Origin of the sequence: Deinococcus sonorensis KR-87 (assembly GCF_040256395.1) — a bacterium.
Lineage (GTDB): Bacteria > Deinococcota > Deinococci > Deinococcales > Deinococcaceae > Deinococcus > Deinococcus sonorensis.
In genome coordinates this window covers 345,529-460,871 of sequence record NZ_CP158297.1, presented here as the reverse complement: position 1 = coordinate 460,871, position 115,343 = coordinate 345,529, and the positions used below count along the sequence as shown (strand labels likewise).

Below are 115,343 nucleotides of genomic sequence, written 5' to 3'. Positions count from 1 at the left end.
CCCGCTGGGCCTCTCGGCGGGCCTGCCGGCCCGGGATGCCGGGCCCGCCACGGCGCTGGCCGTCACCGACCGTTACTTCCAGACCCTCTCGGACGAAACGGCCGGCATCCCCGCCAGCCTCGCCCAGGCGGGGGAGGTGACGACCCTCGGCGACCTGCCGCTCACTGTGCTCTCCCGGGGCCGGAATGCGGTTCCCGCATGGACGGCCGGGCAGGCCCGCCTGCTGACCCTCTCCAGCCGCACCACGCAGGTCACCGCCCATCACAGTGGCCACAACGTCGAGCTGGACGAACCGCAGGCCGCCGCGGACGCCATCGTGGCCCTGGTCCGGCAGCTGCGCTGACCGCGCGACCCCGGCCGTCTCCCCGGGCGGCCTGCCCCGAATCCCCCGGCCCTGAGAGGAGCTTCCTGTGAACCTCACGCTGCCCGCTGTTCTCCGGCGTCTCAAGTACCCCGTGGCCTTCCTGACGCTGCCGCTGCTGGTCGGGGTCACCACCGCCCTGGCGTTCCTGTCCACGCCGGCGCTGCCCCCTCCCTCCGCGCCGCTCGCGCTGCCCCGGCCGCCGGCCCTCGATCCGGATCGACCGACCGTCGCCGTGGTGCTCGGCCGTGACCTGAGCGAGGTGGCGGACGTGCTCGCGCCCTTCTCGACGTTCCAGGCCGCGCACGCATTCAATGTGGTCACGGTGGCCGAGACGCGCGCGCCGGTGGCCCTGACCGGCGACCTGGATGTGCTGCCGCACTTCACCTTCGCTCAGCTCGACGCGCAGCTGGGACGGGCGCCCGACGTGATCGTGGTGCCGAACATCCCCAACGTCCGGAGCAACGAGGCGCTGCGGCGGTGGGTGCAGCGGCAGGGCCAGCGGCACCGCCTGGTGATGAGCGTCTGCGCCGGCGCCGAGATGCTCGCCGCGACCGGCCTGCTGGACGGCCGGCCCGCCACCACCCACTGGGGTGACATCGCCCGCATCGAACGGCAGTACCCGGCGGTGCGCTGGGTGCGCGGCCAGCGGTACGTGGACGACGGGCAGGTGATCAGCACCGCGGGCATTCTGTCAGGCATCGATGGGGCGCTGCACGTCATCGCCCGCCTGCGTGGCCCGGCCAAGGCGGTGCAGGCGGCACGCACACTGCCGTACGAAGCCCGCTACCTCAGCGACCCCGCCATGCCCCAGTTCCGGCCGGCGGCCCGGGACGCCGCGCTGACCGTGCTGAACCTGATGTACCGCTGGGATCGCCCCACCCTGGGTGTGGCGCTGCAAGACGGCGCCGACGATCTCGCGCTCGCGGCGCTGTACGACACCGTGCCGGCGGCGCTGGCGGGCCGCCTGGTGAGCGTCGCCCCGGCGGGTGCCGTCATCACGACCCGCTCGGGCCTGCAGCTGCTGGCGCGCCGCACGCCCGAGCAGTGGGGCAGGTCCGGACCGCTGCTGTTCCCGGGTGCCGGGCCAGCGGACGTGCGCTTTCCCTTCGACGCGGCGCTCGCCGACCTGGCCCGCCGCACCGACCGCCCCACCGCGCACCTGGCGGCCAAACGCCTGGAAGTCCGCACCCTGGTCGGCTCGCTGCCGGGCCGAGGCCCATGGCGTTCACCCGTCGTCTGGCGTCCCGTCACGCTCGGGGCCGTGTCCCTGACCGTCGTCATCCTCCTGGAGCACTGGCTTCGAAGGCGGCGCGCCGGGAAAGTCCGGATCGCCGCACCGGCACCCGAGGCGGGTGGACCGGCGCCGCTCGCGTCTCGCTGAAGCGGCCCGCCCCTGGCCGCCTCCGGCCGGTGCCCTACACTCCACTGAAGCATGCCCCCGCGCTTCCGGGGGCAGGAGGCCCACCCATGTCCATACGCGTTGCAGTCCGCGTCCTTCGGGGGCACTGGTCCCTTCCCCACGTCCTGCGGCACCGCGACTACCGGCTGTTCTGGACCGGGCAGGCCGTGTCGGGCGTCGGCAGCCTGATGCAGGTGGTGGGTCAGAGTCTGCTGGTCCTGAAGCTCAGCCACCAGTCCGCGCTGGCCCTCGGCGCGGTGTCGCTCGCACAGGCGCTGGCCTTCTTCCTCTTCGCCCTGATCGGGGGCGGCGTCGTGGACCGCGTGAACCGGCGCGCCGTGCTGTTCGTCACCCAGACGCTCCTGATGGGCCTGGCCCTCACGCTGGCCGTCCTGAGTGCCACGGGCACCGCCAGCCTGCCCGTCGTGGTCGCGCTGGCGTTCTGCTCCGGCATGGTGATGAGTTTCGACCAGCCCGCGCGCGCCGCCCTGTTCCCGGGCCTGGTGCCGCACAGCGAGGTGCCGCGCGCCACGGCCTTGAACGCCCTGGCCATGACGGCGGCCGGCACGCTCGGGCCGGCGCTGGCCGGGGTCACGGCGGCCAGCCTGGGCCTGAGCGTGAACTTCGCCCTGAATGCCCTGAGCTTCGTGGTCGCGCTCGTCTGCCTGGCCCGGATGCGCACCGTGAACCAGCCAGCGCCAGCCTCCTCACGGCCGCCGCTGCTGACCTCGGTCCGCGAGGGCCTGCAGGTGGTGGCGCGTGACCCGGCGCTGCCGTGGGTCGTGTCCGGGTACGGGGCGCTGCTGCTGCTCGGGCCGTCCCCGTCGATGCTGCTGCCGCTGTACGCCGCCCAGGTGTTGCACGTGGACGGAGCGCCACTCGCGCTGCTGTTCCTGGCGGTCGGCGCCGGGACGCTGCTCGCCTCGGTGGCGCAGGCGGCGAGCAGTGGGGAACGGCAGCGTGACGTGTTTGTCGTCGGGTTGATCGTGTGGGCGGCGGCCCTGGCGGTCTTCGCGCTCAGTTCATCGCTGGCGCTCTGTGCTGCGGCCCTCCTGGTGCACGGCGCGGCGCGCAACGTGGTCGGCACCACCGCCGTCACGCTGATGCAGTTGCTCGCTCCCGAGCAGGCCCGGGGACGGGTCATGAGCGTCAACACGCTGCTGGCCGGTGGCGTCCGGCCGATCGGTGACTTCGCGGTGAGTGCCGCCATCGCAGCCACGTCCCTGGCCGGCACCACCCTGGCGTGTGCGGGCCTGGTCGGTCTCCTGGCCGTGGCCCTCCGCGGTCCACTCACTCGGGCCGGCACGGTCCTGCGTCCCCGCAGTGTTCGCTGACGCCACAGGACGTGGTGGTCGGTGCGCGGGCCGCCCCGAGGAACGGCAATGCCGCGCCAGAGGCAGGCTGAACCAGAAGCAGATCTGGTGACCGGTTCCCCCACCGTGCAACCCGTGCATCGCCACGGCAAGGCACCAGCCGCCGATAGAGAGTCATCGTGCCGGCTGAGCGCAGGCTTGCAATCCCGGCACCGCTGACGGGGTGCCTTCGCGCTGAAGGTGAGTCCGTCGCCCAGACGAACGAAGATGCCCGTTACCGACGAACCCACCGGCAGGCGGAGGCGACGGGCCAGCGGCACGGCCCACCCGTAGGCACGAGGGCCACCTGCACGGTGCCGGGGGTGGACTCGTGGGTCTCCAGCAGATCAGGGCCATCCAGTTGCACCTGTTCCCGGTTCAAGCCGTTTCCTTTCGAGGCGGTGCTTGGATGACAGCCGCTATCAGCGGGTCTCTGTCATGGCGGACTGCCCTTCCAACTCGTCCAACAGGGCGTGCGCGCTCTGGATCGCTGCGTTGAGGTCCGGGTCGGCCTGCGTCCGTGATCTCCCCACGGCGCTGGCGTGCAGGGTCAGGCCGAGGGCGGCGTTCTCGGTCAATCGCTGCAGGTACGTCTGGGCCTGCGCGCCGCTGAGGGCCGCCGGGGTTGCTCGGCGCCGGCGCCGGGGTTCGAGCCGGCTCGCCTGCACGGTGCGTTCCGCCTGAAGGCGACGCTCGCGGGCGTGAGCGCGGGCATCACTCGCCGCAGCAATCGCGCCCGCGGTGGTGTGGCGTCGCAGGTCGCGGAGCGTCTTCAGGTACTTGATCTGCGCGCTCACCGCGTCCCGCAACGCCTCGCGCGTGCCGTTGCTCGGCCCGGTGGGGGACAGCAGCGCGGCACCCAGGGCCAGCGCGCCGCCCAGCAGCGTGAGGGCCAGCCTCAGCCCGATCACGGTGCTTTCCGCCACCCCCGAGGCCGCGACGGCACAGACCACGTACAGCGTCAGCGCCGCCGAGAAGGCCGCGTACCCAGTGGGAAACAAAGCGAATGCCAGGAACGCTCCCAGCAGGCTCCACCAGGCGAGGTGCGGGGCGGCCGGGTGAACGAGCAGCGTGATCAGTTCCGCGGCCAGGACGCCCGTGGCGGTCCCGCCCAGCCGCGCGACCCCACGGGTGAGGGTGGTCGTGTACTCCTGACGCAGGACCACCGCTGCGGTCAGCACCAGCCAGTACCCGTGCGGCACCTGCAGCAGGCGCGTGGCGAGCGTCAACAGGCCCAGCAGCAGGCCGTAGGTCACGGCGTGCCGCGTCACCGGCGAGTCCCACTTGAGGGGCGGGACCTTCACCAGGGCGGACCACACGGATGGAGCCGCGGCGAGGGCACGCGGCGCGTCCGCCTGCATCTGGGGGCGGTTCAGCTCCCGCAGCAGGTTCAGGATGAGCCCCGTCCACCGGGTCAGCCCGCCGGCCGGGGAGTGACGGAGGTCGTCGTACTGCTGGTTCAGGCGGGCGAGTGTCGGTGCACTCAAGCTCGGCTGGCCGAGCCGGACGCTTCCCTCGACCTGGCGCAGGGCCTGAGCCAGCACCTCACCGGTCTGCTGCGCCAGCAGCGGGTGTCCCTGCTCCCGGCATTCGGCGTCCGCGCTCACGTAGCCGACCAGGGCCGCCCTGGTTCCTTCCGCAATCCGCAGGGCGTGACGCAGGGCCGCGTGCTCGTCCGTCCAGCCCTGCGCGCGGATCTCCCCCAGGACCGCCCAGGCGTCCTGCAGGCTCTGCGCCTCGGGCAGCGCACTCAACGTGTCCGGCAGCTCCGCCAGCAGCGCCGCCTGAGCGTGGTACACCTGTGCTACCGCGCTGCGTTCCAGCCGGCGGGGACGGATGGGCCACACGACCACCAGCAGCACCGTCTGAAGGAGGCCCCCGGCCAGAATCAGCAGGCCACTCAGGGGCGCGGCCGAGGGGGGGAGGTGCAGGCCGGTCAACACGATGAAGGTCGTGGTGCTGGAGACGCCGACGCTGAAGTTGGCGGGGCCCGCCGCGCCGTACACGGTCAGCAGCATGCCCAGCACGGTCATGACCAGCGTGCAGGCCAGGATGTTCTGGCCGACGAGCACGCCGAGCATGCCCAGCAGGGCCGTGCTGGCGCTGACGCCCAGCATCACCTGAATGCGCCGCCGCGGGACGCTGTTCATGCTCGGCAGCGCGGCGTTCATGGCGCCGTTCGCGGCCAGCACCCCCCAGGCGGTGTGCCCGGTGAGTCCCGCCCAGACGACCGGCAACGCCAGCCCCACAGAACTGCGCAGGGCGGAGTACGGACGCCATTTCCGCATGTCGAAGGCAAAAGCCGTTTGGAGGACCAGGGCACGCCGCCGCGTCATGCTTCACTCTGGCACACCATCCACGCCGAATCCGGCGCCATCACGGACAGTGACGACCGGCGGACAAACGGCTCGGGGGCTTCGACCCCCGCGGCGGTGGTGCGCCGACGCCATCGGTGCAGCGGGAACCGGCTGTGTCGAAGAACGGCTTGTGATCGACTTCGCGCGTCGCTCGTGCTCCAGCCCAGGCACCGTGCTGCACAGGAGGGAGGATCCGGACGCGTCCGACCTGCACCGGCCGGTCAATGCCACGCTCAAAAACGGCACGAACGATCGCCCCGACGAGCGCCGTCAGCGGTCCTGCGCGAGCGCGTCTGCTTCCGCCCCCAACGCGAGCAGGGCGCTCATGCCCTGCCCCCAGGCCCGCAGGGCCTCGTGCTCGGACCATCCCCGCTTGTGGCCCCACGCCGCCCACAACCGCAGGTCCACCGCCGGCGGCACCAGGCGGGAGAGCAGCAACTGGACGACAATGGCCGCACGCATCGCGGACACGGCGGTGTAGGCGAACCGCACCTCGGACCGGCCGACCCCCAGGCCGCGGCCCCTCACCGCCGCCCAGTACGCCTCGAACCCCTGTGCGTCGATCGCCTCGACCGCACGCGGGTCGGCGTAGAAGCGGCACACGTTCAGGAAGTGGGTCATCGCCAGATCCGCGCCCAGCGGGCCCGTCCCCAACGCCTGCCAGTCCAGCAGAACCGTGGACGGCTGCCCGCCCTCCGAGAAGACCCTCACGTTGAACCGTCCGGCGTCCAGGTGCACCAGGGTCTGGGGCAGCGCCATCAGGTGCGCGCTCCATCGCTCGAACGCCGCGCTCACCCGCTGGAGTGCGGCGGTGCACGGCACCGGGAAGGCCAGGCGCACCAGCGGCTCGTTCCACACTTCGGCCTGCGCCGCGAGGGCCCCCACCCCGGGCGCGTGGACCCTCAAGGAGAGCAACCAGTCCTGCCACAGCCACGCGGGTCTCGACCCGCCCACAGGATGAGCGGCGTTGAAGGCGCCCAGCTGCCCAGCAAACCGCACGTGCTGCTGAAGGGCCCAGACCTCCGGCGAGGTGTCGGGCACGTCCTCCAGCCACAGCAGAATGCGGTCGGGCGACGGCCGGGTCACCTGGAGCAGCCGGGCAGGCCGGACCGACCCTGCCGGCTGGAGCAGGCCGGACGTGTAGGCCCTCCATTCCCGTTGCCAGCCGTGGTGATCCTGCGCGTCACCATCCTCCACAGGGCGTGAGGTTTTGACGATGAGCGACCAGGGCAGGTCCTGCCCGTCGCGCCGGACCCAACCGCGCAGCCGGCGCACCCCGTCCGTCACCTCGCTCACGACCTGCCACCCCACCTCCTCCTCGTGCCACTCGAGCACGTGAACAGCGGCATCACGCACCAGCACCCGGACGGCAGCGCCCACGTCATCGTCGGTCAACACGGGGGGCGGGGAGGACATGATCAGACTGTACGCGCCTGGCCGGCGGCTGGCCCGCTCCCGAACACGAGGGGCGGGCTGAAGCGCTCGTCACCTCCGTCCCCAGCGCCTCCACGAACGGAATCTGGCCGGGCATTCTCTCCCGCCGAGGAGCGTCCAGCGGACCGGCCGGCAAGCGAACCCCTGGACGCGAAAAGCCGCATGGAGGGGTCTGGCCCCGTCTGGACGGGCGTGGCACAGCCCCTGAACGTCGCAACAGGCGTTCAGCCGCTGTCCGTGACGGGATGTCGCTCCCTTCCAGGGAGCCGATCACCCGGCGAACGTCGAGAAAAGAGGCCAGTCCGGGGAGCAGCGACCCGGGGGGCCCGGCATGACGCACGCGGCCGAGCAACCCAACCGCGGCCGCGTCAAGAATGCGGAGGACCCGGAGCGACGCGCTGCCGGGTTATCTGGTCGCGGGGTACGTGAGGAGGACCTCTTCGTTGCGCACCGCTTTGCCGTCCTTGATGACGGTGACCTGGTAGTCCAGCAGCACCTCGTCCGTGCGATTCAGGTGCGTCAGCGTGAACTTCGCGCGCGTGACATTGCGGCTGGGATCGCTGCCCTGCAGGAACGCCCACTGCACGCCCGAGCGCGGCCCCAGGGTGTCGTCGTCCGGCACGTCGAAGGGCTTGCCTTCGGTGGTGGTGCCGAGCGGGGTGCGGACGACGTTCTTGACGAGGTCCACGGTGACACCTGCAAGCAGTTCAGCGCCCGCCGACTTGCCGAAGGTGACGGTCCGAGCGTCGGCGGTGACCTTCAGGGTGGTGCTGCCGGTCTGGCTCAGCACCGGCTGGGCATGGAGCACCTGGTCGTATTCCGCTTCGGTGATGCCGAAGCGGGGGGAGTAGGGGAGCGGCTCGCCTTCGGGCGTTGCGCTGATCAGCGCGGTGAACCACGCCTGATCCTGCTGGACGGCAGCGGTGAGCCTGGCTTCGATGGCGGCGATGGCGCGGGTGGCGCCGAAGGCGACGATGCTGGCGGGCATGTTCTGGCGCGGCAGGAGCTGATCTGGGACGGCGGGCGCTGCAGCAACCGCGGGAACTGTCGTGAGGACGACCATCAGGAGGGGCAAGAAGCGCACGCGCGACAGGCTAGGGCGCGTGCGCCGCCGCCGGATGAACGACCCCCGGCCCATGAAGAAACGTCCCCCCATCCCCAAGCGGGTGAACCCCGCCTCAGCTGTGGCCCTGGCGCAGCTGGGCCGCTTCTTTTCGGCCCTTGTGCGCGTGCTGCTCGGCCCAGGCAGCGGCGGCCTCCACGTCGTACGCCACCCGGCGGAACGCCACACTCCAGCGGTCCCCCTCGCCCTCCAGCAGCACCCAGCGCGCCAGCGGCGAGCCGTCCTTCTGGCGGCTGACCGCGCCGGCGTTCACCACCGTCAGCGGCCCGAGCTGCCGGACATGCTCCAGGTGCGTGTGCCCCACGATCACCACCCGGGCGGGTCCCGGGTCATCCAGCCGGCTCAGGACCAGCTCGTCACCCGCCCAGCCGCTCTTGTCGCGGAGCAGCGCGGTCCAGGCGCTATCGGGGGTGCCATGCGCGGCGAGCACCGCTCCGTCCGCCACGGTCACGCGGGTGGGCAAACCGGCGACCGTGGCCCCGGCCCCTTCGGGCAGGACCGAATGCAGCCACGCCAGCATCTCGCGCTTCTGGGTGGTCTCCGTCAGGGGGTGGCCCAGTCGCTCGTCGGTGTTGCCGCGCACCTCCAGCACGCCGTGCCGGGCCTTCAGCTGCTGCTGCAGCTGCCACGCGCCGGCCGGGTCCGCCCCGCCGAACAGCTGATCCCCCAGATTCACCCAGGCGTCCGGCGCATGCCGCTCGATGTCCGCGGCCACCGCCTCCAGCGCAAAGCGGTTGCCGTGGACGTCTCCAAAGACAGCGATCTTCATCGGTGTGCTCCTTGCGGCGCGACCTGCTGCGCCGGGTGCGGGCGAGGCCGGGTTACCCGGCGCGGTGCGGCTCAGGATGCGGTTGATCAGCCGGAACCGCGGGGCTGACCTCGTAGCCCTCCGGCACCGGCCGCCCCTCCTTGAGGGCCTGCACGAACGCCTGGAACTGCACCTGCAATTGATCCCGGACGGTACGCCAGCGCTCAAGGCTGCCGCCGCTGGGATCCACGAACGGGTAGTGCCGGATGGTGGTCTTCGCCGGGTACGCCGGGCACGCCTCCGCGGCGCGGTCGCACACCGTCACCACGTACTCGAAGTTCCAGGGGTCCGGCAGGTCGAACAGCGTCTTGCTGGTGTGCTGGCTCAGGTCGATGCCCAGCTCCCCCAGCACCGTCATGGCCTGCTCCTTGACGCGGGTGGCCTCTGTGCCCGCGCTGTGAACCTCCAGGTCAACGTCGAGCGCCTGGGCTGCGCGCCGGGCGAGGCCCTCGGCCATCTGGCTGCGGGCGCTGTTGTGGGTGCACAGGATCAGCAGGCGCGTCATGCCGGCAGCCTAACACAGCGATTTGGATTGTTGCGTCAGCACCGGGTCAGGGCGGAGCAGCGCGGCGAGCACATCGCCGCCCAGGCGGTACAACAGCGCGCGCTCCAGCCGGTAATAGCTGTTCTTGCCGCGTTGCTCGCTGCTCACCAGCCCCACGTCACGCAGGGTGGCCAGGTGGTACGACACCTTTGACTGCGGCAGGTCCAGGATCGCCTCCAGATCGCAGACGCACTGCTCCCCGTGCGCCAGGATGCGAACGAGCTCAAAGCGCACCTCGTTGGCCAGGGCCTTGAGGACGTCCAGCACTTCCACTTCAGTCGCCGCGGTCATCACATCAAGTGTAACTGGTTGGTCCGGCGCCCGCCCACGGCTGAACCTGGCCCGGACCGAGGATGAGGTGCGGACGCGTCGGCCGGCCCTCCTTGTGGAGCGCGGTGCGGGAAGCGAGCGCCGATCCCGGGGAAGGATCAGGGCCGTTGTGTCCGGCCACCATCACCCACGACGTCTGGAGCCGCCCGGACCGCCCGGCGATCGCGAGGGTTCTAGATGAAATCAGCGTCTCCCGCTCGCGGGTCTGACCGGTCGCTGCAGACGCTGCATATGCTGGTCGAAGAGTTCAAGGAGCGGCTGATCCTGGAGATGAGCGCGGCTGAACTGCACGCTGCCGCAGCGGCGCGCACAGAGGCCCAGGATGTCCAGGAGGGAGGGCAGACGTGGCCGCTGCAGCCCAGCGGCCACCGGGACCTGGGTCGTGGGTTCAGAGTAATGACGCGTTATAGCGGTGAATGAAGAGCCAGACCACAAGCTCGCGGTTGGCCTGCTTACGGCAGAAGGACAAGCTTTTCCGCACCAGGAACGACACTTTGGCTCGAAGTGTGGCGTTGAATCGCTCAATATGCTGGGTTCCTCCGATGCGATGAAGCGCTCCGAAGACCACCTGCTTGTACACGGCCAAGCGGTCTGTGTGACAGATCGCGTCCAGGTACGGTGTGGAGAGGCTCTGCCACAGGCCAAGCGCGCCTGGCGCGTCGCGTTGCCCGAACCAGCAGCCGACGATTCGTCGGCTGCGTCGGTCCATCGCCAGCCAGATCCAGAGCCGACGATCCTGACGACCCACGAACGTGCATCATTCGTCGCACTCCAGCACCAGCGCGGCTGGTGCTGGAGTGCTCAAGCTTTTTTTGGGTGTGGTTGTTCTTCGGGAATGCTGTGCTGCACGGTCTTGTTGAGCTGTTTGAGGTGGAGTCGGAACCAGGACCGACTGACCCCGACCACACGACAGATGCCGCGGTGGGAGAGGCGTTCGGTCAGCAGCAGGTCCACTTGAGCCACTTGTTCAGGAGCAATACGGTGCCAGGTGCCGTCTGGGGTGAACTGATACCGGCACGCACGACAGAGATAGCGCTGCCTGCCGGTATGGGCATGCCCGTTTTTGACGATGTGGACGCCGTTGCACTTGGGGCACACCGGGTCGTTCATGCTTCATTGAACACCCGTCCTCCACAGAAAGCCACTACTGGGACCTGCATGCGGTTGACCGCGGCTGCATACCCGGCTAGAATAGAGAAATCAAAGCGGCCTGCGGGCCGGTTTTTTTTGCCTGCAGCGTGCATCACGGCGGCCTGCGGACCGGTACAGTCAGGTATGACTGATCTGAGCTCCTCACCGCTTCCCCAGGAGGCCATGGAGATGTACGCGGCCGGCACCGAAGCGGACCGCCTGATCAAGGGATCCAACCAGCTGGAGCGGGTCCGGGTGCAGGAGCTGATGGCCCGCTTCCTCCCCGCGCCACCGGCGGTGGTGTGTGATATCGGCGGTGGGACCGGGCCGCACGCGTTCTGGCTGGCTGCCCGTGGCCACACGGTGCACCTGCTGGACGCCATGCTGCTGCACATCGAGCAGGCCCTGAGCCGGGAAGCGGTCCGGCCGGTGGCCTCCGCTGTGGTGGGGGACGCGCGGCACCTGCCGTATCCCAATGGACACGCCGACGCCGTGCTGCTGTTCGGTCCGCTGTATCACCTCACGGAAGCGGCCGACCGCGCACAGGCGCTGCAGGAAGCGGGCCGGGTGCTGCGGCCCGGCGGGGTGCTGCTGGCGATGAACGTCAACCGCTTCGCCTCCACTTTCGATGGGCTGTTCAGTGACGGGTACGCGGATCCGGAGTTCATGGCCATGGCCGACCGGGACCTGGAGGACGGTCAGCACCGCGCACCGCCGGGCAAGCCGTATTTCACCACCACCTTCTTTCACCACCCGGAGGAGCTGCGGCAGGAGATTCAGGCGGCCGGCTTCCAGGTCGAGGCGCTGCTTGGCGTTGAGGGGATCGGCTGGACCCTGCGGGATTTCGACGCGGTGTGGGCGGATCCGGTGCGGCGGGAGTGGATCCTCCGGGTGGCCCGCCGGCTCGAGACCGAGCCCACACTGCTCGGCGCGAGTGCCCATGTGATGGCCGTGGCCCACCGGCCCAGTTGACGGCCCGGGCGGTGAGTGGTCCGGTGAAGCCGCTGGGCCAGCCGAGCCCAGGACCGCGCTCCGGGTGCCCGGACGAGGGCCTGCTGGTCAAGGCGAACCCGCCCGCTCCGGTGCGCGCCGCGGAATGATCACCCAGCCGCGGCAGGGCCTCCACCTGCGTCGCGGCGAAGTTCTGCATGACTACCGCCTGGACATTCAGCAGGGGAAGCGGCGAACCGTCACCGTTCGCACGCCCTGAGCGTTGCGTGCGAGATCCGTGCCCAGCCCGTCCCGGTTCCCCTGCCAGAGGATGGAGCGCCCGCTGCAGCCGCGCCCCGTCCAGTCAGGTTTCCGGCAGGCGGTTCGGTGCGGCGTTGCCCGCCTGGGTGGTCGGGTGCTCAGGATGCCGCTCAGGGTGTTCCTGAAGTTCGCTCGAACGTCAGCGCGGCACCGGGTGCCACTGGACCACGGGCGTGGGGACCTGAGGTGAGTCCGGTGACCTGCCCGCCGGCCGCCCGTTTCGCGGCGGAAGCGGACGAGGCACAGAGGATCAGTCCAGCAGGGTCATCCGACGGTGAGGAACAGGTCGCCAGGGGCCAGCGGGTCCTCCCTCGGGTCCGGGGGCTTGCTAACCCAGTGCCAGGCGCCCCGGTCCTCCGGCAATGCCCGTGGACGCTGCCATTGCGCGGCTGTTGCGGTGGCTGCCTACCCTGGATTCAGACGCGGACGGAGACCCGCCCAGCGACACAGGAGGCCGCAGATGATCACGTTCCAGCAGCATCACGACCACGCCCAGGCCACCCTCCGCACCCTGCACCAGCACGCCGAACAGCACCGTGCCCTGCCCGCCGCCCAGCCGGACGCCCGGCGGGCGTGGGCCCACTCCATCGTCGTCTGGATGCGCAGTCTGCACCGACCGTTCTCCTCACACGCCTGAATCCGACAGCCCCCATCGCGTGCTCAGCGCGGGCCTTCTCGGCCCGCAGGAGGTTTCCTATGACTGTTCCCGCCCTGAAGCTTGATTCGGTCCAGGTGACCCGCCGTGCGGGCCGGCTGCTGGTGGCCCTGACGCTGCTGGCCATCCACGGGATGTCCTTGGTTCACGCCCGCGCAGCCCTGCAGCCCGTCTGCCCGCTGGGTTCAGCGTGCACGCAGCCGGTCTCGTCCGGTCGCTGAGCCGGTCCCCACGAGGAAGACTGGCACCGCCCAAGGCTTGCCGGTCACGTCGCTGACCCTGTCCACATAGACGTCCGCGCAGCCCCCCTCGCTGGTGGTGCTGCCCACCAGGGCCGCGCAGGAGGACGCCAACGTTCAGCAGGCGCTCCGGGTGATCGCGGCGGTGAACACCCGGTACTGTGAGCAGCTCGACACGCTGATGACCCTGTCGTTCGCGGACACCGACCCGGCCCGGTGTCCACCTCGGGCCTCGTGCTGTTCCTGCAGGGCTTTATCGTGGGCTTTCCGGACCTGCACTCCACCGTGGAGCGGATGGTGCCGCGGGGCGACACGGTGGTGCTGTTTGTGACAGGGGAGGGCACCTTCGGCCGACCCTTCATGGTCGCGCCGTGAAGGGGAGCCACCCCGAACAACCGCACCATTAGCCTGCACCCGGTGAACGTGTCCGACTTCAAGGGCGGATCGTGCGCGGGCAATTGGACTGGGACATGGCGGGCGTCCTGGGGCAGGCGCCCTGAGGGGTCAGTCCGCCCACTCACCGCCGCGCGCCGAACGTGGGGCCTTCCGGGTGAGCGCGCTGTTCGGGGTGGCGGGCGTCACCTGATGAACCGGCCGGGCCGGGAGGGGTGTACCGTAGGGGCAGATGGCGCCTGTGGAGCTGCTGCTGCTGGGCCGGCCGACACTTCGGGCGGGCGGGACCGAGGTGCATGTCCGGTCGAGCAAGGCGCTGGGGCTGCTGGCGTACCTGGTGCTGGAGGGCGGGTGGCACCCCCGGGAGCGGCTGGCGGGGCTGTTGTGGCCGGATTCCGAGCCGGCCGTGGCGCGCTCGGCGCTGAGAAACGCGCTGGCGGCGCTGCGCGCGGTATTTGGTGAGGCCAGGGTCCGCGCGGAGCGGGACGGCCTGCGGTGGGTGGAGGAGCCGGGCGACACGGTGGACGCCCTGTGGTGGCGCGCGGCGCCGGGCGATCCACTCGCCGGAGAGGACCAAGCGGCCCACGTGCCCGGGCTGCTGCTGAGCGGGCTGGACCTGCAGGACGATGGGGACTTTCAGGACTGGCTGGAGCTGCAGCGCAGCCACGCGCAGCGGGCCGTCACCGAGACGTACCGGCAGTGGAGCGGGGCGCTGTCGGAGCGCGGGGAGGCCCGGGGGGCGCTGCGGTGCGCGCTGGCGTGGCTGGAGCTGGAACCGCAGCAGGAAGACGCGGTGCTGAGCGTGATGCAGCTGCACGTGCAGCTGGGACACCCGCATCAGGCCCGGCGGGCGTACGACGCGCACCGTGACCTGCTGGCCCGGCAGTACGGCTCAGTGCCGGGGAAGCGCCTGAAGGCCTTCCTGGAGGCGCTGCCTGCTGCGGAGCCGGCTGCCCTGGTCGCGGAGCTGCACGCGCCGCTGGCCGGCCGCGCATCTCCGTTCTCATCGCTGATCGCCGCCTTTTCGCTGGCGCGGCAGTCGGGCGCGCAGGCGGTGCTGGTGTCTGGCGAGCCGGGGGTCGGGAAGACGCGGCTGTGCAGCGACGTCCTGGCCTGGGCGGACGCGCAGGGCGCGTGTTCGCTGGTCGCGGCGAGCTTTGTTTGAGTCGACGTCCACCGTGGCGTTCCGCACCCTGGGGACGCTGATCACGGCCGTCGTGAACAGCGTCCCGGCGGCCCTGGAGGCGCTGCCTGAAGCGCTGCAATCGGAGCTCGCGCGGCTCGTTCCGCAGCTGCAGGCGCGTGGCGGCCCGCTGCCGCCGGCCAGCGCCGACCCGCAGCTGGCCCGCGCGCGCCTGCAGGACGCCACCGTGCAGCTGCTGACCGCTGCCGCGCAGCAGCAGCCGCTGGTGATCCTGATCGACGACCTGCAGTGGTGCGACGAAGCGACGCGGGCAGCGCTGCATGACGTGGCCGCGCAGCTGTCCGCCCTGCGGGCGGCGGTGCTGCTGCTGTTCACGGTCCGCAGCGAGGCGCTCCCGGACGAGGCGCTGCGGGCGTGGATCGCCCGCCTGCACCGCGCGCTTCCGACCCGACCCTGCCGGCTGGGGAACCTGGACGCGGGCGGCGTGCGGCAGTGGCTGACGGGCCTGGTGCCGGAGGCGGCGGTGGAGCCGCTGCGGCGCTGGCTGGAGGCGCGCACCGACGGGCAGCCGCTGTTCATTGTTGAGGCCCTCCGGAGTTTGCGCGACGAGCGGGTGCTGGTCAGCGCCGGGGCCGCGGGCTTCACGCTGGACCTGAACGCGCTCCACAGCACCCGGGCGCTGCCAGCTGGCATTCAGGCGGCGGTTCAGGGCCGCCTGGACCGGCTCACCGCGTCCGCACGGTCGGTGGTGCTGGCGGCGGCCGTGCTGGGGCGGGACGAGCCGCTCCCGGTGCTGGCGGGCGTGGCGCAGCTCAGCGAGGACCTGGCGCTCGACGCCCTGGATGAGACGCTCGCTGCAGGCGTGCTGGTGGAACGCGCGGGCGGCTGCGGCTTTACGCACGACCGCTTCCGGGAGGTGGCCCTGGCCGGGCTGTCCGGCGCCCGCACGCAGGCGTGGCACCGCCGGGCGGTGCAGGTGCTGGAGGGAGCGGGCGCGGAGCGCGCGGTGCTGGCCCACCACGCGCACGTGGCGGCGCTGTGGCCAGCCGCGGTGCGGTACGACCTGGCGGCCGCACGTTCCGCGGCAGCCCTGTCAGCCAACCATGACGTGATCCGTCACCTGGAACGTGCGCTGGACGCGCTGCAGCGGCATCCACTCACGGTGGCCGACCTCAGCGCCGAGGCGCTGTTCGAGCTGCACGACCGGCTGAACGTGGCGTACGACAACACCGACGACCAGCATCCCCGGCGCCGGGCGGTGCTGCAGGCCATGCAGGCACTCGGTCAGGACCGCCGGGACGCGCGGCTGGAGGTGCGCGCCCTGACCGAGCTGGCGGTGATGCACGCCTGGACGCCCGGCGAGCTCCCGCTGGCCCGGCAGGCGCTCGACCGGGCGGGAGCGCTGGCCCAGGCGGACCCGGGTCCCCGGCTGCGCACCTGGGTCGCCACCGCCCACTTCCACGTGGCGGCCCGCACCGGCCCGGTTGAGGCGCAGCTGCGCCACGCCGAGGACGCGCATCACGCCGCCCTGCCCACCCAGGACGACGCCCTGATCGGCACCTGCCTGGTGAACCTCGCGTTCGCGAAGGGCGGCGTGCGGGACTGGCCGGGAGCCATCGCCGCGGGCCTGGACGCGGCCGGGCGGCTGCTGCAATCGCAGGACCGCGTCGCGGCGCAGCGCAGCCTGGTCACGGTGGCGTACGGCCACGCGGCCACCGGTGACCTGGCGGCAAGCGTGGCCGTCGCGCGGCAGGCCGCGCACGTCTGCCGGGAGCTGGGCGCGGCCCAGCTGGAACTGGCGGCCCTGCGGCCGCTGCTGTCGGGCCTGAGCGCCACCGGGTCGTTGGGCGACCTGCCGGCACCGCTGCAACGCGCGGAGCACCTGCTGCAGGAGCGGGACGACCCGACCTTCCAGACCTTGTGCCGGCTGGACGTCGCCGTCGCGCGGCACGCGCTCGGTCAACGGCCGGCCGCTGAGGCGCTGTACCGGGAGGTGGAGGCGTTCCACGCCGCGCATGGCCTGCCGCACTTCACGGATCTGGCCCCGGCTGGCCTGTGCGCGCTGGCGGTCGAGGCGGGCCGCTGGGACGCCGCGGCGTCCCAGGCGCAGCGGCTGCTGGAGCGCCTCGAAGTCGCCGCCCTGCCCGGCGCGGTCTGCACCATCGACGCGGTGGTGCTGGCGCTGATGCACCGGGGTGCGCGGCACGAAGCGCAGCGGCTGGTCGAGCGGCTGCAGGCGGGAACCGCCCCCCCCGCCCAAGTGCTTGCGGCGCTGGCGGAGGCCACCTTCCTGGCGGCGACGGGTGCACCCCCAGCGGCGCTTGACCGGTTCAGCTCGGTCGCCCAGGTGGCGCAGCAGCTGGGCCGGCCGTTCGAGGTTCTCCGGGCGGAACGGTCCCTCGCCGCGCTGCACCAGCACCTCCACCAGCCGGACGAGGCGAGTCGGGCCCTCCAGCGCGCCGGGCGGGTGCACGCCGACCTGCTGGTCCGCTGGGACGGTCTGGTCCCGCCCGGCAGCCACCCGTTCCGCCCGTCCCCCATGGAGCAGTGGCTGCGCGTCAACCTGCCGCTGGAGCCGCTGACGCCCACTGGACAGCAGCGCCCTTCCAGCGGTGGAACAGCGCGCTGAGCCAGCGGCGTGCCCCCATGCTGATGCGGCCGCCCTGTGATTCCTGTTGATGGACCCGCCGTTCCTTCAAGGCGTGATCCAGGGTCTCAGGCCGCTTCAACCTGCGCGATGACCTCCTGCACCTCGCTTCACTCGACCGCTGGCTGCGTGATCGTGCTGCTGCTTCACGAATCGGTGAGCTCGGAGAGGGGGACGTGGGCAGTTCCACCATGCCGCAGAAGCGCAACCCGAAGCAGAGTGCGGCGGTCGTCACCCTGGCCGCGCAGGTGCGGGCCCTGGTCCCGCTGGCGCTCGACGCGATGATCCAGCCGCATGAGGTCGAAGGAGCCAGGACCGCCATGATGGACGCGGCCGTGGCGCAGGGCTGCCTCCTGAGTGACGAGCTGCTGGGCCTGCCGACCGCCGTGATCCGGGGGCTGGAGTGGCATCCGGAGCGGATGGCCGCGAACCTGCAGCTGACTGGCGGACTGATCAACGCCGAGGCGGTGATGATGCAGCTCGGCCAGCGGATCGGGCGGCAGGACGCGCACGGGCTGGTGCACCACGCGGCGCAGCTGGTGAGCACCGACAGGTCCGGGGAGGACTTTCTGACGGTCCTGGCGAACGACCCGCAGGTCCGGGCGGCCCTGAGCGGTGAGGAGCTCGCCCGCCTGCTCGACCCGGCTGCGCACACGGGCCTGAGTGCGGCGCTGGCCCGCGAGACTAAAGCGCGTATGTTAACGATCTAAAGTCGAATCAAACGTCATTTTAGTCCCAAGGCGACTTCACTGATCATCCAGGGCGCTAAGTACTGGACTTCACGGTATGCCAGAGTGGATGTCATGAGCGAAGTCGAGGTGTTTGATTTTGAGGCGACGGTGAGTTGAGATTAACTCTGAATCCCCTCGCGTTACAGCATCTGATTGACAGCTTGATCTTTATCCGCGAAAGCGAAAGCACCACGAGTCATGTTCATTATGACCACGTCACAGGGCTGGAAGGGAATGTCCGCGCGATCGTCACTATGAAGCGTCAAAGCAGCGACGAACATCCGCACATGTAGATCGGGCTGCGACTTATTGATCTCGGCACAAGCGTGCATTGACCACCTGTTGAACGACCAGGGCGGTCATTCGCCGCAGCTCATCAGAGAGGGGGTATATGTGAAGCGGGATTTGAGAGGAGGTGCCTGCGCCGAGACCATATGCTAAGCGCATCAACGTTAGATTCTACTATTTTCTCTGGTCGTTTGTAATATTTTTAAGGATATAATCTGTAGATCCCAAAGAGTTAGCGATGCTAAACATGCAATTTTCTGTCTTAAAGTCGAATGTCAATTTCCCTGACGAGAAACTCACTAATGACGGATACACGAAGTCGCTATACTGGGATATACAGTTATCAAGTTTCTTTTTAATGCTTATTCTATAAAATGACTTCGTTTTCCCATTCAAATCATAAGCTGTAATGACGGTATCAGCAAATTTCGGGAAATATAATCTGTCATCGCTGATGTTTTTATTTTGTGCGCTGTATGTATAGATAGATCCTTTGTAATTCCCTATTGTTTTGCCTGCCAAGTACACGATGGATCCATTTGTAGAGTCAATCAACACGACCACGTCCGTAAGGCCGCCAGCACCATCTGCGTGGCAATTGATGGCGTAAAGATGCGAGGCCATTTTAACAAAACCACCGGATTTTTCACTTATAAAACTGCTGCACGCGGCTGTATCCTGTGTCTGCCATATAACTTTACCTGCTTTAAGTCCACGAAACACTCCTGCGGCATACTCCAGGCGGAGATCCAGATCATTGACTGAATAATGGTCCCTCAGGTCACTGGCCGGGCTTGATGATCCATCCGCCTTGGAAGTAGAAATGAAAGACAACAAAACCAAAAAGAAAATCCAGTAGGACGAAGTATACATGAGTCTCTGCCAGCCTTTCGCTATTCATGGATATGCTTATTTCAACGTTTCGTTATTGGTCTCGTTGCAGGTTGAAGTTAGTGTGTGAGCGCACCGCTGCACCTCTACACCTTCTCTCCGAGGACGGCGGCAAACGGTCCTCATTGTCCAACAGGAGGTCGGTGCAAACCTAGGCCGAGATCAATAGGTGTCGCACTGCCCTGCCTTACCATCCTACCGAGCCGTCAACCTTTTGCCGGAGGTACACGGACCAACCGACGCAGCATGAGTCGAATCATGGCCAGGTACACGAGCATCTCCGTCGTTTCCGACAGCGCTTCGTAATCCTTGGAGAGGCGGCGGTTCCTGCCGAGCCAGGCGAAGGTCCGTTCCACCACCCAACGTCTCGGGAGCACGTTGAACGTCTTGTAGACTCCGAGATGCTCCACCAGTTCCGGTGTGTAGCGCTGGACTTGCCGCCACCACGGATACACCACCTCCCCCAGCAGCCCAGGTTGCTCCTTGGCCCACTTGAGGAATCCGCCCGTGTACCCTTGGTCCGCCCAAACCTTCTCCAGCTGTGGATACCGCTGCTTGATGCCGGCCAGGACGAACTTTCCGCCGTCTCGATCCTGGATGTTTGCTGGATGCACCACCACGTTCAGCAGCAAGCCGAGCGTGTCGACCAGGATGTGCCGCTTGCGCCTACTCACCTTTTTTGCACCGTCAAAGCCCCTTGGACCCCCTGCTTCGGTGGTCTTGGCGCTTTGACTGTCAATGATGCCGGCGCTTGGCTGTGCAGACCGTCCAATAGCGACACGGAGGCGTTCGCGAAGCACATCATGGACGTGCTTGAGCACGCCTCGGACGCGCCACTTACGGTACTGGGCGTACACGGTGGTCCACTTCGGGAAGTTCAGGGGGAGAAGCCGCCAGGCGCACCCGGTCTTCAGGACGTAGAGCATCGCGTCAATCAGCACCCGCTGAGCATGAACCCGCTTCCGACCAGTCGAACTCGGGCCGGGAAGCAACGGTTCAAGCAGCGCCCATTCCTGATCCGTCAAACTCGACGCGTACGCGATACTGTCCATGCCCTACAGTAGAATGAAAACCGCGTCTGGGCGCACTTCAAGCTGTTAACATACGCGCTTTAGCGCCCGGACCCGCGCCGCACTCGAACGGCCCCGGCGCGGGCCGCCCGGACCGGCCGAGGTGGGTTGAGGGCCGCAGGCGCCTCCTGGACTTCAGTCCACGTTGCAGGTCGGCCTATCACCCGCCTTGGTCAAGGGCTGGACCCGCAGCTGGTGCGCGTCCAGCCCCACCCGCCTGCCTTATGGCGCGCGCCGCACTTCCAGCTCCACGTTGTGCCCCGACCCGTTCTGCTGGAAGGTCGTCGTCACGCCCGAGTCGAACTCACCGACGTTGCGGACGCGAATCCGCAGGTCGCGCGCCGCTGCACCCTGCCCCAGGCGCGCCGTGACGCGGTACCGGCCAATCGGGACGTCACGCACGCCGTCCCCCTCCGGCGTCTGGCTGAGGCCGGAGGTGATGACCCGCCCGGGGCTCCCGTCCACCAGCGGTCCGTCGGGCGTGAGGGTCAGCTCCACGTCGCTCAGCAGGTCCAGCAGTTCCGGGTCGAAGAAGTCCGCGTACACCATGACCGTGCCGCCGTAGGTGCCACCGTCGGGGCGCGGTCCGGTCAGGCGCCACTCGAAGTTGCGGACGGCCCCCGACGCGCCGTTGAAGGGCGCCGGGTCGTCCGGGTGCAGCTCGAAGGTGTAGGTGCGCCCGTGGTACTCGCGGGTGACCTGCCCGCCCGCGTACCACGACCCGGCCGGTTCGCGGACGCTGACCGAGTACCGGCCGTTCGCATCCGTCACGCCCAGGGCATTGGTGTTGTAGTACACCGTGTGGCCCGCGAAGACCTTCGCCCCCGCCACGGGTTGACCGGCGGAGTTGCGGACGACGCCGGACATGGTGTAGGCGCCCGCAGCGGGCAGTTGCGTGACGGGCGGTGTGCCGGGCGGCGTGGTGGTCCCGGAGCCTGTCCCGCAGGCGGCCAGGGCCGCAGTGAGCAGGGCGGGCAGGAGCCGAAGGGCGGGACGCTTGAAGGTGCTGGGCATGGTCGTGTCTCCGTTCTGGAATGAGGTGGCTTGCGCGGAGCGGGCAGGCAGGCCATCTTCAGGCCGCCACGCTCGTGGGTCCGGTCGGTGGGGGCTCGTCAGGAGGGTGGGGGAGCGGCGAGCGGTGCCGTTCACCCCCTCCCCGCTGCTCAGGGCCAGTAGCGCGTCGCGGCGAAGTCGCTGAATCCGGGCACGCGCTCGCCGGCGAGCAGGACGCGCGTGGCGGGGACGCGCCCGTCGGGTTGCAGCAGCAGGGCCCGGGCGCGGTCGTTCTTGCCGCTGGGCGCCAGGGGCGTGACCACCACGCCGCCCTGGCCGAAGCTGGCGTCGGGCTGGCCGGCTGCGGTCAGGCGCAGCACGGTGAAGTTGCCGGTGGTGGTCGCGTCGTTGGCCCAGCCGCCCAGGACGACGTTGCCGTCCGCCTGGACCGCGAGCGCGCTCGCTTCATCCCAGTCCCTGGCGCTCACCGCGATGACGCGCCTGCCACCCTCGCCGAAGGTCGGGTCCAGCGCGCCGCTCAGGTTCAGGCGCGCGGCCGCCGTGTCGTTGTTGGCGTTGCCGGCCAGCAGCAGCCGGTCCTGACCGTCCACCCGCGTGACCGCCAGGCCCCGCGCGGCGCCCACGGTGCTGCGGAACAAGCCCGCGAGCGTGCCGCCCGCCCCGAAGGTCGTGTCCAGGGCGCCCGCCGCCGTGTACTTCGCGAGCATGAAATCCGTCTCACCGCCCGCCGCGAAGATGCGGCCCTCGTGCAGGGCCAACGCGTATACCGTGTCGCTGGTGCTGCCCTTCGCCACCGCGGTCGTCACTTTCCCGCCCGTGCCGAAGCCCGGGTCGAGCTGCCCACTTGCCGTGTAGCGCGCGAGGGCGAAGTCGAGTCCGGTCGTGCTGCCGGCGTCGCTGGTGCCGCCCAGCACGATCTTGCCGTCCGGCTGGACCAGCAGGGCGTACGCGCGGTCGGCGGCCGCGCCGATGGACGTCGTGACCTTGCCGTTCGTGCCGAAGCTGGCGTCGAGGCTGCCGTTCACGTTCAGGCGGGCCAGGCCGAAGTCCCGGTTGGTCCCGACGTCCGCGAATCCCGCCACCAGAATTCGGCCGTCGCTCTGCAGGGCCACCGCGTACGCCTGGTCATTGCCGCTGCCGAAGTTGACGCGCACCCGGCCGCCCTGTCCGAACGTCGCGTCGGGGGTGCCGTCGCGGTCCAGGCGGGCCACGGCGAAGCTGATGCCCTCACCACTCGCGCCGGGGGCATACCCGGCCAGGACGACCTTCCCATCCGGCTGCATCACCATGGCGGTCGCGTAGTCGTCCCGGCCACCGAAATCCACGATGCTGGAGCCGCCCTGCCCAAAGGTGGGTCCACGCTCCCGGCCGGCCCGCGGACGGTGACGGTCAGGGCCTTCGTGACCACCTGATCGCCACTGGTGCCCGCGACCGTCACGCCGGTCGGGAAGGAGTGCGCGGCGGACAAGGCGGCGCGGACCGTGATGGTCGCGGCCGTCTGATCCCCGGCGACCGTGATCGGCGCGGCCGAGGCCCCCGCAGGCAGCCCCTGGAGGGTCAGCGTGACCGCACCCGTGAAGCCGCTGCGCCGCGTCACGTTCACGTTCAGGCTGGCCGCCGCGCCGGTGACCACCGGCAGCTTGTCGGTCGAGAGCGACAGGTCGAAGGCGGCGGGAGCCGTGACGTTCACCGCGACGGGCGTGACGCCCCCGGCTGACGCGGTGACCGTCGCGCGGCCCTCCTGGAGGCCCGTCAAGGTGCCCCCCGCCACGCGGGCAACGGCCTCGTTCGAGCTTTTCCACGCGTACGTCACGTTCGTCAGCGTGTGACCCTGCGCGTCCTTCGTCGTGGCGCTGAGGCCGGCCGTGCCGCCCAGCGGCACCGTCACCGTTGCGGGCGACACGGTGATGCTCCCGACCCCTGCGGCGGCTGGAGTTCCTGCGCCGCCGCAGGACGAGAGCGCACCGATCAGGAGGGCGACGCTGACGAGCGTGCGGGTGAGGGGAAGCGGGGCGGGCTGGTGGGGCTTGGACATGGGGTTCCTCCTTGCCGACTGGCCCCCGTACCGTAGACGCGGCCTCATGGTTGGGCCATGGTCGTCAGACCGGTCCGCATGCCACGCACACGGGTGATGAGGTCGAACGTTGCCTCAGGTGGATCTTCCGTCCAGGACGGCCCATGCGCCGTGCCGACGAGCATCCCGGAGGCCAGTGTTGCCCGGGTGCGACGCCTGGGTTCTCCCCGATCATGTTCCAACCATGCGCGAGGACGTAGGGTGGCGTCGGCGCGACCGCCCCGGAAGGCAGAGGCCCCGGACACCGCCCGGACCACCGTCCGCTGTTCGCCTCCACCGGCGGAGGTGCCCGGCCGGAGGAACCCACCCGACCCCCTCAGGAGAACGCGCATGGCCGCTCACTCACCCCCCGCCCTCCGCCCCAGGCTCATCCGGCCCGGCGAGGGCCAGACCGTCACCGCAGGCGCCGACGCCCTCACCGTCAAGCTCAGCGACGTGGACACCGACGGGGCCTTCACTGTCGGGCTGGCACTCCTGCAGCCGGGACAGGGCCTGCCCCCGCACGTCCACCACCGTGAGGACGAGCTGTTCATTGTCCTGGACGGGGAGCTGGAGGTGTGGACCCCGGAAGGCACGTTCACCGCGCGGGGCGGTGACCTGGTGTTCCTGCCCGCCGAAGCGCCGCACACCCACCGCAACCTCGGCCCTGGGCCGGTCCGGTTCTACTGGTTCGCCAATCCCTCGGGCTTCGAGCACTTCTCCGCGGACTACGCGGCCGCGCTCGGCTCACCCAGCGGGCTCGGTCCCGCCCAGCTGGCCGAGCTGGGAGAACAGTACGGGGTCGAGTTTCTGCCGGGCACGCCCTGACCCAGCCGGCTGGCCTTGGACACCATGGGGCTCAGGACGCGCCGGCATGCCGAAGAGCACCGTGCTTCCCGGAGCAACAGATCCGAATGACATTTGAATCAGACCACCAGGTCGTGACCTGCGGGAATCCGCGCCGTGAGTCACCCGGGCCAGAAGCGGACCATGGCTGCTTCGGGCGCCCGACGTCTGTCCAGTATCCGGAACGAGGGGCCAGGCGGCAGGACGGATTGCTGACGTGGCGACCAGGTCGGGCAGCGGCCTCAACCACTCAGCAGACACGTGAACGATGCGTTGCTGAGTATGGTTCAGACCATCTCCCTGCGCGTGTCGATGGTTCGGTCCTGCACCCGCCCAAGCGGGCAGATGGCTCCATGTCAGGACTCTGGATGACGTCCTGGCGTCCGCTCATCACTTCAGGGGTCGCCGCACCAGGATGGCCGCACACACGACAGAAGCGAGAAGACCAGCCAGACTGCTGAGCTGGTCAGCGCGAGCGGCGATCGTCTGGAGGTGCACCGAATGGTAGAGGAAGTGGGGGACCGCGGAAGCCAGGACCGCCCAGCCGACCACCGATCCTGGGACCTGCGCTGGCTGCCGAACGGCATACCAGCTCAGGAGCGCCAGGCTGAGGTTCAATCCACCCACGTCCCGCACCAGGTGCTCGTTATACGGGCCGTCGCCCGCCACCCAGACCCCCACCCCTGGAAACTGGTCGTAAAACGCACGCGGGAAGACCAGAGCCCACAGACCCACCAGCATGGACGTGATCCCCAGGTAGGCCAGCGCCACCCGCGCGAGAACCGACGGACGGGCCTTCACGTCCGCATCGCCCGCACGTCTTCAGGCGCGGCATCGCCGAGCCAGGAGGCCCAGCTCTGGCCCACGACCTGTGCCTCGGGGCTGACCGCCGCCTGATGTTTCCAGGCCCGAAACAGGGGCACCGGGAGTGGCACCTCCAGCAGCGCGGGACGGCGACCCTGCTGGAGGTGCCACTCCCGGGCCAGGTGCTCCAGTGTCGCGGTCTCCGGGCCAGCGAGATCCCGGACCCGGCCCGCGGGCTCGCCCACGGTCAGCTGCGCCAGGTGATGGGCCACCGCCCGCGCCTCGACCGGTTGAAGGGTCACCCCTGGCGGCATCAGCGTCACGCGGCTGACGGTCAAGCGCTGCACGAGCTGCATCACGAACTCGTGAAACTGAGTGGACCGCTGCAGGGTCAACGGCACACCGCTGTCTTCGAAGCGCCGCTCGATGTCCAGTTTCTCCCGGTAGTAAGGCGCGGTCTGCATCCGCTCCAGACCCGTGATGCTCATGTAAATGGCGTGCTGGATGTCACTGTTCGGCAGGGCCTGAAGCAGCGGTCTGGCCAGCGCCACATCTGCACCGGCCTGAAGCGGCTGGGTGGCCAGGTGAAGCAGGGTGTCCGCCCCGGCCAGCGCCTGCCGAACCGCCGAGGGACTGCACAGATCACCCTGAATCCAGGTGAGCCCCGGCGCAGGCATGCCCGGTCGGCGGCTGAAGGCGCGGACGCTGGAACCCCTGCGCCAGCAGGAGCGGAAGCACGCGCTGTCCAAGCCGCCCGGTTCCTCCGGTGAGCATGACCGTCTTCACTGGAGACCTCCTGATGAGGCCGTGGCTCGGGCGAACACTCCGGAATCCCCGAGGACGGGGACGCCCATCGCCCTCGTGGGCAAGGGAGATGGAGACGCGAACATCTCTTTCATCACAAGGTCCAACGTGGTGTGCATCGGATGCTCCTTTGAGGACATGGTCGTACGGGAGGCGCTGTTCACGACCTTGAGGTGCCCGCAGCGAAGGCGCCTCAGATGGAATGGAGAAGCGCGAGCAGCACGGCGCGCAGATGGACTCGGCGCTCATGCATGAAGGTTGGGGCGTCAGGATCGAGGCCCAGGGGGGGGCCAAACGTCCGGCCGAACGAGATGTGAGCGTAGCAGGCGCCCAGCAGCGAAAGGGTCAGATGCGCCGCTTCTGTGGCGGAGAGACCCGGCATCATCTGCTGGAGCATGGTCAACGCGCTCTGCACGGCACTCGAATGCGCGGGCAGGTGCTGCAACAGCGAACTTCCCTGCAATTCTGCCCATTGGATCAGCCGCAGCGCCTCAGGATGCTGCTGATGAAAGGTCAGGACGCTCTCCAGCAGGGCGTCCGTCAGGGCGTCCTGGGTGGGCGGCGACGCAAGGCTGGCCAGGGCCGCTGGAACGATGCCCGCGACCAGGTGGCCTTGAGCTTCCATGACCGCCTGCCAGAGCTGTTCTTTGGAGCCAAAGAAGTAGCTGGGGGTCGCCCGGGCGACCCCCGCCACGGTGGCGATGTCCTGCATGCCCGTGGCTGCAAATCCTCGGGCAGCAAACAGCTGCGTCGCGGCCTGTAAAATGGCGCTCCGGGTAAGCGCGGCGTTGCGTGGCTTGGGGTCTGCTGGGCTCATCGTTCCTCGTGGGTTGGCCGCTTGGCTGGGAGCCGTCACCTTGAGTTGGCTGGGAGCAGCCAACTCGCCGGGTGGGGTGCCTGGATCATGCGCGTGGAGGCACTGGGGAGCAGCAGGTGACGTGCTGGGCTGTGCAGGGAGAAGGTCACGACCCCGTTCACCTGCTGTGAACCAGAGGTCCAGCGCGAGAGGGCGCATGGACCAGGATCGGGGCGGCCGTGAGAGCAGGGCAACGCTGCAGTCCTCTTCATGTGCTCAACGCTGAGCAAGTCGAACCGAAGTGAACGAATCATCGAACATCGTGTGCCAGAGGTTCGCCGAGGCTGTCATGGTGCCATCGACAATCGCTGGATCCGCACGGAGCATCTGCTCGGCGTCTTCGAGCGTCATCGGTTGCAAGATCACCAGTCCGCCCGAGTGATCGGTATAGGGCCCTCCGGCCAGGACGATGCCCTGCTGATGGAGGCGCCTCATGTACGCAAGGTGCCGGTGGAGTGGCTGTTCGAAGACAGGGCGGTCCGGCACCCAGCCGGGGCCACGGGCATAGTGAAGCACAACATGATGCGGCATCGTTCCTCCGGAAGGGCTTACGGCATTTACTAGCTGAACGTTCGTTCAGTAAAGCAACCTTACTCTGTTCCGCGGCGCAGTCGAGGGACAAGTGACCCAGGGCTCTGCCGGTGTGCGCTTTCCAGCCACCCTGAACGCCCCTGGTTCCGGGACGGTCTGGGACGACACGCCGGTGCGACTGAACAGCCTCAAACGAGGTCCTGAGGTGAAGCGCACCCCACACCCGGATTGAGGGCACTCCAGTCAGACCGTCACAGCGGCGCTGTTCCGGAAGCGGCGCCCGGTTCCATCCGTCCGAGCAGGTCACGCTGCGCCTCCCGCGCCTCCCGCGCGCGGCTCGGCTCGTGGGCCGCGTCGAACGCCTGGGCGGCCTGACCGTAGAACCCGGCGGCCTCGGAGAGCTGATAGGCGTTCAGGGCGTCCTGCGCCGCCCGCAGCAGCCAGCTGGAGGCCAGGTCAAGCTTGTCGCCCGAGACCCAGTGGTGCGCGATCCGCGAGGCGGGGGCGCCGAAGCGCTCGAGGGTCCGTGCCGCCGAGCGGTGCAGCAGGTGCCGCACCGTGGCGGGCATCGCGGCGTCCACCGCCTCGTACACCAGGTCATGGCTGAAGCGGTTGCCCTGCATGATCTGCGCCATCTCCAGCTCCTCCCAGGCAGTGATCAGGTCGAGCAGCGGCGCGCCCAGCACCCCCGCGACCTGCTCGGGGTCGAAGTCGCTCTGCAGCACGGCGGCCGCCCGCGCGGCCTGCAGGGCCGGGGGCGAGAGCCGTTCCAGCCGGCGGGTGACCAGCTCCCACACCTTCGGGGACGGGGCCAGCCGCTGGGGAAATGTGGCCCCCAGCTGACCAGTTTCCAGGAGATGCTTGACGGTTTCCAGCAGGAACAGCGGATTGCCGCCCGCGTACTGCGCCGCGCCCTGCCGCACCGCGGGGCTGAGGGTCACGCCCAGCGAGTCGAGCAGCGCCTCGCTGGACGCGGCGCTCAGCTGCTCCACCTCAATCAGCACCGAATTTCCCGCCTCGATCGTCTCGCGCATGATCGCCTCGTTCTCCGGCGAGAGCTCGTTCTTGCGGAAGGTACAGATCAGGGGGGCGACCCGGTGGTCCTCGCCGGGCACGCGGGCCTGCGAGAACATGTACGCCCCGTCCTCCAGCGACGCGGGATCGAAGTACTGGAAGTCGTCGATGATGTGCGTTTGCAGGTGGCCGGTCGTCAGCCGCAGGAACTCCAGCATCGCCTGACGGAAGCGCAGCAGGTCCGTGTCATCTGAGATGGGCGGCGCCTCGAAGCCCTCTGCGACGAACTCGGGGATGTAGCGGGACATCTCGCGCTTCACCCAGTCGGGGACATGGAGGTCGCTGGCGCGCGCGTACATGTTCTGAAAGGCGCGCGCCGACGAGGACTTGGGATGCCGCACGTCGCCGGGACGGCCCTCGTTCACGATGAAGGCCCCCTTGCTCGCCGCGAAATCGCGCGCGAGGCGGGTCTTGCCCACCCCCGGCGCGCCCTGCAGGTAGATCACCTGCCCGGCCCGCCAGGCCTGCTCCATCCGCGCCCACTCCCGCTCGCGCCCGATCAGGACCGGTGGGCGCAGGACCGTGAGCGGGAGCGCCTTGGGGGCCGCCACGGGCAGCACGGCCGGCACCTGCCCGCCCTCGATCTAGCGCGCCAGGTCCTGTGTTTCCGGCAGCGGGTCCACCCCGAATTCCCGCCTCAGCACCTCGGCACAGCGGGAGTAGGCCCGCAGGGCCGCCGAGCGGTCGCCGCGCAGGTAATGCAGGCGCATCAGACGGCGGGCGGCGTCCTCGGAGACCGGATCGAGATCGTGCAGCGCCAGGGCCAGCGTCAGGGCAGCGTCGTACTCACCCTGCGCCTCATGGCGCCGCACTTCCTGGCGCAGGGCCACGCCCTGCCACTCCCGCCACCGCCCGCGTTGCGCTTCCACCCACAGGTCCAGGTCGGGGAGATCGTCGTAGACCAGGCCCTGCAGCACCTCGCCCTCGAAGCGGAGAACGACCGTATACTCCCCCCGCACGAACGCCTCCTGCGCTTCCAGCACGTCCGACACCAGATCCCGCGCCAGCGACAGCACCTCGGCCCCCACCACCGGGACGGCGTCCGCGGACCGCCGCAATTTTCGCAGCAGATGCACGAGGTTGTTCCGCGCGGCCACCTCCCGGGTGTCGGGCCAGAGCAGCCCGATCAGCTGCGCTCGCCTGCTCGGCCCCTCCAGCGCGAGGTACGCGAGCAGGGCAGCGGCCTTGCGTTCCAGGGGCGTGAACGCCTCCCCGTGCGCCTGTAACGCCGCCGTTCCGAGCATCCGGAAGTGCCAGGTGGGTATGGGCATAGGCTTGCCGTCACTGTAACAGGCCCCGAAGCGGCCTGAGCCTCCGGCCACCCGCAAAGGAGCTGGACCCTGCGCAGACAGAGGGGGACCACCGCCCAGGTCGAGTTCGTTGAGCGCCAGACCGAGATCGCCTGCAGCGAAGGTGCCGTCGCGGTGCCAGGGAGGCGGAGGACGGCCCCGTCCAGGCGGGGTGAGCGGGCCAGTCCCTCGCACGACGAACGCCGCGTCCGATGCCGTTCAGGCTTCCGGCACCCGGGCACGGCCGGACTCCTGGATACTGCGTGTCCGCGGTGAGCCGGGATCCGGGCGGCGCTCACTCCGGCTGGAGGTGTTCCAGGTCCTGGAGCAGACTCGGCTGCGTGGGTGTCCACCCCAGGGTCTCGCGTGTGTACACGCTGGACGACGGCTGGTCCATCGCGAAGATCGGGCCAAACGGACCGAAGGTGTCCTCCGGGACCGGTTGGACGGGCAGGCCCAGCCGGCGGCCGATGACCGCTGCTAGGTCCCTGACCTGGTCGCCCTCGTCGGCGACCGCATGCCAGGCGGTCCCTGCCGGGGCGGACTCGAGGACCAGCCGGAACAGCACCGCGGCGTCACGCGCGTGCACGGCGGGCCAGCGCTGGGTTCCGTCGCCGGGGTACCCGGCCACGCCACTGCGGCGCGCTTCGGCCGTCAGCAGTCCCGCGAACCCACCCCGCCCTTCGTTGTGCACGGTTCGCGGCAGCCGGACCGCCGCGCTGCGCACGCCACGGGACGCCAGGTCGAACATCGCCTGCAGGGACCGCGCGCGGCCGCCCACCGGGCCGTCGGTGGGCAGCGGGTCCGCTTCGGTTGAGCGGCGGCCCGGCACCCAGGGTGTACCCGACACCGCCACCAGGGGGCGGTCACTGCCGATCAGCGCTGCTCCCAGCGTGATCAGCGCGGCGTGTTCCTCGGCGATGCCCTGCGTGAGCGCGTTCGCGGTGCTGTAGTCTCGGCTGAATGCCAGATTGATGACGCCGTCGGCGTGTGCGGCGCCGGCGCGGAGGACGTCAAGGTCGGTCAGGCTGCCGGGCAGCGGCTGGGCACCCAGGCGCCTGATGGCCTGGGCGGAGGCGTCCGAACGCGCCAGCGCCAGCACTGTGTGGCCGTGGGCCAGCAGTTCAGTGAGGACGGGCGCGCCGATGGTGCCGGTTCCGCCGGTCACGAAGATGTTCATGGGAGCTCCTGTGGGGCGTCGGTGACGGTGATCGTCCCGACGTGCCGATCATACGGCCCGGGGATCAGACGATCTATGCGCTAAAGTCTGGTGTATGTTCGCGATCGTCCAACATGGCCATGGATCCCCTCTCTGAAGTGCTGGGGCACCTGCGCCCCAGCCGCCCGCTCGCGCGGCTCGTCACCAGCGCCGGCGACTGGTGCGTGCACTTCGCGGCCCACGGGTACATCAAGGTCTACGCAGTGCTGCAGGGGCACTGCTGGATCGCCCTAGACGGAGGTGAGCCGGTGGCGCTCGACGCTGGCGACTGCGTGCTGCTGCCGGGAGGTGGCGCGTTTCGGCTGGGCAGCGACCTGACCCTGCCGCCCCGCGAGCCCGGAGCCGACCAAGGGCGCGGGCCTGACCCGGGCGAACCGCCGTCGCTGGACGCGCCCCGTCAGGTGACGTTCATCGGGGGGGCGTTTACGTTGCCCGGGCCGCAGGCGGCGCTGCTCCTGAGCGCCTTGCCGCCGCTCATTCACTTGGATGGCGCGACCGGGCAGGACGCGGTGCGCTGGCCGCTGGAACGCATGGAACGGGAGCTGCGCGACGAGCGGCCCGGGAGCCACCTGATGGCCGAACACCTCGCGCACCTCGTGTTGATTCAGGCGCTCCGCCTGCACCTGGAGCGCGTGGGGACGACCCAGGTCGGCTGGCTGTTCGCGCTGAGCCATCCCGAGGTGAGCCGCACCCTCCGCGCCATGCACGCGGATCCGGCGCACGCCTGGACGGTGCAGGCCCTGGCCAAACGCGTGGGGCTGTCGCGCTCGACCTTCGCCGCGCGGTTCACTGCGGTGGTCGGTCTGGCCCCGATGGCATACCTCACCAGATGGCGCATGCTGCTGGCGGCGGAACGCCTGGCCAGTGGTGAGGAAACGGTGGCCAGGATCGCCCTCTCGGTGGGCTACGAGTCCGAGGCGGCGTTCAGTACCGCCTTCAAACGGGTGATGGGCGGTCCGCCCCGACGCTCTGGTCGGCCGCTGCGGCCGGTCACCGCGCCCCGAACGTGAAGACCGGCCGAGAGGAGGGGAGACGGTGCCGGAGCTTGGAGCGGCTCCACGGCACGCCGACCACCCTCACCGGCGGTTCGCCGCAGCGCGTCCAGGCGGGTATCGGACATCTTGCGCCGTTCCTCTGCTGAATGTGTCGGACATCTTGCGCCGTTTGGCAGAGCATGACCGGTTCGGCACCGTCCAGGACACCATTTTTTCTGGCGTCACGGCGACCTGTGCGGCTTCGGACATCTTGCGCCGTTCCTGCACTGAACCGTCGGACATCTTGCGCCGTTTGTGGCGTTGGGTGTCGGACATCTTGCGCCGTTTGTGGCGTTGGGTGTCGGACATCTTGCGCCGAATCTATCGGACATCTTGCGCCGTTCCTGCACTGGACTGTCGGACATCTTGCGCCGGACCTATCGGACATCTTGCGCCGAAGTATCGGACAACTTGCGCCGTTCCGCACCTTTTTCCCCGTGTTCATCGCAATCCGCCCGCCGCCTGTTGTTGTCATCATGTAGTGTTTTAAACAGAAGTAATAAAAAAACATCTTCAGGAGTCCCGTGACCGAGTCGCTCCCCAAACGCTTTGATGAAATCAATGTCAGTCAGCTGAGTTTGATCAGCGTCCAGGAGCGAATCCCGGAGGATTTCCGAGACTGGACCGTCGAGCACGAGGACGCCACGCGCCGCTACCGGGTGAGCTGCCAGGCGCTGCCGGAGTACGGGGTGCCGCACGGGATCGACAATGACGTCACGACGGCCCTGATCAACCTGCTGATCGAGCAGGGCCTCCCCGAGTCGAACGTGGTGACCGCCACGCCGTATCTGATCCTGCAGACGGCCGGGCTGGACACCTCCGGCCGGTACTACGCGAACCTGGACCAGAGCCTGAAGCGGCTGCTGACCACCAACTACATGATCAGCGAGGGGTGGCGCGACCACCCCCGGCGCCGCTGGACCACCGCCAGCTTCCGGTACATCGAGAAGCTGGAGTTCACGTCCACCGTGGACAGCACCGCGCTGGAGCCGGGCAGCGTGCTGAAGATCACGCTGCCGCAGGAACTGGTGCGCTCGGTGCGCGCCGGGTACATCAAGGTGCTGGACCTGGCGTTCATGCAGAGCCTGAAACGCCCCCCGACGCGGGCGCTGTACCGCCTGCTGGACGCGCGCCGGCATGATCCGGAAGAGCCGCAGCAGCGGGTGCTGTCCTACCAGCTGAACCTGATGGAGTGGGGACGCGCCTGCAAGATCGTGAGTGACCGCCCCTCGTTGATCGAGCGGGCGCTGAACAGCGCGCACGAGGAGCTGATTGAGCGCGGCTACCTGCTGGAGGTCAACATCTTCGGGCGGGGCCAGAAAAAGACCATCGAGTACGTGTTCAACCAGTTGCAGGCGGTGCCGGACCCGCAGCTGGTCGAGGACGTGATGCTCACCGGCATCACCCGCATCCGGGCCCAGCAGCTGATCGCGCAACACGGACAGGACCGGATCGAGCGGGCCCTCGAGCAGTACGAGACGCTGCTCCGGAGCGGGTACAAGCCGCGCAACCGCGCGGCCCTGCTGGTGGACGTGCTGAACAACCCGCAGAAATACAGCGCGCCGGCAATCGAAGCGCCGGCTCCCGCGGCGCGGCCGGCCGAGCGGGTGAAACCAGCGCCGGCGGCGGATCCGCACGAGGCGTTCGAGCGCACATGGCAGCAGATGTCCCGCGAGGACCAGGTGGAGGAGGTCATGCGGGTGGTGGGCGTCATGCTGCGCGGGGAGCTGACGCTGCAGGAGCTGGACGCGCTGCGGCAGGTGCTGCAGGTGGAGGATCCGCTGGCGATCCGCCGGGAGGTGCTGGCGGGCGTGACCAGCCATCGGCGCGACGAGGTGGTCCGGCAGCTGCGGCTCCGGCTGTCGTCACTTGGGTAAGGGAGCAGGGAAGGGCGCGGGCCCCGCTCTGCCGCGGGACGACCGACCTGCGGACGGCATGCCGGGGTAACGCTGAACCACCGGGCCTTTGGCGGTGAGCGGCGAGGGCGCAGCTGGGTCAGCGTGGGGGAGAGGGCGGCTTGGCCTGCTGGCGGCCGTGGGGTCCCGAATGTCCCTGTACCCCCATCCCGCCCGCGCGAGTGGCCACTCGGTCCGCCCGTCGCCGCAGGCATGGCGCTTCGGGTACGCTTGACGCCATGTCTAGTGGTCTCACGCCCGACGAGAAGCTTGCCACGCGGTTCGGGTTGACGGACCCCGAGCTCGTCCATGTGCACACGGGGTACCGCGGCACAAGGACCTCTTTGCTCCGAGACGAAGTCCGTTCGGTCTACCTGCGCCGTTATGCAGACCACTGGCAGCACCGACCTGCCCAGGTCACGTTCGAACTCCGCTGGCTAAACCTCCTCGTCCAGCAGGGGCAGCGTGTGCCGACGGTGGTCCGAACCATCGAAGGGGAGGCGGCCGTCGTGGACGGCGGCTTGCCTGTAGCCGTGTTCACGCCGGTCCCAGGCGCGCCTCGGTACCCATTGACACCCAGCGAAGCCGCCACGCTCGGCGTGGCCCTCGCAGATCTTCACCGTGCCCCCGCACCCTCGCCAGGGCCAGAGGTTTTTCGCTACGACCTCGACACCCTGCTTGAGGCGCCCCTGTCTTTCGGACTTCAGTTTCTGCAAGGCGCCGATGCTGAGGCCTGGGCGCGGTTGGGCGCAGAGTGGCGAGCGGCGGTCGCGGCCATCCCCATCAATGAGACGACGTTCGGTGCCGTTCATGCGGATCTGCATCAGTGGAACGTCATGTGGGACGGCCCTGTGCCCTACCTGCTTGATTTTGCCCTGTGCGGGATCGGCTACCGTCTGTATGACCTCGCCGGCTTTTTGTGGCCTCGACGAGACGACACGGCGGCGGATCCTGCCGTGGCCGCGATGTGTGACGCATTCGTCGAGGGGTACCGGTCCAGGCGTCCGCTCTGCGCTGAAGAAGAGGCCGCGTTGGGGGTGGTTGTGAGGCTGCGCGATGTCTGGGAAATGCGGGATTTTGCGGAGTGGGACGAGAAGTTCGACGCGGCGCGCGACGTGCCAGGGTACCTGGCACGCTTCCAGGCGTTCCCCACCGCATGACCGAGCATCTGGACGGCTCAGGCACCTGTCGTGGGCACGGTGGATGCCCCTCACCTGCAAACGGTGCGGGCGTGCTCCTCCAGGCTTCCTTCAGGGCAACCCTCATGATGGTCGCGGACGCCCCGGCCCCAGTCCTTCGCATGTCCGCGTTGGTGGGGTTCGAAGGCGCCGGGTGCCCGCCGCTTCTGGTGCACCGGTCCTTGGCCGGCGGGGGAAGCTGATCATGCGGCGGTTCGCGTTCCTGCTGGCGTTGACGGTCGGCGCCGCCGCGGCGGCACCCCTGGTCGTCCAGAAGAACGGCGACCTGTACCTCGACTCACGGAACCAAAGTGTCCGCCTCACGACGTACGGGCGGAACTTCAATCCGGTTGTCTCACCGGACGGGCGGTGGGTGGCGTACCTGTCGTTTCCGGCGTGGGTGCAGGGCGGCGGGTACCTCGCCACCAACGTCTGGGTCATGAACCTCCAGTCCCGGACAGCGCGCCGCCTCGCCGATCAGCCGGCCGGAGCCTCGAACGCAGGCCTGTTCGTGTGCCGCGACCTGCTGAGCTGGTCGACGGACGGGCGGACGGTCGCGTGGCTGGAGTGGCGCCTCTCAGGCCCGGACACCCTGCCGGCCGAAGAAACGGTCCTCGTGACCCGGTCGGTCTCCGGTGCTGAGCGCCGGGAAGTGCGGGTTCACCTCGCGCCAGGCCTGACCGGATGGAGCGCTGACGACATCTTCACGCAGCTGCTCGGCGTCCGGTACCAGGGACGGCTCGAAGGGAACACGCTGTCGCTCACCGTCACGCGAGACCGCACTGGCCGCACGCCTCCACTGCAGGTCAAGGTGGACGTCGAGACTGGCCTGCTGCGGGAAGTGCACTCAGGGAGCGTCGCGCCCGTCCACCCTGGGGGTTCCGGTCGATCCTAGCGCCTGGGGGCACCGCGTCGGTTGTGGCACCTGACCTCATCCGCCTGGCGCCTGCGGATGGCTGCGGTCTGCCGTGTCGCTGGAGAGTTGACTTCGGCGGCCGGCGACGTCTCGACGCGGGGCCAGGGAGTGAGCGGGCCGCTCAGACAGGTGTGTGCGGCGCTGCATGTTCTGTCCCGGTCAGACGGCTGTGGGGCGCCCCGCAGGACCATCGCCCGCGGGTGAAGCGCTGACGCTCGCCGTGAGCGTCATGGGAGAAGTGGAACGGCGCGCCGATGGTGAGTTGTGCGGGTCGAGCGGTGCCCCATCCACTGGGGTGGGCTTGTGGGCAGGGCGAGCAGGCCGCACGGCTCCATCGTCGTTGAGCAGCGGCTCGCTCCCCCTGGCGTTGGGCAGGGCCGTGATGTGACGCGTCCCCGACGGAGTTGCGGGGCTCAGCCCGTGTGCCGGTCGGTCCCGTAACGCCGCTCCGCCTGAGCCGGAGTTGACCCGCTGTCAGAGCACGGCCCTCACGATGAGGATCTTGTGTGATACTCACAATGTCTTTTTGTAAGAAATCGCACACTATGGACACCTTCATTGCCCAGAGAGGATGCCATGCGGAGAACCGGTTCATTGATGGGAGTGATGCTGTGTGCGGCGTTGGCGGGATGTGGCCGGCCTGCCGTTCCCTCCTCTGCGACGCTGATCCCTCAGGCCCTGGGAGCGTCCGGCACGCTGGACCCGGCGTACGGCCAGCAGGGCCTGGCGCAGCTACCCGCCTCCCGTGCCCGGCTGGTCGGCTCGACGCTCCAGACGAACAACCAGGTGCTGGTGACCGTGCAGAGCGCATCTTCCGGCCGGGTCGCCTCCCGCGTCCTGCGCGTTACCGCGCGGGGCCAGGCGGATTCGTCGTTTGGCCAGGCGGGGTCGCTGGTGTTTCCCGACGCCGACGTGGCCACGGCCGTCATCTGCCCGGACGGCGCCAACGCCGACAACGACTGGAGCGCCGAGTGTGCGGACCCGCAGCGACCGCTGGTGGCATGGTCCACGCTCAGCACCGAACGCCTCACACTGGCGCGATTCCTGCCGTCCGGCCAACCGGACCCGACCTTCGGGCAGCAGGGCCAGGTGACGGTGGCGTTCTCTGTGGGCGCCGTGAAGGCCGTGGCGATTCAGGCGGACGGCAAGATCGTGGTGCTTGGCCAGGCGGCCCTCGCGCGGTTCCGGCGCAATGGCGCTCCGGATCTCAGCTTTGGGCAGGGCGGACGAACGGCGCTGCCCGCTGATCCGGACGCAGAAGTGCAGGACCTCGCGATGGACGACGCCGAGCGGTTCCTGGTGCTGCGGACCAGCGCCACCGACACCGGCAACCAGACGGTGGTGCTGCGCTATACACCCGCTGGGCAGCTGGACCGGCGGTATGGCCACGCCGGGAGCGTCACCCTGGATTTCGGGCCCCTGGGTATGGGCCGCTCCCTGCTGCTTCAGGACAGCGGGCGCCTGGTCATCGGCGGCGCGGGCGGCCTGTGGCGGCTGCGGCCCGACGGCACGCCAGACCCGGGCTTTGGCACCGCTGGCCATGCCGACTATCCAGACGCGGACCACGGCGGCTTCGACATCAGCGACCTGGCCGAAGACCAGAACCACCGGCTGGTGGCCAGCGTCCTGACGAGTGAGCGCTTCCGGCCGGACTTCAAGGCCAACCTGGCCCGCTTCCAGCGCACCGGGCAGCTGGATTCCAGCTTCGCCGCAGGCGGCCTGTCGCACGTCCGCGTGTGCGACGCCTGCGACATCTCCGGGGGCCTGGCCGAATTTGATGCGGTCCACGTCCTGCCCAGTGGCCGGCTGCTGGGCGCGGGCACCACCGGCCACGGCACGACCGTGATGGTGGCCCGCATGTACCCGTGAGCTGCAGGGCACGTCCCGCTTCCCTGGACCGGACAGCAACCTCCCCTTCGGTGGAGGCGCCCACCCGCCCCCCGGGCTGCTCGACACCCTGGCCGCCGTAAAGGACGGCGATGCGCGCCGTCCTCCTGGTGGCGAGACACGCTCCACACACCACGCGGATCTTGGGCGGGCGACTCAATCTGGACTCGCGGGCGTCGTTGCAGACCGTGGCGTGAGGCTCACGGCCCCGCCCGGGACGGAGGTTCAGCGCCGAACGTCGCTCAGCCGTTTGCCGGCGTCACGTCCGCCCAGGCACCCAACGACCACCAGGATGAACCCTGCACACTGAACGGCGCACGATGTCTTTTATCGCGTCAGACGGGTCATAGACAGCGCCCATGACCCGTCTGGACATGTGGGGCCATTGAGGTCCTCCGGAAACCTTCTGGCCGGGCGTGCCGCCGAGTCCTTGAGGATGGCCCTGGCCGGCACACGGTCCATGGCGATGCACCACCAGGCGCACCGGGACGCCCGGCCGGGTCTGAAGGTGGCCGCAGCAGGTCCACGCCAGTCGGGCAATGCCTCTGAATCCCAGTCTCCCTGAGTCGGGCGGCCGGGCTTCAGCAACAGGTTCTGTGGGATGACCAACGTGCCCGGCTCATGCGGGCACACGCTCCACTTCAAGGCTTCGAGGTCCTGACTCGACAAGCTCATCTGCTGCCCGGGGTTCAAGGCGGACTCGATGGCCCTTGGTCTGATGTTGGGAGTGCCGTGAGTGAGACGCCGGGCCTGGATGCGTCTCCGGTTGTTCAAGAAGGCGCCAGCATCGACGCGGCGGCCCTCACCGCCGCGTGGCAGACTCGGGGCATGTCCAGTGACCTGACTGCCCGCCCGGAGACGGACATTGTTGTTGCGCAGCCGCTGTTGAAGCGCCCGCATGTCACGCGCCGGGCCGGGCTGACCGGGCGCGTGCACCTGTGTGATGCCGAGACCCTGGTGCCGCTGTGCGGCCGGCCGCTCGCCCAGGGTGGCCAGCCGTGCGAGGCGCCGGTGGACTGCCAGGGCTGCCGGCGAAGCCTGGCCCGCCGCGTGCGCCGCCCGTCCGATCCGGCCCTGAAGGAAGCCCGGACACGCCGGAAGGCCAACCGCCGCCGCAGAGCTGCGGCCCACTGAAGTCGCCGACGCTGAGTGCACTCGCTGCACTGGTGAACCATCCTGCCCGTCATCACCCGCACGCGGCTCGAGCCCTGTCGAACGCACCGCTGAAGCTGACCCAGACCTGGTGCGGCAGCGGCCGTTTTGCAGTGCTGCGAGGATGTCCGGAAGCGGGGCAGGACGAACCACGGACCGCCACCCGGCACGCTCTCCGATGCGCAGGTCACCGTGAAGCGCTGTTGGATCCGTGGCACGCGGGCCCCCATCCGGCCAGGCCGACCGGCGCGGTGGACGCCAGGGGCACCTCCAGCGTCAACGGTGTCCTCCATCCGCAGCAGGCGGACGTGATCGTGGCCCATCCATCACCCTCCGGGTGCCTTGGTCCTCAGCGGTGGTCCACCATGGAAGTGCCGAGGGGCGGGCGTGGGCTGACCGGAGCGGCCCATTGCTCACCCCTTGGGCTGTTGGCAGGCGGGGCGTGGGTGCCTGTGTTCAGGCGGTCTGCCGGCTGAGGGCATGCTGGGACCAGTACCGCCACAACCCCTGCAATTGCGCTTCCATCTGGGCAAACCCCGCCGCCTTCACCAGGTACGCAGCGGCGTGGTGATCGTAGCTGCGCCGAATGTCTGAGGCGGCCTTTGAGGTGGAATACATGATGACCGGAACGCGTCGCAGGCGGAGGTCGGCCTTCACGGCCCTCAGCAGGTCATGCCCATTGAGCCCCGGCATGTTGATGTCCAGCAGCATCAAATCCGGATGCTGCTGCGGTGGCTGGGTCTGCAGGGCACTCAGGGCCTCGCGGCTGTCGTGGTACACCGTGACGTTCGGGGTGGGAAGGAGCGCCGAGAAGATCTCCTGCATCAGGAACGTGTCGGCCTGGCTGTCATCCACAAGCACAACCTGGAGGCGACGGGCGTCAGGCATGCCCGGAAGTGTACCGGATGGGGGACACACGAATCTGACAGCGCCATCAGGACGGGCACGCGTGCCTGAGCAGGAACGTTCAACGTGGCCGCTGCAGTGACGTGCTGCCCAGCGGGCGGGCCATTCTGGCGTCGGCTGGCCATGCGCGGCGGCAGGACAGAGGCCAGGACCCCCGCCGCCAGCAAGCCGGCGCCCAGAAGCTGGACGATCTCGAGGAATCCCAGCTGGCGCGCGGGCGGACTACGGGCCTCCACCTGGGCCTGGGGTGCGTCACTCCAGACCTGAAGTCGACTGTGCCCGGTGGGCCGCCCAGGCCAGCGGCAGCGGGGAGTTCCGTGGGCGGAGGACGGGTTCAGTCCGGCTTCGTGCCCAGCGTCTGGAACATCCCGATCATCGCGGGGTTGTTCTTGACCTGCGAGAGGGCCTCCTGAATCTGTCGCGCCTGTTCGGCCCGTCTGGCCCATTGCTGGCGTGCCCGAGCCTCACCGCCCTCAGGCCGCTTCTCTCGAAGGTGCTGGACGCTGACGCCCAGCAGCATCGCCGTAACCCGGAGGTCCATGGACGCTTCCAGCGCCGCCTGTGCTTCCTCGACTTCAACCCGGGCGTCGTTCAACAGACGGCGAAGGTCTTCCATCTGGTTCATGGCCCTATTGTGGGAGTGGATCATACAATTGCGTCCGGCGAACCTTAAGCTCAGTTCACTCACGGTTTGTCCTTGAGTGGGGGAGATTCAACCGGTCCCGCGACACGGCCCGTTCGTCCATGTCCGCCTGGAGCGGCCGGCATTCACCGGTTCGTGGGCAAGGGACGCGCCTTCGCTGCGGATCAGATCCGCTTGTTGACGGTGCGAGCCAGGCCGTTCAATGCCGGGTGGGCCCGCAGGCACGCCTCCGCTGCTGTACATGCAGCATCGAACGCATCTGGCCCGCCCGAGCGACCGCCTGGGCCGATTCCGGCTGCGGATGACGTGCCGACCCTTCACTCCAGGCCACTCTGCCTCCGTATGCATCGGCGATGCACTGGACCTCCAGCCGCGAAGAGGGGCGGCCTGAGGGACCGTGGTCAGCTCCGCTGCCATCACGGAACTTCAACCTTGCCCAATCCGCGCTGACGCGGCCCGCACCTGCCCGTCCCTGGGGCTGGCCATCCACGTCCGGTGGTCTCGCCCACCCAACCCGGTTCTGACGACAGTTCACACGACCGGCACCCAGGCAGGGTCCACCTGACGCCTGAACTCGTCTGGCCTGCCCTCACGTCATGTTTGTGACCCTGCCCGCAGAAGGGAGCGCTTCCGATGAAGGTTCAGGCCACCGGCCGGTGGCCATCCAGCGGTGAGCGCCCGCGCTGGCGCTGAGCACCGTCACGCTCGTCGATCTGACGAACGCGGAACTCCCGGCCGTGCGCAGGGTACGCCACCCACATCTCGTCCTCGACCTCGTACCAATGGAGCTTCAGCAGACCCTGCATGTGTCTGAAGCAGTGCAGCCGAGCTTGCGGGGCGGTCGGGAAGCTGCCGAGGGGTTGAACGTCGTTGTTCACGATGAGTTCGGCGCGGTACATGCCTCACCGTAGGAACCCGGCTCTGACACTTCCCTGACTGGCTCCGGCGCGTTGCCCCGTGGTGGCTCTGGCGCTGCCGGCTGCCGGGGGGCTTCAGGTGCGGTCGCGGCGTCCAGTTCCGCGAGCAGGGCGCGGATGAACGCGGCGTTGGCTTGGGCGTGATCGTCCACGCTGCATCCTGGCACGCCTCGGGCCGGTGCGCCGCCACACATGCCTCACGCCTGGCTTCTCGACTGGCATTTTGGCGGTCACCTGCCGGTCCAGGAACGCCTCGGCGCGCCACCCGAAGGCCGCAGCGCGTCAGAAAACGCGGCTGCAGGTGGCCCCAGTCAGGGCCCCCGTACCCGCGCCGTCACGGTCGGATGGGCTTCCAACCGAACCGGGTTACTGCGGACAACGCCACCGTGAGCCAGGCGGTCCAACCGGTGACGGTTCTCTGCCCGCTGGCCGGGCGTCCGTTCTTCAAACGGCAGCATTCACCGGAGCGGCGCACGTCCCGCCGTTCCGGGTCAGGGTCCACTTGGATCCGTGGGCCGCGGAGGTCCTGCTTCTCTTCAGGCGGCGGGGGCTTCCACCGGGACAGTGGGCCAGAGCGTCACCAGCGCGGCCGGGTGGACCCGGCGGTCAGATCCATGGGGCGCCTTCAGCCGTCGTCCACCGGCGATCCGGCGGGCCTCCGCCCGTCTGGACAGCCGGTGAATCGCCACGCCGCCGACCGCCGGGCCCAGGGCCAGCACCGCGAAGACGGCGGGCCAGCCGCCGGCACGCTCCAGGACCGGCACCAGCGCGATGCTCACGGCCGTCAGGGTATAACCCAGCCCCAATTGCGCGGTCAGGGCCGTGCCGACGTAGGCGGGGTCGCTGATTTCGCTGGTGATTGCCGAGAATTGAGCAGAATCCGCGATGATCCAGAAGCCCCAGACGAGACTCACGGCCAGCAGCGCCAGCGGCGGGGCGTGCGCCAGCAGCAGTCCGGCCAGGACCAGCGCGCACCCGCCGGAGCAGCTCAGGGCCAGCAGCACCAGGCGGGTTCGGCCCCAGCGGTCGCCCAGGACGCCGCCCAGACCGCAGCCGAGCGCCCCGATGCCCACCACCGCGAAGGTGGCCAGCGCCGCCTCGCGGTGCCCGCCGGCCACGTGATGGGGGAGCACCTCGGTGAAGAAGGCAGCGCACCACGCCCACATCGCGTACAGCTCCCACATGTGCCCCAGGTACCCGAGGGTGGCCAGCTGCAGGCCCCGGCCGCGGAGCAGCCGCCAGGCCTGCGCCGGTTGAAAGGCCGCCGCCGGGAAGCGCCCCGGCCCCTCCGCAACGTCTGCGGCGATGAGGCCGCCCAGCGCCGCCAGCACACTGGTCGTCACGATCACCAGCCGCGGACTCGCGCCGCCCAGACCGTTGATCAGGTGCGGCAGCGCCGAGCCGAGGGTCAGCCCGCCCACCATCACGCCGAGCGCGACCCCGCGACCCGTGACGAACCAGGCGGACATGGCCTTGAGCGCCGCGGGGTACACCAGCGCCAGCGCCGCGCCGGTCAGCGCGCGCAGTACAGCGGCGGTGCCCAGGCCCCCGGCCAGCAGCAGGCCCAGGTTGGTGGCGGCCGCGATCAGGCCGCCCCACAGCATCAGCCGCTGAGGCGTCACGCGGTCCGCGAGGTTCAGCGCGGCGCTCAGGACCGCGCCCAGCACGAACCCGAGCTGGACGGCCAGGGTCAACCCGGAGGAAGCGACGTCCGTCAGCGCCCACCGGTCGCGCAACTGCGGCAGCAGCGCGGCCGCCGAGAACCACGGCGCCATGGTGAAAAACACACCGGTGGACAGCCGGGCGAGTGCGGACCAGCGCCCGGGCGCCGCAGGCGGAGGGAGCGGTGGCATGGCGCTCAGCATAGAGCGCGGACCTGAACCGGCTTCAGAGGAGCGCTTGAGCGGCGGCAACGCCCACGGCCGTGCCGGGAGGAGCTCAGGCCCAGACGTGGAGGGGCGCACGTGGAAACGCCCGGATGTGTTCGTCCATCGTGACCAGCGGACAGCGTTCCACGTGCGCCTGGGCCACCAGCATCCGGTCGAAGGGAGCACGGTGGCTCCACGGCAACCGCTCGGCCTGCACCGCGTGTTCGGCCGTGAGGACACCATGCCGAGCCGCGCTGAGGCAGCCGTGCAGGATGACAAGGAGCGCTACAGTGCGCATATGACGGAACTCGACGGACGCTGCGTCGCGAGCAACCAGAGGAGTGAGGGCAAGGAGGCGTGTCCGTGGCGTTCGAGCGAAGCCACCTGCTGAGCGTTGTGTCTGGTGGCAACGCCAGGGACGGCAGCGTCACCGCCGTCCATCGGCGAACGGAGCGGGCGAGGCGGTCGGCACGAAGGCACCCGTTGAAGCGGGGGCTCCACGGAGCAGCGCTTCGTCAGGCCACAGGTCAAGCTGTCCCCGGCACCGAAGGTCACCCACAGCAGGTCATGGTGCGGACCTCCACCAGCCACGGCCCCCGCGGTCGTCTGGCCTGGGGAGGTGTCTCCGGGCTGAAACCCGAACTCAGCCGGGCGCGGCGGGGCGCCCGCTGATGGGCACCGCGCCGTTCGTCACGGTGGACGTCTTCACGGACCGGCCATTCGGCGGCAACCCGCTGGCGGTCTTTCCGGACGCGCGCGGTCTGACTGAGGGCGAGATGCAGGCGCTGGCGGCCGAGCTCAACCTGTCCGAGACCACCTTCGTCCTCCCGCCCGAACATCCCGGGAGCACCGCCCGCGTGCGCATCTTCAACCGCACCGCCGAGATGCCCTTCGCCGGGCATCCCATGGTCGGCACCGGCTTCGTCCTGGCCGACCGGTCGCGCGACGGTCTGCTGCGCTTCGAGGTGCCCGCGGGCCTGGTGGACGTGCAGGTCGACCACGATGCTCGGGGCGCCGCGACGGGGGCCACCATCGCCGCCCCGCAGCCGCTGAGGATCGGTGGGGCGCTGCCGCCCGGCCTGGTGGCCGAGTGTGCTGGCATCTCGCCGGACGGGATCGTGACCGTTCGTCACCCGCCGACCCTGGCTTCGGATGGCGGCAACCCACGGGTGCTGGTGGAGGTCACCGAGGCGGCACTGGCCGCCGCCACGCCCGATCTTGCGGCCTTCCGGCGCGCGGTGGCCGCGACCCCCGAGCTCGGCGGTCTGCTTTCGCTGTATCTCTATCGCCGCGACGGGTCACGCCTGCGCACCCGAATGTTTTCCCCACTGACCGGCACCTGGGAGGATCCCGCGACCGGCAGCGCGGCGACGCCCCTGGCCGGCTTCCTGCTGCACCGTTCGGGAGCCATCAGCGGGGCATGGGAGATCCTCCAGGGCGTCGAGATGGGCCGCCCCAGCCTGCTGCGAACCACGGCGCAACGCACCCCGGACGGCATCCGCGCCCGCGTGGGGGGCGGATGCGTGCGGGTGCTGCAGGGCCACGCGATGCTGCCGGACAAGCCGGGCCCGTAACCTCCCTGCTCGCGGTTCAGCCAGGCATGTGACAGCCTCCGCCATGAGCGCTCATTGGACCGGACGTCGAATCCAGCGTGCGGTCCGGGTGGTGTGGTCCACGCGGGAGGTTCGAGGGGGATGGTCCGTTCCGCTGCCGGCTGCAGCGTCGCCCGGGCGCCCATCAGGCCCTGCCCGAACAGGTTCCGCCCCAGGGGAGGCGGGACGAGGGGCATTCTCCTCGGCAACGCTCCAGCGTGCAGGCTTGTGCCCTGACGCTCCCCGCCAGGGGAACCGCTCAGACGTCGTCACCTTGCGGACCCGCGAGCTGCCCGCCCTGGATCGCACCTTCCCGGTACAGCTGACCCAGGCCCCCTGTGCACCCTGTGGCGGGGTGATGCGGTTGATGTTCACGGAACCTCACGGCGCTCCTGCACGCGTCCTGCGCTGCGGTCGACCCCGGGTGAGTGGACTGCCGGTGACAGAGACGGGCCTGCCGGTGAGCTGTGACCGAGCCGGCTCATGTCCGCACGTCCCACCGTCTCACCGCCAGACCGCCGGATCAAGCCGGGGGCAATCCCAGGAGGAGCATGACGATCAAGCGAATGGACCACGTCAGCGTGGTTGTCGACGAACTGGAGGGTGCCATCGCCTTCTTCAATGCCCTCGGCCTGAAGCCCGCCGGCACAGCGCAGGTTGAGGGGGACTGGGTGGACCAGGTGAACGGGTTGGCTGGGGTTCAGGTCGAGATCGTGATGATGCAGACCCCGGACGGGCAAGGTCGGCTCGAGCTGACGAAATTCCGGCAGCCGGAGCTGGTGGAGCTGCACCCGGCCGTGGCGCCCCCGAACGCACCGGGCCTGCGCAGCGTCATGTTCGAGGTGGAGCGCGTTGAAGACACGGTCGCACGCCTGCGTGCCCACGGCGCTGAACTGATCGGCGAAGTGGCCCAGTACCGGGACCGGCTGTGCTCCGTGCGCGGCCCCGCGGGCATCATCGTGGCGCTGGCCGAGGCCCTCACCTGACGCGTTGGCCCCTCAGCCGGATGGGGGGCGTTGACCGGAGCGAGCCGGTCCGGGGGAGTGCGGGTCCCGGCGTCTCAGCAGGGCTCAGGTCCGCGTGCGTGGACGCCCCAGGCCCTCGACCGCTCCTTGCGTGAGGCACCAGCTCGTTCGGGGTTCTGGCTGGACATTCTCCGTTTGACCGTGGCGTCTGGCCGCGACGGTCCACGGCGCTCCACCGGACACCTGAGCCACGTCCGTGAGGGGCAAGGCGGCGCTGAACGAGGCCGGACCGGCCCACTGTGGTGGTTGGTCAATCTGGATGGCCTGGGATCTGACCGAGGACCGCCATGACCGCTCGAATCCCCGGGGCCATGGCGTCCGCTTTTGTGACCATGCCGTAGATGCGTTTCACCGGATGAGGCAGTGGGTGCACCTTCAGGGCAGGGGGGAGTTCCGGCAGCGTGAGCTGGGGAAGAATCGTGTAGCCCAGGCCCGTCAGCACGAGGGCCAGGAGGGCGGCTTCGGTGGACAGGTGAAGCACGGGTTTGAGCAGCACGCCGTGCCGGGCAAGCGCGTCGAGTAACCACACGTCATGGGGTGGACCCAGATGAATATACGGGCGCTTGAACAGGTCCTGCAGGGCCCAGTGTTCCGGAGCCACGATGACATACGGATCTTCCCCCAACTTCTGGGCCACCAGGTTCATTCCTGGCAGCAGTTGAGTCAGCCCGATGTCGGCCTGGCCCTGCTGCACCGCCCGGATCACCGAGTGTCGTTCCGGGTAATGGTCACTGGCCACAATGGTGAGCGCAGGATGTTCCAGGGCCAGGCGGGTGAGCGCCTGCGGCAGCAGGTGGCGGGCGAGACTGGAAAAGGCAGCGATGCTGACGGTGCCTTCCAGGGGGCTGGTCGTGCTGGCCGTGGTGACAATGACGTGCATCAGTGCGGCGAGTTGTTCGACCAGGGGGAGCAGCCGCGTGCCCACCTCGGTGGGGTGCACGCCGCGGCCATGACGTTCGAGCAGCACGGTGCCGAGTTGCGTTTCAAGCGAATGGATCGCGTGGCTGACGGCGGACTGCGTCAGGTCAAGTTCGATGGCAGCGGCGCTCACACTGCCCCGCTGAGCGGCGATCATGAACGCCCGCAGCTGCGCCAACGTCGGCTCCCTCATGAACAATTTTCATACCACGTCTCAACCAACAAAACGGTGCACCACGGCCGGTCGCGCCGCACCTAAGCTACGCAGCAGTGAGAACGGAAAGGAGGAGATGAAGCGGGTGCGGGAGTTGGGTGTCTGCCGCGCTGCTGAAGCCGTGCTCCACACGAGGAAGCCCCCCAGTCCGCCTCTCCCGCCGCGCCGTGTGCTGAGCCGCCTGGGTCCCTGCAGGTGAACAGGGCGGCACACCCCCGTGGTCGGGAGGTCAGGCGTTCCACCACCGTTCTGGAGGCACACTATGTTCAGCCCGAGAATCACGACCTTTGCGGGTGCGCTCACCCTCCTGCTGATGCCGGGCGCTCTCGCCCAGAGCGGCGGGACCCTGCGGATCGCGTACAGCGCGGTCAAGCAGCTCGACCCGTTCAAACCCGCCTCGGACGACGAAATCAATGTGAGCTCGCAGATTTTCGACACGCTGGTCTACACCGACCAGAAGGTGCAGGTCAAACCGCTGCTCGCGACCAGCTGGAGCGCGCCCGACAGCACCACCTGGGTGTTCAACCTGCGCCACGGCGTGAAATTTCAGGACGGCAACGCGGTGTTCGCCAAGGGCAAGGGCCGCGAGGTGGTCGCCGCCGACGTGGTGTACTCCATCAACCGCTTCATCAAGACCAGCACGCTCTTCACGCTGGGGGACATCGCGAGCGTCCGCGCCGTGAACCCCTACACGGTGGAGATCAAGACCGGCAAACCCAATCCCCTGCTGGTCAGTGACCCCAACCGCCTCTCGCGCGTCGCCATCGTGCCGCACGAGGGCGTCGAGAAGCTCGGCGAGGCGGGCTTCGCCAAGTCCCCGGTCGGCTCCGGCCCCTTCACCCTGCGTCCGTACACGCCCAACGGCACCATCACCCTCGACCGCAACCCCAGCTACTGGCTCCCCACCAAACTCGGGCAGGTGCAGTTCATCTACCTGCCGGACCCGACCGTGGCCACCCTGGCCGTGCAGGGCGGCCGCGTGGACGTCGTCTCCTACCTCCTGAACGTCGACTCGGCCAACCAGCTCGCGCAGCAGCCCACCGTCAAGCTGATCGAGGGACCGGGGTCGTACCGGGGACTCGGCTTCAACGTGCGCACCGCCCCGTTCGACGACTTCGCGGTCCGCGACGCCATCTCCAAAGCCATGGACATCGATGGGGCCTACAAGTCGGTGCTGGGCACCAACGCCATCCGCGCGTATGGCCAGGTGCCGCCGTGGGTGCCGTTCGGCTACGATCCCAGCCTCAAGAACCTGTGGAGCTACGATCCCAAAGCGGCCGCCGCCGAGCTGACCAAGGCCGGCTACGCCAAGAACGCCGCGGGCCTGTGGGCCAAGGACGGCAAGCCGCTCTCCTTTGACCTCAAGACCATCGCCGGGTCGCAGGTGCGGGTGCTCACCATCCTGGTGACGCAGCTCAAGGACTTCGGCATCGACGCGCGCATCCTGCAGCAGGACGTGGCGGTGTGGGCCTCCGACCTCGGCAAGGGCAACAACACCGGCCTGTTCTTCGATTACAGTTTCGCGGCCACCACCGGCCTGTACGCGCTGTTCGGCGGCGACAACATCGGGTCGTCCAACACCCACATGTACAAGAACGCCGAGGTCGACGCCCTGTTCGCCAAAGCGCTGGTGAACCCCAACGCCACGCAGCGGGCCGCGCAGTGGAAGCAGGCGCAGCGCTTGATCATGAAGGACAAGGTGGCGATCCCGCTGTACTTCGAAAAGGGGTACGCGGTGGTGGGCAAGAACGTCCAGGACTTCTACCCGGCGTTCGCCAACCTGAAACTGGTGTCGCCCAGCAACAACGTCACGATCAGCAAGTGACGGTGAACCGGATGGACCGCCCGGCGCCATGCTGACCTTTCTCGTCAAGCGGCTGCTGCTGATGATTCCGGTGCTGCTGGGCATCAGCTTCCTGACGTTCGCGCTGCTGGCCTTCGCCCCGGGCGACTACCTGAGCCTGGCGCTGAGTTCCGGCGCGGCCAACCCCGAGGGCCTCGCGCACATCAAGGCGGAACTCGGCCTGGGTGAGCCGTGGTTCACGCGGTACCTGCACTACCTGGTCCGGCTGCTGCACGGCGATCTGGGCAGCTCCATCGTGTTCGGGCAGCCGGTCAGCGCGCAGATTCTGGCGGCGCTGCCCAACACGCTGGTGCTGACCGCCTCGTCGCTGCTCTTCGCCCTGACCGTTGCGGTGGTCATGGGGGTGCTGGCGGGCGCGCGTCCCCACAGCGCGGTGGACTATCTCGCGTCGCTGGTGAGCGTGCTGGGCGTCGCGATGCCCGGCTTCTGGCTGGGCCTGCTGCTGCTGGTCCTCTTCAGCCTCAAGCTGCGCTGGCTGCCGCTGGGCGGGGGCGGGCTCGGCAACCTCAGTCAGGGCGTGTGGCCGTTCCTGAGCTTTTTGATCCTGCCGGCCGTCACGCTGGGCGCGGAGCTGACCGCCATCCTGACCCGCCTGACACGGAACGCGCTGCTGGACGTGCTGGGTGAGGATTACATCCGGACCGCGCGGGCCAAGGGCGTGGGCCAGTACCGCGTGCTGTTCCGGCACGCGCTGCGCAACGCGGCGTTGCCGCTGGTCACGACCGCGGGCCTGCAGTTCGGGGGGCTGCTGGGCGGGGCGGTCATCATCGAGACCATCTTCTCGTGGCCGGGCATGGGCGTGCTCACCATCAACGCCATCACGCAGCGCGACCTGCCGATGATTCAGGGTGCGGTGCTGGTGTTCGCGGCGTTGTTCGTGCTGGTGGTGCTGCTCACCGACGTGCTGTACACCTGGATCGACCCGAGGATCAGTTATGAGTAACGCCTCGGCGGTGCCCGTGACGTCGGCGACCGGTCCGCCGCACCTGGCGGCTGTTCGCGCGCAACCGGCTCGCCGTGGCGGGGGCGGTGGTGATCGCGGCGTTCTACCTCGCGGCGCTGTTCGCGCCGGTGGTGGCCGGACATGATCCGCTGAAGCTCGATCTCGCGCATGCGTTTGGTCCGCCGGGCCGGGGCGGGCACCTGCTCGGCACCGACAACTTCGGGCGGGACACGCTCGCGCGGCTGATCTACGGGTCGCGGATCTCCCTGACGGCGGGCCTGGTGGTGGTGGCGATCTCGGCGGCGCTGGGCACGCTGCTCGGCCTGTGGGCGGGGTACGCGCGCGGGTGGGTGGATGTGCTGATCATGCGCCTGGTCGAGATCTTCTTCGCCTTTCCCTTCCTGGTGCTGGTGGTGGCGGTGATTGCGGTGCTGGGGCCGAGCATCTTCAACGTGGTGTGGGTGCTGGGGCTGGTGAGCTGGCCGGTGTACACCCGGCTGGTGCGCGCCCAGGTGCTGACCTTACGGGAACGCGAATTCGTGGAGGCGGCGCGCGCCACCGGTTCCGGGGTGGGGCGCATCATGTTCCGGCATATCCTGCCCAACAGCGTCACGCCCATTCTCGTCGCCGCCACCTTCGGCATTCCGCAGGCGATCCTGTCGCTGGCCGCGCTCGGGTTCCTGGGCCTGGGCGTTCAGCCGCCCACCCCGGAGTGGGGCACCATGATCAGCGAGGGCAAGAACTTCATCCTGCAAACGCCGCTGCTGATCTTCTGGCCGGGCCTCGCGATCATGCTGATCGTGATGAGCTTCAACTTCCTGGGCGACGGGCTGCGCCAGGCGCTGGATCCTCGCAGCAGTTGAGCGCCGTCCCCGGGGGCGTCCCCGGCCGTCCACGCGGACGTGTTCCTGTTCACCGCTGTCTCCCGAATGCTCACCGCTGGACCTGGGTGAGCGAGGCGGCGCTTCCTCTGCTCCAGCCACTCCTGTGAGGCGCGATATGAACCATCAGCCGAAGGCGATCGAAGCGTATCTGGAGCAAGTCCCGCACTACGACCGCTTTCTCACGGTCGACGAGCTGTTCGAAACGGTTCGACGTGCAGCGCGCGAACATCCAGACCTGGCGACGTACCGGGAGGTGGGCCACTCCACCGACGGCGAGCCGATTCCCATGCTCTCCATCGGGCACGGGCCGAAATCGGCGCTGCTGTACGCCTGCCCGCACCCCAACGAACCGATCGGGGCGATGCTGGTGCAGTTTCTGGTCGAGGCCCTGCTGAAGGATGAGCGCCTACGCGGGGCATACACCTGGCACCTGCTGCCCTGCGTGGACCCGGACGGAACGCGGCTGAACGAGGGGTGGTTCGCCGGGCCGTTCACGGTGCGGGCGTACGCCCGGTCCTTCTACCGTCCGCGGGGCGAAGAGCAGGTGGAGTGGACCTTTCCGATCTCGTACAAGCGCTACACCTGGGACGCGCCCATTCCCGAAACGCAGGCCCTGATGGCCGCGCTGCAGGACACCCGGCCGTCCTTTGTGTACTCGCTGCACAACGCGGGGTTTGGCGGCGTGTACTACTACCTCAGCAGCGACGTGCCCGCCGCGTACCCGGGCTTCTACCGGATTCCCGAAGCGTTGGGGCTGTTTCTCTCCAAAGGCGAACCGGAGGTGCCGTGGGCCGAGCAGCACGCGCCGGCCATCTTCGGGATGCTCAGCGTTCCAGACGCCTACGAGTACTACGAGACGTACACCGACATCGACCCGGTGGCGATGATGCACGGCGGCGGCTCCAGCGTCGATTACCTGAAGAGCGTCGGCCTTGAGGGCGCCGTGACGCTGATCACCGAACTGCCGTATTTCCAGGCGCCGGCGGTGGCGGACGAGACGAAACTGCCCATCACGCGCCGTGAGGTGCTGCTCGCCGGCCTCGACCACGACACCGAGATCAGCGAAGCGCTGACCGGCCTCCTGGACCGCATCGAGCCGGAGATGACGCTGGACTCGCGCTTCTGGCGGGCGTCCAGCGGCTTTATCCGCTCGGGCGCCAACGCCATCGAGAGCCAGCGGCAGTGGGCGTTGAATGACGCCGCCACCCTGGTGCCCGCCACGGTGGCGCAATGGGCCGACGCGCTGTACGTCTCGGCCTTCTATAAAATCCTGATGGCGAGCATGCTCGACCGCGCCCTGACTGCCCAGCGCGCACTGGGTGATTCCGGGACCCTCACGGCCGCTCAAGCTGAACTCCAGCAGCACCTGGACCGGTGGATCACCGACATCGAGATCAACCTGCCACACACGCCCATTCCCATCCGCAAGACGGTCCAGGCCCAGCTCGGCGCCATGCTGACGCTGCTCCCCCATCTCCACTGAACGCCTCACCTGAAGCACGACAGGAGCGCCCCCCCATGCAGCTCGATCCCGCCCACCTGATCTCCACGGCCGACGATCTGGCCCCGCTTTATCGCCCGCCCAGCGTCCTGGTCAAAAACAAGGTGATGCCCTGCATTGATGCCGACTTCGCGCGCATCATCGCGCACTCCCCCCTGGCGGTACTGGCGACCCGTGGCGCAGATGGCCTCGATTGCTCACCGCGCGGCGATCCCGGCCAGACCGTGTTCGTGGAGGACGAACAGACGCTGATCCTGCCGGACCGCCCCGGCAACAACCGGATCGACAGCCTGCGCAACATCCTGCACCATCCGCAGGTGGCCCTGCTGTTCCTGGTCCCCGGCGTGAACGAGGTGTTCCGGGTGAACGGCACCGCGCAGCTGACCCGCGACCCGGCGCTCCTGGCGCGCTTCGCCTACAAAGACCAGTGGCCGCGCGCGCTGGTGGTGATCACGGTGCAGGAGGCGTTCCTGCACTGCGCGCGGGCGCTGCTCCGCGCCGACGTGTGGAATCCGGCAGGCTGGGTGGGCGACCGGGTGCTGCCGAATTTTGCGGCCATGCTGACGCAGCAGACTGGCGTTCACGTGAGCGACGCCGATCTCTCGATCGAGGACCGCTGACAAAGCAGGGCCGCCCCGAACAGGCGTCGTTGAAGGACACCAGCGGCCGCGTGCAGCTCCAACGCCGCTGCCCCCAAAGCCCATCATCAAACGTGGCGCATGAAGCGCCTGCCGTAGGCCGAAGGCACGCCACACTCATCGTGACGTCCGGGCGGAAGACCAAGAGAACCCTGGCGGCCACAAGGGGCGTGATGGACGGTCGCGCCGCACGCTGATCCGACCCGGTCCGGCATGCGGAGGGGCGCCGGTCGCCAACAATGGTGCCGATCAGGGACACTGCGACAGAAGACGCCCCGCGACCGGCCACCACCGTTCAGCTGGGCCGGCGCAGCGTGCTGCCCCAGCGCCACAGCCACTCGAGCGGACCCACCGGGCGCCGCGCGAGCCACCAGGTGCTCAACGCGAAGTTCGCCGCGTAGGCCAGCAGGCAGGCCGGCACGACCAGCCGGTACGGGCCATCGCGCCAGCCGACCACAGCGAGCGCCACGAACACCAGCGTCTGCAGGACGTAGTTGCTCAGGCTCATCCGGCCCAGCAGGGCGAGCGGCCGAAGCGCCTGCGGCAGGGCAGGGCGGCGAATCAACAGCAGCCACAGCCCGGTCATCAACGCCGCCGCGCTCACCAGGCCATTCAGGGTCACGACGTCCAGGTCATACCCGGCCACGACCAGCAACCGGCGCGGGTGCCCCAGCAGCACATGAACGGCCACGGTCAGGGCCAGGGTCAGCAGGGTCAGCGGAGGAACCACGCGGTGCAGGACCGGCCGGACCGGCCAGCGTGCCGAGAAGACCTCCAGGCGTCCGAACGCCACACCCAGCAGGACCATCGCCGGCGTCAGCAGCACCGGACTCGTCCACAGGGCAGCCAGCACCAGCAGGGCGGCCAGGCCGAGCAGCAGCGGAACGCGGACGTGCCGGAACGGCAGCAGCAGCAGGCCGCAGATCGCGTACGGCAGCAGTACCTCCCCCGGTTGCAGCAGGCGGTGCAGCAGCCCGAAGAGCGCGAGCAGGCCGAAGCGGCGGAGCAGCAGCGGCAGGGCCGATTCACCGGCGCGGCCAGCACGGATCATCAGCAGGGCGAAGGTCACGCCGAACAGCAACGAGAAGAGCGGAAAGAAATGATCCCGCAGCAGCACGTCCGACCAGTGCACCAACATCAGGGCTTCGGGGTCCGTGGCCGTGACGCGCAGGTGGAGGACGACGGGCGCATTCAGCCCGGCGATCCCCAGCAGCGACACGCCCCGCAGCACGTCCAGCAGCAGAATACGCGGGCCTCCCCGCGTGGAGCCGGCGGGCGGGAGCACCGAGGGGATGATCGTCACCGGCCCACCATAGGCGCGGACGTCACAAGGAGTCGTCCTCCGAAAGGTGCAGGACGGCCAGCGCTTGAGCGCCTTCCGCTGCTGGCTCTTCCGGAGAGGAGCCGGGAATCCTCTCCCTTGCCCGGGCCGGTCCTGAGCCTGCTCGTCTCCCACGCTGAACCTGCATGCCATTGACCGCGGGTGCATAAGACGATATACTGTTCAACATCAAAGGCGACCCGTGGGTCGCCTTTTTCCTGTTTGACGGGCACCAGTTCAGAAGGCCGTCAGGCCAGCTCGGTTCTCCTGGGCGGCCCGAGTCGCGGTCTCCAGGCCGCCCTTCAGCCAGCCGCGCGGGCCTGTGCAAAGGCGCAGGGGAGACATCTGATCATGCCCTGGAGACCGTGAACTTCCGGTCCGTCGTCAGCGGGTGCGACCGGCCACGGGTGACCCGGAAGTTAGCCGTGGCTGTGCAGCAGGCCGAGGTCACGTAAGCTCTCGGCCGTCTCGATGATGGTGGTTTCAGCGGAACGGGGTCGGAAGCCGAGTTCCCGCTTCGCGCGGTCGTTGTGGATGACCAGCGGGGGCGGGTCGTCGCCGGGCACCTGCTCCGTAGGCACCCGCTGTCCGAGCGGCCCCAGACGGTCACGCAGGACCCGGGCGACGTCGAGAAAGGTGATCGTCGGCCCATCGGCAAGCGCCAGGTAGCGCTTCCCAGCGGCGTGCGGCGCGGCCATCGCCGTGATGTGCAAGGCGGCCACGTCCCGCACGTCCGCAATGCCGAAGCGCTGCCGCGGCACAGCGGCCATCGTCCCGTCCAGCATCGCCGCAAAGAACTGCAGCGATGACCGCACCTGCGTGGTCAGGGTCGGTCCGGCGACCCACGTTGGATTGATGACCACCAACTCCAGGCCCGTCCCCTCGCGCTCAATAAAGTCCCAGGCGGCACGCTCCGCCACCACCTTCGACTGCGGGTAGGGGGCCAGCCCAGGGGTATCCGGGTCCGTCCAGTCGGCCTCGGTGTAGTCACGGACGGGTTTGGGGGAGTACCCGATGGCCGCAAAAGACGAGGTCATGACGACGCGCCGCACGGCGCTGCCGCGTGCGGCGCGCAGGACGCGGAGGGTGCCATCGCGCGCCGGTCTCACCACCTCTTCCGGGTTCGCGTCCTGAACCATCGGAGAGGCCAGGTGATAGATGCTGTCGACGCCGGACACCGCCTTGGACCAGCCCTCATCCGCGTCCAGGCGCGCGACGACCAGGTCAAGGCCCGCGTGGTGCGCACCCGCACGGCGCATGGCCTCGCGTACGCGGGCTCCGGCCTCGGCAGACCGGACCGTGGCGCGCACTTCGGCCCCGCCCAGCAGCAGGTCCGCGATCAACCGTGTGGCGAGGTACCCGGATGCGCCCGTGACCAGGACCGGGCTCACCGCACCACCGCCTGCAGACTCGGGAGCATCGCTTGGACGCGCGCTGCCGCTTCAGCCTCATCAGCGGCATCATCACGGGCACGTGCGTCCCACAGCTGCGCCTTGGCCCGCAGGTACTCCAGGTGCACGCGCAGCGTGGTGATCTCGGTCTCGACGCGCTGCGCGTGGCGCAGCAGCAGGTCGCGCTGCTCACCAGACGCGGGCGGTCCGAGCAGGCGGTTGGCCTGGTAGGTGCGCATGTCCTCGATGCGCATGCCCATGGCGCGCAGGCAGGCCAGCACCTGCAGGGTGTCGAGATCCTGTTCGCCGTAGCGCCGGTGTCCGCTCCTGGCTTCACGGGCGACGGGCCCGATCAGCCCGATGTCTTCGTAATAGCGCACGGTCGGCTCGCTCAGCCCACTGCGCCGCGCCGCGTCCTGAATCGTCATGAGGGTCATGGGAGCAGTACAACAAACTTCAAGCGCTTGAAGTCAAGGGTGGGTGCCGACGATCGAGCCGCCTCCGCAGGGTGGGCAGGCTGTCCTAGATGGACGCCGCATTCCGGGCGGCCCTCCACCTGGGCGTCGGTCGCCAGGACGTCGCGCTCCTCCTGACGTCTCGGCAGCACGGCCCCCCTCCGGCGATGCCTTGCTGCGGCCTCCCGAGTGGCCGGGGCCGCCCAACGCAGATGGGTCGTGCTGAACGTTCCGAACTGCACTGCGGCAGCCCTGAGCATCGGCCGATCAGGACCTGGAGGAGTGGCCGAAGATCCTCTCTGGTCGGCAGCATCTGGAAGGGCGCCTAATGGGCCGCCTGACGCGGACGGGCGAGAACAGGAATTCTGACCTGGGAACGCAAGCACGGAATGTGCGGTCGTGCAGGACGTTCATCGCCGTCCTGCAGCCCCCGCCGGTCGGTCAGGGTGGTATGGTCAGGCGATGCCCACCCTCGCGTGATGCTGGAGACCCGTCACTGCCGCCCGCGTGACCACGTCACGGCGAGCGGCTCGGCCCACTCTGACCTGAATCTTGAGGTAACGACGGATGGTGACCTTGCACCTGATTGTCGGTCTGCCCTGTGCCGGCAAGACCACCTACGCAAAAAGACTGGAACAGGAGCAGTCCGCCATGCGGTTCACGTTGGACGAATGGCATATTCGCCTGTTCGGGCATGATTTCACCCTGGATACGGTGCACCCGGAGCACGACGCGCGGCATCAGCTGATCGAAGCGCTGTTGTGGGACGTGGCGGCGAGGGCGCTGCAACTCGGCACGAACGTGATTCTCGATTACGGCCTCTGGGGCCGAAGCGAACGCGACGCCTACCGGGCCCGGGCCTCGGCGCTGAACGCGGCATGCAAGGTGCACTTTCTGAACGCCCCTGAAGCGGTGCTGCTGTCCCGACTGGAGGAGCGAAATGCGCAGCGGCCGGAGGGCACCTTCCAGATTCCTGCCTCGACACTGCGCGGGTGGATGCGGGTCTTCCAGGCCCCGACCGAAGACGAACTGAGCTGAATCCCGGCGTGGCCCAGTTGCTTGTCTGTGCTGCGGGGGGGTCGGTGTCCGGAGCCTGGGTCAGGCCTCGGGTCATGGGCCGTGGCCGGCCGCTCCCCGCCCCCTGAAGGCCCATCTGACCATCGCAGCAACGGTGGGCGGCGAGGCGACGGAACCTGGACCACCCCAAAGAGTCATGCACCGAAGCCGGCGACGCGCGACTCGACTGGACGCCCTGTACCGTCGGCGGCCGTCCAGGCGGCCCTGGGGGCCGTGAAAGCCCAAACAGGCCGCCCCCGTGACACCTCCCGCCGCATCCCGTGTGCCCGGACGTTCAGCCGCACACCGCCGTCCCCCATCAGGCGAGGGCACAGAGGCGGCCCCGGCGGGCGAGGGGATCCGGCGGCCCGGACCGCGCGCCCGCTGAGGCGCCTTCAGGTGAGGAAGTCGATCAGCAGCCGACTGACCACCTCTGGTGCGTCGTGCTGGACCCAGTGGCTCGCCTGAGGCAGCCGCTCCACCTGCACGTGCGGTACCCAGCGGTCCAGGCCCTCGCTCAGCTGCGGCACCAGCGCCACATCCTGCGCGCCCCAGATCACCAGGGTGCGGGCTGGAATGGGCATCAGCGGCATGTCCCCAGGAAAGCGCAGCAGCGCGCGGTAGTAGTTGAGGCTGGCCGTGAGGGCGCCCGGCTGACCAAGCGCGTGGATATAGGCCCGGACATCCTCGTCGGTGAAGGCGTCCGGGCGGACCGAGCTGCGGCGCAGCAGCGCGCCGATCCGGACGCGCAGCAGCCGGCCCAGCGCGTCCGGCACCACGGGCAGCTGAACGGCCAGCACGTACCATGATCGGCGCCACTGCGCCGGATTGCGCCGCAACTCCCGGCGATACGCGCCAGGGTGTGGGGCGTTCAGGATCGCCAGCCGCGACACCACCTCCGGATGCCGCATGGCCGCGGCCCAGGCAATCACCCCGCCCCAGTCGTGGCCCACCAGCGCGGCGGTCGGGGACCCGAGGTGGACGATCAACGCCCGCACATCCGCGACCAGCTGACGCAGCCGGTAGGCGGCCACCCCAGGCGGCTTCTCCGAGCGGTTGTAGCCGCGCAGGTCCGGCGCCACCACCCGGAATCCCGCCGCTGCCAGCGCGGGCAGCTGGTGACGCCAGCTGTACCAGAACTCCGGGAAGCCGTGAAGCAGCACCACCAGCGGCCCGTCTTCAGGACCGGCCTGCACGTAGTGCAGCCGCACGTGGTTGATGACCGCCTCGTGGTGGGTCCAGGCCTGATGCGTCATGCCCGCACCATCGCACGCCGCGTCCGCAGTTCGCCAGCCGGGTGTGCAGAGGAAGCCTTGGGCCAGCCTGAAGGCGCCCTGGCGACCGAACGGGGCGGACCAGGAGGGCCGGCTGGCGTCTGCTCAGCCGGAATGTGCGCACCGCGGACACTGCCCAGCGTCCGCTCGTCGACCCCAGGCTGGCGCCGTGCCGCACCCCGCGCCCCCAGGCTCGCCGGCGGCTCGTGTTGGCGTCCCCACGACCGCCGCACCTTCAGGCGAGCCTGCGAGCGCCGTTACGGTGTGCGCCGCGCCGGGCTGATGAACTGAACCATGACGACCCGAGATATTGCCCTCGTGACCGGCGGGAACCGCGGCATTGGCCGGGAAATCTGCCGGCAGCTCGCCCTTCAGGGGTTGCATGTCCTGCTTGCCGCGAGAGATGAGGCCCAGGGGGCGCAGGCCGCGGAGGGCATCGTGCGGGCCGGGGGGACCGTCACGGCCGTCCCCCTCGACGTGCGGGACGAAGCGAGCATCCAGGCGCTCGCCGAGCGGGTGCAGCGTGAGTTCGGGCGCCTCGACGTCCTGGTGAACAACGCCGCGGTGTTGCTGCATGAGGGCGGGAACGCCCTGACGATCCCCCCAGCGGTGTACTGGGAGAGCCTCGAGACGAACTTCATGGGCCCGCTGAGGTTGTGCCAGGCGTTCGTGCCGGGCATGCGTGAGCGCGGCTCCGGCCGTGTGGTGAATGTGAGCAGCGGCGCCGGACAGCTGAGCAGCATGGGCGGATACGCGCCGGCGTACTCGGCCAGCAAAGCCGCCCTGAATGCCCTGACGCGACTGGTGGCGCACGCCGGCGGCCCGGGGGTGCTGGTGAATAGCATGGACCCCGGCTGGGTCCGCACCGACATGGGTGGCCAGGGCGCCCCGCGGAGCGCCGGGCAGGGGGCCGACACTGCCGTTTGGCTCGCCACCCTGCCGCCCGGTGGACCCACCGGCGGATTCTTTCGTGACCGGCAGCGGGTGCCCTGGTAGGCGGCGTCCATCCGGGTCACGTCTGGATCCGCTGGCCCCGGGGGTGGCCCACATCCCGGGTCCAATGGGGCCGCGCCGCCTGGGGGCCGTTACACTGCGGCCATGAGCGCAGGTCCAGTCGCCATCGAGGAACTTCAGTACCCGGACGTCGACGCCCGGATCCGGATCTTTCAGGCCGGGGACGAGGTCACCACCTTCGCGGTGATGACCCAGCGGTTTGCCATGTTGATCGACACCATGGCCACCCCGGCCCTGATGAGGCAGGTGCTCGGGCGGGTCCAGCCGGCGCTGGACGGGCGACCGGTGCTGGTGATCAACACCCACGCCGACTGGGATCACGTGTACGGCAACCGGGTGTTCGCTCCGGACGGCGACCACCCGGCGTTGATCATCGGCCACGCGCTGACCGGTGATCGCCTGCGCTCCCCCGCCGCCCGCGAGCGCCTGGAGGCGCAACAGGCCGAGGACAACCGGTTCGCGGAGGTCACTCTGGTCCCGCCCGATCTGGTCTTCACGGACACGTTGACGCTGCACGGCGGTGACCTGACCCTGGAGCTCGTGCCCACCCCCGGGCACACCCCGGATCACTGCTCCGTCTGGATTCCGGAACTGGGCACGCTGCTGGCAGGCGACGCGGCGGAGTTTCCATTTCCGAGCGTGCGGGGCGGGGCGACGTTGGCGCAGGTCCGGGCTTCGTTGCAGCACCTGCAATCCTTTCACGCCACGGTGGTGCTGCCCTGCCACGGGGGGACCACCGGACCGGAGTTGCTGGAGCAAAACCTGGCGTATTTCCGTCGGCTCAGGGCGGAGCTGGCGTCGGAGCCGGGCTTCGCCGACCGGGCGGCACTCACCGAACTGGCCCTGCCGCCGGGCCTGACGTACCGGGCGGTGCTGCAGGACCTGGGGACGACACCTGAGCGTGTCCCCGCTTTTTACAGAGGATTCCACCTGGAAGCGGTGCAGGCCACGCTGGAGGAACTGCGCAGCGAGGGTCGCGAGGACGGGTGACCGGCATGGGCCGGTCTGTCACCCCGCCGGCTTCCCGACACAGCGCCGTGATCTGACCGGCCCTGCGGGCAAGGCAGCCGGAGGGCGTGCCGGCCATGCCTGCCCGGGCGCCACTGGGGTCTGGTCACCCAGGTCGCAGCCCAGTCCCCGCAGGATCATCGCCGGGTGGGTGCCTGATCGCCAGCAGGACGCCCGAGCTTCACGGGGCCCGGGCAGGCCGGTCGCTTCACCCAACCGCGTCGCGGTGAGCGCGGGCCTTCTCTCCCGCTGTGAAGAGGCACCGACATTGGCGACGCTGACCTGAGGGGTGTGTACCGTCCCGTCCGCTGGACGGCACGTCGTGGGCGCCAGGGTGGTGGGTGAAGGCCTGCTGGCGGACCGGCAGCGCCTGGACAGGGGGACGTCCGGGTGGATGGCTGCGCGAGGGGACGGGCGCCTCAGCGAGACCGTGAAGCGTCTGTTCCCTCCGGGGTCCGCGGCTGACCTCCATCGCCAGCAGGCGCAACCGGCGTGCAGGTCCTCAGCGGTTCGGTGCTTTCAGTGTGGTCACCAGCCTGCGGCTCAGCCAGCCGGACCACGGGGAAGACCGGCTGCACCTGCAGATGTTCTTTACACACGGCGTTGTGGCGCTGCCGATGCGGTACAGCTGAAGGGGACGGGCCGCGCTGGCCCGCAGGAGACGCCTCATGGACCATCAACCACCTCAAGGTTCTGAACCCCACCCTTCCCCGCTTCGGCGCTGGGGCCCCGCACTTGCTGGCGGGCTGGCCGGAGCCCTGGCCGTCACCGCGCTGAATGAGGGGGTGCGGCGCATTCTGCCGCACGCGCCGCGCATGGACGTGATCGGGGAGCGGGCACTGAGCGCCACCCTGCAGGGCGCCGGAGTCCAGCCGCCGCGGGGGGCGGCCCTCTACCGCTCCACGATGCTGGCTGACCTGGTGTCCAACGCGGCGTACTACAGCCTGGTGGGGCTGGGGCCCACCACCCGGCGCTGGCCGCTGGGCGGGGCGCTTGGCCTGGCCGCCGGGGTGGGCGCGGTGACGTTGCCGCGCCCGCTGGGCCTGGGACGGCAGCCGGACTCTACCGCCCTCCTCACGCCTGTGCTGACCGCGACCTGGTACCTGGCAGGGGGGCTGGTGGCCGCGGCAACCATGCGGGCGCTGGAGCGCCGCCCCGGCGGGCGATGAGGCGCCCGGAAACGCCCTGCCTAGTCCGCTGGGCGGGATGACCGGTGAATCACGCTGACCTGGCCTTGCTGCCCGTCGAGGGTGGAACTGCGGATCATGCGGGCCACTGCACGCCGTCTGTGCCCCCGCTTCGTCGGCTGGGTTTGCGTCTGGCGTCTTGTTCCAGACCGGCCTTGCCCGCACGCCGTGATGCGCAGGTATTGGGCAGTGCAGCGACAAGAGCGGCCGTCGGACGAGGCGGCGGGTGGGGCGGTTTCGTGTCTGCATCTGCATGCGGCTGGATCCAGTCACCGACCGCAGGCCCTCTCCCTGGCACAATCCGCGTGCTGCTGGGTCACGTCGGCGGCCGGGTCTGGCGGCGTTTCAATCCCAGGGTGCTCTGCACGGAGGTCGGCGAGGCGGTCTCGAATGCCGACCGGGTGAAGTCGCCGCCCGCTTGCAGAGGTACGCCGGGACAGACCTGCTGGCGGGTGGTGCCCTCCAGGTCCTCCAGGCCAGCACCTCACCCTTCGCCGTAGCGCTACCGGCCGGTCCAGTACGCGACAGCCGCCGCCACGCCGAACTCCTGCTCGAATTTCGCCTCCCACTGCTTGGTCTTCACGTCCCAGACATACGCGGCCGCGTCGGTGCCGATGCCGACCGACACCTTGCCTTCCATGCGCAAGCCCGCGTCCTGGATGCCGTCCTTGCTGAACTTGATGTAGACGCTCTCTTTTGCGCTCGCGCCCGACTTGTGGATGCCGCCCAACGACAGGCCCTTCGGCACCTTGGCGTCGGCTTTGATTCCGAAGAACACGGTGCCCGTGCCCTTCCAGTCCACGCTCGCGGCGGCGTACAGGCCGATGATGACGCTCGCCGACAGCTCGATGTCGATCTTCTCGCAGCTCAGGCCGAAGCTCAGCCCATACCCGTTGACGTTGAAGGCGTTGGACGGCACCTTCGATTTCAGCTTGGACCCGGTGGGCACCCCACCGCAGGGGTCGCCTGCGAGTTCCGGGAGGTCAGGCGCGTCGAGGCTCGCCCGGGGACCGGCCACGGTGCCGCAGGTGATGGCGTGATCGTGCGCGACGCTGGCCATCTCGCGCGCGGCACCGACCACCATGCCGTAGTAGATGCCCTTGGCACCGGCCTCAGCGAACATCCGGCTGGCAGCGCGGTCATTCGGGTCGGTCAGATTGGCGGCCAGCGCGGTCTGATGCCGCACCATCACCGACGCGTAGCGGGCCATCGCCTGCGCCTGCCCGGTGACAAAGGGACGCAGTTGGCTGAAGAAGGTGCCGACCGCCTGGTCCAGCTGCGCGACGTGGGCCGCGCAGCTGGGCGCGTCGATGCGGCTGACCGCCTCGTTGAGCTGCCGGGCAAACCGGGGATAGGCTTCCGTATAGGCGTAGTGGGCGTCGTACGCGGCCTTGTACACCGGCCAGATCTGCGGCTCGAAGTGGGCGTTGGCTGTGGCCGCGTACACCAGCGCCGCCCAACGGCGCTCCCCAGCGTCCGGGGTGGCCTTGAGCCGGGCGTCCCCAACCCGGTCAAGCAGCGCGTTCACTTCCGCGCTTCCTGCCCGTTCCAGCGCCACGTACTGCTCGTAAAGCGCGGCGCCCTCCTCGCGGGTGGACGGCAGCTTCAGCTGCGGCAGGTGGTACGCCTCCCCGCGTGACAGGTCGAACAGGTCGCTGGCCGGGCGCCGGGTGGGCGCCAGCGCCGCGCTCATCAACCCGGCCCCGTGACGATTGGGCACACTCTCCCGGACCGGAAACGCTGGGCTGGCCTGAGCGTCCAGCGTCCGGCGCATGGCGAGGCGCAGCTCGCGCACCGCGCCGTCCAGGTTGCCCTGACACAGCAGCGCCTGCGAGAGGTTCGCGCGCGCCTCGGAGAAGTCAGGGGCGAGCTTCAGCGCGGCGCGCAGCGGCGTCTCGGCCTCCTTCCAGCGGCCCAGGCCCAGGAAGGCATGCCCGCGGTTGGAGAGCGCCACGGCGCGGCCCGGCACGCCCGCAGGCGCCGGCAGGGCGCCGCCCAGCTGATCGGCAGCATCGAGCACGGCAATGGCTTCCCGCGGCAGGCCGGTCAGGCTCAGCACGCCCGCCAGGTTCACCAGGATCCAGGGGTTCTTCGGCGCGGCCCGCTGAGCGGCGAGCAGCAGCGCGAGGGCCGCCCTGGGCCGGCCCGCCGCCAGCGCCGCCGCGATGTCCGCCCCCCCGGCGCCGCCGGGGGCCTTGCGCGCGTCCGGTCCCAGAACATGTTCCGCGCGGGTGAGGGCGGTGCGCAGGGTCATGGCGCCCCGGGCCGTCCCCACCGGCAGCGGCGGTCCTCCGCTGCCCTGCCGGGCGCGGAGTTCGCGAAAACTCGCGAGCGACTGCTGCAGCGCGTCGCGGCCGGGATCGCCGGGCTTCATCCGGGAGAGCGTCTCCTCAAGTTGCCGGATCACCTGATCGAGGTCCATCCCCCCTCCCGGCGCGAGTCCGGGCGTCCGGGGGTCGCGCACCGCTGGCATGCAGGCCTGGGGCCGGGTGCTGGCGAGCTCGGTCCGGTGCTCGGCGAGGGTGGGCAGCTGGGTCTGATCGCTCCAGGCGCGCCACATCCCGCCCGCCCACGCACCGGAGGCGAGCAGACACACGCTGAGGGCCACACTGACACGGCAAAGGGTTCTGGTCATGGCCTCAGCGTGCCGGTCCCCCAGTGGCTGGACGATGTTGCGGGGACCTGCCGGAGCGGCCTCACGCGGCCCAGGCGGGCGAGCGCCGCCGCGCGGCAGGCCCGGCGACCGGACAAGGAGCCCCGCAGGACGGCCAGCGCCATCACCCGGGTCAAGGTGATGGCGCCTGAGGCCGCGATGAACAGGTGGCCGAGGGGCGCGCGCCCAGCCCGGCGGGTCAGGAGACCGGCGGCCGTGTGGAGGTGGGGTCAGGGTGGTCTGAAACGTGAGGGAGGCCAGACCGGACCCGGGCGGGTGCTGCGGCCCCCGCCTCCGCGGTGGTGGGGCGCGCCATGCCCTGGCGCGCCGCGCGGCCCGGCAGGCCCGCGCACCTGAACGGGCCTCGGACACCACGTCCGCGTGGGCCTGCCCGTCCCCGTCTGCACCGGTCGGTGCCGCGGCCCGCCTCACGCAGCGCCTTCGGCTCCAGGCGGCCCACCCGTCCGGTGCTATTTGGTGGCCTTCACGTCAAACGCGTACGCGCGGCCCGATTCGTCCGTCAGGTACACCGTGTCGCCCGCAACGGTCTCGGGCAGTTCCCAGTAGAAGCGCACCCGGGCTTCCTCACCCCTGGGCAGGGTGCCGCTGGCTTTCTCATCCCGGCTGGCTTTGAGCATCAGCTGGTTGTACTCCACCCGCTCGCCGTCCGCGTCCTTCAGGCTGGCCTGGAAGTTGCCCCACGAATACTCCACATCGCGCCCCAGGGGGTTCTTGATGACGAACGTGGCGGTGAGATACCGCCGTCCGGGGGCGGGTGCCCTGCCGAGCAGCGGCTCGGCCGTAAACGTCACTCGGTCCAGGCGCACGTCAAAGTACCGGAGCGGCACGACCTTGCCGGCCGGCACATTGACCCGCAGCGCGGCCGTCGCACCGCTGCGGTCCTCCGGATCCGCAAACGGCGCGTTCAGCGGCTTTGCCTTGGCGCGCAGGTCATACCGCAGCACCTGGGGCGTGCCGTTCTCCTCGCGCTGCACCATCAGTTTCGGCACTGGCCCCGCCGCGGGCACCACGATGACGGTCACGACGTCCACCTTCTGGGCAGGCTTGAGGGTGATCTCGAACTTGTCGGTGGTGCCTTCGCGCGCGACCGCCTGAACGTAGTCGTGGTTGCGGTCCAGGGCGTCCACCGCGGTGAACTTGATGTCGCCCCAGTAGTACCGCGCTTCGCGTTTCTGGGGATTCTGCACGGTGTAGTGCAGGATCAGCAGCTTCTCGTCGGCCTTGGGGAAGGTGATGGTGTCTCCGAAGAGCATCCGGCCGGTGCTGTACTCCGCGCTCCGCAGGGTGAAGTTCAGCGGGCTCTGCTTGCCGATGGTGAAGGTCTGCCCGACCTGGGCATTCTGGCCGTCGAGTTGCTGGGTGCCCTGCACCACCGGACGGCCCGTCTGGACCGCAGGCGTGGTGGCCGCGTGAGCGGCGCTGATCAGGGCGAGGGTGAGGGCGGACACGAACAGTGGATGACGCATCATTTTCCTCCTGAAATCGCGGGTGGCCGCGTTGAACAGACGGTACGGGGGGCCCGGTGGCTGGAACATGTTGGCGGCCTGCCGTCGGAGAGGCCGAGCGGCAGGGCCACGCGACGCCCTCTCCGGGACCGGTGCCGTGACCAGCGGCGTCACGGAAGGGGGCCGGCCGGGCGCGTGGCACCGGACCTCGGCGCACCTCCAGGGGCGCCTCATGGCGCGAATTCGAGCTTGACCGGCCCGGCATAGACCGGCGTCGCCATCGGGAAGTGCTCGGTCACCGCCCGGTCCGGCTGAATCAGGCCGCTGTACGTCACTTTGGCAATCGACGTGAAGGTGGTGGCCGTGCCCTGCAGGTTGGTGAGGTAGTCGCCCACGTCATTCAGGACCCGGTGCGTTTCGCGGTCGGTGCCGGCCGGTTTGCTGTCGAATTCGTAGCGAATCTCGTAGGAGGCGGCGCCGATCAGCAGGTTCTCCTGGGTCCCGCTGACCTGCAGGAACCCTCCGGTGACGCGGTCCCGCGCGTCGCCCTGGGTGGGGTCCTGTTTCGGCAGATCGTACGGCAGCGTGTTGCCGTTCACTTTCGTGAGGGCATACCGGCAGGTGTAGTACCCCTCGACCACCTCCTGGCACGGGCCCAGACCGTCCGTCACCTGCACGGCGGAGATGAGGCGCAGCGTGTTCCTGCCCGTTTCGTTGCGCACGAAGTCCACGCTCACGGCCACGGGGTTCACGCCCGGCGTGCTGGCGGGCGCCCGGTACGTGCCGCTGGAGACGTTGCCTTCATCCTTGGTCACGGTCCCGACCGCCGCGCTGCCGCCCGGGGTGCCGTTCACGGCCCAGTTGCGGGTGAACGGCGTCAGGGTGTGCGGCGCACAGGTGGTGATCAGGGGCGTGCTGAGGTGCGTGGCGAACGGTTCGGTGGTCGGCGCGACGCAGCGCATCAGCGTCAGCTGGAGGCTCTGGCCGGCTTTGACGGTCGCCTGCCCCGGGTCCAGGCGGTACGCTTCGGCCCAGGACCAGTCGCTGAAGTGGTTCGTCTGCACGCTCAGGGTGTTGGCCTCCCGGTCCTGCAGGGTGTCCAGCTGCGCCTGCCACACGCCTTTCTGGTCCTGGGCAGCCACGACGAAGGCGCTGGCGGCGCGCTCCTGCGCTTGGTCGTAGCGGAAGGTCAGCGTCACCGGCTGCCGGAAGGTCGTGCCCTCCGGACCCAGGCGGTATGCCCCGCCTTTGCCATTCGGAACGGTGCTGGAGATCGGCTGCACCGTGACATCGGTGGGAGCCTCCAGGGCACCCGCGGGGATGGTCAGACTGAGCTGGCCGTCCGCCGAGCGCAGCGTCCCGCCCTGGTGTCCGACGGTGAGGTGCGCTGCCTCGCCCGTCGGGGTGCCCACTGGGAAGGAGGGGGCCGGTGAGATGGGGACAGGACCGCCGCCCGAAGGCGAGGTGCAGGCGATGAGGGGGAGGGACAGCAGGCAGATGGCGGTCATGGTGTGGCGCATGGCATGGTCTCCAGGGGGCGCGCAGGCGCGGGTCGGGTGTCACGTGAAGCGGCATCGAACGCTGCGGGATTCACACAGGGTGCCGCGGAGCGGACGGGCGGCATCAACACGGCGCAGGCGAGGGGAACGCGCGAGTCCGGGGCAGCACAGGCTCGGACACCCGATGAACGGCCGGCGCCCCAAACCTGCTCCGTGTGGCGGTGTCCGCACCGGGCTGCGGTCGGGGGGCAGGTCAGGGTCTGGGGGTGCGAAGTTCGAGGTACATGTTGGGGCGGATGGCGTTGTAGTCGCGGGTGAAGCCGCCGGTGTAGCTGGCGCCCCACTCGTAGGTCTCCATGCCACCGATCCGCCGGCGCACCTCGAGCGGCTGACCGTTCATGCTGGCCGTGACCGTATAGGTACCCCACATCACGTTGGCCGCCACCCAGCCGGAGCCGCTCATCACCAGCCGGGTGGTCCGCACGTGCCCGGTGGTGCCGTCGGCCAGAGTGCCGACCGGCGTGAGGGTCAGGGTGACCTGCGCGGGGTCCACCTCAAAGTGACCCGCTTCGCGCTCCACGAACACGCACCCGAGGCTGCCGTAGGGATCGGCCTGGGTGGGCGGTTTCGGCTTGAAGGTGAAGTTGCGGACCCCCCCCACCCCGCCCGGGACGATCTCGGGCGTGTCGGGCATCAGGTCGACCCGGATGGCGGCTCCCTGGTACTGCAGGGTCTTGGTGGCGGTGACGTTGAAGGTGAAGGGCGCGTTGCGGACATCGATGCGGTAGTGGCCCTGGGCGTCGGTGACCGCGATCTCGTTGCTGTCGTAGGCCATGGTGTTGTCCGCGACAACCTCCACCCCGGGCAGCGCCACCCCCTGCTCGTTCACCGCACGCCCCGTGATGTAACCCTGGGTGGTTCCCGGCACCGAGCCTGAGGGTGGGGTCGGGTCGGGCACCGGCCTTGTGGTGGGTTCGGTGCAGGCGCTGAGCGCCACCGACAGCAGCAGTGCGGCGACCAGCGACCGGTTCGTCAAGGGGATGTTCATGTCCTGCCTCCTTCGCTTATCAAGCGTGGCCGGATGGTAGGCGGTGGTGGATGGCTGGCCAGTGTTGCCTGACCCGGGCGGCGGTGGGGTGGCGGGGTCACTTCTCTCCTGTCGCCATGCCGCGTCGGGTCCGTGATGCAGACGGGATCGGGAAGCCGGCAGCCGCCTCTCGACCTGCCCACTGCACCGAGTTCCACGTCCTTCGGCGGTCGGGTGCGGGACCGTCACAGGACAAGAGGACGGCGCTGGGCCACCCTCGGCCCCGCACCGGGTGGAAGGCTGGATTGCCTCGGTGACCCGCGTCATCGTGGTTCCGTCACAATCCGGTGCGGGACGATCAGGCCCTCTTCCGCGTGGACGCCGCGGTGAGCCACCTGCGTGCCTGGGCCTGCTTGGGCACCAGCAGCTGTGGGCTGCCGGCCAGCTTCCATTCCCTGAATGAACCCACCTGGATGCGGCGGCACCTCCGGGCGATTGGCCACGACATTTCTCAGCCACCGGACCGTCCGTACCTTCCAGACAGGCCGATGACGCCGGAGGAACCCATGAACTTCAAGCACACGACTGTGACCGCCCTGCTCAGCCTCGCCTTCGGGCCGCTGGCCCAGGCGCTGCCCGCCGCCCTGCCCCGCACCATCAGTGGAACCATCACGGCGGCCGGCGGCCACTCCGTGAAGGACACGGTGGTGATCGCCTGCCCGAAGGGGGACTGTGACTCGGACGCCGTGAAGGGCGCGGTGATCGACCGTGACGGCGCGAAGGTGAACTTCACCATCCAAGACCTCGGGGACGGACCGTACGCCATCTACGCCGTGCAGGACAATGACGGCGACGAGGAGGTGGGCGCCGGGGACTGGGTGGACCGCAACCTGCTGACGCAGACCCCGGCAGCGCTCACCCAGGTCGGGGCTGCGAACGTGAAGCTCGAACTTCTGGAAGTGCGGCCGGCCGGGGACACCTCCGGCCGCACCCCGCCTGCGGCGACCCCAGCCCCGAGCCAGCAGCGCGGTTACATCACGGGGCGTGCGGTGAACGAGCAGGGGGTGGCGCTGCCCGGGGTGGAGGTTGTCGCGGACAACACCATGGCCTACGACAGCAACGAGATCGCGGTCACCGACGCCCAGGGCCACTACCGCATCGATGTCCGCAACGCGCCCTTCACCTTCAACGTCACCGCCACCAAGACCCTGCAGTACCAGGGAGCCGCCATCCGGGTCGACCTGATGCCCGACACGCCCGAGATCGTCCCGGGCGGGGTGGGGGGGGTCCGCAACTTCACCTTCAAGCCGAAACCGCCCACCCAGGCCGATCCCTACGGCAGCCTCGGGTGCGTGTTCGTGGAGCGCGAAGCGGGTCACTTTGAGGTGGACCCCGCGCAGGTCACCCTGACCCTCACGCCGGTCGGCACTCTGGCCGACGGCACCACCGGGCACGTGCGGACCACCCGGCTGGTGATGAGCGGCTCCGGCTGGGTGGCGGCCAACGTGATGTGGGGTACCTATACGGTCACGGCCAGCATGAACGGTCAGCCGCTCGAGGTGCGCCGGCGGATCGGTGGCATGGAGACCTACGAGTGGGGCGCCAGCTACACCGGCGGCTTCACCCGCGACTACAACGCCATCCGCCCCAACATGTACCTCGAACTTCGCACCCCCAGACCCTGACCTGCCCCCCGACCGCAGCGCCAGCAACGGTCAGGCGGACCTGCTTCGCCAGCGGCCCTGAAGCCCAGGGGACAGGCACGGTTCGTGGGTCCAAAGTTGGAGGCAGAAGCTGGAAGGGCGGACGGGCATTCCCATGCGCAGGCGAGCAGCGAGGCGTGCTGCTCGCCTGCTTCAGCGGCGCCGGGTCCGGTCGGCGCGCCGGTCCGCCCTGTCCTCGCGGGGAGGAAGCTCGACCTGGGTGCGGTCACCGGGCAGCGCGTCGAGCAGCCACTGCAGGGCGACACACACCTTCAGGAGTGACCACAGCACGCCGCTGCGGCCGCGCCGCTCACCCCAGCGCGCGAGCCAGGCACCGCCCAGCACCAGCGCGACGAAGGCCCCCGCAGCGATCAACATCGTCCATTCCATACGTTCGTTCTCCCTTCACCCGCGTCGCCTCAGGCGGACCGGAGCTGGTCCTGCCCATGAGGCGGTGCCTGGCAGGAGTGTGCGCGGCAGCGGGTGATTGGACGATGACAGCGGAAGGGGCCGCCAGGCAGATGGGTGGCCGGGCGCAGGCCTCACCTTCAGAGCGGGGCGCGGCGGACCTGACCGCCGGTGGCGGGCCAGGCCCCGGTTCGCGCCGCATCGACGCGGCTGGGCCGCTCACCCTGGGCGCACGGCAGTGGCCAGATGTGGGGTAGCCCGGCTGAGCGTCCGCCGGGCCGAGGCGGGTCCGCCGCTCCGTGGGCGGTGCTTTGGGCCCTTCGGCAGGGGTGGCGTGCGAGGCGGGCCGGGGATCGCGGTGCGCGTCGCCTGTCCCGCTCTGGGAAGGGCGCCGCGCCCGCTCCGGGTGACGGCGGCGTCAGGCCGCCCCGGGGTCCCGGCTCAGGGTGTCCAGCGCCTGCTGCGCCGCGTGGGCCTGCTCGGGGTCATCGGCCGCCTGGTATGCCTGCTGGGCCGCCTGGTAGTACTGCCGGGCTTCCTGCAGACGCGAGGTGCCGTACGCCTCGGCGCCGGCCCGCATCAGCCAGACCGCCGCCTGCGCAGGCTCGCCGCTGTCCAGCCAGTGCTGCGCCACCCGGGCCGGGTGCACCGGGTGGCGCGCCAGGGTGCGGGCGTTCGCCCGGTGCAGCACGCGCCGCACGGCCGGCGGCGTTCCCTGCAACACCGCCTCCTGCACCAGGTCATGGCTGAAGCGCTCGCCCATCATCACCTGCGCCGCTTCGAGTTCCTCCCAGGCGACGGCGGTGTCCATCAGCGTCGCGCCGAGCACGTCCGACACCAGTTCCGGTGAGAAGTCGCCGCGCAGGACAGCCGCGGCCCGCGCCACCTGCAGGGCGGCTGGGCTCAGGCCCGCCAGACGCCGCTCGATCACCGAGAAGAGGTGGTCCGGCAGACTGCGCAGCACCGCCCCCGCCTCGAAGGGGCGCTGTTCGAGCACGTGCTTGGCCGCCTCAAGCACGAACTGCGGGTTGCCGCCGGTCAGGCGCAGCCACTGCGCGATCTCGACGGTCGCGCCGGGGAGCTGCAGGTCCCGCAGCAGCACACCCAACGCGTCCTCACTGAGCGGGCCGAGTTCCACGCGCACGGCGGCGCCCGACTGCACCAGGTGATCGACGGTGGCCAGGGCGGGCGCGGACAGCGCCCCACGCCGGTACACCGAGATGTGACGCGGCACGTCGTTCGCGTCGCCCAGCCGCGCCTGCGAGAGCATGAAGGCGCCCAGTTCCACCGTCGCCTGATCGTACTGGTGCGTGTCGTCGTTCACCACGGTGTTGAACCCGGCGGAGGTCAGGCGCACCATCTCGCGGTACGCCGCAAAGAACTTCAGCCGGTCCTCTTCGGCGATCAGCGGCGGCAGGGCGACGCTGCCACGCAGCTCGGGGATGATCCGCGACAGTTCGCAGCGCACCCAGTCGGGCAGCACCACGTCGGTGGCCGCGGCCAGGCGGGCGCGGGCGTTGTGGACGGTGCCCGCGTACGGCACCTCGCGCCCGCCGGGATGGCCCGGCAGGTACAGGGCCGGGCCTTTGCTTGCCACGAAATCCCTCACCAGCCGGGTCTTGCCCTCGCCGGCCTCCCCGGTGACGTAGATCAGCTTCCGGGCGGCCCACGCGTCCTCCAGGGCCGCCCAGGCGTCCTCGCGGCCCACCAGGGTAGGGGGACGAAGCACCCGCAGCGGGAGCCGTCCGGGTGCCGCTGCGGGAGCGCCGGGCAGCGTCCCGCGGTCGATGTCCTGGGCCAGGCGCCGCGTTTGTGGGGACGGGTCGGCGCCCAGTTCGCGCCGGAGCACCTGCTGGCAGCGGTGGTACGCGCGCAGGGCGGACGCGCGGTCGCCGTTGCGGTAGTGCAGCCGCATCAGCGTGCAAAAGGCGTCCTCCGAGAGCCGGTCGAGCTCCAGCCACTGCCGCGTGAGCGTCAGGGCCTGGGCCCAGTCCAGGGCCTGCTCGCACCGTTCGATGGCCGTGGCGTACGCCCGCGCCCTCAGGACGTCCAACCGCTCGCGCCACGCCAGCAGCCACTCCATGAAGCCAGGACAGTCGTCGAAATCCACAGCGTCCAGCAGGCCACCCGGCGCCGGCTCGGCTGTGGGCGCCTCGGCCAGCGTCCGGGCGTCGACCGCCAGTTCGGGCGTCAAGGTGAGGAGGTCGCCGCCCTGGACGGGCGGCTCACCGAGCAGCTGGCGCAGGCGCCGCAGCACGTGAACCAGGTTGTTGCGCGCCGCGCTGCCCGTCGCGTCCGGCCACAGCAGGTCGGCCAGCACCGCCCGCGGCGCGGCGCCTTCCAGGGCGAGGTACGCGAGGAGACCGGCGGTCTTGCGCTCCAGCGGAACCGCGGAGCCGTCCGGCGCGATCACGCGGGGCGGCCCAAGCAACGCCAGCCGCCACGCCCTCCTGGCTTGTGACATGCCCTCAGGCTAGCAAGTTCGCTGCGGCCGGAGGTGAAACGGGCGGCGGCCAGGTCGCCACCGTTACTCGCCGGGCAGGACGGCGCGCAGGCCAGCGCGCAGCTGCGGGTCGTTGAGGTCGCCCAGCGCCGCCAGCCCGCGCCGCGCCGCGCGCGCTGCCTGCGCGCCCTGCGCCTGCGCGGCGAACAGTTCAGCCTGCACCTGCCAGGCCCGCGCGGTCTGGCGGGGCCCCTGCGCGCGCTCGTGCAGGGCGTTCACAGCGTGCTGGTGCGCTTCACGGTCCGCGGTATGGGCCCGGGCGCGCGCGCCCTGCTCCCAGGCGTCGAATGCCTCGTCGCTCCCAGCGTCGTCCAGCAGCCGGGCGGCGCGCTCGAAGAACGCCGCGGCCTCCGGGTGACGACGCGCCGCGCCGGCCGCCGCGCCCGCCCGCAGCAGCCACGGCACCGCCTCGCGCTGCTCGCCGCCGTCCAGCCAGTGCTGGGCGATCTGGGCGGGCGCGTGGGCCTGGCGGGCCAGCACCCGCGCCGCGCTGCGGTGCAGCAGCCGCCGCACGGTGGCGGGCGTGTGGGCGAGCACCGCCTCCTGCACCAGGTCGTGATGAAACCGCTCGCCCTGCATGATCTGCGCGCCCTCCAGGTCATCCCAGGCCGCCACCACCTCCAGCAGCGGCGCGCCCAGCACCTCGGCCACCAAGTCCGGGCCGAAGTCGCGTTGCAGCACCGCCGCAGCCCGCGCGGCCTGCAGCGCCATTTTCGGCAGGCGGGCCAATCGCGCGGCGATCACTTCCTTGACCCGGGCCGGCACCGCGCTGCTCTCCGCCGCGTCGCCACCCGCCTCGAGCAGTGACTTGACCGACTCCAGCACGAACAGGGCATTGCCCCCACTGGCCCGCGCAAGGTGCGCCACGCGCTCAGGCGCCAGCGAGACTCCCAGCTGACCGATCAGCGCCCGCACTGCCGGGTCCGGCAGCGGACCGAGCTCCACCCGCCGCGCCTGACCGGCGTTCATCAGCCGGGCGAAGATCTGGGCGGTGAAGGGCGGCAGGTCGTCGCGCCGGTGCACCGCGATGAAGTGCGGCAGGCCCCCCGGCTGGCCCAGCGGGAACATCGCGTCGATCAGCACGAAGCCCGCCTCGATGCTGGCGTCGTCGGCGTACTGCATGTCGTCGAACAGGTACGCGTCCACGCCCTGCAGCGTCACGCCGAACGCCGCCCGGATGACCTGCTGGAGCGACGGGTCCGCCTGTGCCGGCGGCACTTCACCCGGCGGTGTGAGCTCGGGCAGCAGCCAGCTGAGCACGCGCCGCTCCGGCAGCGGCAGCTCGGCGCCCGAGAACTCCAGCGCCCGGCGCAGGCTGCGGGCAGTGGTGCTGTACGGCGCCAGGCGGTCCCCAGGCCGCGCTTCCAGGGTCAGCACCCGACCCTTGCTCGCCGCGAAGTCGGCCGCGAGGCGACTCTTGCCCATGCCCGGTTCGCCCGAGACGATGAGGAACTGCCCCGCCTGCCACCCCTCTTCCATCGCCGCCCACTCCTGCGCGCGGCCGGTCAACGGAGCGGGCCGCAGCGCCGCCAGCGGCACGCTGGCCGCCGGGCGCGCCGGCGCCGGGGCGTGGCTTCCCTGGTCAATCTGGCGGGCCAGCTCCTGGGTTTCTGGCATCGGTTCGGTGTGCAGCTCTCGCGTCAGGGTGGCGCAGAGCTGCCGGTACACCTCCAGGGCCCCGGCCGGCTCCCCCGACAGGTACAGCTGGCGCATCAGGCTGCGGTGCGCCTCCTCGGACATCCGGTCGACGCTCAGGACCCGCCGGGTCAGTTGCGCCGCCTGCGCAAAGTCGCCCTGCTCCTCGTGGTGGCGGGCCGCCAGGCCCAGCAGGTGCGCGCGGGCCGCGTCGATCCGTTCGCGCTGCACCAGCAGCCAGTCGGCCAGGTCCTGGGTGCCCGCGAACGTCTCGCCGTCCAGCAGCGCGCCGTCCGGCACCGGAGCCAGCTGCCCGTCCAGCAGCGCGCGGGCATCCACCGATACCGTCGCCGCGAGGCCGAGCAGGTCCTGCCCCACCACCAGCTCCTCGCCGAACGACCGGGCCATCCGCCGGGTGAGCTGCACCAGGTTGTTGCGGGCGCCGTCCTCGGTCCGCTCCGGCCACAACAGCCCGGCGAGCCGCGAGCGCGGCGCCGGGCCTTCCAGCGCCAGGTAGGCGAGCAGCGCGAGCGGTCTGCCCTCGCAGCGCACCTCCCGGCCGTCCGGCGCCACCAGCCGCGGCGGGCCGAGCAGGCACAGCTGCCATTCCAACGCCATGTTCACGGTGCGCTCAGGATACCAGAGCGGGCGCGGCGGAAGCGCGCGGCGCGGTCCAGCTGGGGCGGCGCAACATCCTTCAACCACCGGGCGTTGCCTAGCCTCGTCTCAGGCTCGACGACCCGACAGGAGCGACATGAACGGCGGCATGGCGCTCGCGTTCAGCCTCTCTTTCCCGCCCGCCTGCACCTCAGGAGAACCCCCATGACTGCACCCAGCACGCCCGTTCCCACCCCCCGCCTGATTCGCGCCGCTGAAGGCCAGCCGGTCACCGCTCCGGGCGAGGAGGTGACCTTCAAACTCACCGGCCGCGACACGGACGGCGTGTTCGCGCTGGGCCTGGTCACGACCCAGCCGGGCGGTGGCCCGCCCCCCCACCTGCACCACCGCGAAGACGAGCTGTTCATCATGGTGGACGGCGAACTCCAGGTGGGCAGCCGGGACGGCTGGCAGACCGCCCGGCCCGGCGACGTGGTGTACCTGCCAGCCGGTCAGCCGCACACCTTCCACAACGCGGGTCCCGGTCCGGCCCGGCACTGGGTGTTCGCCACCCCGCCCGGCTTCGAGCAGTTCTACCCACGCTTCGCGGCGCTGCTGAACGAGGCGCCAGCCGGCCCGCCGGACCTCGCGCGGCTCGGCGCCACCGCCGCCAAATACGGCATTGAGCTGCTGCCTGCGCACGCGCTGCCGGCCCCGGACCCCGCCGGGCGCCCCTGAGCTCACGTCCCGGCCGCCGTGCCCAGGCGACCTCTGCTGAACCAGGCCCGGCTCGGCACGCGTGGGCGTGTCAGGTTGGACCTGATCCAGCAGAAGCGGTTGGAGGTCAGTGGGCGCGGCCCGGGGCCGGAGGGATTGGTTCACCTGTCCGGTCCGGGCGGGGTGCCTTCGGCCCTGCGCCTGTCCGGCGCGCGCTGATCACCAACGCGCCCACACGGACGCCGCGCGCCCTCCCCACCGGCTGCGGGTTCGTTCGCCGTACGTCTGCACGCCATCGGCCGACCACCCCACTAGGGCGGGCCCCAGTGGGTGGTCAGCGACACGTCTCGCTCAGCTGGCGTCCAGCGCCGCGAGGTAGCGCTCAGCGGACCGCCGCACGGCCGCCTGGGCGTCCTGACGCACCACTTTGCCGTCCCAGGCGGCATACAGGCGCTCGAACGGAAGCGCCTGCGTCGCCGCCACGATCCGGCGGACCGCGCGCGCGCCCAGGGGAATCAGGTTGGGAAAGCTGTACATGAAACTGACCCAGCGCCGGTCCATCACCACGTTGATCAGGTCACCGGTCAGCAGCGCCCCCTGGCCCGCGGCGCCGCCGGCCCAGTGCAGCAGGGCGCCGCCCTCAAAGTGACCTGCGCAGTGCAGCAGAGTCACGTCCGGGCCCAGCCGCAGGGACGCGCCGTCCCAGAACCGCACGGCCCGATCCGGCCGGCAGACCCACGCACGATCCGCCGCATGCAGGTAGATGGGGACTCCGAACGCGTGGGCCCACTCGACCATCACCCCGTAATAGTGCGGGTGAGAGATGGCGATGGCGCTGAGGCCTCCCAGCGCCGCGACGACCGCGACGCCGGCGTCGTCAATCAGCGGCAGGCAGTCCCACAGCACATTGCCCGAGTGGCCCTGCACCAGCAGGGCGCGCTGTCCGATCATCAGGGACGGCGTGACGTTCACGCTGTGCAGGCCGGGTTCCTCCTCCCGGACGTGCAGCCGGTGCGAGGCGCGCAGGGCGTCCAGGGTGGTCCAGGCCTGCCCGCCCCAGCCGACGTACTGCCGGTCATCTTCACACACGATGCAGCGCAGGGGCGGACGCGCCGTGGGGGCGTGCTGGGTCCCACAGGTGGCACAGATGTACGGCTGGAGGGTGGACGGCGTAGTCAGTCGTGGTGACGGCTGCATGTCAAAGCTCCTGAAGCGACGAACGCCAGATGTCCAGCTGCCCGTCCGCAGACAGGCGATGGGCCCGGATGGCCGCGAGGTCCCGGCCGGGCAGCGAGGCCAGGAACTCCACTTCCAGACGGTCGATGAAGGCGCTGAGGTTCAGTCGGCGCGCGAGGGCGGGCGCCGGCCCGGGCCGGCGGTGGAAGGCGTACACCAGACCGGCCGGCCAGCTCCGCAGCGCAGCCAGCAGGTCAGTGGCGGGCATCACCCGGACCCGGGGACGCCCGAGGTCCAGACCGAGTCCGTAGCTCAGGGCGTCCTCGCTCCAGCCGTGGAATGGACGCGGCCGAAGCGAGCCGTCCTCATTGAGCTGCCCGGGCGTGCCGCGCCACGCGGCGCGCCCGTCCCCCAAGCGGAGGTGAACGTTCTGCAGGTCCGCGCTGTCCTGAACAACGTCGGCGAGGATGCCCCGGGCGCGGAGGGTAGAGAGGCGGGCGAAGCGGGCGTCGCGTTGCGCCAGGGCGTCGACCGTCATCGTGAAGCTGTATTCCGGAGGTTCGGGAGCGGACTCAATCTGAAAGAACATGCGGACTCCTGGGGAACAGGCGGACACCACCGCTGGCGGGCGGCGGCCGAGACGGCGCGTGAAACGGATGGACGGAGGAACACCCGGGGTGGTCCGGGGGGCGCTGCGGCCTGAGGTCAAGGTACGAGCGCGGCGCTCCACGGTCATCCCGAATTCCTGGGGGGCCCCGGCCCGCCTGCGGACGGGCCACTGCAGATGGACGCCCGGCCCGCCGGACGGCCGGTAGAATGGGCGGATGACCGGTGATCGAACGGCGGCGGTGGCACGGAGCGTGCTGGAGCCGGTGACGTCGCTGATCGGCCGGGCGCAGGAACTGGCGAGCGTCCGAGAGATCCTGAACTGGCCCGACGTGTCGCTGCTGACGCTCACCGGGCCGGGGGGCGTCGGGAAGACGCGGTTGGCGCTGGCGGTCGCCCGGCAGCTGGCCGGGCAGTACCGCGACGGGACGGTGTTCGTCCCGCTGGCGGCGGTGCAGCAGGCCGACCACGTGCTGCCGGTGATCGCCCGGACGCTGGGCGTCCAGGAGTCGAACGAAGCCACCCTGAGCGCCGTGCAGGCCCACCTGCGGGGCAAGCAGCTGCTGCTGATCCTGGACAATTTCGAGCACCTGGTACCCGCCGCGGATGCGGTGGCGGCCCTCCTGCGGGCCGCACCGGACCTGACGGTGCTCGCCACCAGCCGCGCGGCGCTGCGGGTGTACGGCGAGCACGAGTACGCGGTGCCGCCCCTGTCCATCCGGGGGCGTGGCGACGCACCATCGGAAGCGGCGACGCTCTTCACCGAGCGCGTGCGGGCGATGCTGCCCACCTTCACCCTGCAGGGGGCGCACGGCGGTGACGTCGCCGAGATCTGCCGCCGCCTGGACGGGCTGCCGCTGGCCATTGAACTCGCGGCGGCGCGCGTGCGGCTGTTTCCTCCGCCGGTCCTGCTCGAGCGGCTGAACGATCAGCGGCTCAACCTGCTGGGCGGCGGCGCGCGCGACCTGCCGTCGCGGCAGCAGACGTTGCGGTCCACCATCGACTGGAGTTATCAGCTGCTGTCCGAACCGGAACGGCAGCTGTTCGCCCGGCTTGGCGTGTTCGTCGGCGGGTGGTCGTTCGAGGCGGCTGAGGACGTGTGCCGGGGGCCGGGCGTTGATGTGCTCGACGCCCTGGGGTCCCTGGTCGAGAAAAGCTTGGTGCAGCGGCTCGATGGGGGGACGCCCAGGTTCATCATGCTGGAGACGCTGCGCGATTACGCGCTGGAGCAGCTGCAGGCGCGTCAGGAACTCGCCGTGATGCGTGAACGCCACGCCAGTTACTACCGGCGCTGGAGCGCCGAGGTGCAGCAGGGCCTCGAGGGCGCCGGGCAGGTGGCGTGGCTGGCGCGGGTCACGGCCGAACAGCCGAACCTGCTGGCGGCCTTGCAGCACGGCCTGGACGTGCAGGACTTTTCCGCGGCCGGGGAGGTGGCATGGAACTGCGCCTGGGCGTGGGCCATCAGTGCCGACGACCGCGCCGGCGGCCGCCTGGAGCTGCTCATCCAGCATCCGGCCGTCCCGGCGGAGGTGCTGGCCAGCGGGCGGTACGCCTTGACCTGGCTGGCGTTCCGGCGTGGCGATTTTGAACAGGCGGTCGCGCATGCCCGGGCCAGCGCGACACAGTTCCGCCAGGCGGGTGATCCGCTGCGCGCGGCCTACGCCGCCACTCTGCTCAGCATGGCGCTGATGGCCTACCTGGACCGAGCGGACGAGGCGCTGGACGCCTGCCGGGCGGCGCTCGTCACCGCAGCGCACCTCCGGCGCCCGTGGCTGGCGCTGTTCGCTCACGGGGTGGTGGGCTGGACCCACGCCCTGCGCGCTGAACTGGAGGCCGCCACCGCGGCGCTGCAGGCGGCCCTGGAGATCGGCAGCGCCACCGGGGAGCAGAACATGGCCACCTGGAGCGCGCTGGGGCTCGCCGGGTGCCGGGTCCGGCAGGGCGACTGCGCGGCTGCCACGACGCTGCTGCAGCGCGGCCTGCGTGGGGCAGACGCGACCGACGACCCAGCCGAACTGGCCGCCTGCCTGTACGGCTTTGCGGTGGTGGCCGCCATGGAGCACCACGTCGAGCGGGCCGCGCGCCTGCTGGGCGCCGCGGCGGCGCTGCGGACCGAGCGCAACATCTCCACCCAACTGGAACCGGCGCTGTTCGGGCCGGTGCTGGACCAGCTGCGCGCCGGCAGTGCCGCGGCGCTGTTCGACGCCGCGTATGAAGAGGGCCGCGGGCTGGACCCGGTGGCGGCCGTTGCGGAGGCGCTTTCCCCCAGCGGCGCGGTCCGGCGGTCCGTGTCGGCGCCGCTGGACGCCGGGTCGGTGCGGCTCACGGCGGCCGAACAGGAAGTGCTCGCGCTGTTGGCAGCCGGGTTGAGCAACAAACAGATCGCCGCGCGCCGCGGCACCGGGGTGTACACCACCAACGACCAGGTCAGCGCGATCTTGTCTAAATTTGGCGTGCGCAACCGGGCCTCGGCCCTGCGCTACGCGGTGGACCACGGGTTGATCTGACCTGCGGAACGTTCGCCCGGCCAGCGCGATCAGGGAACCGCCGGGCTCAGGCATCCGGGGCCGCCGTGACGCCCCCGAGATCTGGGGGTGCAGCCGGTTCCCGAATCCTGGGGATGCCGCGGCGCGGCCGGGAACCTAGGGTGATCTCAGCGGCGGACGACGACAGCGCGTCCGCTCACCGCAGCGCCGGGCACCCTGCAGGCGACGCGATAAGGAGACCCTGATGACCGACTCAACCGCCCACCCTGACCACACCCGCCCGCTGGAACGCACCCCTCTCCGTCTGGAGGTGCTGGGCGTGCAGGTCACCTTCCAGCTGCGCGCCGCCGATACGCTCGGCGCCTATTCGATGTTCGAGGCGCTGGTCCCGCCCGGCGCCGGCACGCCACCGCACCGCCAGCCGCTTGAAGAGGAAGCGTTTTTCGGACTGGAAGGCGAGGTGACGTTCCAGGTGGGCGACCACCAGGTCCTGCTGACCCCCGGCGACCGCACGGTCGTCCCCCGGGGCACGCCGCATGCCTTTGTGAACACCAGTGGCCGTCCGGCGCGAATGCTGATCCTGGTCTCTCCCGGCGGGTCGCATGAGCGCTTCTTCGAGGAGCTCGGCACCCCCGTCAGCGGCACTGCCCCGGCCGCCATGCCGGCGGATATCGATGTCCAGCGGGTGATCGAGGTCGCCGCGCGGCACCACATGGAGATCCTTCCGCCGGTCTGAAGGTCCTGAGCGGTGGGTGCACCTGGGCCACCGGTCACTTCAGGCGCCCGCCGCGGCGGCGAAGCCTCCTGGCCTCGCTGCCGCATGACCACCCCGGCCTCCTGGGGCCAGCGGACCTGGACGGCGCCGAGCGGTGAAGGTGCGAGCGCTGAGGTCCTGGCGCGGCCTGGCACCTGCCTGGACCTCCGTTTCCACGGCAGCGTGGTGCCGGGCCGTGCAGCCGCGCATCTTCTCGCTGCACCCCTGCCCGGCTGGGGGCCGCGTGGCGTCTTCTCACCGGACCGCTCCGGGCGGCCGCAATCTGGGGTCGCGGGTGGGGTCGGGGTAGAGGGGTGGGCATCCGCTGACCGGGGCGCTCCGCCGCCATTCGTAGTGCCACGGTTCGTTCCGGTAGACCCGGCACAGGCCATACCTGGCCCCGTGGGCGTTCAGCCAGGCGGCGGCGCGGGGCGGGCCGATGTCCACCGCGTCGCCCGACACGTGAGCCGACGTCTCCGGGCTGGCCACCCACCGGGCTGCTTCCCGCGCCGAGCCGTAGGTGGCCACCGCCTCGCCCATCAGCTGACGCTGGTACCGCGGGGACCGCCAGCCGCTGTTGACGAACAGGTCGACGCGGTCGCCCGCGGCGTCGGATGCCGCCTGACGGAGCGCCGCGAGGAGGTGGGGAGCGAGGTTCGTCACGCCGGGCAGGGCCCGATTGAACACGGTCACGCCGTCGGGCAGGACCCCATCGGCCGTGTCGATGGCGGCGGGCGCCGCGGCGGTCCCCGAGACCGGCGGTCCCGGGGCCGGGAGGGTCACAGGAGCCGAGAAGCCGGGCGCCGCGGCCAGGATGAGCCCTGTCGCCGGTGCCCGGCGCCCGGCGGCGCCCATCAGGAGGAGGCAGCCGCCCGCCAGGGCGGCGAAGACGGCCGGTTTCGTCTGGCGGGTCGGGGGTGGAGCGGGGCGGTCATTCATGCGCCCAGTCAACGCGCGGGGGTGTTGCCCGCACGTATGTGCTTTTCGATATGCCGAGGATATGGCCCGGCGCGTAGCATCGGAAGGCATGCGTGTGCTGATCGTTGAAGACGAACCGGACCTGGGGGGCGCCATCCGCGATGGGCTGCGGCTGAACGCGGTCGCGGCCGACATTGCCGGTGACGGTGACGCGGCGCTGGAGTTGCTGAGCCTTCATCCGTACGACGTGCTGGTTCTCGACCGCGACATCCCGGGCCCGTCCGGCGATGAGGTCGCCCGGCGCGTGGTCGCCTCCGGGATGGGCCCGCTGATCCTGATGCTGACCGCCGCCGACCGGCTCGGTGACAAAACTACCGGCTTCGAACTCGGCGCGGACGATTACCTCACCAAGCCGTTTGAGCTGCAGGAACTGGTGCTGCGGCTGCGGGCCCTGTACCGCCGCCGGACCCAGGCCAGGCCGCCGGTGCGGGAGTTGGCGGGCGTGCGCGTGGATCCGTTCCGCCGGGAGGTGTACCGCGACGGCCGGTACGTTGCGCTCACCCGCAAGCAGTTTGCGGTGCTGGAGGTCCTCGTTGCCGCGGGCGGCGGCGTCGTGAGCGCCGAGACCCTGCTGGAGCAGGCGTGGGATGAGCACGCCGACCCCTTCACCAACGCCGTGCGCATCACCGTCTCAGCGCTGCGCAAACGGCTCGGTGAACCGTGGGTCATCGCCACAGTGGCGGGCGTCGGCTACTGCATCCGCACGCCAGCCGCCGCCGGAGGGCCGGGCGAGGACGATGGGTAGGGCGCCCGGGCTGAGCGTCCGCGTGAAACTCACCCTCAGCTACGCCGGTTTCCTGATGCTGGCCGCGGCGCTGCTGCTGGCGGTCGTGTGGGTGTTCCTGCTGCGTTACGTCCCGGAGCAGACTTCGGTGGTGTCGCCCGCTGTGCCGTTCGGCGCGCCGGGCCCAGGGGCCGTCCGCGCGCCGTTCATTCCCAACCGCTCGGACCTGGTGCGCGCCTTCGCCCCGAAGGCCGCTGCGGGCATGCTCGCCCTGCTCGCGTTTGGTCTGATGGGCGGATGGGTGCTGGCCGGGCGGATGCTCGCGCCGCTGACCCGCGTCACCGAGGCCACCCGTCTGGCCGCGGCCGGTTCGCTGACCCACCGGATCCGGTTGGCGGGGCGCCGCGACGAGTTCCGTGAACTCGCCGACGCCTTCGACGCGATGCTCGCGCGGCTCGACGCCCACGTCGCCGAACAGCGCCGCTTCGCCGCCAACGCCTCCCATGAGCTGCGCACGCCGCTGGCCATCACTCGGACCGTGCTCGAGGTGGCCCGGGCCGATCCGCACCGCGACGTCGACGAACTCATCGGGCGACTGCAGGCGGTGAACCGCCGCGCGATCGACCTGACCGAAGCGCTGCTGCTCCTGAGCCGCGCCGACGGGCGGTCCTTCACCCGGAAACAGGTGGACCTCTCGCTGCTGGCAGAAGAGGCCGCAGAAACACTCCTGCCCCTGGCGGAGCAGCGTGGTGTCCGCATCGCCACCTCCGGGGAGGTGGCCTCGACCACCGGCTCCCCGGCGCTGCTGCTGCAGATGACCACCAACCTCCTGCACAACGCCATCGTCCATAACCTTCCCGAACACGGCACCGTGACCGTCCATACGGCCGTGCACCGTGGGTCCGCCACGCTCACGGTCGAGAACAGCGGCGACCTGCTCACCGCACAGCTCCTCTCGACCGTCACCGAGCCGTTCCAGCGCGCCGCGCGCGTCCGCGGTGACGATGGTGGTGTGGGCCTGGGCCTCGCCATCGTGCAGCGCATCGTCGACGCCCACGACGGCACCCTCACGCTCACGGCCCGGCAGGGCGGTGGCCTGCACGTCACGGTGCGGCTCCCCATTGCAGCTGCAGGTCATTCACGTTGAGTGGGAACCGTGAGTCGGCTCGAATTCCGGGAGACGGGAAAATCGCGTGCCTGGCGGTCGCCTGACCGTGGCTAGACACCGCCGTTCATCCGCCTCGTTTCGCTGGCTTACAACGTTGTAAGCCGGGGGTCCCGGATTGGGATAGGCTGTGGACCACGGATGATTGTCGTTACGTTTTTCAACCATGTGGGCGGCGCGGGCAAGAGCTCGCTGACCCGGGACGTGGGCCACACCTTCGGGACCTGGGGCCTGCGGACACTGCTGATTGACCTGGACCCGCAGGCGAACCTGTCGTCGTGGCTGGGCGTGCGTGGTGTGCCGCTGGAGCGGACGGTGCACGACACCGCCGTGGATGACCGGCCGCTGCCACAACCGTACCCGGTGTACGGTGTGGACCTGATCCCCAGCAGCATCGGGCTGGCGCTGGCCGAGGCGCGGGTGCTGGGCGTCACCGGCGCCCAGATGCACCTGCGCACCCACCTGCAGGACCTCAAGGATCACTACGACGTGGTGCTGATCGACTCCCCACCGTCGCTGGGGCAGCTGAGCGTGCTGGGCGCGATCGCGGCCGACCACCTGGTGGTGCCTGTGCCCACCCGCGAGAAGGGGATCAACGGCATCGAGGGCGTCCTGCACGCGCTGAAATCGTACCGGAAGCTCAACCCGACCCTCTCGGTGGCCCTGTTCATCCCGACCCTTTACGACCGCCGGCAACTGCACGACAAGGAGGCCTACACCAGCATGGAGCAGCAGCTCTCGCCGCTGGCGAGCCCGATGCCGTACCGCGCCGCCACCTGGAACGACTCCACCTCCGCGCAGCAGCCGGTCGGGGTGTACGCCGCCGGCAGTGAGGCGCACCAGCACGTGTTGACTGCCGCCAGGGAAATCGCGCAGGCCATCGGCCTGAAGATCGGGGTGCCGCGTGGCTAGGCGGCCGCGACCGGCGGTCGGCGGTCAGCTGGACGCGCTGGTGGGGGGCGGCCGGCTGGAGCAGCTGGTGCACGCCCCTAAGGTGGTGCAGGCGGTCGCGCTCTCGCAACTGACGGCCATGCCCGGCCAGCCGCGCCGGTCCTTCGACCCCGCGACCCTGGCCGACCTGGCCCGCAGCCTGCAGGCGCAGGGGGTGCTGCAGCCGCTGCTGGTCCGCCCCGGCCCGCGCGGGCGCTTCGAGATCGTCGCGGGCGAGCGGCGCTTCCGCGCGGCGCAGCTCGCGGGACTCGACGAGGTGCCGGTGGTGGTGCGCGAGCTCGACGACGCCGAGGCACAGACGCTGGCGCTGGTCGAGAACCTGCAGCGCGAGGACCTCAACCCGGTGGACCGGGTGGACGCCACCGCGCAGCTGATCGCGCAGGCGCTCGAGGTGCCGACCACGCGGGTTCCGGCGCAGCTGAGCGCCCTGCAGAAACACCCGGAAGCGGCTGGGCACCCGGCGCTGATCGCGCGGGTGGAGGAGGTGTTCAGCGTGGTGGGCGGCAGCTGGCGCAGCTTCCTGACCCATCAGCTGCCGGTGCTGCGCTTCCCGGACGACGTGCTGGCGGCCGTCCGGTCGGGCCAGGTCGAGTACACGAAGGGTGCGGTGCTGGCCCGCGTCGTGGACCCGGCCGAGCGGGCCCGGCTGCTGGCTCTGGCGCGCGACGGGGCGAGCCTGCAGGCCCTCCGGGCCGCGGCGCGCCCGGAACGGCAGGTGGATGAGCGGCAGGGCCGGGTCGACCGGGTGACCCGCGCGCTGCGACGGCCAGAGCAGCTTGGCCGCCTGCCGGCCGCCGAGCGAAAGCGCGTCGACCAGCTGATCGCCGAGCTAGACCGGCTGCTCGGCAGCGGCACGGGAACCCAGCGCCGCGCGACCAGCACCACGCCAAAGGCCACCCGGCGGTCCTCCCGCACCCCCTGAAGCGAGCGAACAGCACGTGCGGACCGGTGGCAGGGGAGCCCAGCCGTGCAGGCCGGTGGGACTCAGGCAGCGCGCATGACGCCGCAGGGACCCTGACGACAATAGGTGCCTCGTGCTCGTGGCCCGCCGCAGACGTGACGAATCAGAGTGCGGCGGCTCCTCCACTCGGAGCGGAGCAACGCCAGGTCGCCTGAACCTTCACCTGCGCGGAACCCCCGACCTGAGCCCGCACCGGCGTGACCAGCGCAGCGCCGAAAAAATCGTGTGCACCACAGCGGGCCGTCTGCCTGCCGAAAGGGGACCCCGTCACGCCGGATTCAGGGCGCCGCGGCGCCTCCGGAACTGGTCCCTGAACAGACGGAATACAGGCCATCCGGTGCGCCGGTCAGGCGTCTGGAACACGCGTGACGGCGGGCCGTCTCTGTGCTGATCCAGCACCGATGACCTGACGGACAGGGCGTCGCACACGGTGCAGCCCCGGTGCATCAGCGTGGCCACACCACGGTTGTTTGCTGAGACATACCTGTGGGGTTTCCTGAGACATACCTGTGGGATTCGTCCAACCAGCCTGAGACATACCTGTGGGATTTGGACGTCGGTGCCTGAGACACACCTGTGGGATTCCGGGGAAACGCCACAGGTGTGTCGTACGGGACCGCTGAGACACACCTGTGGAACTCCCTGAGACACACCGATGGGAAAGGCAGCGGCCCCTGAGACACACCTGTGGGATTCGCGCCACCCTGCTGAGACATACCTGTGGGGTTTCCTGAGACACACCTGTGGGATCAGGGCACCACACGGCCCTCCTGGAGGGCCGCGCGCCGCGTCGCTTGGTGGTGTTTTCACCATGAATTAAAACAAAAGATCTTTCCAGAAGTGAGGTAAAGTTGTTCAACACCAGGGAGGATGATGAACGGATCAGCGGTCCCGGCCATGCGTATCGACGACCTCAACTGGGGGCGGCTCAACCTGATCAGCGCGGTCGATCAGGTGGACGGGCAGCGGTCCTGGAACGTCGAGTTTCAACATGGCGGGCGACAGGTGCGGGTCAGCTGCCGCGCGCTGCCGGAACTGTGCGTCCCGCACGGCGTCGACAATGACGTCAGCAGCGCGCTGATTGACCTGCTCGACTCGTCCGGGTTGCCGGAAGACGGCTTGGTGACCGTCTCCGCGTCGGCGCTGATGAGCCTGGCCGGCTTTCACCGCAACGGCCGGTACTGGGCCATGCTGCGGGAAAGCCTGGACCGGCTGCACACCACCAGCTTCGAGGTCAGCGGCGGCTGGCGCGATCACCCCAACCGGCGCTGGATCACCGCGAAATTCCACTTCATCGAGAATCTGGAGTACACCCACCAGGGCGAGTCGGGGTCGTTCGACGAGCGGACCATGATTCAGCTGCAGCTGGCGAAGCCTCTCGTCGCGTCGATGCTGAGCGGCTACACCAAACCGCTCAACATGTCGTTCATGCACTCGCTGAGCCGGCCCCGGACCCGGATCCTGTTCCGGCTGCTTGACGCCATGCGCTACGATCCGGAAAACCCCGAGGCGACCGTCGACGCGCTCGACGTGGGCCTGGTCGAATGGGCCGATCAGTGCAAGATCTCCAGCGTCCGCCCGGACACGGTCCGGCGCGCCCTGCAGTCACCGCATGAGGAGCTGATCCGGCGCGGCTACCTTCAGGCGGTGACGATCAGCGGCCGCGGCCGGAACCAGCGGCTGTTCTACGAATTCACTCCGGATTTCTCGTCCATCAACCCGGTGCTGCTGACCCGCCTGCGGCGCCATGGGGTGACCGACGGTGTCGCCCGCGGGCTCGCCCGGACGTACGCGCTGGCGGTGCTGAATACCCGCATCGACCTGTTTGAAGCGCTGGTGCGCAATGGACAGCTGACCCCCAAAAAGTCCGCCGCGGCCGCGCTGGTGCACCTGATCAAGAACCCGGACCAATACAGCGCGGAGACGCTCCCGCTGCGGCCCGTCCCGGCGCCCGCCCGCCGGGTGTCCAAATCCGATCCTGCGCCGTCCCCGTCCGTCTCGGAGCTCCTGACCACCATGTCGCCGGAGGAGCGCGGCGCCCACCTGATCCGTCAACTGAACCTGCTGCTTCGCGGCAAATTGACCACCCTCGAACTCGACGCGCTGCACACCAAAGCGGTGAATGGGGAGCTGGATGTCGCGGAAGTCTGTGCCGCCGTGCTGAAAGCCAAAACCGCAAACCAGGTGCCGGCGCTGCTCGCCCATCTGCGTGCCAGCGTGCATCAGGCCGAGCTGTTCTGAGGTCACGCGCGGTTGCCTCCGGCCGTGTGCCCATGGGCGCGCAGGGCACTGAAATTTCTTCAGAGGACATGGGCGGAATCCACCGAAAGGCCGTCGGCTGGCGCCAGCCTCGTCCCTGAACAGGTGGACCCGGGCGTGCCGTGGTCGACGTTCCGGGCGCCAGGGGACGGGCGTCGCCTCCTCTGCAGGTGCGGCGTCCACGGCTCACCTGGCCCGTTCCCTGGCTGCAGGACGAGGCCACCCCCGCCGAACGGGACGATCATGCGAACGCCCGGATTCCCCTGACCTGAGCCCGGGTGGAAATCCCGCCCGGGTGGCCTGGACCAGCTCAGGCTCCCGGACCCAGGCCAGGCCGCGGCCTGCTTCCACCAGTACAATCCGGTGAGGCTGGAGGAGAGCAGATGCGGGTCAAGGCATGAAACGCGCGTACGACACGGTGATCATCGGCGGAGGGATGGCCGGGACTGCCGCCGCCCATGAGCTTGCCCGCCGCGGGCAGGGAAAAGTGCTGCTGCTCGAGCAGCACCGCTTCGGTCATCATCACGGCAGCAGTGCGGGCGCGTCCAGAATTTTCCGTCTGTCCCAGCCGCTGCAGCATCACGCGCGGATGGCGGCGTGGGCGTTGCGCGGCTGGCGAACGTTCCAGCAGGAGTATCAGACGCAGCTGTACTGGCCCTCCGGACTGCTCGATCTCGGGACTGCGCACAGCCCCGAACTGACGTCCATCGCCCGTCACCTGACGGCCCAGGGGGAGCCCTTCGAGCGGCTGGACGCCGTGGCGCTGGCGCGCCGCCATCCGCAGTGGCGGCCCGACGACGACTGGCAGGCCATCTTCAGTCCGGAGGCGGGCATCCTCAACCCCAGCCTGACGCTCGAACTGCTGACCGCCATGACCCGGGCGCTGGGCGGCACCCTGCTGGAGCAGACCCGGGTGCAGCGGCTCGACCTGAGTGACCCGCACGCGCCGGTGGTGGAGACCTCCGCGGGCCGCTTCGAGGCGGGCCGCGTGGTGATCGCGGCCGGCGGCTGGCTGCCGAATCTGCTGCCGGACCTCGCCGGGCGCTTCCGGGTCACGCGGGAGCAGGTGGTGTTCTTTCGCCCGCAGCGTCCCGAGGCGTTTGCGCTCGGGCGATTCCCGATGTTCATCCAGTGGACCGTCCCGGAGGTCTACGGCTTTCCGATGTTCCACCTGCCGGGCGTCAAGGTCGGGCTGCACATCAGCGGCCCGGAGGTCAACCCGGACCACCCGGACGGTGGGCCACAGCCGGAGCTGACCGCCACCATGCGCCGGTTTCTCCAGCGGCACCTGCCGGACGCGGCCGGGCCGGAGATGCAGACGCAGACCTGCCTGTACACCACCACCCGGAGTGGGGACTTCGTGTACGACCAGCACCCCGCCTCGCCTCACGTGCTGCTGGTGTCACCCTGCTCGGGGGCCGGCTTCAAGTTCATGCCGGTGCACGGTGAGATCGTCGCCGACTGGACCCAGCAGGTGACGCATCCGCTGTGGAGCGACCGCTTCACCCTGCAGCGCGCGGCGCCCGACCACGGGCCGCCGCGTGACGGCGGGGGATGAGGCCGCAGGTCAACTGAACCGGCAGACCGCCAAGCCTGCAGCTTCAGGGTGCGGTGGGCCGGGCGTCCAGAGTGCGGCCCACCCCACCCTTGTTCTTCGCCGCCGCTTTGTGTTCGCGACGGCTGCTCACCGTGGCCTGCGGGGGTCGGTGCCGTACGCCCGTGGAGGGGCAGACCGTCATCCCCGGCCAGCGTCGTTGCGGCCCTCCCCGCCGCATGGTTCCGGGTCCCCACGCGGCTGGAGTCCGCGCTGCCCGTCGGGGGTCCGGGCCGATCGGGGCGGGACCAGCCAGCCACGGCTGATCCGCCTGAATGCACGCGCGGGCATCACCAGCCCCGCTCGCCTGGGCGGCGCCAACCGCGGACATGCGGCGCTTCGGCGGCCCGGGTGGAGGGCCGCCGCATCTCCTGGACCGGGCGGCGCCGCCCCAGCGTCAGCGCAGCTGCTCAAGGATGGTGGGGTCCTGAATCTTGCGGTCTTCAGCGAGCAGCAGCACCTTGCTGACCACCTCGGCCGTGCGGGGGTCGGGGTCGGCAAACGGCAGGAACAGGCGGCCCTGCTGCTGGTTGTGGACCGGGATGATGCACAGGAAGCCGCCCGGCTGGCGGTGCACGGTGCCGCTGCCGAGGTGCACGGTGTACCGGGCGTGGTGGCCCTCGATGAGGGCGTGGTCGTCCTGCAGCCTGACGTTGCTCAGCTTCAGGAGCCGCAGCGTTTCCCGCAGCAGGGCCGCGCGCATCGCGGTGGTGCTCTGCGTAGCCTCCGGATCGACGCCGCCCACGTGCGCGACCGACACGACCAGGTCCAGGTCGCGCATGGTTTCGCTGAACACGCGTGGCGGCACCTCGGAGAGCGTCAGCGGCTCCCGGGCGCCCTGGGGCAGGAAGTACACGGCGTTCAGGGCCGTGCCCTCCACCTCGTTGGGGGTGCCGTGGCCGAGGCTGGTGTCGATCCAGACGTTCAGGCCCTCGGCGTGCCAGGTCCTGCGGACCCCCTCCTCAGGGACGGCCACCCAGCCGCGCGCCTTGAACAGCGCGGCCGCCCGGCCCGGCTGAACGTGCTGCCCTTGGAAGCGGGGACTGCGTCTGGCGTCCTGCTCGGCGGTGGTGAGCGGGTAGTACTCGCGGAACACCTGCTTGAACGGCTGCGTGACGCCCCGCTCCATCACCTGGGCCTGGAATGCGGCCCAGTGCCCCCCGGTGTACAGGTCGTGCGGGTGCGCGAGCCTCAGCGCCTGCTCGCCGATCGGCTGGGCTCCGGCCGGGGTTTCCAGGGTGTCGCCCTGCCACCAGCCGGCATGCGCCTCATTCACGATCCACACCAGGCTGCGCAGCATCGGAGCGATGACCGGGTGCGCGGCGAGGTCGCGGAGTTCCTGAGGCTGCAGATGGTCACCCCGGATCATGGCGTCCTCGAGCGCGGCGCGCATGCGGGTGCGGGTGGCGCTCAGTTCGCTGACGCTCTCCCGGAGGGCCAGCACGTCCGGGTGTTTCTTCAGCGCGGACGGCACGGCCTTGAGGGCCTTCTCGCCGCGCTGCACCGTCAGGCTGGCGTCCCCTTCCGGCGTGACGGCAATCGCCAGCGTCACGCCGTCCACGGTGACGGTCCGCCCCCAGTCGGGCGCGGTGCGGGCCTCCATGGCCCACACCAGACGCTGCGGATCGGTGTACCCGGCGCTGCGGGCGAGGTTCTGCAGGCCGATGTCCGCGGCGCGGCGTTCGCTGGCCTGCCGCTGCGCGCCGAACTGCCGGGCCGCGCGGCGGAAGTCGCTGATCACGCGGTAGCGTTCCTCCAGCTGCCTGGCCGCCTTTCCCTTCGCGCGGGCCAGGGGCAGCAGGCCCAGGGCGCGGACGGCGTCCTGGTTGCGCTTCTCCCGGATCCGGGCACCGAGCTCCGCCTCGTTCAGCTCGCCGAGGATCGCGCGGGCGTACATCTCCGCACGTTTATGCCCGCCGCTGCTGGACGCATATTTGGCCGCCTCGAGCAGCGCCGCGAAGCGCTCGCGGCCCACGGTCCTGTACATGCTCCGGAACCACGCGACGTCCACCGCGCCCTCGGTCAGGTCGGTGGCGCCGAGCGGTGTGCGTTCGCTGATCTCGGCCTCCCACGCCTGCCGCACGTCCTCGGGGACGCTCCAGTTGCTGTCGCGGGTGTGGGCGTGCAGCCAGTACACGCCGCCCTCCAGGCCGCGCCAGCCGAGCGCGCCGGCCACCAGATTCGCCCATTGTGGCGCGAACATCGCGAGGTCGAGCAGCCGGGCGTCCGGAAGCTTCAGCGCCTGCGCCTGCGCCCGGACACCGTCTGGGGTGTCGCCGGCCTGCGGAAACGACACGCGGATCAGGTGGCTGAACGTCACGTCCCGGCTCTCGTTGCGGCCCTGGTACCCGCGCTTGAGGGGATTGCGGCCCAGTCCGGCCAGCAGCTGCAGCGCCACGGCGGCCCCGTGCACGCCCTGCAGGGCCAGGGCCGGCAGCGTGGCGGGCGTTTCCAGGTCTCCGCGACCGAGCTCCACCTGCAGCACCCGGTCGCGGACGGTCGATACGGCGTCCAGCCAGTCGGGGTGGGTGGGCAGTTCCGGCTTGAGGGTGCGGCGGGTGTAGGTGCGCAGGTCGCTGAAATCGGTGCTGGACCAGTAGCCCTCACGCGCCGGTCGTTCCCCGATCAGCTGATCGAGCAGGTCGTCCCGGTGTGCCCACCCCGCGGCGTAGGCGTGCAGCAGCAGGCGCGTCTCTGGCCGAACGAGCGGCAATTTCGGGAAGGCCGAGCCCTGGTACACGCTCAGGTTCCACAGACGTTCCACCTGACCGGGAGGCCACGCCGTCCAGCGATCGCGGGGGATGAGCGGATGCAGCAGCTCGCGCGGATCGCTGCGCCGCCAGGTGTACTGGGGATCGACCTGCACTTCTGCGTCCAGCGGCAGGTGGGCCAGGGCGGTCTCCCAGGCGTCCAGCGCCATCTCTGTGTCGGTGGGCGTGACGTACAGCGTCCGCAGGGCGGCCACGATCACGCCCGCGAGGTCCGGGTGTTCCAGCCGCAGGGCGACGAGTGGCCCGAGCGTGCGGTATACGCTCCGGTGCCGCAACGCCTGGAGGGTTGCGGCTGGTGACGCTGCGCCGTCTGCACCCCCCTCCTCCGCGAGCGGCTCCAGTTCGGTCTGCAGCTCGCCCTCGGTGGTGTCGGTCCGGGCCACGAAATGATTCAGCGTCCACCACATGCGGGTCAGGTCCCCCGCCTGCGCGTCCGGGCGCGTCTGCCACCAGCCGGTCCAGAGGTCCTGCAGCGGCATCGGCTGATCGTCGCGGCCTGGACGCAGGGCAGAGGGGCGCGCATTGCCGAGCAGGACGGTTTCGCTGCCGTCCCAGCCCACGCCGGTCAGGGGCGTCTCGCGGTGGGCGACGATCACGGCGTCCAAGGTGCGCAGCAGCGCCGCTCCGCGTTGCAGGTCGGCCGGGTAGGGCCGCTCGCGGACGCGGGGCGGGACCGGCCGGGTGAGCCGCGCCGGATTGAACAGGCCCAGGCCGTCGTTCAGTGTGACCTGCGCGCCGGGATCGGTCAGGCGGGCGCACAGCGTCTGTTCGGTGACGGTCCTCGGACGGAAGTCCGCGGGAAGCGTGCCTCCCGTTTCGAGCAGCAGTTGCAGGCCAGCCTGGCGCTGTTCTGCGTTGCCGCCTGCCAGCAGCGCGTGGGCGCTGGCCTGCGCCTGCCCGCCCGCCTGGGCCAGCAGCCGGATCAGGCCCCGGCGCAGGTCCGCACTCTTGCGCTTCAGCAGGGTGTGCACGGCGCCGACCTCGGTGGCGTCCGGCGTGAAGTGCGCCATGACCTTCACGGCCTCCTGGGACACGCTGCTGTTGCGGTCCTGCAGGAGCGAGACCAGCAGCGCGCGGGTGGGGGCGTCGAGCGTCCGTGTGCTGGCGTGGTCGCCCAGGGCGCGCAGCACCGCCGTCTTGCCGTACACGCTCATGCCACCCAGGTGCGGCGCGAGCACCGTGAAGGGCCGGTCCCCACGCAGCACCGGCAGGGCGTCGAGGGCCGTCTCGCGGGCCGGCACCTGGCCCAGCCAGGGGAACAGCAGCGGGTCGTGGCGGGCCGTGTCCGGCAGGCGCAGGGCGTAGCGTTCGTACGCCTCGAAGGTGTAGCCGGGATTGATGCCGCTCCAGCGGTTCAGGACGCTCCCTGCCAGCGCGGAGAGGCGCAGGTCCGGGTCGCCGAGCAGCATCAGGCGGTCGTCGTCGGTCAGCAGCTCGGCGGCGATCAGGAACTGGGCGGCGGCCATGCGGCGGGCCGCGTCGGCGTGCATCAGCAGCGGGCGGGCGAGGTCGGCCGCGTGCACCGCGTCCTGCATGCCCAGCACGAACAGGGCCAGGTACGCGTCCGGTGCCGTGCCGCTCTGGACGGCCTGGCGCACGGCAACCTCGTCGTCCAGGAACGCCAAGGCTCGGGTCAGGTGTCCTTTGACGGTGGGCAGGTCGGTGACGTCGTAGTTCAGGCCGAACCACACGCACGCGGCGCGCAGGGTGGCCGCGAAGCGCAGCAGGTCGTGGTCCAGGACTAGGCGCAGCATGCGCCGGAAGGCCTCCAGGCTGGCCTCGTCCACCGTCTCGAGGATCACCTGCCGCAGCCCTTCCTGCCGCTGCGCCGCGAGCAGCAACCCCTCCGCGAGCGTCCAGGCGTCCTCGCGGGTGCTGGACAGCAGCGCGTTCGGCACGTGGCGGCCCATGCGGGCGACCGGATGCTGGGTGCCGGCCGTGTCGCGCAGCACGGCGAACACCTCGTCGTCCCCATCACTGATCGCCTGCGCCAGCAGCAGGCCCACGCCCTGCGACTGCCAGGCGTTCAGCAGGCCCGCATGCACGGCCAGCCACCCGATCGGCTGCGGGTACTCGCGGGTGGTGGTCCAGGTGCGCCACAGCCACGCCTGTGCGTGGGCGGCCGACAGCCGGTGCCCGGGCGCCCGGAAGGCCCGGCGGGCGTACCCCTGCGGGTACGGATGGCGGGTCATCAGGGCGCCGAGCGTGCGGGCCGCCACGTCCGGGAACTGCGGGAAGAACACGGCGGCGATGGCCGCCCGGGCGGCATCGTCACTGGCCTGCAGCACATCGGTCAGTGCCTCATCCGCGGTGGACAGACCATTGAGCTTGTCCCGGATGACCGCGACGGTGGCTGCGGGCAGCGTGTGCAGCCGGTCCTCGAACCCCGGCTTCCACGGCTGCTGGTACGAGCGGAGGAGCTCCTGAACGTCGCTGCTCATCCGCCCGCCAGCGCGGTCAGGCGCAGGAGCAGCAGCGTGCTGTCGGGGCGAAGCGTGACCGGTTCGTCCAGCTGCTGAAGCTGCCGGTCGTCCACGAACACGTAGTACAGCCCGTCCCCGAAGGCGGTCAGCGCGGCGCGGCCGGCGGTCTCGGCACTGACGGCGCCGCCTCGCTGCTGTGGCGCCACGCTGATCCGGCCGCTGTCGGCGCCGGCCTGGACCTCCTGTTCGGTCAGGAGCCGCAGCAGCCCCACGCGGTCCTGCCGGTCCTGGTAGGCGGCCACCTCGACCTCCACCAGGTGAAGCAGCAGGTCTCGCAGGGTGTGGGTACCGTCCGGGAGGTCGACGGGGCGGCGTTCAAACGGGGTGCGGCGGCCAACGAGTTTCGTTTCGACAATCATGACAACCTCGTACAGGGGAGGGAAGAGCGACCGTGATGCTGCTCACCGTTCAGCCTAGCGCACCAACCCGAATTCGTAAATAGCGTAATCAAACAATGAATTCTGGTAGGTTTGTACTGTTCGTGGCGGGTCACCGCAGCAGCGAGGCCCTGCACCCCGGTCCGTTCCCGCGCACCAGTCTGTGGGCATCCGCCTGTGGCAGCCCGGTGCTTCACCGCTGCCGCTCAGGCGTGAAGCGTCCGTACCAAAAACGGTTATCGCTGCCGCGCGTCTGAGCTTCCAGGTCTCGAAGAGTGACGCCACACGCCAGACCCGGCGTGCCTTCCGCACCTCCGATGGCGCGTCCCGGAGAAGACCACCCGACCCAACACGGCGAGCGCCACCGCACCCGACCCAGACAGAACGCGGGCCGCCTCGAACGCTTGAGGGCTCTCCGGCCCGGAGTGCTGCCCTGGAGGCGTCCCGGGTCAGCACTCCGGGTCGTGGTGACTGAAGGAGTACACTACTCGCAAAGGAACTGACGAGCCCCTGCTTACCGGACCACGGAGCGCCCCCGCTCCCCCCGACGAGAAAAGGAACCGCTCATGCAGCCACCTCCAGCACGAAGGTTCGACGAGCAGCTGATCTCGGTGATCGCGCTGATGTACCAGTCCGCTGCCGAGCCGGAACTCTGGCGCGCCTTCCTGGACCGGATCAATGTGATGTTCCGGGCCAGCTTCAGCAACGTGGGCCTGGTCACCCGGCCGGAGCAGATGTGGTGGTTCGACCATCCGGAGTGCCTGATCCAGGAGGGGCAGGACGTGAACGTGGTCTTCCAGCAGGGGCTGTCGACCGAGGCCTTGTACGACCTTGCGTCCCGGTGGCTGGTGCACGACGGCTACACCGTGCGGGGGGTGCAGTGGCTCACCCGGATCGGTCAGTCGGCCGCGTGTGACCGGCGCGACCTCCTGTCGGACGCCGAGTTTGATCGCCTGCCCTTCTGCCACGAGTTCGCGCTCCCGCACGACTACTATCACACGCTGGCCAGCTTCGTGCTGGGCGAGACCCGGGAGCTGGGGCTGTTTCTGAACGTCCACCGGCCCAGGCGCTATGGGCCGTTCGAGGCGCGGGAGGTGGCGTTGTTCCGCTCGTTGGTCCCGCACCTTCAGCACGTGCTGCGCGTGCACCTGCAGTGGCGGGCACTGCGGCAGCAGACGCACAGCCGGACGGTGGCGCTGGAGTCGGTGGATCAGCCCTGCCTCACGGTGAACGCCCACGGTCAGCTGCTGTGGGCCAACCGGGCGGCGGTGACGTTGCTTGACGAGGGTGATGGCCTGCAGGTCCGGGGCGGCGTGCTGGAGTCGGACGAGCCCGGGGAGCAGCCGCGGCTGTCCGCGGCGATTCAGCGGCTGGGTCGGTCGCCGGACAGCGCGCGGGGCATCCCGCGCGCCGGCGAGGCCCTCTCGCTGGTCCGGCGGCGAGCCGCTCCGCGGCTCCACATCTCCCTGCTGCGCGTCCCGCCCAGCGACCCGCTCGGACCGGCAGAGGGCGAGGTGCTGCTGCTCCTGGACAGCCAGCCGGCCGAACCCGACCCGCTGCCCAGCCCGGCCGTCCTGTCACAGCGGTATGGGCTGACGGCTGCTGAAAGCCGCGTGGCCCTCTGCGTCGCGCGGGGCATGACCGTGGACCAGATCGCCGAGGAGGGCCAGGTCAGCCCCGGCACGGTCCGCAACCAGCTCAAGCAGGCCCTGGACAAGACCGGCACCCACCGGCAGGCGGCCCTGGTGCGGCTGCTCCTGAGCCTCACGCACCGCGACTGAGCGGCGTATGCCATTTGGGACATGCGCGATCTGCTCGCGCCGCCCATCATGACAGGACAGGACAGCCCAGGAACATCGATGCTCCCACACGCTGTGGATGGGCGCCCCCTGGCCATCGGCTGCGAGGAGGGAACCGCATGATCGTGCAGAGAAACGTGTTCCAGTTGGAGTTCGGGGCGGCCAGGGACGCCATCGCCATCATGCGGCAGACGTCGGGCATCACCGCCCGGCTGGGCCTGCCGGGACAGATGCGGCTGCTGACCGACCTGACAGGCGAGATGTACACCCTGGTGCTGGAAGTCACGGTCCAGGACCTGACGGCGCTCGCCGAAGGCAGCCGGATGTTTGCGGATCCCGAGTGGCGCGAGCAGCAGGCCCGCATGACCCCGCTCGTCCGCTCCGCGAGGAAAGACCTGTTCACGGTGGTGGACCTGCCCAGTTGAACACCCTCATCCCCTCGCCCGCTCGCCCGGAGCCCTGCGCTCCCAGGAGGTTCATATGAAGGGATTCATCCTGACCGCCCTGAGTGCCGTCATCCTGACCGGCAGCGCCCTCGCCCAGAACGCCGATCCACGCATGACCGCGGTGGCCATCTCGGCCGGCAGTGACGGCGTCAGCGGCTACCAGCAGCTCTACGCCGATGCCACATGGCAGACCATCTGGGTGCCGCTCCGCGCCATCGGCGGCGTGATGCCATCGAACATGAGCCTGCAGACCAGCGGCCTGCCCGACGGGGTGAGCATCAAGATCACCGGTTCCAAGATGAGGGGCGATTCACTGCTGCTCACGGTAGAGACCAAGCGCACCAGCGCAGCCAAGGCGCAGCCGGTGAACAGCCTGGCCACCATCACCCTGATGTCCGGCACCAGCAACCTGACGACCTTCCAGGTGCCGGTGGTGGGCGTCGCCATCAACAAGTGAAGTGGAGCGGGCGGCCTGGGACGTTCAGGCCGTCCCGGACGAGGCGGGTTCCGGCCAGCCTCCCGGTGTGAACCCGGTCACCTGGAGAGGCTCCGACGGCGTGGAGCGCCGGTCGCGGCGGTGACCGGCGCCCCGGCGTGTCGCCAAGGTGCTGCATTACCGGCTCCTGGCGGGGCGGAGGCAGAACCGCGCACAGCCGAGCGGTCCGTCCCGGTGGCGCCGTCCTCCGGTCGGGCACGCGCGCGGTTTCTGGTGCGTTGAGGATCGATGCTGGAAGGCTTCAGTGGCTCCACCCCGACCACGGGCGAGGCCCGGGCCGCTCCTTCACGGCCCGTCTCGCCTGTTCGCCAGCCGCTCCGCCGTCATGGTCGGGGTGCGTCTGGCCCTGCCTACGGAGTGGGGGTGCCGACGCGCCGGTAGGGCAGGTACTTCGGCACCCAGAAGCGCCGCCGCACGAACGCCATCAACTGCTCATCGCTCATGACGCGCACCCGGCGCTCGGCGGCCACCCCCTCGGAAATCGCCTGTCGGGCCACCCGCACGGCGATCTGGATGCTGACCTCCCGCAACTGGTCGATGCTGGGGTACACCCGGCCGGTCGAGATGTCGGTGTGGTCGGCCAGGGTCCGGGCCGCTTCCATCACCATGTCGTCGGTGATCTCCCGGGCCCGGCTGATGATCGCCCCGAAGCCCAGCCCCGGGAAGATGAAGACGTTGTTGCCCTGACCGACCGGCACTGTGCCATCGATGCCGTCGTGGGTGCGGTGCGGCACGTCCGCGAACGGGCTGCCCGAGGCGATGATGGCCCGGCCACCGGTCCAGCGCACGATTTCCTCTGGCAAGGCTTCCACGTTGCTGGTCGGGTTGCTGAGCGGGAAGATGATCGGCCGCTCGGTGTTGGCGGCGACGGCCTCGATCACGCCCTGCGTGAACAGACCACTCACCCCGGAAAGCCCCAGCAGCGCGGTGGCCCGGGCATTCCGGATGGTCTCCTGAAGGGTCGGGACGTCCCCCTGCACGGTCCAGTCGAACAGCTCGGCCGGGGTGCGCGCGAAACTCCGCTGGTGCGCTTCGAGCTCCACCTGCCCCTGCACCAGCAGGCCCTGACGGTCGACCACGTACACCCGCGCGCTGGCCTGCTCGGCGCTGAGCCCGGCGCGGATCAGCCCCTGCCGGATGGCCATGGCCACCCCGATACCGCCCGCCCCTGCCCCCACCACCACGAACACCTGGTCCTCGAACCGCTCGCCCTTCAGGCGCGCGGCGCTGAGCAGCCCGGCCAGGGCCATGGCGCCGGTGCCCTGAATGTCGTCGTTGAAGCTGGGAATCACCCGGCGATAGCGCTCCAGCACCCGGAAGGCTGAACCCTTTGCGAAATCCTCCCACTGGATGATGGCCTTGGGATACCGCGCCTGCACCCCCTCCACGAAGCGGTCCAGGAACTCGTCGTACGCTGCCCCGGTCAGGCGCGTGTGGTGCACCCCCAGGTACAGCGGGTCGTCGAGCAGATCCTGACGGTCGGTGCCCACATCCAGCTCCACCGGAAGGGTCTTGTCGGGCCCGACGCCACCGGCGGTGGTGTACAGGCTCAGCTTGCCGATCGAGATGGCCATGCCCCCGAAGCCCTGGTCACCGATGCCCAGGATGGCGCTGGAATCGGTCGCCACGATCATCCGCACGTCGTCGAGCGGCAGGTTCTCCAGCGACTCGTCCAGCGACGCGATGTCGCCGGTGCTGACCACCAGCCCACGCGGGTACCGGTACAGGTCCGAGAAGGCCTTGACCGCCTCGCCCACCGTGGGGGTATACAGGATCGGCAGCATCTCCTCCAGATGCTCCTCGAGCATCGCGTAGAACAGCACCTCATTGCGGTCCTGCAGCGAACGCAGGTACACGTGCCGCTCCAGGTCGCTCGCCTGCTGAAGGTAACGGCGGTAGGTGCGTTCCTTCTGCTCCTCGAGGGTGCTCTGGTGGGGCGGCACCAGGCCCTGGAGCCCCAGCAGCTTGCGTTCCTCGGCGGAGAAGCCGGTGGATTTGTTCAGCAGGGGAATGTGCAGCAGCGCGAAACCAGTCACATTCACTTCCAGATACCGCCGGTCCTGCTCGTCGCGCTTCACATCGTAGTAACGGGAGACCCTGGCCATAACCGGTCAAGTGTAGTCCAGGAAGCGTGAGGACCTGCACGGCAGGCCCTCGCGGAACGGGACGGCTCAGGCCGACGGCCCGGGGCCACCCTCATCATGGAGTGATCCGCCGCAACGTGATGCCCCTGCCAGGTTGGACGCACCGCCCAGGGCCACCCCGGCCCGGGGAAGCCCCCAGACCGGAGGACCAGAGCACGCCACTGTCCACCAGCACGCGCGGCTTCGCTCGCCGCCAAGCCTCCCCTGCGGCCACCAGCAGCCTGGCGTGCTCGTGGGCCCCGTCCACGACGGCAGTGGGGGAGCCCTGATCCGCACTGCTCTCAGGTCCGCCACCCGGAGCTCACCCAGGACGAGGTTGCTTCTTCAGCGTCCCGTACGCCGGCCGGATGCTGCACCTTGAGCCGTGGAAGCGCGGCGCCGTGGTTCCCACGAAGTGAGGACCGGTGTTCCGCTGCATCCGCGGGGAAACCGGAGTCACCGGACCCATCGAGGGGCGCCTCCCTGGGAGGTCGAGCAACCTGCGCCGGAGCGGGCGCACCATCCCTCGGCGGTCAACGTCCCACGGCCAAGCACCGGCGTGCTTGACACCCCGGCCGGGCAGGGGTGACCGTGCGCCGGAGCGGCACCCAACCGCGAGCAGGACCAGACCGGGCCATGCCCGGGCAGCGCCCGTCACGACGTCCGGGCGTTGCGCCGAGGCATGGCCCGGAACACCGGGAGACGGTCCACGGGGCGTCACCCTCAAGAGCGGGCGCCTCGGCAGGCGGGCAGACGAGCGGGCGGCTTTGCCCGCCTACTCGTAAAATTCCGGAAGCTTTTTCAATCCGGCCCACTGCGCCTGATCATGTCCGAACACCACCAGACAGGGCGCCTCGCGCTCGGTCAGATCCAGCAGCTTGATGGTGCTCCTGCGGATGGCTTCGGGATCCTCATTCCGCCCGTTGTCCTGAAGGTCACGGGTAAAGTCCTGGCCGAAGGAGACCGCGTCGACCGTGAGCACCACCGTCCCGGTGTGCGGCAGACGGACCAGCACCGATTGATGTCCCGGCACGTGCCCGCTCGTCTCAATCAGCTCCAGCCCCGGCAGCAGTTCGGCGTCTCCGTCCACCAGCCGGATTCGTTCCATCGGCTGGTCCCATTCGGGTCGGTTGGCCGCAAACCGTGGATTGCCTGCCGCATCGAGATGGTGAACCCGCTGAACCACGTACTGCGCCGTGGGGAAGGCCGCGTGTCGACCAGCGTGGTCAATATCATAATGCGTCGAAATCACGGTTCCAATGTCACCCGGTTCGAGACCAATGCGGGCCAGTTGCCGAACGACATCCTCGCCGTTTTCAAAGTCTGAGGCCTCTTCGGGCAGGACTTCTGGAAGACCGGTGTCAATCAAGATATTTTCGCCGTCCTCCGTCTGCACCAGGTAACACACAATGGGAATCTGGTATTCCGGTACCGAGCCGACCTGCATCAAATAAAGCCGCTTCACAATGCTTCGGGGCGGACGCTCTTCCATAACAGCGACTATACATTTTCAGCTGGTGCAGCTCTTCATTGAAGGGCTTCCGCCACCCGGCGTGAGGTGGTGGACGACAGGAAACCCTCCAGGACCAGGCACAGGGAGCCGATATGCTCCCGCATCCCTGTGCGTGCGTTCCCGGATCCAGCGCGCTCCTTGACCTTGCCTTTCACGGCCCTGATCGTCACGCCGAACTGGACGGCGTTGGTCGACCGCAGGTGGTGCGGCGCGGCCTGACCGCCATCATCGGCAACAGACGCAGAGGTGGACCGACCGGGCCACTCAAGGCGCAGTCTTCGCCAGCGCCTGTCGTGGGCACGACCGTTCCACTGCGTTCATGGCATCTGAGAAGGGCGAGCCTTCGTACGGCCGACTTCCGTCGAGGTGGCGGAATCCTGCGGTCACGGGCCGGATGGGACACAGGTCGGAGGTGCAGAGACGACCTCCGTCGGTGTCGGTTCCCCGCGTCCTGGTGCAGGTTGGCCCCTTGGGCTGCAGGCGTGCACGCGAATGGACAGCGGAGGGGCGCCCCCGCTGTGGCCTCCAGCCCGCGTTGATCTGCGGACGAAGCGCCGGCCCTCTCCAGGCCGCTGATGGTCAGTGTGGTGCCATGCGGGCCAGCGTCCGCACGAAGCCAGTGCGCGTGCAGGACGGCCCCGAGGTGCTCAATGCGACGGTTCGTCATCCTCAGGAAACATCCGGACCAGCGGAACATTGACCTTCACCTGCTCGTAGACTTCGCGGTTCTGATCGGGCATATGCGCCTGCACGTGGCGGTCCCAGTCGTCGCGTGTCACACTTCCGGTCGTCTGCATTTTCAGTCCCACCTGCCACAGCACCTGCAGGGTGGCGTCACGCAGCTCTTCGGTTCTTTTCACGGCGATCCGCGCCTGACGCAGTTCCTCCCAGGCCGCTTCCATTTCCTGACGCTTCCTTGCCTGTTCATCCATAGCATCATTGTCCGCTCCTTGCGCCCACGATGCTGAAAGCAAAGCGAAGGCCCTCCATTTCGTGCGGCCAAGCCACGCAGCGGTGAACGGATACGGCGGTTCTGTCTGTCGAGCCGTGCGCTGACCACCTGCATGGAGCAGTGCGGTGAGGCAGCGCTTCGTCCTGACCACCTCGCATTGAACGCTCAGACGGACCACCTCTGGGCCAGCTTAAGAGAAATGGGAAGTTTTCGAGGGCTCATTAGAAAATTTGCACAGAACCTTCGGGTGACCTTTAGTTAATCTTTTCTTAGTTCGCTGATCCTTAACCGGACAGCCGACAACCTCGTCCACCATCACCTCTGGCCATCACTGGTCAGACCAACACTTCCATTGTCAATCCGCTGTGCGCCTCTGTCTCCTCCAACCTCCTCAGCGCACACCACTTGCCCGTCAACCGCCGCGTTGACCTCTGTACCCCGGCTGCCTCGGCCTGGGTTCCCTGCAAGCTGGCTCACGCCTGACGCACTTCTTACCGGAGGATTCATGAAGCACATCACCCCCACCACCCCCACCACCCCCACAGCGTCCAGCATGAACCGCACTGCTCTGTTCGGCCTGGCGACCCTGCTTACCCTGGCCCTGGCGGCCTGCGGGAACACCACCCGCACCGCGGCCACCGCGCCCCTCAACCCCACCGATACCGCCGCCCTGCCGGCGACCGAAGCGGCCGCGACTGAGGCGGCCCAGCGCGCCTTCGTGTATGGCGGCCAGGACGTCAGCTGGACCGCCACCCCTGCTGACAGCAGCGACTTCCGGGCCATGACCATCGACACCGGGACCAACACCCTGAGCCGCGAGCCGTGGACCGTCGCCACCAACGGGTGGGGCCCGGTGGAGCGCAACCGCAGCAACGCGGGCAGCAAGGCGGGGGACGGCAAAACCCTGACGCTGAGCGGCAAGACCTACACCACCGGCTTCGGTGCTCACTCCACCTCGGCCATGACCTTCGACCTGGGCGGGAAGTGCGCGACGTTCACGTCGGACATCGGGGTGGACGACGAGGTGGGGAGCCTGGGCAGCGTGGTGTTCCAGGTGTACGCCGACGGCACCAAGCTGTACGACAGCGGCACCATGACCGGCAGCAGCGCCACCAAGACGGTGAGCGTCAGCGTGGCGGGCAAGCGGGAACTGAAGCTGGTGGTGACCGACAGCGGTGACAACAACTATTACGACCACGCCGACTGGGCCGGCGCCACCCTGAACGGCTGCACCACCGTCAGCACCGTGCAGCAGCCTCCGGTCAGCCCGGTGCCCAGCACCCCGGCCCCCGTCGTGCCGGAACCTGTTGGTACCCCCAGCACGCCGGCACCGGTTCAGGACACGGCTCCCAGCACCCCGGCTCCGGTCCTCGGCGGCACCCCCAGCACCCCGGCACCGATTCAGGTTACGACTCCCAGCACCCCGGCTCCGGTCCTCGGCAGCACCCCCAGCGTGCCGGCGACGGACCCAGCGCCCACCAGCAGCCCCAGCACTCCGGCCCCCGCACCGGTGCAGGTGCCTGTCCCCGCGCCCGCTCCGACGCCGGCCCCCACGACGACGCCGGCCCCGACCCCGGCTCCGGCTCCGACGCCCGCGCCGACGGTGAGCGGCCCGCTGGTGATCACCAAGGGCGGCACGTACACCGGCAACTGGCAGAGCAACGACCCGAGCGTCCCGGTGATCACCATCAAGACCAGCGAGCCGGTGATCATCGAGAACAGCACGCTGCGCGGCCGCGGCAACCTGGTGGCCGGCTTCCGCAACCGTGTGACCCTGCGCAACAACAAGGGCTATGGCCTGAACCCGAACGTCGCGGGCCGGATCATGGGGCGCTTTGCCAACCTCGAAGAGGCGTACAACATCACCATCGAGAACAACTACTTCGAGCACGGCACCGGCATCTACCTGCGCAGCTTCTACGGTGACCCCAGCAAGGGTGAAGGGATCCGCATCCGCAACAACCAGCTGCGGGACATCGACGGGCGCCAGAGCGATGGGGCGGAAGGCTACAACGGCAAGCGCACCATCGTGCAGGCGGTGCTGTTCAACAGCATCCAGCGGGTGGCGAACGTGGATATCAGCTGGAACGAGATCATCAACGCGCCGTATCACAGCTACACCGAGGAGAACATGAACTTCTACCTCAGCAGTGGCACCGCGGCCAGCCCGTACCTGATCCACGACAACTACATCCAGGGTGCCTACAACGCCGACCCGGCCACCAACGCGACCTACCCGGGCGGCGGGATCCTGCTGGGCGACGGGCAGGCGAGCGATCCGAGCCTGATGGGTCACGCCCGGGTGTACAACAACCAGATCGTCGCCACCACCAACCATGGGCTGGGCATCGCGGGTGGCGTGGACAACCAGATCTACAACAACCGGGTGATCAGCAGCGGTCGCCTGCCGGACGGCCGCCCGATTGCGGCGCAGAACGTGGGCCTGTACGTGTGGGACCCGTACAAGCTGGGGCAGAAGACGCCGGCGATGTTTGCGAACAACGTGATGCGGGACAACTTCGTGATGTGGACCAAGGTCAAGAGTGACGGCACGACGACGACCAACCCCTGGTGGGTGCCGGACTGCGGCCTGAACAACACCGTCTGCACTGGCAACGTGAGCGGCGGCAAGGCCACCCTCGACACCGAAAAGCAGGAGTACCAGCGCTGGCTCGATAAGCTCACCGCCGCCAACGTCAACGTCGGCCCTCAGTAACCCCCACTTCCACCAGACAGGGCCAGCGTGTACACGCTGGCCCTGTCTGGTGATGGCGTGTCATGAGTTCCCCGCCGCAGCCGGGTGCGCCTTTCGCATGCTGTTCGAAGAGGGGCGAGCGCTGCAGGGCGCCGCATGGAATTCGAACACGCGCGTCCTGCGTCTCTTTCAGGGGAGGACCGCTCATGCTGTGACCGTGACGCAGTTCGGTGGGCGGCGCGGCCACGTTCCTGCTGACCGCAGATCAGTGCTTCTTCAGTTCAGCTTCTGCTCCTGGCGTGGCTCGAAGCCACGCCAGGAGCAGATACGGGGACGGCCCATCTGGAAGGTCACCCGCCTCAGGTCCGCCATCTCCGACGGTGACGAGTTCTGCCGCCTCTGATCGGTTGACCCGCGTGCAGGATGGCGGGCGCGGGCGGCCCTTCGCTGGACGCCGATGGTGGGACATCAGCAGACGCCACGGGCGCCGGATCACCGCCGTGTCCCGGCAGGAGGTCCTGCAGACGGCTGGCCGGTCCGTGATGGCTGGCCTGCCTGAAGGCTCCGCTCCAGACCTCAGCGGTCCGCCCATGAGCACGCTGGGAAGCCGGCGCCGGACCATCCATCAGGACGTCGCGCGCCGCGTCCAGGTCCGGTGGTCACGCACCGGGGCCGGCCTGGGCTCACCTCCGCACCCCGCCACACGAGGTCTGCGGCACTGCAGCCCTGGCTTAGGCGGTCGAGGGTGCCGGAAGTGTCCGCCCTCCGGTCAGCGCTTCGGCGGACATCGGCGCTCCCAGCAGGTACCCCTGCACGACCTCGCATCCCAACGACGACACGAGCGACAGCTGAGCGGCCGTTTCCACACCTTCGGCCACCACGTGCAGGTTCAACGCGTGGGCGATGGTGGTGATCGCCTGAATCACCCGTTGGCCCGCCTCGTTCTGCTCGGCGTTCACGACGAAGTTGCGGTCGATCTTGAGCGCATTGACCGGCAGCATCATCAGGTAGCTCAGCGAGGATTGACCTCCGCCAAAATCATCAAGTGACACGAGGACACCCAGCTGCCGGAGCTGGGTGATCTTGGCGGCAGCGCCCTGCAGGTCCTCCACCACCAGCCGTTCGGTCAGCTCCAGCTCCAGCAGCCGTGCCGGCAGCGCGTGACGCGTGAGGGCCGCCGTGACCAGGGTCACGAAATCCTGGCGCGCGAATTGCCGCGGGGAGATGTTCACCGCCACCCGCAGCGGCTGCCCTGCAGCATGCCAGGCCGCCGCCTGTCGGCAGGCGTGGTCGAGCACCCACTCGCCCACCGCGAAGATCAGGCCCGTGTCCTCGGCTACCCCGATGAACTCGCCCGGAGGCACGTCGCCCAGCACGTGGCTGTGCCACCGCAGCAGCGCTTCGACACCGATCAGCTGCTGCCCCTGAAACTGCGGCTGATAGCGCAGCGAGAACTCTTCTCGCTCCAGCGCGAAGTGAAGTTCCCGGCTGATGTGCTCGCGCGCGTGCACGCTGCGCGCCAGTTCCGGCGTGAACACCTGATACGCATTCTTGCCCCTGGATTTCGCCTGATAGAGCGCCAGGTCCGCCTGCCGCTGAAGCTCAGCGGGGTCCCCTCCGCTGAGGCCGGCGGTGCTGATGCCGATCGAAGCGGTCAGGTACAGCTGATGCGGACCCACTTGGAACGGCTGGCTGAGCAGCGCGTTCAGGTGCGCGGCCACGGCCGGGGCGTCCTCCAGACCCAGCGGCCTGACGGTGATCAGGATGAACTCATCGCCCCCGATGCGGGCCAGCGTGTCGCCGTCCTGCAGCAGGCCCGCCATGCGGCCGCTGGCCTGCACCAGCAGGGCGTCGCCTGCCGCATGGCCGAAACTGTCATTGACCAGTTTGAATCCGTCGAGGTCAATGCACAGCACGCTCACCTGCAGGCCCTCCGGAACGGCCCGCCGCAAGGCCAGCTGCAACCGCTCCACAAACATCGCCCGGTTGGGCAGGCCGGTCAGCGCGTCATGGTAGGCCTGGTGACGCAGCTGCGCCTGGCTCTGTTCAATCTGCTGGTTCAGCTGGGCGTTCTCGTGAAACGCCACGGCTTGACGCAGCATCACCAGTCCGAACACCACCACGGTGCCCCACACCACCCCAGGCGTCGCCACCGAGGGCCGCAGCATACTCAGGATCAGCAGGATGCAGGACACCAGCACCGCGAGATACGGCAGCGCCGCGAGACGCTGCCGCAGACGCGTGAGGGCGTTCAGGAGCGGTGCCGGGGCACCGGAGGTCTGGGGGGGCCGCGAGCCGGCCACCGCCAACGCCGCCGTTCCGAGCGTCCACAGCACGTCGATCCAGTTGCCGGAAGCGTACGCGCCCCGGCTGTTGAGGTACGCGTAACTCAGGTCCGCCAGGATGTACACACCCAGCCCACCGGCGAACAGCAGGGTCTGGCCCGCCGTGCGTGTTCCCCGCAGGGCGATCAGGATCACGGTCAGCAGCCCCAGGTCCAGCGCCGGGTACGACAACGTCACCACCCGGACCAGGGCGGACGCGGTGCTGTCGGTCGCCACGTTCGCGAGGAAGGAGAACCAGGCCACCAGCCCGGCCACGCCCACCACCAGAATGCTGTCCAGCAGCGTGGCCACCGTCGACAGCGACCGCACCCCGGCGCCCGACTGACGCAGTAGCGTCCACCCCAGCAGCAGGTAGAAGGCGTAGTAACACAGGTCGGCCATGGAGGCGTCGGGCGCGCGCTGGGTGAACAGGTCGAAGTACACCCACACGCTCTCCCCGGCACTGAGCATCAGCATGGCCCCCAGCAGCAGCCGGGCGGTGCCCCGCCGGTGACGGTCCGCGGTCTGAGCGGCGCGCGCGGTCAACGCGGTGCTGAGGTAGATGACCAGCAGGTACGTCAGGTCGGCGTACCACAAGGCCTGGTTGGCGCTTCCCCAACGGAGGAGCAGCCAGGCCAGCTGAAAGACCACGGAACCCGAGAGCAGGACCAGTAGAGTGGATTGAGAAACGGGACGCACAGAACTCCGGTCGAGACGCAACGAAAAGAGAACGAACCTGCCTCGTGACACCACAGGGCTGCTGGAAGTGTAGGCAGCCCGCTCTCTCAGGCTTCTGACATCGGGCGGCCATCAAGCGCAGCCTGGAACACGACTGGGGTTCAGCCCGGGCGTGTGGACGGGCCGGTGGATGTCTCTTCGGCACCGGTGAGGTCCTGCACCACGAGGTCGTCTCAGGGCGTGACGGTCTCCGGCGGGGTTCCGGATGAGCGGCTGGACGTGGTCGAGGCGCAGCGTCCGGTCGGGCGTCCGCTTCAGCAGGTGGACACACCATCCCGGCGTGTGGGAACGTGAGATCCACCGCCGGTGTTCCGTCCCTCGCCTTTCCCCTGAGGTCCCCCATGCACCCCACCCCCGAGCTGGTTTCGCTGGACGCCATTCGCACCGCCCATACCCGCATCCGCCCGCACGTGGTGCGCACGCCGCTGGTACCGTTCCCGCTGGAGGGCGTGTGGCTGAAGCCCGAAAGCCTCCAGCCGACGGGGGCCTTCAAGCTGCGCGGCGCGTTTAACGCCCTCCTCGGCCTCACGCCCGAGGAACGGGCGCGCGGTGTGGTGGCGCACTCCAGCGGCAATCATGCCCAGGCGGTGGCGTATGCGGCCCAGCAGCTGGGCATTCCCGCCGTGATCGTCATGCCCGAGAACGCGCCCCGCCTCAAGCTCCACATGACCCGCGCGTTCGGCGCCGAAGTCGTCATCGTCGGGCCCGCCAGCGAAGACCGTGCCCGCACCGCCGAAGCCCTCGGCGCCGAACGCGGCCTGACCCCCGTCCCGCCGTATGACGACGCGCGCATCATCGCCGGCGCCGGCACCGTCGGCCTTGAAATCCTCGAGGACCTGGCGGACGTCAGGACGGTGCTGGTGCCGGTCAGCGGCGGCGGGCTGATCTCCGGCGTGGCCGCCGCGATCAAGCAGCAGCGTCCCGACGTGCGGATCATCGGTGTGGAACCCGAGTTCGCCGCGGACGCCCGCGACAGCCTGCGGAGCGGCACCCTCGTCACGTACACCGCCGAGCAGGTCGGGCAGACCCTCGCGGACGGCCTGCGCGTCCAGCACCTCGGCACCCTCAACTGGGCGCACATCCGGGCCTTCGTGGACGACATCGTGACCGTCAGCGAGACTGAACTGCGCCGCGCCGCGCGTGAATCGGCGCTGCGCGCCCGCCTGGTCACGGAACCGAGCGGCGCGGTGAGCGTCGCCGCGGCGCTGTACCACCGCGAGCAGCTCGGCGAGACCGGCCCGCTGGTGGCGGTGCTGAGTGGCGGGAACCTCGACCCGGACCTGCTGGTGCAGCTGCTCACCGAGGACCACGCCTGATGGCGCACCGGCCGCTGAACCTCGCCGTGCTGGACGACGACGCCATTCGCGCGCTGCTGGGCTGGCCGGACGTGATCGCGCTGATCGACGCGGCCTTCGCCGCCGACGCGCGGGGGCAGGTGAGCGTGCTGCCGGTGGTCGGCCACAGCCTGAACGGTGGCCGGTACAGCATCAAGTCCAGCCACCTGCGCCTCGGCGCGGGCGAGGACACCCTGGAAGTGTTCGGCCTGAAGATGGGCTCGTACTTTCCCGGGAACCTCGAACGGGACCTGCCGACCCACAGCGCGGCCATGCTGCTGGGCGACCCGCACACCGGGCAACCGTCGGCGCTGCTCGCCGCGAACGCGATCACCGAGTACCGCACCGCCGCTGCGGGCGCCGTCGCGGCCCGCCACCTCGCCCGCGGGGACGCCGCGGTCGTGGCCCTGTTCGGCACGGGCGGCCAGGCGCGCGCGCAGCTCGAAGCGCTCATGACCGTCCGGTCCGTGCGCGAGGTGCGGATCTGGTCCCGGTCCTTCGCGCGCGCCGAACGCTTCGCGGAGCGGCTGGACCTGCCGGGCGTCACGGCCCGGGCCGTTCAGGACGGGCAGCACGCCTGCGACGGCGCAGACATCGTCGTGACGGTCACGCCCGCCGAGCAGGCGATCGTCCAGCGGGCGTGGATCGCCCCCGGCACGCACATCAACGCCATGGGGTCCGACGCGCCGGGCAAACAGGAGCTTGATCCCGAACTGGTGGCCGCCGCGACGCTGGTCGTGGACCGCCGCGCGCAGAGTGCTGCCCTCGGGGAGCTGCAGGAGCCACTCGCACGCGGCCTGATGCGCGAGGAGGACGTGCACGCCGAGCTTGGCGAGCTCTGCGCCGGTCAGCGACCGGGCCGAACGTCCGATCAGGAGATCACGGTGTTCGACTCGACCGGCGTCTCACTCCAGGACACGGCCCTGGCCGGCCACGTGGTGCGCCTCGCGCGCCAGCAGCAGGGGCTCAGGACCGTCTCGCTGTAAGCCGCGGCGCCGCATGGGGGGGAGCCCGAGGCGTGACAGGAACAGGGAACCCGCGGCGGAATCCCGCCTGCCCGCAGACCTCCAGGCGAGAACGTGGGCGACAGAAGCCCCGGGCTGGATCGGCTTGGGCGCGGATCCGGGCGTGCACCTTCAGCACTGCCTGGCGTGTTTCCGCCGATCGAACCTCCGATGGAGAGGGGCGTGTCGCGGTGTGGAGCGGACCGCGTGCAGGCGGGTGCGGCAGGTCGTTGGGGTGCCAGAAGCGGTGAAGACCTGCAAGGGCACGGGTCAGAACTTCAGGTGCCGTTCATCGCCGTCCCTGCCACGTCAGTCCTCCAGAAAATTGACTTCCCGGGACGTGCCGTCGGGACGCAGGCGGAGGGTCTTGATCTGATGGGGCGTGAGTGCGGCCTCCAGGGACACGTTCAGCATCGGGACGCTGACCTGGACGTGTGCCGTGCGGCCGTGCGGTTCGTACAGGCGCACGATCCAGTCTTCGCTGTCCTCCGCCTGCTTGAGTGCGGTGAGGACCACGGCGTCAGGCGGCTCGATGGTCAGGAACGACAGGGTGCGCGGTAACGGGCCGGCGTGCGCGAATTCCCGCACGAAGGTGAGCGGCTCGTTGAACGCCTGTGCGGCCTGCACCACGCCGCTGTCCTGCCACGCGCCGGGGTGCGGGAGCAGGGCCCAGCGCGTCTCGGAGACGCCCTGATCGAGGTACTGGTCCACCGGCCGGGGCTGCTCCGGGCGGTCCCCCCCGCCGTAAATCGGGCTGCGCAGTATCGAGAGGCGCACCTCCCCGCCGTGCACGTCCGCGCCGTACTTGCCGTCGTTCAGCAGCGCGGCGCCGTACGGCACCCGACCGGCGTGGCGCCGGGCCATGGAGCCCCCCTCGTCCCCCAGCTGATGGACGTTGGCCTCGGTGGGCTTCCCGGAGCTGGCCAGCACGCCGGAGATGTCCACCCACGCCTGCGAGGGTTCCTCCTGCCCGCCGGCTGGCCGCTGCACGTGACCGAACGGCACCGAGAAGGTGGCGGTGGTGTCCTCCAGCGCGAATGGAAACGCGAGCTTCACCATGCGGTAGTCCTCGTGCCAGTCGAGCTGCAGGTGGCCGTGGATGGCAGGGCTGTCGCGGTAGATCGAGAGGTCCTGTCGGGCGGTCGAGTGTCCCCAGCGGGTGGTGACGCGCAGCGTCGCCCGGACCGGGCCCGCCTCGAGCAGCTGGACGTGCGGCTCACCGAACACGCCCGCCAGGTGGCGGAAGGCATCCCCTTTGCCCCAGGGATTGCTGGGGTCCTCGATCACCAGCAGCTGTGCGCCCGCGCCGGCGAGCAGTTCGCGGTCCAGCTGCTTGTCGCGCAGGCTGCGCAGCGCCCCGGTGCGCGGGTCCAGCTCCAGACGCCACCAGGCGTTCTCCAGCACCCGCTCGGTGGCGCTGAGCGGCCGGGCGTCCACCCCCGGCACGTGTGGGGGCCGGTCCACCACACGGTACACCCGGTACCCCAGCGCGGGCACCTCGGCCAGGAACGCGGCCCGCTTGCGGGGTGGTCCCGCCTGACCCATCGCAAACTGATGCACCACCGGCCGCTGGTGGTCGTCCAGCACCTGCAGGTCCATGACGTGCCAGTCGTTCAGTTCCACGTCGATGACCTCCTGGCGTGGCCAGGGACTCGGGTTGAAGACCACCAGCGGAACGCCGTCGCCCATGTCGGCCACCGCGTTGCCCGGCCCGGTGCGCACGCGGCGCATCACCTCCTCCACCTGGACGTCGGCAGCGCTGCGCGTGTCGATGTGGTGGGCGATCACCTGCATCGCGTCGTGAAGCGTCCGCTTCCCGGTGCCGACCGCCTCCCCCTGCTCGTCGCGGGCATCCTCGTACGCCCGGGGAATGCTGGTTCCACAGACGATGTCGTGGAACTGGTTGAAGAGCAGGTGCTGCCACGCGCGCTCCAGGGCCGCGCCCGGGTATGGGCGGCCATAGTGGGTGGCGATGGTCGACCATTTCTCCGCGGCCCCCAGCGTGTGTTCGCCCAGCCGGTTGAGGCGCTTGACGCCGCTGTGGGAGGTGTAGCAGCCGCGGAAGGTGTACTGCAGCGGGCCGCTGAACACGGGGAGGTCGCCCTGCTGAAGCGCCCGGGTGAAGAAGCCCTCGGCGGTGCCCATCTGCAGGGTCGGCCACGCGGGGTCGACCATCAGGGCGCGCAGGTTGGCGATGGCCTTCCGGGTGGGCCCGCCGCCGTGGTTGCCGACGCCGTACACCACCAGCCACTCGGGCCGGTCGACCGGGCGCCAGTCGATGGACGCCTGCAGGGTGTCCACCACGTCGCGTGGATTGGAGTTGTAGGACTCCACCCGGGCACTCAGGATGCGGGTGCCGTCCGGGCCCTCCCACCAGAAGAGGTTGGACGGCAGGTCCACCTCATGCGGGTGGGGTCGCCAGAACACGAAGTGGTCCAACCCCGACAGCTTGAGGATCTGCGGCAGGGTGGGCGGGTGCCCAAAGGTGTCGGGCAGGAACGCCACCCGGGACCGCTGGCCGAAGGTGCGTTCGAAGAACCGCTGCCCAAGCAGCGCCTGGCGGGCCAGGGCCTCACCGGAAGGAATGTTCACGTCCGGCTCGACCCACTGTCCCCCCAGCAGCTCCCACTGCCCACGCTGAACGGCGGCCCGGATTTCGGCCAGCAGCTCCGGATGCAGGTCCATCCAGGCGTACTGCGCGGCGGAGGTGTGCCCGAACACCAGGTCGGGGTGCTCCCCCAGACGGTCCAGCGCACTCCGAAAGGTGGCCTTGACGGCTTCGGCGCCCTCCTGGCGGTCCCACAGCCAGACGGGATCGAGGTGGGCGTGGCCAAGCAGGGTGAAGGTCAGGTCCTTGCTGCGAGGGTCAGTCATCGTCTGCTCAGCGTACAAGATAATTAAAACTTTTAAGGAACGGAGTCCGTCAAGGGCCGAGAGGAGCGCGGTCCGGGAGAAAAGGAGGTGATGGATCGCCTGGTGAAAACATCGTTCGGGCGCTTGGAGGCTCACTTCGCCGGCTGAAGACGGACGACATCGACCTCTCCTGGCTGCACGTCTGGGACATGGTCACGCCGGTCGAGGAGGTCCTGCAGACGCTCGGCGAGCTGGTGCGGGCCGGAAGCATCCGCTACTTCGGCTTCTCGAACACGCCCGCCTGGTACACCACCAAGGCCGTCACCCTCGCCCAGGTCCACCACGTGCCGGGGCCCGTCGCCATGCAGCTGGAATACTCGCTGGTCGCGCGCACACCGGAACTGGAGCACGTGGCCGCCGCCCGGGACGGCGGCCTGCGCATCGTCCCCAGGAGTCCCCTGGCCGCTGGATTTCTGGCCGGAACGTACACCCGGACGGGTGAGGGCGTCCGCGGTCACGGCCGGCTCAGCGGCCCGAATCCCTTCGATGACACCAAATTCACCGGACGCAACTGGACAATCCTCGACGCGCGCCGGGTCGTGGCCGATCAGGTCGGCCATTCCCCCACCCAGGTGGCGCTCGCCTGGCTCGCCGCCCGGCCCGGCGTCAGCTCCATTCTGGTTGGAGCCAGCCGTGCCGGACAGCTTCAGGACAGCCTGGCGTCGCTGACGCTCACGTTGAGCAGCGATCAGCTGCGGACGCTGGACCGGGTCAGTGGCGCTGCTCCGGTCCACCCGGAGAGCATGTTCTCCGAACGCCTGAGACGCGCGGTGTTCGGGGGTTCAGACGTCAACGGCTGGCCGTGAACCGCTTTCAGCGCCAACCGGTGGCTGAAGTGATCAGCCGGGCCAGCAACCGGCCACCTGCCGAAACCTGACGGCGCCCCGCCCTGCTTCAACAAGGGATTCCGGCGCGTCAGATGTTCAAAGGGGGCGGGCGCCAGGGCAGCCGGGGGGAGACGACACCACCGGAAGACGGCGATCGCTCCCGGCACCGCCGCGCCCACCCACGGTGCGTCGCGCGTCTCCTCGCACGGTCCTCTCCCTGGGCCGGGTCGGGCAAGGCTCCTCAGCGGATGGTCTCGCCGCGTTCAAGTTGCGCCACCATCTCCAGGATTCGCTTCCTCCGGGTTTCGGGGCGTCTGGCGGTCTGAAGACGGTAATAGATCCGGTAGAGGGCCGTGCGCTTCAGCGTGGCGAAGCGCTGCTCCGCCACCTCGTTCAGGTGCAGTGCTGCGAGGAAATCCTCCGGGATGACCATGTCGGCCGCCCCCGAGTACGCCTGCGCCCAGCGCCCATCTTCGCGCGCTGCCTGGACGTGTGCCAGGCCGGGCGGCTGCATGCGCCCTTCAGCGATCAGCCGGTCGGCGAGGTCACAGTTGCGGGTCGACCAGCTGGATTTGGGCCGACGAGGTGTCAGGCGCTGGACAAACGAGACCTCGTCGAGCGCATTGCGTTGACCGTCGATCCAGCCCCAGGCGAGCGCCGCGACCACACAGTCGTCCCAGGTGACCGTCGGGGTGCCCGAGCCTTTCTTGAAGATGCGCACCCACAGTTCCGTCTTCGCCGCATGGTTCTCGCTCAGCCACGCCTCCAGCTGTTCGATGGTCTCGAACGCGTGATGTTCAGTGGCCTGCCTGCCCTGAGTCGCCCCGCCCATGCGCCCACTCTTGCACAGGCGACGGGCGACCCGTCATGGGGTGAAGGCGGACGGCGTGCCAAACGATATTCGTAAGCGGCGGTGGCTCCGGTCAGAGTGAAGGCGTCAAGTGGCAGGGTCAGGTCTCCCGGTCCAGCGTCGTGACCCGGTTGCTGGTCTGCCGTCTCGGGTGAAGCAGCGAATGCGCGCTCAGGAAGGCCACGCGGGTGATTACCGAGCGGTTCGGCGTGCAGGGGGGGCGGCCCTGGCGACGTCCTCCCCACCGGTGATCGTCGGGGCCCACACCCAGTGGAGGTCAGGGGCAGGCCGCGTGGCCTGCCCCTGACCCCCACTCCCGCCCCAGGACGGCGGCGCGCCGGGCGTCAGGACGCCTGATCCTCCGCCTTCTGGCTGTGGTACTCGCTGATGTGGTCGTACACGTGCTGCGGAAACTCCAGGTCACGGTACACGTTGCCTTCGTCGGGGTTGTCTGCGTCCGGCAGGATCGGGAACGCCTGCTTCTGCTGGTACTCCATGATCTTCTCGCGGCGCG

At 69.7% G+C, this 115,343-nt stretch carries 95 protein-coding genes and 1 pseudogene (2 of these 96 only partly in view); 46 read left to right on the top strand and 50 right to left on the bottom strand.

Translation table 11 applies throughout. The annotated features are described in order from the left end of the window. The 3 genes from ABOD76_RS03180 to ABOD76_RS03170 form a co-directional block, all read left to right on the top strand. On the top strand, window positions 1-343 hold the final stretch of the coding sequence (locus ABOD76_RS03180; RefSeq protein WP_350241384.1) for an alpha/beta hydrolase. It extends 641 nt beyond the left edge of the window; only the last 343 of its 984 coding nucleotides appear in the window; its start codon lies beyond the left edge, outside the window; its stop codon occupies window positions 341-343. 67 nt (window positions 344-410) lie between these two features. Continuing rightward, complete coding sequence (locus tag ABOD76_RS03175) at window positions 411-1,745, top strand: DJ-1/PfpI family protein (protein ID WP_350241381.1); 1,335 nt, start codon at window positions 411-413, stop codon at window positions 1,743-1,745. A gap of 86 nt (window positions 1,746-1,831) precedes the next feature. Next, window positions 1,832-3,097, top strand: a complete 1,266-nt coding sequence (locus tag ABOD76_RS03170) for an MFS transporter (RefSeq protein WP_350241379.1) — start codon at window positions 1,832-1,834, stop codon at window positions 3,095-3,097. Window positions 3,098-3,537: 440 nt separating this feature from the next. Here ABOD76_RS03170 and ABOD76_RS03165 read toward each other — a convergent pair whose 3' ends face one another. From ABOD76_RS03165 to ABOD76_RS03130, 8 genes are all read right to left on the bottom strand, one after another. Continuing rightward, window positions 3,538-5,403: an FUSC family protein gene (locus tag ABOD76_RS03165; protein WP_350241377.1), complete on the bottom strand. Its 1,866-nt coding sequence runs from the start codon at window positions 5,401-5,403 to the stop codon at window positions 3,538-3,540. Window positions 5,404-5,742: 339 nt separating this feature from the next. Further along, on the bottom strand, window positions 5,743-6,888 hold the full coding sequence (locus ABOD76_RS03160; protein ID WP_350241375.1) for a hypothetical protein: 1,146 nt from the start codon (window positions 6,886-6,888) through the stop codon (window positions 5,743-5,745). A gap of 424 nt (window positions 6,889-7,312) precedes the next feature. Then, window positions 7,313-7,990 (bottom strand): hypothetical protein, encoded by a 678-nt coding sequence (locus tag ABOD76_RS03155; protein ID WP_350241373.1) that lies wholly within the window; start codon window positions 7,988-7,990, stop codon window positions 7,313-7,315. A gap of 94 nt (window positions 7,991-8,084) precedes the next feature. After that, complete coding sequence (locus ABOD76_RS03150; RefSeq protein ID WP_350241371.1) at window positions 8,085-8,798, bottom strand: metallophosphoesterase family protein; 714 nt, start codon at window positions 8,796-8,798, stop codon at window positions 8,085-8,087. A gap of 52 nt (window positions 8,799-8,850) precedes the next feature. Further along, window positions 8,851-9,342 carry an arsenate reductase ArsC gene (locus tag ABOD76_RS03145; protein ID WP_350241369.1) on the bottom strand — a complete coding sequence of 164 codons (492 nt, stop codon included), beginning with the start codon at window positions 9,340-9,342 and terminating at the stop codon, window positions 8,851-8,853. 9 nt (window positions 9,343-9,351) lie between these two features. Then, window positions 9,352-9,672 (bottom strand): ArsR/SmtB family transcription factor, encoded by a 321-nt coding sequence (locus tag ABOD76_RS03140; protein ID WP_350241367.1) that lies wholly within the window; start codon window positions 9,670-9,672, stop codon window positions 9,352-9,354. 427 nt (window positions 9,673-10,099) lie between these two features. Next, entirely contained in the window at window positions 10,100-10,459 is a 360-nt protein-coding gene (locus tag ABOD76_RS03135; RefSeq protein ID WP_350241365.1) for an IS1 family transposase, read from the bottom strand. Between the two features lie 53 nt (window positions 10,460-10,512). Continuing rightward, window positions 10,513-10,821 (bottom strand): IS1/IS1595 family N-terminal zinc-binding domain-containing protein, encoded by a 309-nt coding sequence (locus ABOD76_RS03130; protein WP_350241363.1) that lies wholly within the window; start codon window positions 10,819-10,821, stop codon window positions 10,513-10,515. Between the two features lie 165 nt (window positions 10,822-10,986). Here ABOD76_RS03130 and ABOD76_RS03125 point away from each other — a divergent pair, with 165 nt between their 5' ends. From ABOD76_RS03125 to ABOD76_RS03095, 7 genes are all read left to right on the top strand, one after another. Further along, window positions 10,987-11,814, top strand: coding sequence for a class I SAM-dependent methyltransferase (locus ABOD76_RS03125; protein WP_350241361.1), 828 nt, complete (start codon window positions 10,987-10,989; stop codon window positions 11,812-11,814). A gap of 739 nt (window positions 11,815-12,553) precedes the next feature. Further along, window positions 12,554-12,730 (top strand): hypothetical protein, encoded by a 177-nt coding sequence (locus ABOD76_RS03120; RefSeq protein ID WP_350241359.1) that lies wholly within the window; start codon window positions 12,554-12,556, stop codon window positions 12,728-12,730. Between the two features lie 59 nt (window positions 12,731-12,789). Continuing rightward, window positions 12,790-12,969, top strand: a complete 180-nt coding sequence (locus ABOD76_RS03115; RefSeq protein ID WP_350241357.1) for a hypothetical protein — start codon at window positions 12,790-12,792, stop codon at window positions 12,967-12,969. Window positions 12,970-13,203: 234 nt separating this feature from the next. Next, window positions 13,204-13,362 carry an ester cyclase gene (locus ABOD76_RS03110; protein ID WP_350241355.1) on the top strand — a complete coding sequence of 53 codons (159 nt, stop codon included), beginning with the start codon at window positions 13,204-13,206 and terminating at the stop codon, window positions 13,360-13,362. A 250-nt stretch (window positions 13,363-13,612) separates the two neighbouring features. Continuing rightward, entirely contained in the window at window positions 13,613-14,545 is a 933-nt protein-coding gene (locus ABOD76_RS03105; RefSeq protein WP_350241353.1) for a BTAD domain-containing putative transcriptional regulator, read from the top strand. Window positions 14,546-14,558: 13 nt separating this feature from the next. Beyond that, the gene (locus ABOD76_RS03100; protein WP_350241351.1) at window positions 14,559-17,153 is read left to right on the top strand and encodes an ATP-binding protein; all 2,595 of its coding nucleotides are present in this window, start codon (window positions 14,559-14,561) and stop codon (window positions 17,151-17,153) included. Between the two features lie 194 nt (window positions 17,154-17,347). After that, on the top strand, window positions 17,348-17,881 hold the full coding sequence (locus ABOD76_RS03095) for a hypothetical protein (protein ID WP_350241349.1): 534 nt from the start codon (window positions 17,348-17,350) through the stop codon (window positions 17,879-17,881). A 483-nt stretch (window positions 17,882-18,364) separates the two neighbouring features. On the opposite strand, the gene ABOD76_RS03090 is transcribed toward ABOD76_RS03095, so the two are convergent. From ABOD76_RS03090 to ABOD76_RS03070, 5 genes are all read right to left on the bottom strand, one after another. Beyond that, window positions 18,365-19,063, bottom strand: coding sequence for a hypothetical protein (locus ABOD76_RS03090; RefSeq protein ID WP_350241347.1), 699 nt, complete (start codon window positions 19,061-19,063; stop codon window positions 18,365-18,367). A gap of 224 nt (window positions 19,064-19,287) precedes the next feature. After that, window positions 19,288-20,133, bottom strand: a complete 846-nt coding sequence (locus ABOD76_RS03085) for an IS5 family transposase (protein WP_350241345.1) — start codon at window positions 20,131-20,133, stop codon at window positions 19,288-19,290. 240 nt (window positions 20,134-20,373) lie between these two features. Then, a complete protein-coding gene (locus tag ABOD76_RS03080) occupies window positions 20,374-21,165 on the bottom strand; it encodes a carboxypeptidase-like regulatory domain-containing protein (RefSeq protein WP_350241343.1) in 792 nt (263 codons plus the stop codon). Window positions 21,166-21,314: 149 nt separating this feature from the next. Next, entirely contained in the window at window positions 21,315-22,490 is a 1,176-nt protein-coding gene (locus ABOD76_RS03075) for a hypothetical protein (protein ID WP_350241341.1), read from the bottom strand. After that, on the bottom strand, window positions 22,448-23,200 hold the full coding sequence (locus ABOD76_RS03070) for an Ig-like domain-containing protein (protein ID WP_350241339.1): 753 nt from the start codon (window positions 23,198-23,200) through the stop codon (window positions 22,448-22,450). Before ABOD76_RS03070 ends, ABOD76_RS03075 begins: the two co-directional genes overlap by 43 nt. 369 nt (window positions 23,201-23,569) lie before the next feature. On the opposite strand from ABOD76_RS03070, the gene ABOD76_RS03065 reads away from it, so the two are divergent. Next, the gene (locus ABOD76_RS03065; RefSeq protein ID WP_350241337.1) at window positions 23,570-24,046 is read left to right on the top strand and encodes a cupin domain-containing protein; all 477 of its coding nucleotides are present in this window, start codon (window positions 23,570-23,572) and stop codon (window positions 24,044-24,046) included. 408 nt (window positions 24,047-24,454) lie between these two features. Here the strand turns inward: ABOD76_RS03065 and ABOD76_RS03060 are convergent, their stop codons facing one another. From ABOD76_RS03060 to ABOD76_RS03030, 7 genes are all read right to left on the bottom strand, one after another. Then, window positions 24,455-24,865 (bottom strand): hypothetical protein, encoded by a 411-nt coding sequence (locus ABOD76_RS03060; protein WP_350241335.1) that lies wholly within the window; start codon window positions 24,863-24,865, stop codon window positions 24,455-24,457. Next, window positions 24,862-25,617 carry an SDR family oxidoreductase gene (locus ABOD76_RS03055; protein ID WP_350241333.1) on the bottom strand — a complete coding sequence of 252 codons (756 nt, stop codon included), beginning with the start codon at window positions 25,615-25,617 and terminating at the stop codon, window positions 24,862-24,864. The genes ABOD76_RS03060 and ABOD76_RS03055 overlap by 4 nt, the downstream gene beginning before the upstream one ends. A gap of 248 nt (window positions 25,618-25,865) precedes the next feature. After that, on the bottom strand, window positions 25,866-26,489 hold the full coding sequence (locus ABOD76_RS03050) for a TetR/AcrR family transcriptional regulator (RefSeq protein WP_350241332.1): 624 nt from the start codon (window positions 26,487-26,489) through the stop codon (window positions 25,866-25,868). A gap of 255 nt (window positions 26,490-26,744) precedes the next feature. Beyond that, window positions 26,745-27,059 (bottom strand): YciI family protein, encoded by a 315-nt coding sequence (locus ABOD76_RS03045; protein WP_350241330.1) that lies wholly within the window; start codon window positions 27,057-27,059, stop codon window positions 26,745-26,747. 251 nt (window positions 27,060-27,310) lie between these two features. After that, window positions 27,311-28,693, bottom strand: coding sequence for an ATP-binding protein (locus ABOD76_RS03040; protein ID WP_350241328.1), 1,383 nt, complete (start codon window positions 28,691-28,693; stop codon window positions 27,311-27,313). A 24-nt stretch (window positions 28,694-28,717) separates the two neighbouring features. Next, window positions 28,718-29,404, bottom strand: coding sequence for an AfsR/SARP family transcriptional regulator (locus ABOD76_RS03035; RefSeq protein WP_350241327.1), 687 nt, complete (start codon window positions 29,402-29,404; stop codon window positions 28,718-28,720). Between the two features lie 313 nt (window positions 29,405-29,717). After that, window positions 29,718-30,602, bottom strand: coding sequence for an SDR family oxidoreductase (locus tag ABOD76_RS03030; RefSeq protein ID WP_350241325.1), 885 nt, complete (start codon window positions 30,600-30,602; stop codon window positions 29,718-29,720). 119 nt (window positions 30,603-30,721) lie between these two features. Here ABOD76_RS03030 and ABOD76_RS03025 point away from each other — a divergent pair, with 119 nt between their 5' ends. Beyond that, window positions 30,722-31,651 (top strand): AraC family transcriptional regulator, encoded by a 930-nt coding sequence (locus ABOD76_RS03025; protein WP_350241324.1) that lies wholly within the window; start codon window positions 30,722-30,724, stop codon window positions 31,649-31,651. A gap of 66 nt (window positions 31,652-31,717) precedes the next feature. Here ABOD76_RS03025 and ABOD76_RS03020 read toward each other — a convergent pair whose 3' ends face one another. Beyond that, window positions 31,718-31,984: a hypothetical protein gene (locus tag ABOD76_RS03020; RefSeq protein WP_350241323.1), complete on the bottom strand. Its 267-nt coding sequence runs from the start codon at window positions 31,982-31,984 to the stop codon at window positions 31,718-31,720. 215 nt (window positions 31,985-32,199) lie between these two features. Here ABOD76_RS03020 and ABOD76_RS03015 point away from each other — a divergent pair, with 215 nt between their 5' ends. The 5 genes from ABOD76_RS03015 to ABOD76_RS02995 all read left to right on the top strand — a co-directional run bounded on the left by ABOD76_RS03015 (window position 32,200) and on the right by ABOD76_RS02995 (window position 38,685). After that, window positions 32,200-33,552: a replication initiator protein A gene (locus ABOD76_RS03015; RefSeq protein WP_350241321.1), complete on the top strand. Its 1,353-nt coding sequence runs from the start codon at window positions 32,200-32,202 to the stop codon at window positions 33,550-33,552. Window positions 33,553-33,809: 257 nt separating this feature from the next. Continuing rightward, complete coding sequence (locus tag ABOD76_RS03010) at window positions 33,810-34,730, top strand: phosphotransferase enzyme family protein (protein ID WP_350241320.1); 921 nt, start codon at window positions 33,810-33,812, stop codon at window positions 34,728-34,730. 223 nt (window positions 34,731-34,953) lie between these two features. After that, entirely contained in the window at window positions 34,954-35,643 is a 690-nt protein-coding gene (locus ABOD76_RS03005; protein WP_350241318.1) for a TolB family protein, read from the top strand. Window positions 35,644-36,240: 597 nt separating this feature from the next. After that, window positions 36,241-37,533, top strand: coding sequence for a hypothetical protein (locus tag ABOD76_RS03000; RefSeq protein WP_350241316.1), 1,293 nt, complete (start codon window positions 36,241-36,243; stop codon window positions 37,531-37,533). 846 nt (window positions 37,534-38,379) lie between these two features. After that, a complete protein-coding gene (locus tag ABOD76_RS02995; RefSeq protein ID WP_350241314.1) occupies window positions 38,380-38,685 on the top strand; it encodes a hypothetical protein in 306 nt (101 codons plus the stop codon). Between the two features lie 474 nt (window positions 38,686-39,159). On the opposite strand, the gene ABOD76_RS02990 is transcribed toward ABOD76_RS02995, so the two are convergent. The 5 genes from ABOD76_RS02990 to ABOD76_RS02970 form a co-directional block, all read right to left on the bottom strand. Beyond that, entirely contained in the window at window positions 39,160-39,591 is a 432-nt protein-coding gene (locus ABOD76_RS02990) for a response regulator (protein WP_350241312.1), read from the bottom strand. A 352-nt stretch (window positions 39,592-39,943) separates the two neighbouring features. Then, window positions 39,944-40,234: a hypothetical protein gene (locus ABOD76_RS02985; protein WP_350241311.1), complete on the bottom strand. Its 291-nt coding sequence runs from the start codon at window positions 40,232-40,234 to the stop codon at window positions 39,944-39,946. A gap of 659 nt (window positions 40,235-40,893) precedes the next feature. Beyond that, entirely contained in the window at window positions 40,894-41,151 is a 258-nt protein-coding gene (locus ABOD76_RS02980) for a hypothetical protein (RefSeq protein ID WP_350241309.1), read from the bottom strand. Between the two features lie 554 nt (window positions 41,152-41,705). Next, window positions 41,706-43,022, bottom strand: a complete 1,317-nt coding sequence (locus ABOD76_RS02975; RefSeq protein ID WP_350241307.1) for an MFS transporter — start codon at window positions 43,020-43,022, stop codon at window positions 41,706-41,708. A gap of 85 nt (window positions 43,023-43,107) precedes the next feature. Then, window positions 43,108-43,335, bottom strand: coding sequence for a PIN domain-containing protein (locus tag ABOD76_RS02970; RefSeq protein WP_350241306.1), 228 nt, complete (start codon window positions 43,333-43,335; stop codon window positions 43,108-43,110). Window positions 43,336-43,708: 373 nt separating this feature from the next. Between ABOD76_RS02970 and ABOD76_RS02965 the strand changes: the two genes are divergently transcribed. Then, window positions 43,709-44,611, top strand: coding sequence for a PhzF family phenazine biosynthesis protein (locus ABOD76_RS02965; protein ID WP_350241304.1), 903 nt, complete (start codon window positions 43,709-43,711; stop codon window positions 44,609-44,611). Window positions 44,612-45,180: 569 nt separating this feature from the next. Then, the gene (locus ABOD76_RS02960) at window positions 45,181-45,615 is read left to right on the top strand and encodes a VOC family protein (RefSeq protein ID WP_350241303.1); all 435 of its coding nucleotides are present in this window, start codon (window positions 45,181-45,183) and stop codon (window positions 45,613-45,615) included. Window positions 45,616-45,904: 289 nt separating this feature from the next. Here ABOD76_RS02960 and ABOD76_RS02955 read toward each other — a convergent pair whose 3' ends face one another. Continuing rightward, on the bottom strand, window positions 45,905-46,765 hold the full coding sequence (locus ABOD76_RS02955; protein WP_350241301.1) for a LysR family transcriptional regulator: 861 nt from the start codon (window positions 46,763-46,765) through the stop codon (window positions 45,905-45,907). Window positions 46,766-47,048: 283 nt separating this feature from the next. On the opposite strand from ABOD76_RS02955, the gene ABOD76_RS02950 reads away from it, so the two are divergent. The 6 genes and pseudogenes from ABOD76_RS02950 (at window position 47,049) to ABOD76_RS02925 (ending at window position 52,598) form a co-directional block, all read left to right on the top strand. Next, on the top strand, window positions 47,049-48,611 hold the full coding sequence (locus ABOD76_RS02950) for an ABC transporter substrate-binding protein (protein WP_350241299.1): 1,563 nt from the start codon (window positions 47,049-47,051) through the stop codon (window positions 48,609-48,611). Window positions 48,612-48,639: 28 nt separating this feature from the next. After that, entirely contained in the window at window positions 48,640-49,593 is a 954-nt protein-coding gene (locus tag ABOD76_RS02945; protein ID WP_350241296.1) for an ABC transporter permease, read from the top strand. A 41-nt stretch (window positions 49,594-49,634) separates the two neighbouring features. Beyond that, a pseudogene (locus ABOD76_RS02940) lies at window positions 49,635-49,766 on the top strand (hypothetical protein); the annotation flags it as partial. Between the two features lie 108 nt (window positions 49,767-49,874). Next, on the top strand, window positions 49,875-50,456 hold the full coding sequence (locus ABOD76_RS02935) for an ABC transporter permease (RefSeq protein ID WP_350241764.1): 582 nt from the start codon (window positions 49,875-49,877) through the stop codon (window positions 50,454-50,456). Window positions 50,457-50,592: 136 nt separating this feature from the next. Next, complete coding sequence (locus tag ABOD76_RS02930) at window positions 50,593-51,960, top strand: M14 family zinc carboxypeptidase (RefSeq protein ID WP_350241294.1); 1,368 nt, start codon at window positions 50,593-50,595, stop codon at window positions 51,958-51,960. 35 nt (window positions 51,961-51,995) lie between these two features. Then, complete coding sequence (locus ABOD76_RS02925; RefSeq protein ID WP_350241292.1) at window positions 51,996-52,598, top strand: MSMEG_1061 family FMN-dependent PPOX-type flavoprotein; 603 nt, start codon at window positions 51,996-51,998, stop codon at window positions 52,596-52,598. A gap of 313 nt (window positions 52,599-52,911) precedes the next feature. Here the strand turns inward: ABOD76_RS02925 and ABOD76_RS02920 are convergent, their stop codons facing one another. The 3 genes from ABOD76_RS02920 to ABOD76_RS02910 form a co-directional block, all read right to left on the bottom strand. Further along, complete coding sequence (locus ABOD76_RS02920; RefSeq protein WP_350241290.1) at window positions 52,912-53,919, bottom strand: DUF418 domain-containing protein; 1,008 nt, start codon at window positions 53,917-53,919, stop codon at window positions 52,912-52,914. Between the two features lie 437 nt (window positions 53,920-54,356). Further along, a complete protein-coding gene (locus ABOD76_RS02915) occupies window positions 54,357-55,328 on the bottom strand; it encodes an NAD-dependent epimerase/dehydratase family protein (RefSeq protein ID WP_350241288.1) in 972 nt (323 codons plus the stop codon). Then, a complete protein-coding gene (locus ABOD76_RS02910; RefSeq protein WP_350241286.1) occupies window positions 55,325-55,765 on the bottom strand; it encodes a MerR family transcriptional regulator in 441 nt (146 codons plus the stop codon). The genes ABOD76_RS02915 and ABOD76_RS02910 overlap by 4 nt, the downstream gene beginning before the upstream one ends. 585 nt (window positions 55,766-56,350) lie before the next feature. Between ABOD76_RS02910 and ABOD76_RS02905 the strand changes: the two genes are divergently transcribed. Continuing rightward, window positions 56,351-56,821, top strand: a complete 471-nt coding sequence (locus tag ABOD76_RS02905) for an AAA family ATPase (RefSeq protein WP_350241284.1) — start codon at window positions 56,351-56,353, stop codon at window positions 56,819-56,821. 413 nt (window positions 56,822-57,234) lie between these two features. Here the strand turns inward: ABOD76_RS02905 and ABOD76_RS02900 are convergent, their stop codons facing one another. Beyond that, window positions 57,235-58,095: an alpha/beta fold hydrolase gene (locus ABOD76_RS02900; RefSeq protein WP_350241282.1), complete on the bottom strand. Its 861-nt coding sequence runs from the start codon at window positions 58,093-58,095 to the stop codon at window positions 57,235-57,237. 312 nt (window positions 58,096-58,407) lie between these two features. Here ABOD76_RS02900 and ABOD76_RS02895 point away from each other — a divergent pair, with 312 nt between their 5' ends. The 3 genes from ABOD76_RS02895 (at window position 58,408) to ABOD76_RS02885 (ending at window position 61,304) form a co-directional block, all read left to right on the top strand. Then, window positions 58,408-59,109: an SDR family oxidoreductase gene (locus ABOD76_RS02895; RefSeq protein WP_350241280.1), complete on the top strand. Its 702-nt coding sequence runs from the start codon at window positions 58,408-58,410 to the stop codon at window positions 59,107-59,109. Window positions 59,110-59,211: 102 nt separating this feature from the next. Next, complete coding sequence (locus ABOD76_RS02890) at window positions 59,212-60,117, top strand: MBL fold metallo-hydrolase (RefSeq protein WP_350241278.1); 906 nt, start codon at window positions 59,212-59,214, stop codon at window positions 60,115-60,117. A gap of 803 nt (window positions 60,118-60,920) precedes the next feature. Further along, complete coding sequence (locus ABOD76_RS02885; protein WP_350241276.1) at window positions 60,921-61,304, top strand: hypothetical protein; 384 nt, start codon at window positions 60,921-60,923, stop codon at window positions 61,302-61,304. Between the two features lie 520 nt (window positions 61,305-61,824). On the opposite strand, the gene ABOD76_RS02880 is transcribed toward ABOD76_RS02885, so the two are convergent. From ABOD76_RS02880 to ABOD76_RS02865, 4 genes are all read right to left on the bottom strand, one after another. Then, window positions 61,825-63,957, bottom strand: coding sequence for a tetratricopeptide repeat protein (locus tag ABOD76_RS02880; RefSeq protein WP_350241274.1), 2,133 nt, complete (start codon window positions 63,955-63,957; stop codon window positions 61,825-61,827). A 488-nt stretch (window positions 63,958-64,445) separates the two neighbouring features. Further along, complete coding sequence (locus tag ABOD76_RS02875; protein WP_350241272.1) at window positions 64,446-65,465, bottom strand: hypothetical protein; 1,020 nt, start codon at window positions 65,463-65,465, stop codon at window positions 64,446-64,448. A 206-nt stretch (window positions 65,466-65,671) separates the two neighbouring features. Continuing rightward, the gene (locus ABOD76_RS02870) at window positions 65,672-66,961 is read right to left on the bottom strand and encodes a hypothetical protein (protein ID WP_350241270.1); all 1,290 of its coding nucleotides are present in this window, start codon (window positions 66,959-66,961) and stop codon (window positions 65,672-65,674) included. A 232-nt stretch (window positions 66,962-67,193) separates the two neighbouring features. Then, a complete protein-coding gene (locus ABOD76_RS02865) occupies window positions 67,194-67,988 on the bottom strand; it encodes a carboxypeptidase-like regulatory domain-containing protein (protein ID WP_350241268.1) in 795 nt (264 codons plus the stop codon). Window positions 67,989-68,533: 545 nt separating this feature from the next. Here ABOD76_RS02865 and ABOD76_RS02860 point away from each other — a divergent pair. After that, window positions 68,534-69,652 carry a carboxypeptidase-like regulatory domain-containing protein gene (locus ABOD76_RS02860; protein WP_350241266.1) on the top strand — a complete coding sequence of 373 codons (1,119 nt, stop codon included), beginning with the start codon at window positions 68,534-68,536 and terminating at the stop codon, window positions 69,650-69,652. Between the two features lie 171 nt (window positions 69,653-69,823). Here ABOD76_RS02860 and ABOD76_RS02855 read toward each other — a convergent pair whose 3' ends face one another. From ABOD76_RS02855 to ABOD76_RS02845, 3 genes are all read right to left on the bottom strand, one after another. Then, the gene (locus ABOD76_RS02855; protein WP_350241264.1) at window positions 69,824-70,048 is read right to left on the bottom strand and encodes a hypothetical protein; all 225 of its coding nucleotides are present in this window, start codon (window positions 70,046-70,048) and stop codon (window positions 69,824-69,826) included. Window positions 70,049-70,496: 448 nt separating this feature from the next. After that, window positions 70,497-72,542 carry a BTAD domain-containing putative transcriptional regulator gene (locus ABOD76_RS02850; protein WP_350241262.1) on the bottom strand — a complete coding sequence of 682 codons (2,046 nt, stop codon included), beginning with the start codon at window positions 72,540-72,542 and terminating at the stop codon, window positions 70,497-70,499. Window positions 72,543-72,605: 63 nt separating this feature from the next. Beyond that, complete coding sequence (locus ABOD76_RS02845; RefSeq protein WP_350241762.1) at window positions 72,606-74,834, bottom strand: BTAD domain-containing putative transcriptional regulator; 2,229 nt, start codon at window positions 74,832-74,834, stop codon at window positions 72,606-72,608. Window positions 74,835-75,038: 204 nt separating this feature from the next. On the opposite strand from ABOD76_RS02845, the gene ABOD76_RS02840 reads away from it, so the two are divergent. Beyond that, the gene (locus ABOD76_RS02840) at window positions 75,039-75,551 is read left to right on the top strand and encodes a cupin domain-containing protein (protein ID WP_350241260.1); all 513 of its coding nucleotides are present in this window, start codon (window positions 75,039-75,041) and stop codon (window positions 75,549-75,551) included. Between the two features lie 330 nt (window positions 75,552-75,881). On the opposite strand, the gene ABOD76_RS02835 is transcribed toward ABOD76_RS02840, so the two are convergent. Together ABOD76_RS02835 and ABOD76_RS02830 are read right to left on the bottom strand one after the other, a co-directional pair. After that, entirely contained in the window at window positions 75,882-76,727 is an 846-nt protein-coding gene (locus ABOD76_RS02835; RefSeq protein ID WP_350241258.1) for an MBL fold metallo-hydrolase, read from the bottom strand. A 1-nt stretch (window position 76,728) separates the two neighbouring features. Next, window positions 76,729-77,295 (bottom strand): hypothetical protein, encoded by a 567-nt coding sequence (locus ABOD76_RS02830; RefSeq protein ID WP_350241256.1) that lies wholly within the window; start codon window positions 77,293-77,295, stop codon window positions 76,729-76,731. 235 nt (window positions 77,296-77,530) lie between these two features. Between ABOD76_RS02830 and ABOD76_RS02825 the strand changes: the two genes are divergently transcribed. Then, window positions 77,531-79,819, top strand: coding sequence for an AAA family ATPase (locus tag ABOD76_RS02825; RefSeq protein ID WP_350241254.1), 2,289 nt, complete (start codon window positions 77,531-77,533; stop codon window positions 79,817-79,819). A 223-nt stretch (window positions 79,820-80,042) separates the two neighbouring features. Beyond that, the gene (locus ABOD76_RS02820) at window positions 80,043-80,534 is read left to right on the top strand and encodes a cupin domain-containing protein (RefSeq protein WP_350241252.1); all 492 of its coding nucleotides are present in this window, start codon (window positions 80,043-80,045) and stop codon (window positions 80,532-80,534) included. A 273-nt stretch (window positions 80,535-80,807) separates the two neighbouring features. Here ABOD76_RS02820 and ABOD76_RS02815 read toward each other — a convergent pair whose 3' ends face one another. Further along, window positions 80,808-81,491 carry a M15 family metallopeptidase gene (locus ABOD76_RS02815; protein ID WP_350241250.1) on the bottom strand — a complete coding sequence of 228 codons (684 nt, stop codon included), beginning with the start codon at window positions 81,489-81,491 and terminating at the stop codon, window positions 80,808-80,810. Window positions 81,492-81,579: 88 nt separating this feature from the next. Here ABOD76_RS02815 and ABOD76_RS02810 point away from each other — a divergent pair, with 88 nt between their 5' ends. The 6 genes from ABOD76_RS02810 (at window position 81,580) to solA (ending at window position 89,148) form a co-directional block, all read left to right on the top strand. Beyond that, entirely contained in the window at window positions 81,580-82,275 is a 696-nt protein-coding gene (locus ABOD76_RS02810) for a response regulator transcription factor (RefSeq protein ID WP_350241248.1), read from the top strand. Beyond that, window positions 82,268-83,401: a sensor histidine kinase gene (locus tag ABOD76_RS02805; protein WP_350241246.1), complete on the top strand. Its 1,134-nt coding sequence runs from the start codon at window positions 82,268-82,270 to the stop codon at window positions 83,399-83,401. Before ABOD76_RS02810 ends, ABOD76_RS02805 begins: the two co-directional genes overlap by 8 nt. A 159-nt stretch (window positions 83,402-83,560) precedes the next feature. Then, the gene (locus ABOD76_RS02800; RefSeq protein ID WP_350241244.1) at window positions 83,561-84,331 is read left to right on the top strand and encodes a ParA family protein; all 771 of its coding nucleotides are present in this window, start codon (window positions 83,561-83,563) and stop codon (window positions 84,329-84,331) included. After that, the gene (locus tag ABOD76_RS02795; protein ID WP_350241242.1) at window positions 84,324-85,292 is read left to right on the top strand and encodes a ParB/RepB/Spo0J family partition protein; all 969 of its coding nucleotides are present in this window, start codon (window positions 84,324-84,326) and stop codon (window positions 85,290-85,292) included. The genes ABOD76_RS02800 and ABOD76_RS02795 overlap by 8 nt, the downstream gene beginning before the upstream one ends. A gap of 936 nt (window positions 85,293-86,228) precedes the next feature. Beyond that, window positions 86,229-87,572, top strand: a complete 1,344-nt coding sequence (locus ABOD76_RS02790) for a replication initiator protein A (RefSeq protein WP_350241240.1) — start codon at window positions 86,229-86,231, stop codon at window positions 87,570-87,572. Window positions 87,573-87,987: 415 nt separating this feature from the next. Continuing rightward, a complete protein-coding gene (gene solA / locus ABOD76_RS02785; RefSeq protein WP_350241239.1) occupies window positions 87,988-89,148 on the top strand; it encodes an N-methyl-L-tryptophan oxidase in 1,161 nt (386 codons plus the stop codon). A 433-nt stretch (window positions 89,149-89,581) separates the two neighbouring features. On the opposite strand, the gene ABOD76_RS02780 is transcribed toward solA, so the two are convergent. Continuing rightward, on the bottom strand, window positions 89,582-94,396 hold the full coding sequence (locus ABOD76_RS02780) for a DUF5724 domain-containing protein (protein ID WP_350241237.1): 4,815 nt from the start codon (window positions 94,394-94,396) through the stop codon (window positions 89,582-89,584). Beyond that, window positions 94,393-94,797 (bottom strand): hypothetical protein, encoded by a 405-nt coding sequence (locus tag ABOD76_RS02775; protein ID WP_350241235.1) that lies wholly within the window; start codon window positions 94,795-94,797, stop codon window positions 94,393-94,395. The genes ABOD76_RS02780 and ABOD76_RS02775 overlap by 4 nt, the downstream gene beginning before the upstream one ends. A gap of 584 nt (window positions 94,798-95,381) precedes the next feature. Between ABOD76_RS02775 and ABOD76_RS02770 the strand changes: the two genes are divergently transcribed. The 3 genes from ABOD76_RS02770 to ABOD76_RS02760 all read left to right on the top strand — a co-directional run bounded on the left by ABOD76_RS02770 (window position 95,382) and on the right by ABOD76_RS02760 (window position 97,517). Beyond that, window positions 95,382-96,596: a helix-turn-helix transcriptional regulator gene (locus ABOD76_RS02770; protein ID WP_350241233.1), complete on the top strand. Its 1,215-nt coding sequence runs from the start codon at window positions 95,382-95,384 to the stop codon at window positions 96,594-96,596. 137 nt (window positions 96,597-96,733) lie between these two features. After that, complete coding sequence (locus ABOD76_RS02765; RefSeq protein ID WP_350241231.1) at window positions 96,734-97,039, top strand: hypothetical protein; 306 nt, start codon at window positions 96,734-96,736, stop codon at window positions 97,037-97,039. A 55-nt stretch (window positions 97,040-97,094) separates the two neighbouring features. Continuing rightward, window positions 97,095-97,517, top strand: a complete 423-nt coding sequence (locus ABOD76_RS02760) for a hypothetical protein (protein WP_350241229.1) — start codon at window positions 97,095-97,097, stop codon at window positions 97,515-97,517. Between the two features lie 389 nt (window positions 97,518-97,906). Here the strand turns inward: ABOD76_RS02760 and ABOD76_RS02755 are convergent, their stop codons facing one another. The 3 genes from ABOD76_RS02755 to ABOD76_RS02745 all read right to left on the bottom strand — a co-directional run bounded on the left by ABOD76_RS02755 (window position 97,907) and on the right by ABOD76_RS02745 (window position 102,124). Beyond that, window positions 97,907-99,661 (bottom strand): NAD-dependent malic enzyme, encoded by a 1,755-nt coding sequence (locus ABOD76_RS02755; protein ID WP_350241227.1) that lies wholly within the window; start codon window positions 99,659-99,661, stop codon window positions 97,907-97,909. Between the two features lie 793 nt (window positions 99,662-100,454). Further along, a complete protein-coding gene (locus tag ABOD76_RS02750) occupies window positions 100,455-101,171 on the bottom strand; it encodes an N-acyl homoserine lactonase family protein (protein WP_350241226.1) in 717 nt (238 codons plus the stop codon). A 668-nt stretch (window positions 101,172-101,839) separates the two neighbouring features. After that, entirely contained in the window at window positions 101,840-102,124 is a 285-nt protein-coding gene (locus ABOD76_RS02745) for a hypothetical protein (RefSeq protein ID WP_350241224.1), read from the bottom strand. A 525-nt stretch (window positions 102,125-102,649) separates the two neighbouring features. Between ABOD76_RS02745 and ABOD76_RS02740 the strand changes: the two genes are divergently transcribed. Next, on the top strand, window positions 102,650-104,860 hold the full coding sequence (locus tag ABOD76_RS02740; protein WP_350241222.1) for an NPCBM/NEW2 domain-containing protein: 2,211 nt from the start codon (window positions 102,650-102,652) through the stop codon (window positions 104,858-104,860). A gap of 710 nt (window positions 104,861-105,570) precedes the next feature. Here ABOD76_RS02740 and ABOD76_RS02735 read toward each other — a convergent pair. After that, window positions 105,571-107,814, bottom strand: a complete 2,244-nt coding sequence (locus ABOD76_RS02735; protein ID WP_350241220.1) for a putative bifunctional diguanylate cyclase/phosphodiesterase — start codon at window positions 107,812-107,814, stop codon at window positions 105,571-105,573. 428 nt (window positions 107,815-108,242) lie between these two features. Here ABOD76_RS02735 and ABOD76_RS02730 point away from each other — a divergent pair, with 428 nt between their 5' ends. Beyond that, on the top strand, window positions 108,243-109,217 hold the full coding sequence (locus ABOD76_RS02730; protein ID WP_350241218.1) for a threonine ammonia-lyase: 975 nt from the start codon (window positions 108,243-108,245) through the stop codon (window positions 109,215-109,217). Further along, the gene (locus tag ABOD76_RS02725; protein WP_350241216.1) at window positions 109,217-110,221 is read left to right on the top strand and encodes an ornithine cyclodeaminase family protein; all 1,005 of its coding nucleotides are present in this window, start codon (window positions 109,217-109,219) and stop codon (window positions 110,219-110,221) included. The genes ABOD76_RS02730 and ABOD76_RS02725 overlap by 1 nt, the downstream gene beginning before the upstream one ends. 327 nt (window positions 110,222-110,548) lie before the next feature. On the opposite strand, the gene ABOD76_RS02720 is transcribed toward ABOD76_RS02725, so the two are convergent. Beyond that, window positions 110,549-113,113 carry an alpha-mannosidase gene (locus ABOD76_RS02720; protein ID WP_350241214.1) on the bottom strand — a complete coding sequence of 855 codons (2,565 nt, stop codon included), beginning with the start codon at window positions 113,111-113,113 and terminating at the stop codon, window positions 110,549-110,551. A gap of 110 nt (window positions 113,114-113,223) precedes the next feature. On the opposite strand from ABOD76_RS02720, the gene ABOD76_RS02715 reads away from it, so the two are divergent. Beyond that, window positions 113,224-113,958: an aldo/keto reductase gene (locus tag ABOD76_RS02715; protein WP_350241760.1), complete on the top strand. Its 735-nt coding sequence runs from the start codon at window positions 113,224-113,226 to the stop codon at window positions 113,956-113,958. A 262-nt stretch (window positions 113,959-114,220) separates the two neighbouring features. Here the strand turns inward: ABOD76_RS02715 and ABOD76_RS02710 are convergent, their stop codons facing one another. Continuing rightward, window positions 114,221-114,811, bottom strand: a complete 591-nt coding sequence (locus tag ABOD76_RS02710; protein WP_350241212.1) for a YdeI/OmpD-associated family protein — start codon at window positions 114,809-114,811, stop codon at window positions 114,221-114,223. Between the two features lie 362 nt (window positions 114,812-115,173). Next, a protein-coding gene (locus ABOD76_RS02705; protein ID WP_350241210.1) for a hypothetical protein crosses the window boundary here: on the bottom strand, window positions 115,174-115,343 show its final stretch. The gene runs 226 nt beyond the window's last position; the window shows 170 of its 396 coding nt (coding positions 227-396); its start codon lies beyond the right edge, outside the window — the gene reads right to left on this strand; it ends in the stop codon at window positions 115,174-115,176.

Bases quoted from the DNA above. Each gene is read 5' to 3' on its own strand.
- ABOD76_RS02960 (WP_350241303.1), top strand. From the start codon at position 45,181: ATGACGATCAAGCGAATGGACCACGTCAGCGTGGTTGTCGACGAACTG.
- ABOD76_RS02875 (WP_350241272.1), bottom strand. From the start codon at position 65,465: ATGATGCGTCATCCACTGTTCGTGTCCGCCCTCACCCTCGCCCTGATC.
- ABOD76_RS02840 (WP_350241260.1), top strand. From the start codon at position 75,039: ATGACTGCACCCAGCACGCCCGTTCCCACCCCCCGCCTGATTCGCGCC.
- ABOD76_RS02870 (WP_350241270.1), bottom strand. From the start codon at position 66,961: ATGCGCCACACCATGACCGCCATCTGCCTGCTGTCCCTCCCCCTCATC.
- ABOD76_RS02710 (WP_350241212.1), bottom strand. From the start codon at position 114,811: ATGGGCGGGGCGACTCAGGGCAGGCAGGCCACTGAACATCACGCGTTC.
- ABOD76_RS02970 (WP_350241306.1), bottom strand. From the start codon at position 43,335: ATGCGCACTGTAGCGCTCCTTGTCATCCTGCACGGCTGCCTCAGCGCG.
- ABOD76_RS02750 (WP_350241226.1), bottom strand. From the start codon at position 101,171: ATGGAAGAGCGTCCGCCCCGAAGCATTGTGAAGCGGCTTTATTTGATG.
- ABOD76_RS03160 (WP_350241375.1), bottom strand. From the start codon at position 6,888: ATGTCCTCCCCGCCCCCCGTGTTGACCGACGATGACGTGGGCGCTGCC.
- ABOD76_RS03090 (WP_350241347.1), bottom strand. From the start codon at position 19,063: ATGTATACTTCGTCCTACTGGATTTTCTTTTTGGTTTTGTTGTCTTTC.
- solA (WP_350241239.1), top strand. From the start codon at position 87,988: ATGAAACGCGCGTACGACACGGTGATCATCGGCGGAGGGATGGCCGGG.
- ABOD76_RS03140 (WP_350241367.1), bottom strand. From the start codon at position 9,672: ATGACCGCGGCGACTGAAGTGGAAGTGCTGGACGTCCTCAAGGCCCTG.
- ABOD76_RS02990 (WP_350241312.1), bottom strand. From the start codon at position 39,591: ATGCCTGACGCCCGTCGCCTCCAGGTTGTGCTTGTGGATGACAGCCAG.
- ABOD76_RS02760 (WP_350241229.1), top strand. From the start codon at position 97,095: ATGAAGGGATTCATCCTGACCGCCCTGAGTGCCGTCATCCTGACCGGC.
- ABOD76_RS02850 (WP_350241262.1), bottom strand. From the start codon at position 72,542: ATGTCACAAGCCAGGAGGGCGTGGCGGCTGGCGTTGCTTGGGCCGCCC.
- ABOD76_RS02740 (WP_350241222.1), top strand. From the start codon at position 102,650: ATGAAGCACATCACCCCCACCACCCCCACCACCCCCACAGCGTCCAGC.
- ABOD76_RS02800 (WP_350241244.1), top strand. From the start codon at position 83,561: ATGATTGTCGTTACGTTTTTCAACCATGTGGGCGGCGCGGGCAAGAGC.
- ABOD76_RS02930 (WP_350241294.1), top strand. From the start codon at position 50,593: ATGAACCATCAGCCGAAGGCGATCGAAGCGTATCTGGAGCAAGTCCCG.
- ABOD76_RS02745 (WP_350241224.1), bottom strand. From the start codon at position 102,124: ATGGATGAACAGGCAAGGAAGCGTCAGGAAATGGAAGCGGCCTGGGAG.
- ABOD76_RS02780 (WP_350241237.1), bottom strand. From the start codon at position 94,396: ATGAGCAGCGACGTTCAGGAGCTCCTCCGCTCGTACCAGCAGCCGTGG.
- ABOD76_RS02730 (WP_350241218.1), top strand. From the start codon at position 108,243: ATGCACCCCACCCCCGAGCTGGTTTCGCTGGACGCCATTCGCACCGCC.
- ABOD76_RS02725 (WP_350241216.1), top strand. From the start codon at position 109,217: ATGGCGCACCGGCCGCTGAACCTCGCCGTGCTGGACGACGACGCCATT.
- ABOD76_RS02790 (WP_350241240.1), top strand. From the start codon at position 86,229: ATGCGTATCGACGACCTCAACTGGGGGCGGCTCAACCTGATCAGCGCG.
- ABOD76_RS02880 (WP_350241274.1), bottom strand. From the start codon at position 63,957: ATGACCAGAACCCTTTGCCGTGTCAGTGTGGCCCTCAGCGTGTGTCTG.
- ABOD76_RS02980 (WP_350241309.1), bottom strand. From the start codon at position 41,151: ATGTACCGCGCCGAACTCATCGTGAACAACGACGTTCAACCCCTCGGC.
- ABOD76_RS02815 (WP_350241250.1), bottom strand. From the start codon at position 81,491: ATGAATGACCGCCCCGCTCCACCCCCGACCCGCCAGACGAAACCGGCC.
- ABOD76_RS02755 (WP_350241227.1), bottom strand. From the start codon at position 99,661: ATGGCCAGGGTCTCCCGTTACTACGATGTGAAGCGCGACGAGCAGGAC.
- ABOD76_RS02855 (WP_350241264.1), bottom strand. From the start codon at position 70,048: ATGTTGATCGCTGCGGGGGCCTTCGTCGCGCTGGTGCTGGGCGGTGCC.
- ABOD76_RS02860 (WP_350241266.1), top strand. From the start codon at position 68,534: ATGAACTTCAAGCACACGACTGTGACCGCCCTGCTCAGCCTCGCCTTC.
- ABOD76_RS02845 (WP_350241762.1), bottom strand. From the start codon at position 74,834: ATGGCGTTGGAATGGCAGCTGTGCCTGCTCGGCCCGCCGCGGCTGGTG.
- ABOD76_RS03105 (WP_350241353.1), top strand. From the start codon at position 13,613: ATGGCGCCTGTGGAGCTGCTGCTGCTGGGCCGGCCGACACTTCGGGCG.
- ABOD76_RS03115 (WP_350241357.1), top strand. From the start codon at position 12,790: ATGACTGTTCCCGCCCTGAAGCTTGATTCGGTCCAGGTGACCCGCCGT.
- ABOD76_RS02805 (WP_350241246.1), top strand. From the start codon at position 82,268: ATGGGTAGGGCGCCCGGGCTGAGCGTCCGCGTGAAACTCACCCTCAGC.
- ABOD76_RS03170 (WP_350241379.1), top strand. From the start codon at position 1,832: ATGTCCATACGCGTTGCAGTCCGCGTCCTTCGGGGGCACTGGTCCCTT.
- ABOD76_RS03150 (WP_350241371.1), bottom strand. From the start codon at position 8,798: ATGAAGATCGCTGTCTTTGGAGACGTCCACGGCAACCGCTTTGCGCTG.
- ABOD76_RS02775 (WP_350241235.1), bottom strand. From the start codon at position 94,797: ATGATTGTCGAAACGAAACTCGTTGGCCGCCGCACCCCGTTTGAACGC.
- ABOD76_RS02835 (WP_350241258.1), bottom strand. From the start codon at position 76,727: ATGCAGCCGTCACCACGACTGACTACGCCGTCCACCCTCCAGCCGTAC.
- ABOD76_RS03080 (WP_350241343.1), bottom strand. From the start codon at position 21,165: ATGCCCAGCACCTTCAAGCGTCCCGCCCTTCGGCTCCTGCCCGCCCTG.
- ABOD76_RS03070 (WP_350241339.1), bottom strand. From the start codon at position 23,200: ATGTCCAAGCCCCACCAGCCCGCCCCGCTTCCCCTCACCCGCACGCTC.
- ABOD76_RS02945 (WP_350241296.1), top strand. From the start codon at position 48,640: ATGCTGACCTTTCTCGTCAAGCGGCTGCTGCTGATGATTCCGGTGCTG.
- ABOD76_RS02830 (WP_350241256.1), bottom strand. From the start codon at position 77,295: ATGTTCTTTCAGATTGAGTCCGCTCCCGAACCTCCGGAATACAGCTTC.
- ABOD76_RS03000 (WP_350241316.1), top strand. From the start codon at position 36,241: ATGCGGAGAACCGGTTCATTGATGGGAGTGATGCTGTGTGCGGCGTTG.
- ABOD76_RS02765 (WP_350241231.1), top strand. From the start codon at position 96,734: ATGATCGTGCAGAGAAACGTGTTCCAGTTGGAGTTCGGGGCGGCCAGG.
- ABOD76_RS03145 (WP_350241369.1), bottom strand. From the start codon at position 9,342: ATGACGCGCCTGCTGATCCTGTGCACCCACAACAGCGCCCGCAGCCAG.
- ABOD76_RS03025 (WP_350241324.1), top strand. From the start codon at position 30,722: ATGGATCCCCTCTCTGAAGTGCTGGGGCACCTGCGCCCCAGCCGCCCG.
- ABOD76_RS02905 (WP_350241284.1), top strand. From the start codon at position 56,351: ATGGTGACCTTGCACCTGATTGTCGGTCTGCCCTGTGCCGGCAAGACC.
- ABOD76_RS02995 (WP_350241314.1), top strand. From the start codon at position 38,380: ATGTCCAGTGACCTGACTGCCCGCCCGGAGACGGACATTGTTGTTGCG.
- ABOD76_RS02925 (WP_350241292.1), top strand. From the start codon at position 51,996: ATGCAGCTCGATCCCGCCCACCTGATCTCCACGGCCGACGATCTGGCC.
- ABOD76_RS03130 (WP_350241363.1), bottom strand. From the start codon at position 10,821: ATGAACGACCCGGTGTGCCCCAAGTGCAACGGCGTCCACATCGTCAAA.
- ABOD76_RS02895 (WP_350241280.1), top strand. From the start codon at position 58,408: ATGACGACCCGAGATATTGCCCTCGTGACCGGCGGGAACCGCGGCATT.
- ABOD76_RS02825 (WP_350241254.1), top strand. From the start codon at position 77,531: ATGACCGGTGATCGAACGGCGGCGGTGGCACGGAGCGTGCTGGAGCCG.
- ABOD76_RS02955 (WP_350241301.1), bottom strand. From the start codon at position 46,765: ATGAGGGAGCCGACGTTGGCGCAGCTGCGGGCGTTCATGATCGCCGCT.
- ABOD76_RS02810 (WP_350241248.1), top strand. From the start codon at position 81,580: ATGCGTGTGCTGATCGTTGAAGACGAACCGGACCTGGGGGGCGCCATC.
- ABOD76_RS02865 (WP_350241268.1), bottom strand. From the start codon at position 67,988: ATGAACATCCCCTTGACGAACCGGTCGCTGGTCGCCGCACTGCTGCTG.
- ABOD76_RS02820 (WP_350241252.1), top strand. From the start codon at position 80,043: ATGACCGACTCAACCGCCCACCCTGACCACACCCGCCCGCTGGAACGC.
- ABOD76_RS02985 (WP_350241311.1), bottom strand. From the start codon at position 40,234: ATGAACCAGATGGAAGACCTTCGCCGTCTGTTGAACGACGCCCGGGTT.
- ABOD76_RS03065 (WP_350241337.1), top strand. From the start codon at position 23,570: ATGGCCGCTCACTCACCCCCCGCCCTCCGCCCCAGGCTCATCCGGCCC.
- ABOD76_RS03035 (WP_350241327.1), bottom strand. From the start codon at position 29,404: ATGCCCATACCCACCTGGCACTTCCGGATGCTCGGAACGGCGGCGTTA.
- ABOD76_RS03050 (WP_350241332.1), bottom strand. From the start codon at position 26,489: ATGAGCCCAGCAGACCCCAAGCCACGCAACGCCGCGCTTACCCGGAGC.
- ABOD76_RS03125 (WP_350241361.1), top strand. From the start codon at position 10,987: ATGACTGATCTGAGCTCCTCACCGCTTCCCCAGGAGGCCATGGAGATG.
- ABOD76_RS02720 (WP_350241214.1), bottom strand. From the start codon at position 113,113: ATGACTGACCCTCGCAGCAAGGACCTGACCTTCACCCTGCTTGGCCAC.
- ABOD76_RS02890 (WP_350241278.1), top strand. From the start codon at position 59,212: ATGAGCGCAGGTCCAGTCGCCATCGAGGAACTTCAGTACCCGGACGTC.
- ABOD76_RS02975 (WP_350241307.1), bottom strand. From the start codon at position 43,022: ATGCCACCGCTCCCTCCGCCTGCGGCGCCCGGGCGCTGGTCCGCACTC.
- ABOD76_RS03120 (WP_350241359.1), top strand. From the start codon at position 12,554: ATGATCACGTTCCAGCAGCATCACGACCACGCCCAGGCCACCCTCCGC.
- ABOD76_RS03045 (WP_350241330.1), bottom strand. From the start codon at position 27,059: ATGCCGCATCATGTTGTGCTTCACTATGCCCGTGGCCCCGGCTGGGTG.
- ABOD76_RS02965 (WP_350241304.1), top strand. From the start codon at position 43,709: ATGGGCACCGCGCCGTTCGTCACGGTGGACGTCTTCACGGACCGGCCA.
- ABOD76_RS02900 (WP_350241282.1), bottom strand. From the start codon at position 58,095: ATGACGCATCAGGCCTGGACCCACCACGAGGCGGTCATCAACCACGTG.
- ABOD76_RS03020 (WP_350241323.1), bottom strand. From the start codon at position 31,984: ATGTCCGACACCCAACGCCACAAACGGCGCAAGATGTCCGACACCCAA.
- ABOD76_RS02770 (WP_350241233.1), top strand. From the start codon at position 95,382: ATGCAGCCACCTCCAGCACGAAGGTTCGACGAGCAGCTGATCTCGGTG.
- ABOD76_RS03005 (WP_350241318.1), top strand. From the start codon at position 34,954: ATGCGGCGGTTCGCGTTCCTGCTGGCGTTGACGGTCGGCGCCGCCGCG.
- ABOD76_RS03165 (WP_350241377.1), bottom strand. From the start codon at position 5,403: ATGCGGAAATGGCGTCCGTACTCCGCCCTGCGCAGTTCTGTGGGGCTG.
- ABOD76_RS02910 (WP_350241286.1), bottom strand. From the start codon at position 55,765: ATGACCCTCATGACGATTCAGGACGCGGCGCGGCGCAGTGGGCTGAGC.
- ABOD76_RS02950 (WP_350241299.1), top strand. From the start codon at position 47,049: ATGTTCAGCCCGAGAATCACGACCTTTGCGGGTGCGCTCACCCTCCTG.
- ABOD76_RS03010 (WP_350241320.1), top strand. From the start codon at position 33,810: ATGTCTAGTGGTCTCACGCCCGACGAGAAGCTTGCCACGCGGTTCGGG.
- ABOD76_RS03085 (WP_350241345.1), bottom strand. From the start codon at position 20,133: ATGGACAGTATCGCGTACGCGTCGAGTTTGACGGATCAGGAATGGGCG.
- ABOD76_RS03030 (WP_350241325.1), bottom strand. From the start codon at position 30,602: ATGAACATCTTCGTGACCGGCGGAACCGGCACCATCGGCGCGCCCGTC.